This is a genomic window from Pseudomonas sp. LF-5 (assembly GCF_037626295.1).
Lineage (GTDB): Bacteria > Pseudomonadota > Gammaproteobacteria > Pseudomonadales > Pseudomonadaceae > Aquipseudomonas > Aquipseudomonas monsensis.
In genome coordinates, this window is record NZ_JARKMT010000001.1 from 60,305 (window position 1) to 171,119 (window position 110,815).

109 protein-coding genes and 3 pseudogenes (1 of these 112 only partly in view) are annotated in these 110,815 nt (G+C 60.8%); 47 read left to right on the top strand and 65 right to left on the bottom strand.

All coding sequences use genetic code 11. The annotated features are described in order from the left end of the window. Positions 1–670: 670 nt before the first annotated feature. Entirely contained in the window at positions 671–976 is a 306-nt protein-coding gene (locus PseuLF5_RS00340; protein WP_267804576.1) for an RcnB family protein, read from the top strand. A 9-nt stretch (positions 977–985) separates the two neighbouring features. Here the strand turns inward: PseuLF5_RS00340 and PseuLF5_RS00345 are convergent, their stop codons facing one another. Next, on the bottom strand, positions 986–2,065 hold the full coding sequence (locus tag PseuLF5_RS00345; RefSeq protein WP_123462590.1) for a sensor domain-containing diguanylate cyclase: 1,080 nt from the start codon (positions 2,063–2,065) through the stop codon (positions 986–988). Between the two features lie 162 nt (positions 2,066–2,227). Between PseuLF5_RS00345 and PseuLF5_RS00350 the strand changes: the two genes are divergently transcribed. From PseuLF5_RS00350 to dmeF, 3 genes are all read left to right on the top strand, one after another. Beyond that, on the top strand, positions 2,228–2,566 hold the full coding sequence (locus PseuLF5_RS00350; protein ID WP_123462592.1) for an FKBP-type peptidyl-prolyl cis-trans isomerase: 339 nt from the start codon (positions 2,228–2,230) through the stop codon (positions 2,564–2,566). 185 nt (positions 2,567–2,751) lie between these two features. Further along, positions 2,752–3,027 (top strand): metal/formaldehyde-sensitive transcriptional repressor, encoded by a 276-nt coding sequence (locus tag PseuLF5_RS00355; protein WP_123462594.1) that lies wholly within the window; start codon positions 2,752–2,754, stop codon positions 3,025–3,027. Between the two features lie 12 nt (positions 3,028–3,039). Beyond that, a complete protein-coding gene (dmeF, locus tag PseuLF5_RS00360; protein ID WP_340132639.1) occupies positions 3,040–3,969 on the top strand; it encodes a CDF family Co(II)/Ni(II) efflux transporter DmeF in 930 nt (309 codons plus the stop codon). Here the strand turns inward: dmeF and PseuLF5_RS00365 are convergent. Beyond that, positions 3,966–5,069, bottom strand: coding sequence for a cytochrome P450 (locus PseuLF5_RS00365; RefSeq protein WP_340132640.1), 1,104 nt, complete (start codon positions 5,067–5,069; stop codon positions 3,966–3,968). The genes dmeF and PseuLF5_RS00365 overlap by 4 nt on opposite strands. Positions 5,070–5,147: 78 nt before the next feature. Between PseuLF5_RS00365 and PseuLF5_RS00370 the strand changes: the two genes are divergently transcribed. From PseuLF5_RS00370 to PseuLF5_RS00380, 3 genes are all read left to right on the top strand, one after another. Further along, positions 5,148–5,903 (top strand): ArsR/SmtB family transcription factor, encoded by a 756-nt coding sequence (locus tag PseuLF5_RS00370; RefSeq protein ID WP_340132642.1) that lies wholly within the window; start codon positions 5,148–5,150, stop codon positions 5,901–5,903. An 88-nt stretch (positions 5,904–5,991) separates the two neighbouring features. Beyond that, positions 5,992–7,212: a putative DNA modification/repair radical SAM protein gene (locus PseuLF5_RS00375; protein WP_340132643.1), complete on the top strand. Its 1,221-nt coding sequence runs from the start codon at positions 5,992–5,994 to the stop codon at positions 7,210–7,212. Beyond that, the gene (locus tag PseuLF5_RS00380) at positions 7,209–8,030 is read left to right on the top strand and encodes a TIGR03915 family putative DNA repair protein (RefSeq protein WP_123462603.1); all 822 of its coding nucleotides are present in this window, start codon (positions 7,209–7,211) and stop codon (positions 8,028–8,030) included. The genes PseuLF5_RS00375 and PseuLF5_RS00380 overlap by 4 nt, the downstream gene beginning before the upstream one ends. Positions 8,031–8,104: 74 nt before the next feature. On the opposite strand, the gene PseuLF5_RS00385 is transcribed toward PseuLF5_RS00380, so the two are convergent. The 5 genes from PseuLF5_RS00385 to PseuLF5_RS00405 all read right to left on the bottom strand — a co-directional run bounded on the left by PseuLF5_RS00385 (position 8,105) and on the right by PseuLF5_RS00405 (position 14,314). Then, positions 8,105–9,124 (bottom strand): branched-chain amino acid aminotransferase, encoded by a 1,020-nt coding sequence (locus PseuLF5_RS00385; RefSeq protein WP_123450621.1) that lies wholly within the window; start codon positions 9,122–9,124, stop codon positions 8,105–8,107. Positions 9,125–9,366: 242 nt separating this feature from the next. Further along, positions 9,367–10,740 (bottom strand): dihydrolipoyl dehydrogenase, encoded by a 1,374-nt coding sequence (gene lpdA, locus PseuLF5_RS00390; protein ID WP_340132648.1) that lies wholly within the window; start codon positions 10,738–10,740, stop codon positions 9,367–9,369. Between the two features lie 3 nt (positions 10,741–10,743). Beyond that, on the bottom strand, positions 10,744–12,018 hold the full coding sequence (locus PseuLF5_RS00395; RefSeq protein ID WP_340132649.1) for a dihydrolipoamide acetyltransferase family protein: 1,275 nt from the start codon (positions 12,016–12,018) through the stop codon (positions 10,744–10,746). After that, positions 12,019–13,077 (bottom strand): alpha-ketoacid dehydrogenase subunit beta, encoded by a 1,059-nt coding sequence (locus PseuLF5_RS00400; protein WP_123462612.1) that lies wholly within the window; start codon positions 13,075–13,077, stop codon positions 12,019–12,021. Position 13,078: 1 nt separating this feature from the next. Beyond that, complete coding sequence (locus PseuLF5_RS00405; protein ID WP_003224001.1) at positions 13,079–14,314, bottom strand: 3-methyl-2-oxobutanoate dehydrogenase (2-methylpropanoyl-transferring) subunit alpha; 1,236 nt, start codon at positions 14,312–14,314, stop codon at positions 13,079–13,081. Between the two features lie 185 nt (positions 14,315–14,499). Here PseuLF5_RS00405 and bkdR point away from each other — a divergent pair, with 185 nt between their 5' ends. Continuing rightward, entirely contained in the window at positions 14,500–14,988 is a 489-nt protein-coding gene (bkdR, locus tag PseuLF5_RS00410) for a Bkd operon transcriptional regulator BkdR (RefSeq protein WP_007915088.1), read from the top strand. A gap of 3 nt (positions 14,989–14,991) precedes the next feature. On the opposite strand, the gene PseuLF5_RS00415 is transcribed toward bkdR, so the two are convergent. Further along, the gene (locus tag PseuLF5_RS00415; RefSeq protein WP_340132650.1) at positions 14,992–15,849 is read right to left on the bottom strand and encodes a tyrosinase family protein; all 858 of its coding nucleotides are present in this window, start codon (positions 15,847–15,849) and stop codon (positions 14,992–14,994) included. A gap of 125 nt (positions 15,850–15,974) precedes the next feature. Next, a complete protein-coding gene (locus PseuLF5_RS00420) occupies positions 15,975–16,838 on the bottom strand; it encodes an MBL fold metallo-hydrolase (RefSeq protein ID WP_222832607.1) in 864 nt (287 codons plus the stop codon). A gap of 91 nt (positions 16,839–16,929) precedes the next feature. On the opposite strand from PseuLF5_RS00420, the gene PseuLF5_RS00425 reads away from it, so the two are divergent. From PseuLF5_RS00425 to PseuLF5_RS00435, 3 genes are all read left to right on the top strand, one after another. After that, positions 16,930–17,271 carry an ArsR/SmtB family transcription factor gene (locus PseuLF5_RS00425; RefSeq protein ID WP_123462618.1) on the top strand — a complete coding sequence of 114 codons (342 nt, stop codon included), beginning with the start codon at positions 16,930–16,932 and terminating at the stop codon, positions 17,269–17,271. Positions 17,272–17,438: 167 nt separating this feature from the next. Next, positions 17,439–18,683, top strand: a complete 1,245-nt coding sequence (locus PseuLF5_RS00430) for an NAD(P)/FAD-dependent oxidoreductase (protein ID WP_340132653.1) — start codon at positions 17,439–17,441, stop codon at positions 18,681–18,683. 9 nt (positions 18,684–18,692) lie between these two features. Then, entirely contained in the window at positions 18,693–19,493 is an 801-nt protein-coding gene (locus tag PseuLF5_RS00435) for a sulfite exporter TauE/SafE family protein (protein WP_222832609.1), read from the top strand. A gap of 48 nt (positions 19,494–19,541) precedes the next feature. Here PseuLF5_RS00435 and PseuLF5_RS00440 read toward each other — a convergent pair whose 3' ends face one another. The 6 genes from PseuLF5_RS00440 to PseuLF5_RS00465 form a co-directional block, all read right to left on the bottom strand. Beyond that, positions 19,542–20,822: a TRAP transporter large permease gene (locus PseuLF5_RS00440; protein WP_123462624.1), complete on the bottom strand. Its 1,281-nt coding sequence runs from the start codon at positions 20,820–20,822 to the stop codon at positions 19,542–19,544. Next, positions 20,822–21,349: a TRAP transporter small permease gene (locus PseuLF5_RS00445; RefSeq protein ID WP_123462626.1), complete on the bottom strand. Its 528-nt coding sequence runs from the start codon at positions 21,347–21,349 to the stop codon at positions 20,822–20,824. Before PseuLF5_RS00445 ends, PseuLF5_RS00440 begins: the two co-directional genes overlap by 1 nt. Before the next feature lie 79 nt (positions 21,350–21,428). Then, the gene (locus PseuLF5_RS00450) at positions 21,429–22,400 is read right to left on the bottom strand and encodes a TRAP transporter substrate-binding protein (protein WP_123462628.1); all 972 of its coding nucleotides are present in this window, start codon (positions 22,398–22,400) and stop codon (positions 21,429–21,431) included. Between the two features lie 64 nt (positions 22,401–22,464). Then, positions 22,465–23,358 (bottom strand): SMP-30/gluconolactonase/LRE family protein, encoded by an 894-nt coding sequence (locus tag PseuLF5_RS00455; RefSeq protein WP_340132655.1) that lies wholly within the window; start codon positions 23,356–23,358, stop codon positions 22,465–22,467. A gap of 30 nt (positions 23,359–23,388) precedes the next feature. Further along, complete coding sequence (locus PseuLF5_RS00460) at positions 23,389–24,213, bottom strand: NAD-dependent epimerase/dehydratase family protein (RefSeq protein ID WP_267804534.1); 825 nt, start codon at positions 24,211–24,213, stop codon at positions 23,389–23,391. Positions 24,214–24,621: 408 nt separating this feature from the next. After that, a complete protein-coding gene (locus tag PseuLF5_RS00465) occupies positions 24,622–25,917 on the bottom strand; it encodes an OprD family porin (RefSeq protein WP_340132656.1) in 1,296 nt (431 codons plus the stop codon). A 324-nt stretch (positions 25,918–26,241) separates the two neighbouring features. Here PseuLF5_RS00465 and PseuLF5_RS00470 point away from each other — a divergent pair, with 324 nt between their 5' ends. Continuing rightward, complete coding sequence (locus PseuLF5_RS00470; protein ID WP_336346395.1) at positions 26,242–27,897, top strand: MFS transporter; 1,656 nt, start codon at positions 26,242–26,244, stop codon at positions 27,895–27,897. Further along, positions 27,894–29,036, top strand: a complete 1,143-nt coding sequence (locus tag PseuLF5_RS00475) for an HlyD family secretion protein (RefSeq protein WP_128615090.1) — start codon at positions 27,894–27,896, stop codon at positions 29,034–29,036. The genes PseuLF5_RS00470 and PseuLF5_RS00475 overlap by 4 nt, the downstream gene beginning before the upstream one ends. A gap of 55 nt (positions 29,037–29,091) precedes the next feature. On the opposite strand, the gene copD is transcribed toward PseuLF5_RS00475, so the two are convergent. Both copD and copC read right to left on the bottom strand, forming a co-directional pair. Further along, positions 29,092–29,946 (bottom strand): copper homeostasis membrane protein CopD, encoded by an 855-nt coding sequence (copD, locus tag PseuLF5_RS00480; protein ID WP_340132660.1) that lies wholly within the window; start codon positions 29,944–29,946, stop codon positions 29,092–29,094. A gap of 3 nt (positions 29,947–29,949) precedes the next feature. Next, a complete protein-coding gene (gene copC / locus PseuLF5_RS00485) occupies positions 29,950–30,312 on the bottom strand; it encodes a copper homeostasis periplasmic binding protein CopC (RefSeq protein WP_340132661.1) in 363 nt (120 codons plus the stop codon). A gap of 137 nt (positions 30,313–30,449) precedes the next feature. Between copC and PseuLF5_RS00490 the strand changes: the two genes are divergently transcribed. Beyond that, complete coding sequence (locus PseuLF5_RS00490; RefSeq protein ID WP_064587091.1) at positions 30,450–31,070, top strand: TetR/AcrR family transcriptional regulator; 621 nt, start codon at positions 30,450–30,452, stop codon at positions 31,068–31,070. 252 nt (positions 31,071–31,322) lie between these two features. On the opposite strand, the gene preA is transcribed toward PseuLF5_RS00490, so the two are convergent. The 3 genes from preA to hydA form a co-directional block, all read right to left on the bottom strand. Beyond that, a complete protein-coding gene (gene preA, locus PseuLF5_RS00495; protein WP_123462644.1) occupies positions 31,323–32,597 on the bottom strand; it encodes an NAD-dependent dihydropyrimidine dehydrogenase subunit PreA in 1,275 nt (424 codons plus the stop codon). Then, on the bottom strand, positions 32,598–33,965 hold the full coding sequence (locus tag PseuLF5_RS00500) for an NAD(P)-dependent oxidoreductase (protein WP_123462964.1): 1,368 nt from the start codon (positions 33,963–33,965) through the stop codon (positions 32,598–32,600). A 157-nt stretch (positions 33,966–34,122) separates the two neighbouring features. Beyond that, on the bottom strand, positions 34,123–35,562 hold the full coding sequence (gene hydA / locus PseuLF5_RS00505; RefSeq protein WP_340132662.1) for a dihydropyrimidinase: 1,440 nt from the start codon (positions 35,560–35,562) through the stop codon (positions 34,123–34,125). A 624-nt stretch (positions 35,563–36,186) separates the two neighbouring features. On the opposite strand from hydA, the gene PseuLF5_RS00510 reads away from it, so the two are divergent. The 3 genes from PseuLF5_RS00510 to PseuLF5_RS00520 all read left to right on the top strand — a co-directional run bounded on the left by PseuLF5_RS00510 (position 36,187) and on the right by PseuLF5_RS00520 (position 40,397). After that, positions 36,187–37,671: an NCS1 family nucleobase:cation symporter-1 gene (locus PseuLF5_RS00510; protein ID WP_340132663.1), complete on the top strand. Its 1,485-nt coding sequence runs from the start codon at positions 36,187–36,189 to the stop codon at positions 37,669–37,671. 155 nt (positions 37,672–37,826) lie between these two features. Beyond that, complete coding sequence (locus PseuLF5_RS00515) at positions 37,827–39,110, top strand: Zn-dependent hydrolase (RefSeq protein WP_340132664.1); 1,284 nt, start codon at positions 37,827–37,829, stop codon at positions 39,108–39,110. Positions 39,111–39,455: 345 nt separating this feature from the next. Then, a complete protein-coding gene (locus tag PseuLF5_RS00520; RefSeq protein WP_267804541.1) occupies positions 39,456–40,397 on the top strand; it encodes a DHH family phosphoesterase in 942 nt (313 codons plus the stop codon). Here the strand turns inward: PseuLF5_RS00520 and PseuLF5_RS00525 are convergent. Next, on the bottom strand, positions 40,367–41,233 hold the full coding sequence (locus PseuLF5_RS00525; RefSeq protein ID WP_186744241.1) for a CAP domain-containing protein: 867 nt from the start codon (positions 41,231–41,233) through the stop codon (positions 40,367–40,369). The two genes, PseuLF5_RS00520 and PseuLF5_RS00525, sit on opposite strands and share 31 nt — an antisense overlap. Positions 41,234–41,493: 260 nt before the next feature. Next, entirely contained in the window at positions 41,494–42,264 is a 771-nt protein-coding gene (locus tag PseuLF5_RS00530) for an alpha/beta hydrolase (protein WP_267804542.1), read from the bottom strand. 111 nt (positions 42,265–42,375) lie between these two features. Between PseuLF5_RS00530 and PseuLF5_RS00535 the strand changes: the two genes are divergently transcribed. Next, positions 42,376–43,320, top strand: coding sequence for an aldo/keto reductase (locus tag PseuLF5_RS00535; RefSeq protein WP_340132668.1), 945 nt, complete (start codon positions 42,376–42,378; stop codon positions 43,318–43,320). Between the two features lie 6 nt (positions 43,321–43,326). On the opposite strand, the gene PseuLF5_RS00540 is transcribed toward PseuLF5_RS00535, so the two are convergent. Continuing rightward, complete coding sequence (locus tag PseuLF5_RS00540; protein WP_123462655.1) at positions 43,327–44,220, bottom strand: LysR family transcriptional regulator; 894 nt, start codon at positions 44,218–44,220, stop codon at positions 43,327–43,329. A gap of 130 nt (positions 44,221–44,350) precedes the next feature. Between PseuLF5_RS00540 and PseuLF5_RS00545 the strand changes: the two genes are divergently transcribed. Beyond that, on the top strand, positions 44,351–44,827 hold the full coding sequence (locus PseuLF5_RS00545) for a (R)-mandelonitrile lyase (RefSeq protein ID WP_186744234.1): 477 nt from the start codon (positions 44,351–44,353) through the stop codon (positions 44,825–44,827). A gap of 82 nt (positions 44,828–44,909) precedes the next feature. On the opposite strand, the gene paoC is transcribed toward PseuLF5_RS00545, so the two are convergent. The 4 genes and pseudogenes from paoC to PseuLF5_RS00565 form a co-directional block, all read right to left on the bottom strand. Beyond that, positions 44,910–47,108: an aldehyde oxidoreductase molybdenum-binding subunit PaoC gene (gene paoC, locus PseuLF5_RS00550; protein WP_340132669.1), complete on the bottom strand. Its 2,199-nt coding sequence runs from the start codon at positions 47,106–47,108 to the stop codon at positions 44,910–44,912. Beyond that, positions 47,105–48,061, bottom strand: a complete 957-nt coding sequence (locus tag PseuLF5_RS00555; RefSeq protein WP_340132670.1) for an FAD binding domain-containing protein — start codon at positions 48,059–48,061, stop codon at positions 47,105–47,107. Before PseuLF5_RS00555 ends, paoC begins: the two co-directional genes overlap by 4 nt. After that, positions 48,058–48,834, bottom strand: coding sequence for an aldehyde dehydrogenase iron-sulfur subunit PaoA (gene paoA / locus PseuLF5_RS00560; protein WP_340132671.1), 777 nt, complete (start codon positions 48,832–48,834; stop codon positions 48,058–48,060). The genes PseuLF5_RS00555 and paoA overlap by 4 nt, the downstream gene beginning before the upstream one ends. Before the next feature lie 114 nt (positions 48,835–48,948). Next, a pseudogene (locus PseuLF5_RS00565) lies at positions 48,949–49,227 on the bottom strand (L-lactate permease); the annotation flags it as partial. Positions 49,228–49,252: 25 nt separating this feature from the next. Between PseuLF5_RS00565 and PseuLF5_RS00570 the strand changes: the two are divergent. Beyond that, positions 49,253–49,459, top strand: a complete 207-nt coding sequence (locus PseuLF5_RS00570) for a hypothetical protein (protein WP_340132672.1) — start codon at positions 49,253–49,255, stop codon at positions 49,457–49,459. Between the two features lie 112 nt (positions 49,460–49,571). Next, positions 49,572–50,630 (top strand): hypothetical protein, encoded by a 1,059-nt coding sequence (locus tag PseuLF5_RS00575; protein ID WP_340132673.1) that lies wholly within the window; start codon positions 49,572–49,574, stop codon positions 50,628–50,630. A 71-nt stretch (positions 50,631–50,701) separates the two neighbouring features. Here the strand turns inward: PseuLF5_RS00575 and PseuLF5_RS00580 are convergent, their stop codons facing one another. Beyond that, positions 50,702–50,977: a hypothetical protein gene (locus PseuLF5_RS00580; RefSeq protein ID WP_123462668.1), complete on the bottom strand. Its 276-nt coding sequence runs from the start codon at positions 50,975–50,977 to the stop codon at positions 50,702–50,704. Between the two features lie 220 nt (positions 50,978–51,197). On the opposite strand from PseuLF5_RS00580, the gene PseuLF5_RS00585 reads away from it, so the two are divergent. Together PseuLF5_RS00585 and PseuLF5_RS00590 are read left to right on the top strand one after the other, a co-directional pair. After that, complete coding sequence (locus PseuLF5_RS00585) at positions 51,198–52,280, top strand: hypothetical protein (RefSeq protein ID WP_267804547.1); 1,083 nt, start codon at positions 51,198–51,200, stop codon at positions 52,278–52,280. Positions 52,281–52,282: 2 nt separating this feature from the next. Beyond that, positions 52,283–52,636: a DUF1428 domain-containing protein gene (locus PseuLF5_RS00590; protein ID WP_123462673.1), complete on the top strand. Its 354-nt coding sequence runs from the start codon at positions 52,283–52,285 to the stop codon at positions 52,634–52,636. 156 nt (positions 52,637–52,792) lie between these two features. On the opposite strand, the gene PseuLF5_RS00595 is transcribed toward PseuLF5_RS00590, so the two are convergent. Further along, entirely contained in the window at positions 52,793–52,987 is a 195-nt protein-coding gene (locus PseuLF5_RS00595) for a hypothetical protein (protein ID WP_123462675.1), read from the bottom strand. A 108-nt stretch (positions 52,988–53,095) separates the two neighbouring features. Here PseuLF5_RS00595 and thpR point away from each other — a divergent pair, with 108 nt between their 5' ends. Then, positions 53,096–53,635, top strand: coding sequence for an RNA 2',3'-cyclic phosphodiesterase (gene thpR / locus PseuLF5_RS00600; RefSeq protein WP_336346405.1), 540 nt, complete (start codon positions 53,096–53,098; stop codon positions 53,633–53,635). A gap of 303 nt (positions 53,636–53,938) precedes the next feature. On the opposite strand, the gene PseuLF5_RS00605 is transcribed toward thpR, so the two are convergent. The 5 genes from PseuLF5_RS00605 to PseuLF5_RS00625 all read right to left on the bottom strand — a co-directional run bounded on the left by PseuLF5_RS00605 (position 53,939) and on the right by PseuLF5_RS00625 (position 59,300). Continuing rightward, a complete protein-coding gene (locus tag PseuLF5_RS00605) occupies positions 53,939–55,036 on the bottom strand; it encodes a polyamine ABC transporter substrate-binding protein (protein WP_123462679.1) in 1,098 nt (365 codons plus the stop codon). A 208-nt stretch (positions 55,037–55,244) separates the two neighbouring features. After that, entirely contained in the window at positions 55,245–56,120 is an 876-nt protein-coding gene (locus tag PseuLF5_RS00610) for an ABC transporter permease subunit (RefSeq protein WP_003226106.1), read from the bottom strand. Beyond that, a complete protein-coding gene (locus tag PseuLF5_RS00615; RefSeq protein ID WP_340133256.1) occupies positions 56,117–56,998 on the bottom strand; it encodes an ABC transporter permease subunit in 882 nt (293 codons plus the stop codon). The genes PseuLF5_RS00610 and PseuLF5_RS00615 overlap by 4 nt, the downstream gene beginning before the upstream one ends. A gap of 29 nt (positions 56,999–57,027) precedes the next feature. Next, entirely contained in the window at positions 57,028–58,170 is a 1,143-nt protein-coding gene (potA, locus tag PseuLF5_RS00620; RefSeq protein WP_095136575.1) for a polyamine ABC transporter ATP-binding protein, read from the bottom strand. A gap of 368 nt (positions 58,171–58,538) precedes the next feature. After that, entirely contained in the window at positions 58,539–59,300 is a 762-nt protein-coding gene (locus PseuLF5_RS00625) for a gamma-glutamyl-gamma-aminobutyrate hydrolase family protein (protein WP_128614798.1), read from the bottom strand. Between the two features lie 282 nt (positions 59,301–59,582). On the opposite strand from PseuLF5_RS00625, the gene PseuLF5_RS00630 reads away from it, so the two are divergent. From PseuLF5_RS00630 to PseuLF5_RS00655, 6 genes and pseudogenes are all read left to right on the top strand, one after another. Further along, positions 59,583–60,959, top strand: coding sequence for a glutamine synthetase family protein (locus tag PseuLF5_RS00630; protein ID WP_222832625.1), 1,377 nt, complete (start codon positions 59,583–59,585; stop codon positions 60,957–60,959). Positions 60,960–61,229: 270 nt separating this feature from the next. After that, positions 61,230–62,720 (top strand): aldehyde dehydrogenase, encoded by a 1,491-nt coding sequence (locus PseuLF5_RS00635; RefSeq protein ID WP_103370534.1) that lies wholly within the window; start codon positions 61,230–61,232, stop codon positions 62,718–62,720. Positions 62,721–62,771: 51 nt separating this feature from the next. Beyond that, entirely contained in the window at positions 62,772–64,055 is a 1,284-nt protein-coding gene (locus tag PseuLF5_RS00640) for an NAD(P)/FAD-dependent oxidoreductase (RefSeq protein ID WP_340132674.1), read from the top strand. Positions 64,056–64,433: 378 nt separating this feature from the next. Continuing rightward, positions 64,434–64,982, top strand: a complete 549-nt coding sequence (locus PseuLF5_RS00645; RefSeq protein WP_042558757.1) for a cupin domain-containing protein — start codon at positions 64,434–64,436, stop codon at positions 64,980–64,982. Between the two features lie 263 nt (positions 64,983–65,245). Further along, positions 65,246–65,677 (top strand): hypothetical protein, encoded by a 432-nt coding sequence (locus PseuLF5_RS00650; RefSeq protein ID WP_340132675.1) that lies wholly within the window; start codon positions 65,246–65,248, stop codon positions 65,675–65,677. Between the two features lie 3 nt (positions 65,678–65,680). Then, positions 65,681–65,761: pseudogene (locus PseuLF5_RS00655) on the top strand (XRE family transcriptional regulator); the annotation flags it as partial. A gap of 471 nt (positions 65,762–66,232) precedes the next feature. Here the strand turns inward: PseuLF5_RS00655 and PseuLF5_RS00660 are convergent. The 4 genes from PseuLF5_RS00660 to PseuLF5_RS00675 all read right to left on the bottom strand — a co-directional run bounded on the left by PseuLF5_RS00660 (position 66,233) and on the right by PseuLF5_RS00675 (position 69,019). Next, on the bottom strand, positions 66,233–66,976 hold the full coding sequence (locus PseuLF5_RS00660) for a DUF4225 domain-containing protein (RefSeq protein WP_340132676.1): 744 nt from the start codon (positions 66,974–66,976) through the stop codon (positions 66,233–66,235). Next, on the bottom strand, positions 66,969–67,469 hold the full coding sequence (locus tag PseuLF5_RS00665; RefSeq protein ID WP_340132677.1) for an Hcp family type VI secretion system effector: 501 nt from the start codon (positions 67,467–67,469) through the stop codon (positions 66,969–66,971). The genes PseuLF5_RS00660 and PseuLF5_RS00665 overlap by 8 nt, the downstream gene beginning before the upstream one ends. A gap of 217 nt (positions 67,470–67,686) precedes the next feature. Continuing rightward, entirely contained in the window at positions 67,687–67,974 is a 288-nt protein-coding gene (locus PseuLF5_RS00670) for a fructose-bisphosphate aldolase (protein WP_123450527.1), read from the bottom strand. Between the two features lie 613 nt (positions 67,975–68,587). Continuing rightward, on the bottom strand, positions 68,588–69,019 hold the full coding sequence (locus PseuLF5_RS00675) for a hypothetical protein (protein ID WP_128614147.1): 432 nt from the start codon (positions 69,017–69,019) through the stop codon (positions 68,588–68,590). A 164-nt stretch (positions 69,020–69,183) separates the two neighbouring features. On the opposite strand from PseuLF5_RS00675, the pseudogene PseuLF5_RS00680 reads away from it, so the two are divergent. The 3 genes and pseudogenes from PseuLF5_RS00680 (at position 69,184) to PseuLF5_RS00690 (ending at position 71,057) form a co-directional block, all read left to right on the top strand. Beyond that, positions 69,184–69,572, top strand: a pseudogene (locus PseuLF5_RS00680) (hypothetical protein). Positions 69,573–69,587: 15 nt separating this feature from the next. Continuing rightward, positions 69,588–70,010 carry an HD domain-containing protein gene (locus PseuLF5_RS00685; RefSeq protein ID WP_340132678.1) on the top strand — a complete coding sequence of 141 codons (423 nt, stop codon included), beginning with the start codon at positions 69,588–69,590 and terminating at the stop codon, positions 70,008–70,010. A 27-nt stretch (positions 70,011–70,037) separates the two neighbouring features. Then, complete coding sequence (locus tag PseuLF5_RS00690; protein WP_340132679.1) at positions 70,038–71,057, top strand: AbrB family transcriptional regulator; 1,020 nt, start codon at positions 70,038–70,040, stop codon at positions 71,055–71,057. A gap of 5 nt (positions 71,058–71,062) precedes the next feature. Here the strand turns inward: PseuLF5_RS00690 and PseuLF5_RS00695 are convergent, their stop codons facing one another. After that, on the bottom strand, positions 71,063–71,683 hold the full coding sequence (locus tag PseuLF5_RS00695) for a hypothetical protein (protein ID WP_340132680.1): 621 nt from the start codon (positions 71,681–71,683) through the stop codon (positions 71,063–71,065). Between the two features lie 176 nt (positions 71,684–71,859). On the opposite strand from PseuLF5_RS00695, the gene PseuLF5_RS00700 reads away from it, so the two are divergent. Further along, the gene (locus PseuLF5_RS00700; RefSeq protein ID WP_340132681.1) at positions 71,860–72,309 is read left to right on the top strand and encodes a hypothetical protein; all 450 of its coding nucleotides are present in this window, start codon (positions 71,860–71,862) and stop codon (positions 72,307–72,309) included. On the opposite strand, the gene PseuLF5_RS00705 is transcribed toward PseuLF5_RS00700, so the two are convergent. From PseuLF5_RS00705 to PseuLF5_RS00715, 3 genes are read right to left on the bottom strand one after another with little or no spacing between them, the layout of a single operon-like run. After that, entirely contained in the window at positions 72,294–73,319 is a 1,026-nt protein-coding gene (locus PseuLF5_RS00705) for a DUF2955 domain-containing protein (protein WP_123462707.1), read from the bottom strand. The two genes, PseuLF5_RS00700 and PseuLF5_RS00705, sit on opposite strands and share 16 nt — an antisense overlap. Continuing rightward, positions 73,309–74,406 carry an HlyD family secretion protein gene (locus PseuLF5_RS00710; RefSeq protein WP_340132682.1) on the bottom strand — a complete coding sequence of 366 codons (1,098 nt, stop codon included), beginning with the start codon at positions 74,404–74,406 and terminating at the stop codon, positions 73,309–73,311. The genes PseuLF5_RS00705 and PseuLF5_RS00710 overlap by 11 nt, the downstream gene beginning before the upstream one ends. Next, the gene (locus PseuLF5_RS00715; protein WP_340132683.1) at positions 74,399–75,952 is read right to left on the bottom strand and encodes a TolC family protein; all 1,554 of its coding nucleotides are present in this window, start codon (positions 75,950–75,952) and stop codon (positions 74,399–74,401) included. The genes PseuLF5_RS00710 and PseuLF5_RS00715 overlap by 8 nt, the downstream gene beginning before the upstream one ends. A 129-nt stretch (positions 75,953–76,081) precedes the next feature. Here PseuLF5_RS00715 and PseuLF5_RS00720 point away from each other — a divergent pair, with 129 nt between their 5' ends. After that, the gene (locus PseuLF5_RS00720) at positions 76,082–76,597 is read left to right on the top strand and encodes a transporter suffix domain-containing protein (RefSeq protein WP_123462712.1); all 516 of its coding nucleotides are present in this window, start codon (positions 76,082–76,084) and stop codon (positions 76,595–76,597) included. 87 nt (positions 76,598–76,684) lie between these two features. On the opposite strand, the gene PseuLF5_RS00725 is transcribed toward PseuLF5_RS00720, so the two are convergent. Next, entirely contained in the window at positions 76,685–77,230 is a 546-nt protein-coding gene (locus PseuLF5_RS00725) for a hypothetical protein (RefSeq protein ID WP_222832638.1), read from the bottom strand. Positions 77,231–77,586: 356 nt separating this feature from the next. Here PseuLF5_RS00725 and PseuLF5_RS00730 point away from each other — a divergent pair, with 356 nt between their 5' ends. Beyond that, positions 77,587–78,372, top strand: coding sequence for a DeoR/GlpR family DNA-binding transcription regulator (locus tag PseuLF5_RS00730; RefSeq protein WP_128613527.1), 786 nt, complete (start codon positions 77,587–77,589; stop codon positions 78,370–78,372). Between the two features lie 127 nt (positions 78,373–78,499). On the opposite strand, the gene PseuLF5_RS00735 is transcribed toward PseuLF5_RS00730, so the two are convergent. From PseuLF5_RS00735 to PseuLF5_RS00760, 6 genes are all read right to left on the bottom strand, one after another. Beyond that, positions 78,500–79,783, bottom strand: a complete 1,284-nt coding sequence (locus PseuLF5_RS00735) for an NAD(P)/FAD-dependent oxidoreductase (protein ID WP_123462716.1) — start codon at positions 79,781–79,783, stop codon at positions 78,500–78,502. Between the two features lie 88 nt (positions 79,784–79,871). After that, positions 79,872–81,236, bottom strand: coding sequence for a glutamine synthetase family protein (locus tag PseuLF5_RS00740; RefSeq protein ID WP_128614376.1), 1,365 nt, complete (start codon positions 81,234–81,236; stop codon positions 79,872–79,874). A 556-nt stretch (positions 81,237–81,792) separates the two neighbouring features. Beyond that, positions 81,793–82,692 carry a LysR family transcriptional regulator gene (locus PseuLF5_RS00745; protein WP_340132684.1) on the bottom strand — a complete coding sequence of 300 codons (900 nt, stop codon included), beginning with the start codon at positions 82,690–82,692 and terminating at the stop codon, positions 81,793–81,795. Between the two features lie 287 nt (positions 82,693–82,979). Then, positions 82,980–83,879 carry a bestrophin family protein gene (locus tag PseuLF5_RS00750; RefSeq protein ID WP_123462722.1) on the bottom strand — a complete coding sequence of 300 codons (900 nt, stop codon included), beginning with the start codon at positions 83,877–83,879 and terminating at the stop codon, positions 82,980–82,982. Positions 83,880–83,915: 36 nt separating this feature from the next. Beyond that, positions 83,916–84,914 carry a GTP 3',8-cyclase MoaA gene (moaA, locus tag PseuLF5_RS00755; RefSeq protein ID WP_340132685.1) on the bottom strand — a complete coding sequence of 333 codons (999 nt, stop codon included), beginning with the start codon at positions 84,912–84,914 and terminating at the stop codon, positions 83,916–83,918. A gap of 295 nt (positions 84,915–85,209) precedes the next feature. Next, a complete protein-coding gene (locus PseuLF5_RS00760) occupies positions 85,210–86,061 on the bottom strand; it encodes a CAP domain-containing protein (RefSeq protein ID WP_340132686.1) in 852 nt (283 codons plus the stop codon). 199 nt (positions 86,062–86,260) lie between these two features. Here PseuLF5_RS00760 and PseuLF5_RS00765 point away from each other — a divergent pair, with 199 nt between their 5' ends. Continuing rightward, positions 86,261–86,881 (top strand): cell wall hydrolase, encoded by a 621-nt coding sequence (locus tag PseuLF5_RS00765; protein ID WP_123462727.1) that lies wholly within the window; start codon positions 86,261–86,263, stop codon positions 86,879–86,881. On the opposite strand, the gene PseuLF5_RS00770 is transcribed toward PseuLF5_RS00765, so the two are convergent. Beyond that, positions 86,878–87,765 carry a LysR family transcriptional regulator gene (locus PseuLF5_RS00770; protein WP_340132687.1) on the bottom strand — a complete coding sequence of 296 codons (888 nt, stop codon included), beginning with the start codon at positions 87,763–87,765 and terminating at the stop codon, positions 86,878–86,880. The two genes, PseuLF5_RS00765 and PseuLF5_RS00770, sit on opposite strands and share 4 nt — an antisense overlap. A gap of 103 nt (positions 87,766–87,868) precedes the next feature. Between PseuLF5_RS00770 and PseuLF5_RS00775 the strand changes: the two genes are divergently transcribed. Beyond that, positions 87,869–89,281 (top strand): MFS transporter, encoded by a 1,413-nt coding sequence (locus tag PseuLF5_RS00775; RefSeq protein ID WP_340132688.1) that lies wholly within the window; start codon positions 87,869–87,871, stop codon positions 89,279–89,281. A 78-nt stretch (positions 89,282–89,359) separates the two neighbouring features. Here PseuLF5_RS00775 and PseuLF5_RS00780 read toward each other — a convergent pair whose 3' ends face one another. Then, complete coding sequence (locus PseuLF5_RS00780) at positions 89,360–90,073, bottom strand: murein L,D-transpeptidase catalytic domain family protein (RefSeq protein ID WP_123462733.1); 714 nt, start codon at positions 90,071–90,073, stop codon at positions 89,360–89,362. A gap of 150 nt (positions 90,074–90,223) precedes the next feature. Here PseuLF5_RS00780 and PseuLF5_RS00785 point away from each other — a divergent pair, with 150 nt between their 5' ends. Then, entirely contained in the window at positions 90,224–91,840 is a 1,617-nt protein-coding gene (locus tag PseuLF5_RS00785) for a L,D-transpeptidase family protein (protein ID WP_340132689.1), read from the top strand. A 3-nt stretch (positions 91,841–91,843) separates the two neighbouring features. Here PseuLF5_RS00785 and PseuLF5_RS00790 read toward each other — a convergent pair whose 3' ends face one another. Then, positions 91,844–92,359 carry an HvfX family Cu-binding RiPP maturation protein gene (locus PseuLF5_RS00790; RefSeq protein ID WP_222832645.1) on the bottom strand — a complete coding sequence of 172 codons (516 nt, stop codon included), beginning with the start codon at positions 92,357–92,359 and terminating at the stop codon, positions 91,844–91,846. A 508-nt stretch (positions 92,360–92,867) separates the two neighbouring features. On the opposite strand from PseuLF5_RS00790, the gene PseuLF5_RS00795 reads away from it, so the two are divergent. From PseuLF5_RS00795 to PseuLF5_RS00805, 3 genes are all read left to right on the top strand, one after another. Then, positions 92,868–93,752 carry a LysR substrate-binding domain-containing protein gene (locus tag PseuLF5_RS00795; RefSeq protein WP_123462739.1) on the top strand — a complete coding sequence of 295 codons (885 nt, stop codon included), beginning with the start codon at positions 92,868–92,870 and terminating at the stop codon, positions 93,750–93,752. Positions 93,753–93,851: 99 nt separating this feature from the next. Continuing rightward, the gene (aguA, locus tag PseuLF5_RS00800) at positions 93,852–94,961 is read left to right on the top strand and encodes an agmatine deiminase (RefSeq protein ID WP_267804568.1); all 1,110 of its coding nucleotides are present in this window, start codon (positions 93,852–93,854) and stop codon (positions 94,959–94,961) included. Positions 94,962–94,963: 2 nt separating this feature from the next. Next, positions 94,964–96,061 (top strand): extracellular solute-binding protein, encoded by a 1,098-nt coding sequence (locus PseuLF5_RS00805; protein WP_123462743.1) that lies wholly within the window; start codon positions 94,964–94,966, stop codon positions 96,059–96,061. A 173-nt stretch (positions 96,062–96,234) separates the two neighbouring features. Here the strand turns inward: PseuLF5_RS00805 and PseuLF5_RS00810 are convergent, their stop codons facing one another. Genes PseuLF5_RS00810 through PseuLF5_RS00820 form a run of 3 tightly spaced genes read right to left on the bottom strand, consistent with a single transcriptional unit; the run spans position 96,235 to position 98,805 of the window. After that, a complete protein-coding gene (locus PseuLF5_RS00810; RefSeq protein WP_340132690.1) occupies positions 96,235–96,891 on the bottom strand; it encodes a DNA-3-methyladenine glycosylase family protein in 657 nt (218 codons plus the stop codon). Position 96,892: 1 nt separating this feature from the next. Further along, a complete protein-coding gene (locus tag PseuLF5_RS00815) occupies positions 96,893–97,690 on the bottom strand; it encodes an isocitrate lyase/PEP mutase family protein (protein WP_340132691.1) in 798 nt (265 codons plus the stop codon). A gap of 32 nt (positions 97,691–97,722) precedes the next feature. Next, a complete protein-coding gene (locus tag PseuLF5_RS00820) occupies positions 97,723–98,805 on the bottom strand; it encodes a bifunctional transcriptional activator/DNA repair enzyme AdaA (protein ID WP_340132692.1) in 1,083 nt (360 codons plus the stop codon). A 109-nt stretch (positions 98,806–98,914) separates the two neighbouring features. Between PseuLF5_RS00820 and PseuLF5_RS00825 the strand changes: the two genes are divergently transcribed. Further along, complete coding sequence (locus PseuLF5_RS00825) at positions 98,915–99,328, top strand: VOC family protein (RefSeq protein ID WP_123462751.1); 414 nt, start codon at positions 98,915–98,917, stop codon at positions 99,326–99,328. Here PseuLF5_RS00825 and PseuLF5_RS00830 read toward each other — a convergent pair. Next, positions 99,325–99,945 (bottom strand): LysE family translocator, encoded by a 621-nt coding sequence (locus tag PseuLF5_RS00830; RefSeq protein ID WP_340132693.1) that lies wholly within the window; start codon positions 99,943–99,945, stop codon positions 99,325–99,327. The two genes, PseuLF5_RS00825 and PseuLF5_RS00830, sit on opposite strands and share 4 nt — an antisense overlap. Positions 99,946–100,219: 274 nt before the next feature. On the opposite strand from PseuLF5_RS00830, the gene PseuLF5_RS00835 reads away from it, so the two are divergent. From PseuLF5_RS00835 to PseuLF5_RS00845, 3 genes are all read left to right on the top strand, one after another. Beyond that, complete coding sequence (locus PseuLF5_RS00835; RefSeq protein ID WP_123462755.1) at positions 100,220–100,834, top strand: biliverdin-producing heme oxygenase; 615 nt, start codon at positions 100,220–100,222, stop codon at positions 100,832–100,834. Then, a complete protein-coding gene (locus PseuLF5_RS00840) occupies positions 100,831–103,068 on the top strand; it encodes an ATP-binding protein (protein ID WP_222832653.1) in 2,238 nt (745 codons plus the stop codon). The genes PseuLF5_RS00835 and PseuLF5_RS00840 overlap by 4 nt, the downstream gene beginning before the upstream one ends. A gap of 196 nt (positions 103,069–103,264) precedes the next feature. After that, a complete protein-coding gene (locus PseuLF5_RS00845) occupies positions 103,265–103,852 on the top strand; it encodes a LysE family translocator (RefSeq protein WP_340132694.1) in 588 nt (195 codons plus the stop codon). Positions 103,853–103,969: 117 nt separating this feature from the next. On the opposite strand, the gene PseuLF5_RS00850 is transcribed toward PseuLF5_RS00845, so the two are convergent. The 5 genes from PseuLF5_RS00850 to PseuLF5_RS00870 form a co-directional block, all read right to left on the bottom strand. Beyond that, positions 103,970–104,278 (bottom strand): antibiotic biosynthesis monooxygenase family protein, encoded by a 309-nt coding sequence (locus PseuLF5_RS00850; RefSeq protein ID WP_340132695.1) that lies wholly within the window; start codon positions 104,276–104,278, stop codon positions 103,970–103,972. Positions 104,279–104,299: 21 nt separating this feature from the next. After that, on the bottom strand, positions 104,300–105,283 hold the full coding sequence (locus PseuLF5_RS00855; protein WP_340132696.1) for a zinc-dependent alcohol dehydrogenase family protein: 984 nt from the start codon (positions 105,281–105,283) through the stop codon (positions 104,300–104,302). A gap of 61 nt (positions 105,284–105,344) precedes the next feature. Next, positions 105,345–105,647, bottom strand: a complete 303-nt coding sequence (locus tag PseuLF5_RS00860) for an ArsR/SmtB family transcription factor (protein ID WP_007910618.1) — start codon at positions 105,645–105,647, stop codon at positions 105,345–105,347. A gap of 105 nt (positions 105,648–105,752) precedes the next feature. Then, positions 105,753–106,586: an AraC family transcriptional regulator gene (locus PseuLF5_RS00865; RefSeq protein WP_340132697.1), complete on the bottom strand. Its 834-nt coding sequence runs from the start codon at positions 106,584–106,586 to the stop codon at positions 105,753–105,755. A gap of 34 nt (positions 106,587–106,620) precedes the next feature. After that, positions 106,621–107,124, bottom strand: a complete 504-nt coding sequence (locus tag PseuLF5_RS00870; RefSeq protein WP_340132698.1) for a VOC family protein — start codon at positions 107,122–107,124, stop codon at positions 106,621–106,623. 313 nt (positions 107,125–107,437) lie between these two features. Here PseuLF5_RS00870 and PseuLF5_RS00875 point away from each other — a divergent pair, with 313 nt between their 5' ends. After that, complete coding sequence (locus tag PseuLF5_RS00875; RefSeq protein WP_340132699.1) at positions 107,438–107,689, top strand: transmembrane sensor/regulator PpyR; 252 nt, start codon at positions 107,438–107,440, stop codon at positions 107,687–107,689. A 165-nt stretch (positions 107,690–107,854) separates the two neighbouring features. On the opposite strand, the gene PseuLF5_RS00880 is transcribed toward PseuLF5_RS00875, so the two are convergent. From PseuLF5_RS00880 to PseuLF5_RS00895, 4 genes are all read right to left on the bottom strand, one after another. Further along, positions 107,855–108,523 carry a class I SAM-dependent methyltransferase gene (locus tag PseuLF5_RS00880; RefSeq protein WP_340132700.1) on the bottom strand — a complete coding sequence of 223 codons (669 nt, stop codon included), beginning with the start codon at positions 108,521–108,523 and terminating at the stop codon, positions 107,855–107,857. 56 nt (positions 108,524–108,579) lie between these two features. Further along, entirely contained in the window at positions 108,580–109,473 is an 894-nt protein-coding gene (locus tag PseuLF5_RS00885) for a LysR family transcriptional regulator (protein WP_222832659.1), read from the bottom strand. Between the two features lie 81 nt (positions 109,474–109,554). Further along, on the bottom strand, positions 109,555–110,607 hold the full coding sequence (locus PseuLF5_RS00890; RefSeq protein WP_194933165.1) for an alpha/beta hydrolase: 1,053 nt from the start codon (positions 110,605–110,607) through the stop codon (positions 109,555–109,557). Positions 110,608–110,656: 49 nt separating this feature from the next. Continuing rightward, positions 110,657–110,815, bottom strand: partial view of an alpha/beta hydrolase gene (locus PseuLF5_RS00895; RefSeq protein ID WP_194933252.1) — the 3' end only. The gene runs 786 nt beyond the window's last position; the window shows 159 of its 945 coding nt (coding positions 787–945); the start codon falls outside the window, past its right edge; its stop codon occupies positions 110,657–110,659.

The following is a 110,815-nucleotide window of genomic DNA, read 5'->3' on the forward strand; positions in this document are numbered from 1 at the left end:
GGAGCTGGCTTGCCAGCGATGGCGGTGTGTCAGTCAATGAAAATGCTGAAAGGCCTGTCCCCATCGCTGGCAAGCCAGGCTCCCACAGGGTTTGGTGGTGTTCAAAAAAGTCGAGTACAGCCAGGACACCTGTGGGAGCTGGCTTGCCAGCGATGGCGGTGTGTCAGTCAATGAAAATGCGGAAAGGCCTGTCCCCATCGCTGGCACGCCAGGCTCCCACAGGGTTTGGTGGTGTTCAAAAAAGTCGAGTACAGCCAAGACACCTGTGGGAGCTGGCTTGCCAGCGATGGCGGTGTGTCAGTCAATGAAAATGCTTAAAGGCCTGTCCCCATCGCTGGCAAGCCAGGCTCCCACAGGGTTTGGTGGTGTTCAAAAAAGTCGAGTACAGCCAAGACACCTGTGGGAGCTGGCTTGCCAGCGATGGCGGTGTGTCAGTTAATGAAAATGCTGAAAGGCCTGTCCCCATCGCTGGCAAGCCAGGCTCCCACAGGGTTTGGTGGTGTTCAAAAAAGTCGAGTACAGCCAAGACACCTGTGGGAGCTGGCTCGCCAGCGATGGCGGTGTGTCTGCCAACTACAATGCCCCGGCCAGCCCAAGCAAAAAAACAAGGAATGATTCCAGTCCTCCGCAGTCGGAGTTCAGGTATCACACATCTGAAGGAGGTTCACCGATGAACAGCAAAACCCTAATCGCCAGCCTGGCCCTCGTCGCCGGCATTGCCGGCAGCCCACTTGTTCAAGCGGCGCAAACCTCAAGCGAACCTGCCGTCCAGTCCCCGACCAGCGACCGTGAATTGAAGGTCAACGACCGGGCCCCGGACGTTTATCAGCGCAGTGACAAAGCGCTGAAAAACTGGAAACAGAAAGGTTTGAAAGCACCGGTCGAACAGGCGCAGTGGGTGCAGATCAACGACAAGTACGTGATGGTCATGATCACCAATGGCACCATCGTCGAGATGCAACCTGTCGAGCGTTAAGCCCCGGATTCAAAAGCCCTGCGCATGCACCCGCGCAGGGCTCACGCCCCCCAACCGATACTGATTGTTCCCACTGCGCTTGGCTTCATACATCGCCAGATCGGCAATGTGCAGCAGCCGATCCATGGTCGGCGCATGATCCGGAAACACCGCCACCCCAAGGCTGGTGCCGACATGGCGCTGGTCGTTGCCGATGGTGATCGGCGGCGACAGTTCGATGAAGATCTTCTGACAGATGCGGCGGGCTTCGTCCTGCAGGTCGAGGTCCGGGGCGAGGCCTTGCAGGATCACCACGAACTCATCGCCGCCGATCCGGGCGACCGTGTCAGTGTTGCGCAGGATGCGTTTCAGGCGCGTGGCGGTGGTGATCAGCACCCGGTCGCCGGCGGCGTGCCCATAGTGGTCGTTGATGTTCTTGAAACCATTCAAGTCGACAAACACCAGTGCCACCCGCGTAGCGGTCTGACTCGCCTGATCCAGCGCTTCGGACAAACGTTCTTCCAGCACCAGACGGTTGGGCAGGCCGGTCAGCGGGTCGAAGTGGGCGAGGTGCTTGAGGTAACTCGCCGAGGCTTTTTCTTCGGTGATGTCGCGCACCACGCCCATCATCTTGATCACCGCGTCGTGATCGTTGCGCACCACGTTGCCGGTTTCGCGCAGCCAGCGAATGGTGCCGTCGGGCCAGACCACGCGGTATTCCTCGTCGTGGTTTTCGCCGGTTTCCAGGCAACGCAATTCACCGTCGCGCACCCTGATGCGATCGTCCGGGTGCACGCAAGAACAGAACAAGGCATAGGACGGGGTGATTTCGCCGATCTTGAACCCAAACATGCCGTAGATCGCGTCCGACCAGTACAGCCGATCGGTGTCGACCTCCCAGTCCCAGGTGCCGATACGCGCAAAATACTGGCTGCGCTTGAAGCGCTCGGCATCGCCGTCCTGATGGATATTGCGGCCCTCAGCCGCGCGTGTCAGCAGGTCTCGGTATTCAGCCAGGCGACGGCGTAACCCGCGCTCGCGCAGAACCAGTACGACAATCACGGCAAGCATGACGACGCCAATGGCCAGGCTGATCCAGAGGTCAATCATTCGGGAACTGCCAGCATGCGTAACAATCCGTGAAGTAATGGCGGATGGCTATATTAAGGGTTCCACCACCGATTGGGATACAGCGGCCATCTTCGTTGATGAGTTGCGAACGAGCGGCAATTCTGGGAAAACGGCGGCCAGTTGAATAACAGAGTGAATGTCATGAACGATGAATTGCAGGTAATCGATCTTCAGGTCGGCGAAGGCAAAGCCGCCGTCAAAGGCGCACTGATCACCACCCATTACACCGGCTGGCTGGAAGACGGCAGCGAGTTCGACTCTTCCCACAGCCGTGGCAAACCGTTTCAGTGCGTGATTGGAACAGGGCGGGTGATCAAGGGTTGGGATCAGGGACTGATGGGAATGCAAGTGGGCGGCAAGCGCAAACTGCTGGTGCCGGCGCACTTGGGTTACGGCGAGCGGTCGATGGGCAAGATTCCGCCGAATTCGAATCTGCTGTTCGAGATTGAGTTGCTGGAAGTTCTGACGCGGGACGATTGAGGCGGGTGTAATAACGACCTTGATTTTCCTTATCTGACATTCGGTATCCGTCATCGCCAGTGGGCTCTCACAGGGGGATTGAGCTCGCTCTCAGTATCCCGTTCATCCTTTGAGTGCTCATCCAGCTTGCGATTGCCGAAATCATCGACGATCATGCGCGGCATATAGGGGTAGGGGGTATAGGTATGTCGCACATTCACGAACACAAAGACGAATTGCTCAACCGCGTTCGACGTATCGCCGGGCAGGTGCAGGCGGTTGAAAAAGCGCTGGAGGGCGATGCTGATTGCGCCAAGACCTTGCACCTGGTGGCGGCGATTCGCGGCGCGGTCAACGGTTTGATGGAGCAGTTCATCGAGGCTCACACCCGAGAGCACGTGGCGCATCCCGACCTGACCGACGAAGAGCGTGCACAGGGCGCCGAAGACTTGCTGCAAGCCATCCGCCGTTATTCCAAATAGAGCGCGAGCCTCATGAGCCTGACTCCAAGCGCTGATCGTTTCAGCCACGATCACCAGTTCCTCGGCGCGTCCCACGACGAAAACGCCCGCCGCACCCTGTGGGTGGTGGCGCTGACGTTTGTGATGATGATCGGCGAGATCGCCGCCGGCTACATCACCGGCTCCATGGCCCTGCTGGCTGACGGTTTCCACATGGCGACCCATGTCGGCGCATTGGGCATCGCCGCGGCGGCCTACGGTTTCGCCCGGCGCAATGCCAACAACCGACGCTACAGTTTCGGCACCGGTAAAGTTGGCGATCTGGCCGGATTTGCTTCAGCCATGGTGCTGGGGCTGGTGTCGCTGGGCATTGCCGGCGAGTCGATTTTTCGTTTGTTCGAACCCACTACCGTAGCGTTTGGCGAAGCGACGGTGATTGCGATTGTTGGACTGGGCGTGAATATCCTCAGCGCTTTTCTACTGATGGGCCATCACGGTCACGATCACGGCCATCAGCATGATCACAGCCATGCTCATCATCACCATCACGACATCAACCTGCGCTCGGCCTACGTCCACGTGCTGGCCGATGCGCTGACCTCGGTGCTGGCGATCGCCGCGTTGCTGGCCGGGCGTTACCTCGGTTGGGTATGGCTGGACCCGGTGATGGGTATTGTCGGCTCCATTGTCATCGCGAAATGGGCCTACAACCTGATGCGTGACAGCGCGGCGGTGCTGCTCGACACCACCGACGAACCGGTGGCGGCGGAAATTCGCGAGCTGCTGGAAACCTCGGACGACGTGCGCATCAGTGACCTGCACGTCTGGCAGGTCGGCCCGCAAGCGCGGGCGGCGATTGTCAGTGTGGTGGCGGCCGCCGGCATCACTGCCGAGGCGATTCGCGAGCGGCTGGCGCCGGTGCATGAGCTGTCGCACCTGACGGTTGAGTTACGCAGCGCTTAACGCTGTGCCTGGCTGAATAACGGGACCCGCCCATTCAAGGAAGGGCGGTAGTGCCAGGCCAGTTGCTGCAGATTCACACCGTGATCAAGGATTTCTCCGACAGTCGCAGCGGCAATCGTCAGCGCCAGCCGTTGTCCCGGGCATTGATGCCGGCCGCTGCCGAAGCTGAAACTGCGCCGGTTCGGGCGATCCAGCAGAAACTCGTCGGGGCGTTCATTGAGGGCCGGATCGCGATTGGCCGAGGCCAGCAACAGCAGAATCACCTCGCCGGCCTCGACCCGCACTCCATCAATCTCACAAGCCTGCGCGACAAAGCGCCGAGTGTTCTGCACCGATGGATCGAAACGCTGAACCTCGGCCAGCAGCGCATCCATCGGTGCACTGCGTAGTGCAGGCTGACGCCGCACCGCGACCAAGGCATTACCGATCAGCCCGGCCGTCGCTTCGAACGTCTGTGAGCAAAGCCCGATCAGATTGGCGATCAGCGTTTCTTCGTCGCCCGCGAAGCGTTGCAGGATGGCCTTCAACCAGTCGCTGTTCGATTCGGCGAGTAGCTCGATGAAGTAACCGCGTAATTGTTCAGCCGCCGCGTGTGCCGCCATCAGTTGCAGATCATTGCTCAACGGCGACAGGCACGCGACAAAGTCAGCGGTCAGCTCACTGATCGCCCGGCCTTGCGCCGGGCTGAAGCCGAGCAGTGCTGCGACCACGCACACCGGGCCGCGAAACATGGCTTTGTATACGCCGTCGGCATCTGCGCTGATCAGGCGTGCAGCCACCAGCGCCCGCACCCGGGCTGCATCGAACACGTCAAGCGCCGGCTCGATCGCCGAACGTGGGCAGCGCTGGCGTTCGCCCTCATTCATTCGCATCAACCGGGCAAAGACCTTGCCGGCCATTCCCGAGGCAATCGCTTTCGGCACCGGCTCTTGCGTTGGACGCACCTGGCAATCGGCATGGGCCAATACCGCACAGACTGCGCGAGCGCTGCTGGCGACCCACAGTTTCTGCGGGTGATGAAAGGTCAGTCCGCCCCGCGCGCGCAGTTCGGCGTAGTAGGGGTAGGGATCGGCCTGCGTCGCAGCGATGATCGGGTCCATGGTGCATAGCCTTGTCGTCGGGAAAGTGATGCGAGTATCTTCAGTCCGCAGCGACGACGATTCGTCGGGGAGCGAAATATGCACGCAGAACATCAAGACATCGGCGTCTCGCAAGTGGCCGCCGCCATCGCCGAACCGGCGCGCACGAAAATCCTCTGCTCGCTGATGGATGGCCATGCGCGCACCAGTACGGAGCTGGCGGCCATCGCCGAAGTCAGCGCCTCGACCGCCAGCGCGCACCTGAGCAAACTCAAGGATCTGGCCCTGGTGCGCCTGCATGTGCAGGGTCGCCATCGCTATTACAGCCTCGCCGACCAACGTGTGGCCCAGGCGCTGGAGGCGTTGATGGTGATCGGTCAGAACGCCGCGCCAATGTTCAAACCGCATACGCCGGATCGCCTGCAATTCGCCCGCACCTGTTACGACCATATGGCCGGTACGCTGGCGGTGTTGCTGCACGACCGCATGCTGGAGGCGGGGTGGCTGGTGATGACCGATGAGCAGGTATATCGGTTGAGCGACAGTGGCGAGGCGCTGTTCGGCGGATTGGGCATTGAGGTGCAGGATCTGAGCACGTTGCGCCGCAAGTTCGCCTGCCCGTGCCTGGACTGGAGCATGCGCCGGCCGCATTTGGGTGGCTCACTGGGGGCGGCGTTGTTGCAAACGGCGTTGAAGCGCAAGTGGGTAACCCAGGATCTGGACAGTCGGGCGTTGGCGTTGACGGCGTTGGGGCGCAGGGAGATCGGGACGCGGTTCGGGGTTGAGGTGCCATTGCAAGCGCAGAGCAAAAGATCGCAACCAGCGGCAGCTCCTGCAGGGAGTGCGTACACCTGATCGGCCGAGATCTTTTGATCCTGCTTTGCACCTTGTGCCAATCCTATAGACTCGATACTGTACGCATAACCAGTACCGAGTCTTCGCCATGCAAATCATCGACAAGCTCAGCATCCTCGCCGACGCCGCCAAGTACGACGCCTCCTGCGCCAGCAGCGGCGCGCCCAAGCGCAGTTCCGAGGGCAACAGCGGGCTGGGTTCGACCGATGGCATGGGCATCTGTCACAGCTACACGCCGGACGGGCGCTGCGTCTCGCTGCTGAAAGTGCTGCTGACCAATTTCTGCCTCTATGACTGCCAATACTGTGTCAACCGCCGCTCCAGCGATGTGCCGCGCGCCCGTTTCACCCCCGAGGAAGTGGTTACGCTGACCCTGGATTTCTACCGGCGCAACTGCGTCAGCGGGTTGTTTCTCAGTTCCGGGATCATCCGCTCGGCGGACTACACCATGGAGCAACTGGTGCGCGTGGCGAAGCTGCTGCGTGAAGAACATGAGTTTCGCGGCTACATCCATCTAAAGACCATTCCCGAGGCCGACCCGGCGCTGATCGAGGAAGCCGGGCGCTATGCCGATCGGTTGAGCGTCAATATCGAGTTGCCCACCGATGCCAGTCTGCAAACCCTGGCTCCGGAGAAGCAGATCGGTTCGATCAAGCAGGCGATGAACACCATCTACACCGGCGTGCAAACGGTGCTCAATGAACCTCGTTCGGCGAAATTCGCCCCGGCCGGGCAGAGCACGCAAATGATCGTCGGCGCCGATGACACCGACGACAGCACGATCCTGCACAGCGCTCAGTCGTTGTATGGCAACTACCGTTTGCGGCGCGTTTACTACTCGGCGTTCAGCCCGATCCCCGACAGCCCGAAAAGTGTACCGCTGGCCGCGCCGCCGCTGATGCGCGAGCACCGTTTGTATCAGGCCGATTTCCTCTTGCGCAGCTATGGCTACAGCGCCAGTGAGTTACTCAAGGGACCGGGAAATCTGGCGTTGGACATTGATCCTAAACTGGCCTGGGCGCTGCAGAATCGCGAGGTGTTCCCGCTGGATCTCAACCGCGCCGAACCGGCCTTGATCGCGCGCATTCCGGGCATTGGTCTGCGTACCACCGAACGCCTGGTGCAATTGCGCCAGCAACGGCGCATCCGTTACGAAGACGTGGCGCGCATGCGCTGTGTGCTGGCCAAGGCCAAGCCGTTCATCATCACCAGCGACTATCACCCGCAACAGGCCGAAGTCACCAGTCACATGCTCTACCAGCAACTGCGCGACCGGCCGCAGCCGCAGCAGATGGGGTTGTGGGGATGATCAATCTCGATTGCGACGATCTGTTCGTTACCTGGCGGCAGCAGGCGCGCTGGTTGCTTAGCCATGAGATCGACCCGAGTCTCGTCAGTTGGGCGTCCGAAGGCGTGAATGACCTGTTTGCCAGTGATGTGCAGGTGCCCGAGGGGCATGGCCCGTTCCAGGCGCGCATCCCCCGTGCATTGCTCGACACGCTGGAGCAAGCGGCCCGCTACCGTGGCGACCAGCGCTGGAGTCTTTTGTACGAAGTGTTGTGGCGTGTCAGTCACGGCGACCGCACGGCGATGATGGCCGGCGACAAACTCGGCAGTGAGCTGCAGCGGCGGATCAAGCAGGTACAGCGCGAAGCCCACCATCTGCATGCCTTCGTGCGGTTCATCGAACGCCCGCAGGATCAGCCAGGCCCGCAATACGTGGCGTGGCACGAACCGGCCCACGACATCCTGCACAGTGCCAGCGAACACTTCGTCGGGCGCATGGGCCGATACCGCTGGTTGATCGCCACCCCGCGTGACGGTGTTTACTACGACGGCGAACAACTGATTCATCAGCGCCAGTGCCCGCTGGAATGGCAGCAACTGGCGCAGAACGTCGACGACCCCCACGGCGATCTGTGGCTGACCTATTACAGCCACATCTTCAACCCGGCGCGGTTGAACGAGAAGGTCATGCAGGGGCACTTGCCGGCGCGGTTCTGGAAGAACCTGCCGGAAGGGGAATTGATACCCGGATTGATCACCCAGGCGCGCATGGGTAAGCAACAGAATGGTCAGGCCAGCGGGATAGCCGGGCGGGCCGGCAAGCGGATTGCCTTGAAGTAGAAATCAAAAGATCAAAAGAAAAGCCCCCCATCGATCACTCGATGGGAGGCTTTTGTGCATCAGCAGCCGTCAGATCAAACCTTGACGATCCAGCCCGCTGGCGCTTCGATGTCGCCGGTCTGCACGCCAGTCAGCTCTTTGTAGAGCTTCTGGGTGACCGGGCCGACTTCGGTTTCGCTGTGGAACACGTGCAGGTGGTCGTTGTAGCTGATACCGCCGATCGGGGTGATCACGGCGGCTGTGCCGCAAGCGCCGGCTTCCTTGAAGTCCGACAGTTTGTCGATCAGCACATCACCTTCAACCACTTCCAGGCCCAGACGGGTCTTGGCCAGTTCGATCAGCGACAGGCGGGTGATGCCTGGCAGAACCGACGGCGAGTTCGGGGTGATGAACTTGTTGTCGTGGGTGATCCCGAAGAAGTTGGCCGAACCGACTTCCTCGATCTTCTTGTGGGTCAGCGGATCCAGGTAGATGGCGTCGGCGAAGTGCGCCTTCTTGGCCTGGGAACCTGGCATCAGGCTGGCGGCGTAGTTGCCACCGACCTTGGCCGCACCGGTGCCTTGCGGGGCGGCGCGGTCGAAGCTGGAGATCTGGAAGTTGTGCGGGGTCAGGCCGCCCTTGAAGTAGGCGCCAACCGGGATCGCGAACACCGAGAAGATGAACTCCGGGGCGGTACGCACGCCGATGTTGTCACCCACGCCGATCACGAACGGACGCAGGTACAGCGCGCCGCCGGTGCCGTAAGGCGGGATGAAGCGCTCGTTGGCACGAACCACTTGCTTGCACGCTTCGATGAACTGCTCGGTGGACACGTGCGGCATCAGCAGGCGGGCGCAGCTGCGTTGCATGCGCGCGGCGTTCTGATCCGGGCGGAACAGGTTGATCGAGCCGTCCTTGCAACGATAGGCCTTCAGGCCTTCGAAGCACTGCTGGCCATAGTGAAGGGCCGTCGAGCCTTCGCTGATGTGCAGCACGTTGTCTTCGGTCAGGGTGCCTTTGTCCCACTCGCCATCGCGAAAGTACGACAGATAGCGTTTGTCGGTCTTGATGTAGTCAAAACCCAGCTTGTCCCAATTGATGCTTTCGTTACCCATGACACCCTCTATCACTGAACAACCGCCGAAACGGTTCAAGGCTTCTGACGTTTTTTGGATGGGCACAACAATACTTCATTCTTGAGCGGTTTCGCAGCCCGGACTATCGGATGGCACACAGATAAATCGTGTTGCCCTCAGGAATTCGCGAGCAAGCTCGCTCCCACAGGGGAATGCATTCCAAATGTGGGAGCGAGCTTGCTCGCGAAGGGGCCATCACTGCCACCCTCCATTTGACGGATTTACAGGTGTAGCGCATGCCCCAAAGCACGCAACGCCGCTTCCTGCACCGCTTCACCCAAGGTCGGGTGCGCATGGATGGTGCCGCCAATGTCTTCCAGCCGCGCACCCATTTCCAGGCTTTGTGCAAACGCGGTCGACAACTCGGAAACCCCGACGCCCACTGCCTGCCAGCCGACAATCACATGATTGTCGCGACGGGCGACCACCCGCACGAAGCCGCTTTTCGATTCCAGGGTCATCGCCCGGCCATTGGCGGCGAACGGGAAGCTCGACACGATGCAGTCCAGTCCGGCGGCCTTGGCCTCGTCCGGGGTCTGGCCGACCACCACCAGTTCCGGGTCGGTGAAGCACACGGCGGCGATGGCGGTCGGGTTGAATTCGCGGTGTTTACCGTTGATCAGCTCGGCGACCATTTCACCTTGGGCCATGGCCCGGTGCGCGAGCATCGGCTCGCCGCTCAGGTCGCCGATGGCGTAGACGTTGCGCATGCTGGTCTGGCAACGGCTGTCGATCTTGATCGCCGAGCCATTCATGTCCAGGTTCAGCGCTTCGAGGTTCCAGCCCTGCGTATTCGGTTTGCGGCCGACGGCCACCAGCACCTGATCGGTTTGCAGATTCAGGGTGTCGCCGTTCGGGTCACGCACCTGCAAGGTCCCGTCGAACCCCAGCACGCTGTGCTGGAGATAGAGCTTCACGCCCAGTTGCTTCAGGGCTTCGTGTACCGGTTGCGTCAGCTCGGCATCGTAGGCTGGCAGGATGCGATCCTGCGCCTCGACCACACTGACCTCGGCACCGAGCTTGCGGTAGGCAATGCCCAGTTCCAGACCGATGTAACCGCCGCCAACCACCACCAGCCGCTTTGGCACAGACGTCGGTGCCAGCGCTTCGGTGGAGGAGATGATCGGCCCGCCAATCGGCAGGATCGGCAGGTTGACGCTGGTCGAACCGGTGGCGAGTACCAGGTGCTCGCACTGGATACGGGTGTCGCCGACTTCAACCGTTTTGCCGTCAATGACCTTGGCCCAGCCGTTGATGACCTGAACCTTGTGCTTTTTCAGCAGTGCGGCGACGCCGGTGGTGAGGCGATCGACGATACCGTCCTTCCACTCAACGCTTTTAGTGATATCGAGGGTCGGCGCCGACACGCTGATGCCCAGCGCCGAATGCTCGCTGTGATGCTGCGTCTGGTGAAACTGCTCGGCCACATGAATCAGCGCTTTTGACGGGATGCAGCCGATGTTCAGGCACGTGCCGCCCAGCGATTGGCCTTCGACCAGAATCGTCGCAATCCCCAGTTGCCCGGCACGAATCGCTGTGACGTAACCGCCAGGACCGCCGCCAATAATCAGCAGCGTGGTGTTCAGAGTTTGCATGCCTTACTCCACAAACAAAGTGGCGGGTTGTTCGAGCAAGCCACGGATGGCCTGGATGAAGAGTGCCGCGTCCATGCCGTCGACCACGCGGTGATCGAAGGAACTGGAGAGGTTCATCATCTTGCGGATCACCACCTGGCCTTTGACGACCATTGGCCGTTCGACAATTTTGTTCACGCCGACGATCGCCACTTCCGGCAGGTTCAGCACCGGGGTGCTGACGATGCCGCCCAGCGCACCGAGGCTGGTCAGGGTGATGGTCGAGCCGGACAGTTCGTCGCGGCTGGCCTTGCCATTGCGGGCAGCATTCGCCAGACGCGAGATTTCCGCAGCGCTGTCCCACAGGCTGCGGGCTTCGGCGTGACGCACCACCGGCACCATCAGGCCAACGTCACTTTGCGTGGCGACGCCGACGTGTACCGCGCCGAGGCGGGTGATGACCTGGGCTTCGTCATCGTACCGGGCGTTCATCTGCGGGAAGTCGCGCAAGGCAACGACCAGCGCACGCACGAGGAACGGCAGCAAGGTCAACTTGCCACGGCTGGCACCGTGTTTTTCATTCAGATGCGCGCGCAGCTCTTCAATCGCGGTGACGTCGATTTCCTCGACGTAGCTGAAGTGCGCGGCGCGCTGGGTGGCGTCCTGCATGCGTTGGGCGATCTTGCGACGCATGCCGATCACTGGAATCTGTTCTTCATCGTGACGCTGGGCGTAAGCGGCGGCTGCCGGCGCCGAAGCGTTCGACTGACCTTGCGCCAGATAGGCCTCGAGGTCCTCGTGCAGCACGCGACCGGCCGGGCCGGTGCCGCGTACCAGGCGCAATTGAATGCCCAGATCCAGCGCATGTTTGCGCACGGCCGGCGAGGCCAGCGGACGCTCATCGGCTTCACGGGCAACCATCGGGCCCTGGCAAACGGCAGCCGGACGCGGTGCAGCAGCGGCGACCGGTTTGCTTTCGACCGTCGCTTCAGCTTTCGGCGCAATCGGTGCCTCTTTGACAGGCGCGGGTGCGGCGGACTCCTTCAAGTTGCCGGCACCTTCCACCTCGATGCTGATCAGCACACTGCCGACCGCCATCACTTCACCCGGCTGACCGCCGAGAGCAATCACCTTGCCGTGCACTGGCGATGGAATATCGACCATGGCCTTGTCGGTCATCACGTCCGCCAGCACCTGGTCTTCAACCACCAGATCGCCAACCTTGACGTGCCACTGCGACAGTTCGACTTCTGCGATGCCTTCGCCGATGTCCGGCATCTTGATAACGTGCGTGCCCATTCAGACCTCCATGACCCGTTTCAGAGCTGCGCCCACACGGGACGGCCCAGGGAAATACGCCCACTCTTGCGCGTGCGGGTAGGGGGTGTCCCAACCGGTGACGCGTTCGATCGGCGCTTCCAGGTGATGGAAGCAATGCTCTTGCACCAGCGCGACCAGTTCGGCGCCGAACCCGCAAGTGCGGGTGGCTTCGTGCACCACCACGCAACGGCCGGTTTTCTTCACCGACTTGACGATGGTTTCCAGGTCCAGCGGCCACAGGCTGCGCAGGTCGATGACTTCGGCATCAACGCCGGATTCTTCGGCCGCGACTTGCGAGACGTAGACGGTGGTGCCGTAGGTCAACACGGTCACGTCCTTGCCCGGACGGGTGATCGCGGCGACGTCCAGCGGCACGGTGTAGTAACCGTCCGGCACCTGGGCTTGCGGGTGTTTCGACCATGGGGTTACCGGGCGGTCGTGGTGACCATCGAAGGGGCCGTTGTACAGGCGTTTTGGCTCAAGAAAGATCACCGGGTCATCGTTTTCGATGGAGGCGATCAGCAGACCCTTGGCGTCGTATGGGTTGGACGGCATCACGGTGCGCAGACCACAGACCTGAGTGAACATCGCCTCGATGCTCTGGCTGTGGGTCTGGCCGCCGTAGATACCGCCGCCGCATGGCATGCGCAGGGTCATTGGCGCGGTGAACTCACCGGCCGAGCGATAACGCAGGCGCGCCGCTTCGGAAATGATCTGGTCGGAGGCCGGGTAAACGTAGTCGGCGAACTGAATCTCGGCGACCGGACGCAGACCGTAAGCGCCCATGCCCACGGCAACACCGACGATGCCGCTCTCGGAGATCGGTGCGTCGAACACCCGCGAGGTGCCGTACTTGGTCTGCAGGCCTTCGGTGCAACGGAACACGCCGCCGAAATAGCCGACGTCCTGACCGAACACCACCACGTTGTCGTCACGCTCAAGCATCACATCCATGGCCGAGCGCAGGGCCTGGATCATGGTCATGGTGGTCGTGGTCATGGCGGTTTCCAGCTGAATATTGTTGTTGTGATCGTTCATGTCAGATCCCCAACTGCTGACGCTGGCGCTTCAAGTGCTCCGGCATCTCTTTGTAGACGTCTTCGAACATGGTCGCGGCGCTTGGAATCTGGCCGCCGGCGAGGGTGCCGTACTGCTCGGCCTGTTTCTGCGCGGCAATCACTTCGGCTTCGAGCTCGGCACTGACGGCGGCGTGTTCTTCTTCCGACCAGTGGCCGACCTTGATCAGGTGCTGCTTCAGGCGGGCAATCGGGTCGCCCAGCGGGAAGTGGCTCCAGTCGTCGGCAGGACGGTATTTGGAAGGATCATCGGAGGTCGAGTGCGGGCCGGCACGGTAGGTGACCCATTCGATCATGGTCGGCCCGAGGTTGCGCCGGGCGCGTTCAGCGGCCCAGGCAGATGCTGCATACACGGCGTAGAAGTCGTTGCCATCCACGCGCAGCGAAGCGATGCCGCAACCGACGCCGCGGCCGGCGAAGGTAGTGGCTTCACCACCGGCGATGGCCTGGAAGGTCGAGATCGCCCATTGATTGTTGACCACGTTGAGGATCACTGGCGCACGGTAAACGTGGGCGAAGGTGAGGGCGGTGTGGAAGTCCGATTCGGCGGTGGCGCCGTCACCGATCCACGCCGAGGCGATTTTCGTGTCGCCCTTGATCGCCGAGGCCATGCCCCAGCCAACGGCCTGAATGAACTGGGTGGCGAGGTTGCCGGAAATAGTGAAAAAACCGGCGTCCTTGACCGAGTACATGATCGGCAACTGGCGGCCCTTGAGCGGATCGCGCTCGTTGGACAGCAGTTGGCAGATCAGGTCGACCAACGGCACTTCGCGGGCCATCAGAATGCTTTGCTGGCGGTAGGTCGGGAAGCACATGTCGTCGATGTTCAAGGCCAGGGCCTGAGCGCTGCCAATGGCTTCTTCGCCAAGGCTCTGCATGTAGAACGACATTTTTTTCTGGCGCTGGGCGACCACCATGCGGTTGTCGTAGATCCGCGTCTTGAGCATGGCGCGCATGCCCTTGCGCAGGATCTCGACCGGCACGTTTTCAGCCCAGGGGCCGAGGGCGTTGCCCTGGTCGTCGAGCACGCGGATCAAACCACGCGCCAGGTCGGCGGTGTCGGCGGGTTCGACGTCGATGGATGGTTTGCGCACCGTACCGGCATCGGTCAGATGCAGGTAGGAAAAGTCGGTTTTGCAGCCTGGGCGGCCCGAAGGTTCAGGGACGTGCAGACGCAGCGGTTCATACGCTTGGGTCATGGCTTCTACGCTCGATCTTGTGAATTTCTTGTAGTGAGCTGGCAATCATTCTTGGGTGAAAGAAATCTTGTCCTACAACAATCATAGGCCCGGGCCAGAAGAATATTTCTCTCTGTTTCGTTGCGCTGGAGACGATTTGCAGATAGAAATTCTGCATAAACATAAAAAACAGGTGGTTTTGTCTCATGCGCAAACTGGACCGTACCGACATCGGCATTCTCAACAGCCTTCAAGAGAACGCGCGCATCACCAACGCCGACCTCGCACGCTCGGTGAATCTGTCGCCGACACCGTGCTTTAACCGGGTCAAGGCGATGGAAGAATTAGGGCTGATTCGCGAGCAGGTGACGCTGCTGGACGCCGACCTGCTGGGACTGCATGTCAACGTGTTCATCCACGTCAGCCTCGAGAAGCAGGTGGAGGAGGCGTTGCAGCATTTCGAAGAAGCGATTTCCGATCGCCCGGAGGTGATGGAGTGCTATTTGATGGCGGGTGACCCGGATTATCTGATCCGCGTGCTGGTGCCGACCATTCAGTCGCTGGAGCGTTTCATGATGGACTTTCTGACCAAGGTGCCGGGGGTGGCGAATATTCGCTCGAGTTTTGCGCTCAAGCAGGTGCGCTACAAGACGGCGTTGCCCTTGCCGGCAAACGGCCTGACGCTAGGTAACTGAAAGTCAGATGTAGTCATACCGGTAATCGAGTTCCGCGGTATAGAGGGTTTGTCGGACGGTAAAGGTTTGCGCCCAGGGCGCCCGTTCATTGGCAGGATGAAAGATCAGGACGGTTTCGTTCGTGTCTGCCGAGCCAGCTCCATTGGTAAAGCCTGGAGTTCCAGCATGCTGATGTTTCCAGCGTTCCCACAGCAAGTCGAGGTAGCAGTGGTGCAGGAAGAATATCGGATCGTTGGGTGAGGAGGCTTGTGCCATGCTGCCGCCAATCCAGGCATGTACCGGATTGTGCAAAAGGCTTTCCGAGACGTTTTCCCAGCCGTTTTCATCCATCCAGTAAGGCGTTCTGTTCAGGGTCGAAATAACATCCAGCGGGGTGGGCAGTGCGCCGCTTGCCCCCAGATTTCGACGAATGCCGGTGTTGCCAGTGCCCTCGTCCCAGACCCTGACATCGAATTGTGAGTGCTCCCTGGAAAACGGACCGCTGGTGACACGCTGATCTTGCAGGTTGTCACCGTTTGAGCCCATGAAATCCGACGTGAAGGGGTTGTCTGCTCCGGTCAGTTGCCAGTTCCAGTAGGGCAGGGTAATGGTCGGATCATTGGTGGCGGACTGCAGGGCCAGTTCGAACTGGCGAATCAGAATTCGATGCCACGGATAGAACAAAGGGCTGCGATGCGGATTGGGTATCAGCGGATTGGCGCCGCCCATCGAGTTTTTGTGGATCTGCACAAAGTCATCGTAGCGATTTTGCTGTCCGGGGCGCAGGACGCTGTCGACGTTGTTTTTCAGTACCAGGATCGCATCGACGAACGCAGCTTTCTGTTGCGGTGTCATGTCGCGGTGATTACGGCGAATATCCATATTGCGAAAACTCCATTGAATGTTTGCCCAATGGAGTCTGATCGCTGAGAGGATTTTCACCAGTTCATCACTATCGCCAGCGTTCGTAGGAAAAATAATCTGGTGATGGTTCGAGCGACTTTTTCCTATAGAGAGTTGAGCGGAATCTTCAGATACACCACGCCGTTTTCCTCTGCCGGTGGCAGATTCCCCGCCCGCACATTGACCTGAATCGCCGGCAGCAGCAGCGTCGGCATGCCCAGCCCGGCATCGCGTTTGGTGCGCATCTCGACGAACGCCGCCTCGTCGATCCCGTCATGCACATGAATATTGCTTTTTCGCTGCTCGCCGACAGTGGTCTGGCACTGCGCGGCGCGGCCTTCGGGTGGGTAGTCGTGGCAGACGTAGAGTTTGACGCTGGCGGGGAAGGCCAGCAGCTTGTGGATCGAGTTGTACAGTTGATGCGCGTTGCCGCCGGGGAAGTCGCAGCGGGCGGTGCCGACGTCGGGCATGAACAGCGTGTCGCCGACCAGAATCTGTTCGCCGTCGATCAGGTAAGCCATGTCCGCCGGGGTGTGGCCGGGGACGTGCAGGGCGGTGGCCTTGAGGTTGCCAATGCGGAATGACTCGTTCGGCGCAAACAGGTGATCGAACTGCGAGCCATCGACGCAGAACTCCGGCTCCAGGTTGAACAGCGCCTTGAACACGTTCTGCACTTTGCTGATTGACTCGCCAATGGCGATTTTTCCGCCCAGTTCCCGGCGCAGGTAAGGCGCTGCGGACAGATGATCGGCGTGGGCATGGGTTTCCAGCAGCCACTGCACCTGCAGGTTGTGCGCGTGAACGAAGGCGATGATTTTGTCGGCCTGGGCGGTGCAGGTACGGCCGGCGGCGCCGTCATAATCAAGCACCGGGTCGACGATTGCGCACTGTCCGCCATCGGCTTCGTAGACCACGTAGCTGTAGGTCGAAGAGGCGGGGTCGAGGAAAGCTTCAATCTGCGCGGGCATGGACACCAACCTGAACAAGGAAAATGGGTTGCAACACTTTATCTAAAAACATAATGTTCACAGCTTAAGTGACGTTGAAGGCATCGTGCAAATGCAATCCAGTCTGACCGAATGTGAAGTCGCCCAATTGCGCGCCTCGGCCTCCAAGGCCTGCGCGCTGCTCAAGGCCCTGGCCAATGAGGATCGCTTGTTGATCCTGTGCCAATTGACCCAGGGCGAACGCAATGTCGGCGAACTGGAAAAAATGACCGGCGTGCGTCAACCGACGCTGTCCCAGCAACTGGGCATCCTGCGCGATGAAGGGCTGGTGGCGACTCGCCGTGAAGGCAAATACATTTTTTATGGCCTGGCCAGCCCTGAAGTGATTCAGGTGATGAAGACCCTGTCCGGGTTGTATTGCGGGGCCGTGCTGAAAAGCCTCGGTCACCCATAAATGCTTGCCAGCACACTACCCCTGCAGGAGTGAGCCTGCTCGCGAAAGCGGTGGGGCAGCCAGCATCTTCTGTGACTGTCACGCCGTTATCGCGAGCAGGCTCACTCCTGCAATGGATTTGTGGGATGGCCGGAAAAAACCTTGCGTGCAGCAATAAGGAACAAGCAATGAACGATCAACACTGGGGCCCATCCATCAGTGCAGACATCGTGGTCATCGGCGGCGGTACGGCGGGCATCGGCTTCGTCGCCAGCCTGCTCAAGCGCGATCCACATTTGAACGTCACGGTGATCGAGCCGAGTGCCCAGCACTACTATCAACCGGCGTGGACGCTGGTTGGCGGTGGCGCCTACGACGCCAAAGACACCGCCAGGCCGATGAGCAAGGTGATGCCCCGTCATGCCACCTGGATTCAAGCAGCGGTGACCGCTGTCGATCCTGACAAGCGCCAGCTGACCCTCAACGATCAACGCACCGTTAGCTATCAGAACCTGATTGTCTGCCCCGGCCTGCGCCTGGCCTGGGACAAGATCGAAGGCTTGCAGGAAAGCCTCGGCCAGCACGGCGTGACGTCCAACTACAGCTATCAGCATGCGCAATACACCTGGGATCAGGTGCAGAAACTGCGCGACGGTAAAGCGCTGTTCACGCAACCGGCAATGCCGATCAAATGCGCCGGTGCACCGCAGAAAGCGCTATACCTGTCCTGTGATCACTGGCTCAAAAGCGGATTGCTGAACAACATCAAGGTCGAGTTCAACCTGGCTGGCGCCGCGCTGTTTGGCGTGGCGACATTCGTGCCGCCATTGATGAAATACATCGAAAAATACAACGCGCAACTGGCGTTCAATTCGAACCTGGTCAAGGTCGACGGCCCGGCGAAAACCGCGTGGTTCGAGATCAAGGACGCCGACGGTAACGTCACCCGTGAGGCGAAAACCTTCGACCTGCTGCACGTCGTTCCACCGCAGGTGTCGCCGGATTTCATCGCGCAAAGTCCATTGGCCGATGCCGCTGGCTGGTGCGAGGTCAATCCGCACAGCCTGCAACATCCGCGTTATCCGCACGTGTTCGCGCTGGGTGATATCTGCGGCACCAGCAATGCGAAAACCGCGGCGGCGGTGCGCAAGCAAATCGTGGTGGTGGCGCAAAACCTGCTGGCCTTGCGCAAGGGCCAACCGCTGCCGCTGAAATACGACGGCTACGGTTCCTGCCCGCTGACGGTGGAGAAGGGCAAGGTGATCCTCGCCGAGTTTGGCTACGGCGAAAAACTGCTGCCGACCTTTCCCCTCGATGCGACCGTACCGCGCCGTTCGGCCTGGTGGCTCAAGGCGACGCTGCTGCCGTGGTTCTACTGGAACGGCATGCTCAAGGGCCGTGAATGGCTGACCGCCGTGTCCAACGTCGACTGAGAGGCCTCTATGTTGCTGGCTAGTCTGTTTGGCGTGGTGATGGGGTTGGTGCTCGGGCTGACCGGCGCGGGCGGCGGGATTCTCGCGGTGCCGGCGCTAGTGCTCGGGCTCGGCTGGACGATGACTCAGGCTGCGCCTGTGGCCTTGTTCGCGGTGGGCAGTGCCGCAGCGGTCGGTGCCGTCGACGGTTTGCGCCATGGTCTGGTGCGTTATCGCGCGGCGTTGCTGATTGCGGCGCTGGGCGCGGTGTTTTCGCCGCTGGGCATCTACTTCGCGCATCAGTTGCCGGAGCAGATCCTGATGATGCTGTTCAGTCTGCTGATGGTCATGGTGGCCTGGCGTATGTTGCGCCGCGAGCGCGCGCAAGCAGGCCCAAGTGACCACGGTCACGCCAGTTGGGGCCAGAAGAACTGCATGCTCAACGAGCAGACCGGACGCTTCGACTGGACCGCCAAATGCACCGCGACCCTGGCGGTATTGGGCGCGATCACCGGTGTGGTTTCGGGGTTGCTCGGCGTTGGTGGCGGTTTCCTGATCGTGCCGGCGTTCAAGCAACTGACCGATGTGCAGATGCGCGGCATCGTCGCCACGTCGTTGATGGTGATCAGCCTGATCTCGGCGATTGGCGTGATCGGGGCGTTTCACGCCGGTGTGCGGATAGATGCTCAGGGTGCGGCGTTCATCGTCGCCAGCATCGTCGGCATGATCATCGGTCGCAAGCTCTGCGCACGGGTGCCGGCGCGAGCGTTGCAGGTGGGGTTTGCCAGTGTGTGTCTGGTGGTGGCGGCCTACATGGTATGGCGGGCCTGAAGCAACACCTGTGGCGAGGGAGCGGACTCCCTCGCCACAGCGTCGGGGTTACAACACCAGATGCGGTAACCACAGCGAAATCGCCGGAATGTAGGTGACCAGCATCAATACCAGAAACAGCACGGCGTAGAACGGCAGCAGCGCCTTCACGGTGCTTTCGATACTGACCTTGCCCACCGCCGAGCCGACAAACAGCACCGCGCCCACCGGTGGCGTGATCAGCCCGATCCCCAGGTTGACCAACATGATCATGCCGAACTGCACCGGATCGACACCGATGCCGAGAATCACCGGCATCAGAATCGGCGTGAGGATCAGGATCAGCGGCGCCATGTCCATCACCGTGCCGAGCAACAGCAGCATGACGTTGATGCACATCAGGATCACGTAGCGGTTGTCCGACAGGGTCAGGAACAGCGTGGTGATCTTCGCCGGGATCTGCATCAGGGTCATGATGTAGCCGAAGCTCGCCGCGAAGCCGATCAGGATCATCACGATCGAAATCGTGCGCACCGTGCGGTGCATCAGTTTCGGCAGTTCGCTCCATTTATAGTCGCGATAGATGAACATGGTCACGAAGAACGCCCAGAGCACGGCGATGGCCGCGGACTCTGTGGCGGTGAAGATCCCGGACAGAATGCCGCCCAGAATGATCACCATCGCCATCATGCCCCATAGCGCTTCGCCGCAGATCTTCAAGGCCTCGCGCAGCGGGATGACGTCGCCCTTCGGGTAGTCGCGTTTCTTCGCGAAGATCAGGCACAGCACCATCAGGCATGCGCTCATCAACAGGCCCGGAACCACGCCGGCCATGAACAGCGAGGCGATGGACACGGTGCCACCGGCCGCCAGCGAATAAAGCACCGAGTTATGGCTTGGTGGCGTCAACAGCGCCTGCACCGACCCGCTGACCGTCACCGCCGTGGAGAACTCGCGCGGATAACCCTTGCGCTCCATCTCTGGAATCAGCACCGAACCCACCGATGCCGTGTCGGCCACCGACGATCCCGAGATCGCACCGAAGAAGGTCGAGGCCATGATGTTGACCAGCGACAGACCGCCACGCACGAACCCCACCAACACCCCGGCAAACGCCACCAGCCGCCGCGACATGCCGCCCTCGGCCATGATCGCCCCGGCCAGCACGAAGAACGGAATCGCCAGCAAGGAAAATTTATTGACCCCGCCGGCCACCTGAATCATCAAGGCCTGGAACGGGATGTCGATCCACCACGCGCCGATCAGCGCCGACAACCCGAGGGCGTAGGCGACCGGCATGCCGATCAGGATCAACACGATAAAACTGCCTAACAGAATCAATGCGTCCATCAGGCAGCCCCTTCGTTTTCTTCAACCAGGTCGAACCGCACCACGCGGCGATTGCTTTGATCACCGAACAGCAGTTTTTCCACGACAAAGATCAGCGTCAGCGCGCCGCCGATCGGGATTGGCATGTAGGTGATGCCCACGCGCAAGGTTGGCAGGGCGCTCATGAACTGGTTCCAGGTCGAGGCGCACAGCTTGGCGCCCCAGATGGTCATGAACAGGCAGATGGTGCCCATCAATAACTGCGAGATGACGCTCATCGTTCTGCGCAGGTTGGGTGGTAAACGGTCGGTGACCATGGCGACGGCCATGTGCGCACCGGCGCGATAACTGGCAGCGGCGCCGATGAAGGTGAAAACCATCATCAGCAGGATCGCGGTGGGTTCCGGCCAGCTCGAACCGGTGCCGAGGGCATAACGGGCGAATACGCCCCAGGGAATGATCAGGGCGATGGCCAGGACCGACAGGCCCGCGACCCAGATGCAGGTCATGTACAGCTTATCGTTGAGGCGCAGCAGCGAATTCTTCATCGGGATCCACCGTAACCGGGCAGCCGCGAGCGTCAGTGGACGCCAGCGCTGCCGGGCCTTTCATTGAGGGCTGGGAGGGTTACTGCACCGCTTCGATACGCTTGATCAGGTCGGCGTAAGGCGCGCCGTATTTCTCGCGAACCGAGGCAGTGGCCTCGTAGAAGGGTTTCTTGTCGACGGTGATGAACTCGACGCCGGCGGCCTTGAGTTTTTCTTCGCTGCTGGCGGATTTCGCGTCCCACAGTGCGCGCTCTTCAAGCTGGGCCGCCTTGGCGGCTTTCTTCACCAGTGTTTGCTGTTCAGGGGTGAGTTTGTCCCAAGTGATTTTCGACATCACGATCGGCTCCGGCAGGATCAGGTGGCCGGTGAGGCTGTAGAACTTGGCGTTCTGGAAGTGATTGTGCTCGAGCAGGGTTGGCGGGTTGTTTTCCGCGCCGTCGATCACGCCGGTCTGCAGGGCGCTGAAGATTTCCCCGGTGTCCATCGCAATGCCGTTGCCGCCCATGGCATTGATGGTTTCGATGAACATCGGGTTGCCTTGCACGCGGATCTTCATACCCTTGAGGTCTTCGAGTTTGCGCACCGGTTTCTTGGTGTAGAGGTTGCGCGTGCCGCCGTCCATCCAGGCCAGCGCGACCAGACCGAATTCCGATTGGGTGATCTTGTCGAGGATCGCATCGCCGACGTCGCCGTCGATCACTGCACGCATGTGCGCCTGGTCGCGGAAGATGAACGGCATGTTGAACACGTTCACATCCGGCACCACCGGGCCGACGATGCCGAGGCTGACGCGGGTCATCTGGATTGCGCCGACCTGGGCCTGTTCGATGACTTCCTTCTCTGAACCGAGCACGCCGCCCGGGAAATACTTGAAGGTGAGGTCGCCGTTGGTTTCCCTGGTCAGGGTTTTACCCATGCTTTCTTCCGCGACCACGGTCGGGTAACCGGCGGGGTGAATGTCGGCGAATTTGATTTCCAGTGCCTGCGCGGCGCTGGCGAGAGTAAAGGCGAACGGTAAAGCGACGGCGAGCAAGGTGCGTTTGAAGTACATGGGGGTGAGTCTCCAGTCTTGTTATTGTTGTGTTCAAGGCGCAGCGGTGCAGCAGAGGCGGGTGTTACAGCACATCGTCGAATATCGGCTCCGGCAGGCCCTTGACGTTGGGGTTAAGGGCGAACACGCCGCCGGCCAGGGATTGCGGATCGTGGTCATCGCCGGGACGAATCGAGGTCACGAACAAGGTGTCCATAAGGCTGCCGCCGAAGGCGCACATGGTCGGTTTTTTCACCGGTACGGCCAGCGAGAAATCGAGTCGACCGTCCGGCGCGAAGCGGTGAATGAGGCCGGCGTCGTTGGCACAGATCCAGTAGAAACCCTCGGCATCCACAGCAGCCCCGTCGGGGCGTCCGGGGAAATGATTCATGTCGATGAATACACGGCGATTCGACGGCGTGCCGCTGTCGGTGTCGTAATCAAAGGCCCAGATCAATTGCACGGCGGGGTGCGAATCAGACACATACATCGTCTTGCCGTCGGGGCTGAAACCGAGGCCGTTGGGCACGATGAAACCGTCCAGCTGCGCTTCGATCACGCCCGACTGCCCGGTGCCGTAGCGGTACAACCGGCCTTCGGGCAAGTTCAGGCCCATGTCCAGCACCATACTGCCGGCCCAGAAGCGGCCCTGACGATCGCAGCGGCCGTCGTTGAGGCGCATGTCATTGCGGCTGTGTGCAACGCTGGCGAGCCGTTCGCTGTCGAGGCTGCCGTCGCTGTGCGGGTGCAGATGAAAGAAACCGCTCTCCATGCCAGCGACCCAGCCACCCCGGCGGTGACGAGCGATGCAGGCGAGCATTTCCGGAGTTTTCCACGCATGGACGTGGCCGGTGTCGGCGCTCCAGCGTTGCAGCCCGCCGTTGGGGATGTCCACCCAGTACAGGGCGTTGTCCTGCGGCACCCAGACCGGGCTTTCACCCACGGCATTGCGAGCATCGACGATCAATTCGGCTTGCATATTCATTCCCTTGTGTCGTGGTCAGCGTGATCAGTCACCGAACGGACCTGCCGCGACAAACGCGCCGCCCTGATAGATGCGTGCCGGGTCATCGGCCGCTGGCATCGGTTGTGCCTCGACCTGTTCGCGGAACACTTCAGAGGTGTCTTTCGGCGTGAACCCGAGGTGGCTGGCCAGGCGGTTGTCCCACCACAGGTCCTTGTTGTCGGACATGCCGTAAACCACGGTGTGGCCGACGTTCGCCGTGTACAACGAGTGTTCGAGCAGTTGCGTGAGGTCGTCGAAGCTCAACCAGGTGTGCATCATCCGGCGGTTTTGCGGCTCGGGAAACGAGGAGCCGATGCGGATGCTGACGGTCTCGATGCCGTAGCGATCGAAGTAGAAACTGGCCATGTCTTCGCCGTAGGACTTGGACAAACCGTAGTAACCATCGGGACGGCGCGCTGAGCTGGCGTCGAGTTTTTCGTCCTGCTTGTAGAAACCGATGACGTGATTGGAGCTGGCGAAGATCACGCGCTTCACGCCGTGCCGGCGCGCCGCTTCGTAGATATGGAAGACGCCGCAGATGTTGGCCCCGAGGATTTCTTCGAACGGCCGCTCCACCGAGACGCCGCCGAAGTGCAGGATCGCATCCACGCCTTCGACCAGTTGGTGCACGGCGTGTTTGTCGGCGAGATCGCAGAGCATGATTTCTTCGCGATCATCGGTGGCCGGGGCGAGGGCGGCGATGTCGGACAGGCGCAACACCTTGGCATAGGGGCGCAGGCGTTCACGCAGGACCTTGCCGAGGCCACCGGCAGCGCCGGTCAGCAGCAGGCGATTGAAAGGGGCGCGGGGTGCAGAAGTAGACGTCATGGCAATCCCTTACATGTTTTGTTTTTAAGTTTGTTGTAGGTTGTCGTATGACTGCGCTGAAGTATCGGTAGGGTTTCCGGAACTTGTCAACGCGACTTTTGGTGTAAATGACGGAAGGCCCAAAACACTTTTCGATCACCACAATGCCCACCTGGTAACGCAATCCCTTGCAGGAGCGAGCCTGCTCGCGAAAGCGGTGTGTCAATCAACATCAGCGGTGAATCTGCCGCCGCCATCGCTGGCAAGCCAGCGCCCACAGGATTTTGTGGTGAATGCGCTAATTCAAAACAACGCTGATACCTGCGGGAGCTGGCTTGCCAGCGATGAGGCCGGTCCAGGCACTCTTGCATCGACTGCCAAGGCGCCTTTGCGAGCAGGTTCGCTCCCACAGGGTAAAAAGAGATCTGCTTACAACAACGAAATCGGATAGCTGATAAAGACCCGGTTCTCGTCGAACTCGTTGGTGCTGAAGTCCCGGCGGATCGTCGCGTTGCGCCATTTCACGTTGAGGTTTTTCAACGGGCCGCTTTGCACCGTGTAGGCCAGCTCCGACTCGCGGCCCCATTCCTTGCCGTCGGTCACGGTGCCGGTGTGCACGTTGTCGCCGCTGATGTAGCGGTTCATCAGGGTCAGGCCTGGAATGCCGAGGGCGACGAAGTTGTAGTCGTGGCGCAGTTGCCAGGAGCGTTCCCTGGCGTTGTCATAACTGGCGTTGTAACTGTCGTTGGCCAGGGTGCCGCCGCTGGTGCCGTTGACGCGCATCCAGGCATCGTCACCGGAGAGTTTCTGCAGACCGACATAGAAGGTGTTGCCGCCGTATTTGGCCGAGAGCAGGGCGAAGGCGGTCTTGTTGTCGAGGTCACCGGCGCGGGCACTGCCGTCTTCCTTGCCGGTGAAAAAACCGAGGTTGGCACCCAGTGTCCAGTCGCCCAGCGGCTGGCTGTGGCTGACGTTGAAGTACTGCTGCTGGTAGATGTCGCTGAGTTCGGCGTACCACACGCCGACCAGGGTGCGTTTGTCGTTGAAGGTGTATTCGCCGCCGCCAAAGTTGAAGCGATCGGAAGTGAACGCGCCGCGGCCGTTCATTGACATGTCTTCCATGCTTGCGTCATTGCGTGGGCTGTTGCCGCGAAACTGACCGCCGTAGACGGACAGGCCGTTGATCTCGGTGGAGGTGATCTGGCCGCCGCGAAAGGTCTGCGGCAGTGAGCGTCCGTCGTCCGAACGCAGGATCGGCAACACCGGCATCCATTCGCCGACCTTCAGTTCGGTCTTCGACACCTTGGCTTTCAGCGCCACACCGAGCCGGCCGAAGTTGTCGGCCGGGCGCCCGTCATCGTGGATCGGCAGCAGTTGCGTGCCGCCGGTGCCTTTACCGCCGTCGAGCTTCTGTGAATACAGCCCCAGCACGTCGAGACCGAAACCGACAGTGCCTTGGGTGAAGCCGGATCTGGCGTCGAGGATGAAGTTCTGCGTCCACTCTTCAGCTTTGCCCTGCGGGTAGGCCGGGTTGACGAAGTTGCGATTGAAGTAGGCGTTGCGCAGGTTCAGCGTGGCCTTGCTGTCGTCGATAAAACCTTCGGCACCGGCGCTCATCGGCAGGGCGAGGGCGAGGCTGCTGCAGCCGATCAGGCTCAAGGTCGTGCGTGGGCGAGGGGCGGAAAAGCGCGAAGGGCGGACGGAATTGCAGACGAGTGTGCTCACTGTGACGCTCCCTGTTTCGGTTGTTGTTTTTATTATTTGTTATACGTCGTCGTACAACATGGTTGCGGATATTTCCTACGTTTTCGGGGAATGTCAACAGCAAGTTATACGATGACTTGCTGGCGTCTGAATGTTCAATTCGCCACCCGACCCTGTGGGAGCTGGCTGGCCAGCGATTGCGCAGTGTCATTCAACAAGGATGCTGGATATGCCGGCCTCATCGCTGGCAAGCCAGCTCCCACAGGGTTTGGTGGATGACAGGGATGAGTGTGTTGCCGGTCAATTTGCGGCAAACTTCACCCACGTTCCGCACAAGGCCTTTCCATGGATCAATACGCCCCGCGCAACTGGCAGCCCCACGAAAAGCCCAGCCTGCCCGGTTCCCCTTCGACGCCGTTGCACTCCAATCCCAAGCGCCTGGCGTATGCGCTGGTCGGTGTGCTGGTGGCGGTGACCGGTGGTTTGGGCAACTCGCTGGTGGTCGCCAACCTGCCTTACCTGCAAGGTGCGCTCGGGGCGACCACGGCGGAGATGGCCTGGTTGCCGGCGGCGTTCGTGATGACCAATGTGTCGATGAACCTGCTGCTGGTGAAGTTTCGCCAGCAGTTCGGTTTGCGCGCGTTCACCGAAGTGTTTCTGGTGCTGTATGCACTGGTGACCTTCGGCCATTTGTTCGTCAACGACCTGAACTCGGCGGTGGCGGTGCGGGCGGCCCACGGCATGGTCGGTGCGGCACTCAGTTCGCTGGGCCTGTATTACATGGTCCAGGCGTTTCCGGCGAAGTGGCGGATGAAGGCACTGGTGCTCGGCCTGGGCACGTCGCAACTGGCCTTGCCGCTGGCGCGGCTGTTTTCCGAGGACTTGTTGCAGATCGCCGAATGGCGTGGCCTGTACCTGTTCGAATTGGGCATGGCGCTGCTCTCGCTGGGCTGCGTATTGATGCTCAAGTTGCCGCCGGGCGATCGCTTCAAGACGTTCGAACCCCTCGACTTCCTCACCTTCGCCATTCTCGCCACCGGTGTAGCGCTGCTGTGCGCGGTGTTGTCGTTGGGGCGTATCGACTGGTGGCTGGAGGCCAACTGGATCGGCTATGCGCTGGCCGCCTCGATTGCCTTGATCCTCGCCGGTCTGGCCATCGAACATAATCGCAGCAACCCGCTGCTGATGACCCGCTGGCTCGGCAGCGGGACGATGATCCGCCTGGCGCTGGCGGTGACCCTGATTCGCATGGTCACCTCGGAGCAGTCCACCGGTGCGGTCGGTTTCATGCAGAACCTGAACATGGGCTATGAGCAGTTGCACAGCCTCTACGTGGTGATGCTGATCGGCAGTGTCGCGGGGCTGTTGACCAGTGCGCTGACCATTGACCCCAAACACCTGCTGATGCCGTTGATCATCTCGCTGGCGTTGATGGCCACCGGGTCGATGATGGACAGCTTTTCCAACAACCTGACCCGCCCGGAAAACCTCTACTTCAGTCAGTTCCTGCTGGCCTTCGGCAGCACGTTTTTCCTCGGCCCGACCATGGTCTTCGGTACTCGCAATGTGCTGACCAATCCACGCAACCTGGTGAGCTTTTCCGTGCTGTTCGGGATCTGCAACAACCTCGGCGGCCTGCTGGGCGCGGCACTTCTGGGCACCTTCCAGATCGCTCGGGAAAAATTTCATTCCAGTCACATTGTTGAGCACCTGACGTTGTCTGACCCGTTGGTGGCCGCGCGCGTGCAGAGCGGCGGTTCGGCGTACGGCTCGTTGCTGGCCGACCCGAGCCTGCGCAACCTGGCGGGTATTCGTAGTCTGTCGAATGCCGCGACTCGCGAGGCCAACGTGCTGGCCTACAACGATGTGTTCATGCTGATCGCCGTGATTGCGGTGCTGACCATGATCTGGCTGTCCATTCGTGCACTGTGGCTGATGAGCACCACCAAAGCCGTCGCCTCTGCGCCTTCCGTACCACCTAGCGGTGCTTCTACTTCATGACCGAACCGACCACCACAACCACCAATGCCATCGCTGCCACGCCTGAAGGTGCGGCGCCGCCGTCCTCGCCCAACACCGAACCGCGCTCGTTGCGGGTGCGGATCATCTCGTCGCTGGGCTTTGCCGCGATTGCCATCGTCGGCGTGTTGATCGTGTTGTATGCCTGGCAATTGCCGCCGTTCAGCAGCGCGGTGGAAACCACCGAAAACGCTCTGATACGCGGGCAGGTGACGATCATCGGGCCGCAGCTCAGCGGCTACGTGTTCGAGGTGCCGGTGCAGGATTTTCAGTACGTGAAGGCTGGTGATTTGCTCGTGCGTCTGGACGACCGGATTTATCAGCAACGCCTCGATCAGGCGCTGGCGCAACTGGCGGTGCAGAAAGCCGCGCTGGCTAACGTGGTGCAGCAGCGCAACAGTGCCGAAGCGACCATCAAGTTGCGTCAGGCGGTGCAGGCCGACAGTGAAGCGCAGTTGCGCAAAAGCGAGGCCGATCTGCGGCGCAACAAGGAGCTGGTGAGTGACGGCTCGGTGTCCAAGCGTGAAATGGACGTGGCGTTGGCGGCCAATGCGCAAAGTGTCGCGGCGGTGGCGCAAGCCAAGGCCAATCTGGAAATCGCCCGGCAGGACCTGCAAACGGTGATCGTCAATCGCGGTTCGCTGGAGGCGGCGGTGGCCAGCGCGGAAGCGGCGGTGCAACTGGCGCGGATTGACCTGTCGAACACCCGCATCGTCGCCCCGCGTGACGGCCAGCTCGGGCAGATTGGCGTGCGCCTCGGCGCCTACGTCAACTCCGGGGCGCAGTTGATGGCGCTGGTGCCGAACCAGAAATGGGTGATCGCCAACATGAAGGAAACCCAGATGGACAGCGTGCGCGTCGGGCAACCGGTGCGTTTCACCGTCGATGCGTTGAACCACCGCAGATTCACCGGTCACGTGCAGCATATTTCGCCGGGCACCGGTTCGGAATTCGCGCTGTTGCAAGCCGATAACGCCACCGGCAACTTCGTGAAAATCGCCCAGCGGGTGCCGGTGCGGATCACCATTGATGAGGGGCAGCAGGAAGAGGAGCGGTTGCGTCCGGGGATGTCGGTGGTGGTCAGTATTGATACCGCGGCGGGCGACACACAACCTCATTGACCCAATGCATAACCCTGTGGGAGCGAGCAAGCTCGCTCCCACAGTTGAACGGCGTTTATCCTGTGATCATCGGGGGCAGGGTGCCGAGTAGCGAAACCGCCGCCACCGCCCCCATCCCCAACAGCCATTCCAGCACCACACTGCGCTTGAGCGCGCCCATCCGTTGTTCGCAATCTTCAATCCGCAAGCGGTTGAACAGCGCCAGCGCCAGCATGCCCACCACCAGCGCCGCCTTGATCAGCAGAATCAGGGCAAAACCGCTGAACAACGGCGTTGGCCACCACTGGCCGGTCAGCACGCGCACGTTGATCAATCCGGTGATCAGCAGCCCTGCCACCAGCCAGTAACCGACACCGCTGAAGCGTCGCAACACCTCACGCGGCTGACTCGGCTGACGCAGAATCATCACCAGCAGCAACAGTCCGCCGAGCCACGCGGCGACGCAGGTGAGGTGGATGATCTGGTTGAGAATCAGCAACTGCCCGCTCAAGCCATCGAGCATCGCACCGTGACCGACCGGCGCCAGTGTTGCCAGCAGCGCGCCGCTCAAGCCCAGCCGTAACGCCAGGTTTGAACGCCACGGAGTGAACAGCAATGCCAGCAGCAGCGCATTGATCAGCAGGTGCCAGCGCCACACCTGGCCAAAAAACGTATTGCCCAGCACCAAGGCAACCGTGTCCACGTCAAACGCTGCCGCCGCCGAACCGGCCATGCTCGCCGTGATCAACAGCGCCCAGGCAATGCCGCTGGCCAGTGCAATGGCCGTCAGCCAACGCGTCAGGCGCGTCAACTGCCGATCCAGCGCCTGCGCTTCACCGTTGAGCAGCAACGGCCGGAACAGCCAGGTGCCGAACAGCATCAACACCACGGTGAAATGCAGGAAGCGGCACAGCACCAGCGCTTCATTCATCAATCACTGGCCAACCTTGAACTGATAGGCGCCTTCGCTTTTGTGCGTATCGACGGACACGGCGTGCCACTCGACTTTGTATTCACCCGCCGTCAGTGGTGCGGCGGGGGTGACGATCAGGGTTTTCTTGTCACCTTGGGTGGTCAGCAGCTTGAGCGCGATCGGTGCGCCATCCCTGGTCAAGGTGACTTTGGTGAAGCTGGCTTCGACGCCTTCGGAGAAGGTCAGGCGCAGGTCGGCCGGTGCAGTGACGGTGCTGTCGGCAGCCGGGGTCTGGCTTTTCAGGTGGGCGTGAGCCAACACGGAGGTGGCGGCGAACAGCGAAGCGAGCAGGGCAGTGGTGGTCAGGAGATTCTTGAACAGCATCGCGGATACCTCGTTGGCAGAATAAAAAGCGTCAGTTTAGCCACCCGCTGTCCTTCGTACGAAGTTTTGTTTGTCGCGGTCGCCCGCGCACCAGAGCGGATGCTAGTCTTGGGCAACGCTGTTGTCAGGGAGCCCACATGGGCAATCACAAGATCGAGATTCGTCGCAGTAACGTCGAGAAAATCCTGCTGGCGGCGGAAAAAGTCTTCGCCGAAAAAGGCTTCGGCGGCACCGCCATGGCCGACATCGCCGCCGAAGTGCAACTGCCGCGCTCCAACCTGCATTACTACTTTTCCACCAAGAGTGAGCTGTACAGCGCGGTGTTGTTCGACTTGCTGGAAGTGTGGAAGCAGGATGCGCTGTGTTTCGAAATGTTCGACGATCCACGGGTGGTGCTCAGCAGCTACATCCGCGCCAAGATGAACCATTCGCGCAGCCGGCCATACGGTTCGAAAGTCTGGGCTAACGAAATCATCCACGGCGCGCCGACGCTGGGCGAGGCGCTGGATGTGAGCCTGTACGACTGGGCGAAAATGAAAGAAGCGAAGATCCGCCAATGGGTGGAAGACCAGCGGATTCTGCCGGTGGAACCGTCGAGCCTGCTGTACATGATCTGGGCCTCGACCCAGCATTACGCCGACTTCGATCATCAAGTGAATATTCTCAACGAACACCAGCCGCTGTCGGACATGCAGTTCGAGCGGGCGGTGCAGACGGTGACCAGTGTGATCTTGCGTGGGATCGGGCTGGAGCCCTGAAAGTAAAAGCCGACCCTCACCCCAACCCTCTCCCGGAGGGAGAGGGAGCTGACCGAGGTGTGTTGAGAGGTACATCGACCTGTAAGACCGGGTCGATTATGGATTCAAAGCATCTCTCATCTATGAACCCCAGTCGATTTTGGATTCACAACAATACTTTCAGGTCGGCGGAGATTGGCAGCATCCCCCAATCGGTCCCCTCTCCCTTTGGGAGAGGGTTAGGGTGAGGGGGCTTTTGGATCAGCCGCCGGTCTAGACCGCAACGTGGTACGGATTCCTCGGATCATGGTTCCAGTCGAGAAACGGCTTGCCCGTCTCCATCGGCACCATTTCGATGCAGTCCTGCACCGGGCAGGTGATCTGGCACAGATTGCAGCCCACGCACTCGTCATCAATCACTTCATATTTATGCGTGCCGTCGGCCTGCTTCAGGCTGCTGATCGCCTGGTGTGAGGTGTCTTCGCAGGCAATGTGGCAACGCCCGCAACCGATGCACGCGTCCTGGTCGATCTTCGCAATCACCTGATAGTTGATGTCGAGGTACTTCCAGTCCGTGGTATTGCCCACCGCACGCCCGGAAAACTCGGCGATGTTGGCGTAGCCCTGACTGTCCATCCACCGCGACAAGCCGTCCTTCATCTCTTCGACAATGCGGAAGCCATGCAACATCGCCGCTGTGCACACCTGCACCGCGCCGCTGCCCAACGCCATGAATTCCGCCGCATCACGCCAACTGCCGATGCCGCCAATGCCACAAATCGGCAAGCCCTGGGTCTGCGGATCGCGGGCGATTTCGGCGACCATGTTCAGCGCAATCGGCTTGACCGCCGAGCCGCAGTAACCGCCATGGGTGCTTTTGCTGCCGACGGTGGGCAGGGCGACCATGTGTTCCAGATCGACACTGGTGATCGAGTTGATCGTATTGATCAGCGACACCGCATCGGCGCCACCGCGATGCGCGGCGCGGGCGGCGACGCGGATGTCGGTGATGTTCGGCGTCAGTTTGACGATCACCGGCAGCGAGCAATAAGTCTTGCACCAGCGGGTGACCTGCTCGACATACTCCGGCACCTGACCCACCGCCGCGCCCATGCCACGCTCGGGCATACCGTGCGGGCAACCGAAATTCAGCTCGATACCGTCAGCGCCGGTGGCTTCGACCAGCGGCAGGATGTGTTTCCACGATTCCTCCACGCACGGCACCATCAGCGAGACGATCAGCGCGCGGTCCGGCCAGTCTTTCTTGACCTGGGTGATCTCGCGCAGGTTGATCTCCAGCGAGCGGTCGGTGATCAGTTCGATGTTGTTGATGCCCAGCACTTCGCGGTTATTGCCGTAGTGTGCCGAGTAGCGCGACGAGACGTTAACCGCCGCCGGGTCCTCGCCGAGGGTTTTCCAGACCACGCCGCCCCAACCGGCCTCGAAGGCACGGACTACGTTGTAAGCCTTGTCGGTCGGCGGCGCGGAGGCCAGCCAGAACGGATTGGGGGCTTTGATACCGGCGAAGACAATCGAGAGATCGGCCATTTACGCAGCCTCCACGTTAAGCATCAGTTGAGCATTGATCGCCTCGGCGGCGCGTTTGCCGTGCTGCACGGCTTGCACGGTGAGGTCCTGATCGAGGCTGGTGCAGTCGCCGCCGGCATACACCCCGGGGATGCTGGTGCGCAGGTTGTCATCGACCTGGATTCGCTCGCCCTGACGCTTGAGTTCGCGGGCCAGCGGGTCGGCGAGGGCGCTGCTGTCGAAGGCCTGACCGATGGCTTTGAAGATCGCATCAGCCGCCAGTTCGAAGGTTTCGCCAGTGGTTTGCAGGCGTCCTTCGACCAGATGCGTGCGGGCGAAACGCATGCCGCGCACCTGGCCTTGCGCGTCGAGCAGCACTTCGTCCGGTTGCGCCCAGGTCAGCAGGCGTACCTGATTGGCTTTGGCGATGTCCTGTTCGTGGCCGGTGGCGCCCATGTCCGCCGCACCCCGGCGATACACCAGATTGACATCGCGGGCACCGAGGCGGGCCATTTGCACGGCCATGTCGATCGCGGTGTTGCCGGCGCCGAGGACGATGCAGCGCTCGGCCAGCGGCAGTTGCGAGAGGTCATCGGCCTGACGCAGTTCGCGGATGTAGTCGGTGGCGGCGAGCAGGCCGGGGGCGTCCTCGTGCTGCAGGCCGAGCTGTTTGCTGGCATTGAGGCCGAGGCCGAGGAACACCGCGTCGAATTGCTGATGCAATTCGCTGAGGGTCAGGTTGTCGCCGAGTTTCTGCCCGTGGCGAATCTCGATGCCGCCGATCTGCAGGAGGAAATCCAGTTCCTTTTGCGCGTAGTCGTCGACCAGTTTGTATTTGGCGATCCCGTATTCGTTGAGGCCGCCGGCTTTCTCCCGCGCTTCGAAAATCACCACGTCATGCCCGTGCATGGCGCTGCGATGAGCGCAGGACAATCCCGCGGGCCCGGCGCCGACCACGGCGATGCGTTTGCCGCTGCTGGCGGCGCGCTGGAACGGGTGCTCGGTGAAGTGCGCGTTGTCCACGGCGTAGCGTTGCAGCAGGCCGATCAGCACCGGCGCGCATTCCTGCGCGTTGTTGCGCACGCAGGCTTGCTGGCAGAGGATTTCGGTCGGACAAACCCGCGCACAACTGCCGCCGAGGATATTCGCCGAAAGGATTTTCTGCGCTGCACCGGGCACGTTGTCCTGGTGGATGTTGCGGATGAACGACGGAATGTCGATCTCGCTCGGGCACGCATTGACGCACGGCGCGTCGTAGCAATACAGGCAGCGCGAGGCTTCCAGATGCGCCTGCCGGGCGTTGAGCGGTGGCGCCAGATCGGTGAAATGGCCGGCGAGGGCGGCGGCGCTTTCGTGTGGGTGCGGGAGATGGTTCAGGGTCTCGATCACGGTTTTTTGCCTCACGGTTATTTGAGGTTTCTGCCTCTGTCGGGCAGTGGTTTTTGTGGCGTTCGGGATGGCCTCTTCGCGAGCAAGCTCGCTCCCACATTTGGAATGCATTCCCCTGTGGGAGCGAGCTTGCTCGCGAAGGCCGAAGGCCTGGATTTCAGCGTTTCACAGCAATCGGTTTATGCAACTCAGCCCGCTTGCTCAGCAAATCAAACACCGCCGGATACGCCGGCCGTTCGATGTAGCGCCCGGCCCCGCGCTCGGCGCGCAGGTCGCCGTCCGCCCAGACCACTTTGCCCTGGCTGACGGTATGGCTCGGCACGCCGCGCACGGTCTTGCCTTCGAAGATGTTGAAGTCCACCTGCTGATGGTGGGTCTTGGCGGAGATGGTGCGCGTACCTTGCGGGTCCCACAGCACCAGGTCGGCATCGGCGCCAACGCGAATCGCGCCTTTGCGCGGGTAGAGGTTGAAGATTTTCGCAGTGTTGGTGGAGGTGAGGGCGACGAAGTCCTGCATCGACAAACGCCCGCTGTTGACCCCTTCGTCCCACAACACTGCCATGCGGTCTTCGATGCCGGCGGTGCCGTTGGGGATCTTGCTGAAGTCGTCGCGCCCGGCGGCTTTTTGCTCGGCGCAGAAGCAGCAGTGGTCGGTGGCGGTGGTGTGCAGATTGCCGCTTTGCAGGCCATGCCACAGCGCTTGCTGATGCCCGCGCGGCCGGAACGGCGGGCTCATCACGTAACCGGCGGCGGTCTGCCAGTCCGGGTGCTGATAGACGCTGTCGTCGAGCAGCAGATGCCCGGCCAGCACTTCGCCGTACACCGGTTGGCCCTTGCTGCGGGCATAGGTGATTTCGTCGAGGGCTTCCTTGGTGGAAACGTGCACCAGGTACAACGGCGTACCGATGGTTTCGGCGATGCGAATCGCCCGGCTCGCCGCTTCGCCTTCCACCTGCGACGGCCGCGACAGCGGATGCGCTTCCGGCCCGGTGATGCCCTGGGCCATCAACTTGCGTTGCAGGTGATAGACCAGCTCGCCGTTTTCCGCATGCACGGTCGGCACCGCGCCGAGTTCCAGGCAGCGCTCGAAACTCGCCACCAGCGTGTCGTCGGCGGCCATGATCGCGTTCTTGTAGGCCATGAAATGCTTGAAGCTGTTGATCCCGTGATGGCTGACCAGCTCGGCCATCTCCTCACGCACCTGCTCGCTCCACCAGGTGATCGCGACGTGGAAGCCATAGTCGGACGCGGACTTCTCGGCCCAGCCGCGCCACTGATGAAAGGCTTCCATCAGTGACTGTTGCGGATTGGGAATCACGAAGTCGATGATCGAGGTGGTGCCACCGGCCAGACCGGCCGCCGTGCCACTGAAGAAGTCTTCACTGGCCACGGTGCCCATGAAGGGCAGTTGCATGTGGGTGTGTGGGTCGATGCCGCCGGGCATCAGGTATTGACCGCTGCCATCGAGCACTTCGGCGTCGGCGGGAATATCAAGGTGTTCACCAATGGCTTTGATCACGCCGTCGGCGCAATAGACGTCGGCGCGATAACTTTCATCATGGGTAACAACGGTGGCGCCACGGATCAACAGAGACATTCCGAGTTCCTCGCAGGCATGACCGACTGGTATCGGTTCTATATGTTTTATTGATGTACAGCGATGAACGGCGTATTCCTGTCATGGCTGTCAGGAATAGAAACTAGTCGCAGTTTTGAAATTGATCAAGATTATTTTTTATAAGCTTATGAATGTTTTAAGTGTTTGAAAAATAAAGATAAAAAACATAAATCACCAAAATGGTGAGGCTGTTCACCATTTTGACGCACTTGACAGGATGGAAATATGAGCAAGATTTCCTATGTGAAATCAGCCGCTTGAAGTTGAGCTGCGGTCGATCGCCCCGAATGAAAAAAATTGCAGTGCACCAGATTGAGTCCTGACAGTTCGAACAACTTGGCAAACGTTTAGCCTGAGCGTGCAGACAGGTTTTCACGGACTCTCTCGATAAATAATTAAAACCGAGCAATATCAGAAAGTTGCAATGTGTTTGAACCACGGCCCGATGCGTAAGCGGGGCACCCGGCACGTTTATTGATGCCGCCGCTGACACCATGGCCGGTACACGAAAGTTGTCAGTTCCTCCGGCCATCGTCCGGCTCGCACTCTGGTGTGCAGCCGCCTGATGAGCAAAAAAATAATCAGAAGAACAGTGGAGCGGCCATGCAACAGAACAGATCGCAAGTGACCGAGCGCGACGGCTTGTTCGAACTCGAAGCCGGCAGCGACGTCCTCGACAGTCCCCGTTACAACCACGACATGGCACCGACCAAGGTGCGCGAACGAACCTGGAACAAATGGCACATCACCGCGCTGTGGGTCGGCATGTCGGTGTGCGTGCCGACCTACACCCTCGGCGGCGTGCTCACCGCGTATTTCGGCCTGAGCGTGGGCGAAGCGCTGATGGCGATTCTGCTGGCCAACGTCATTGTGCTGATCCCGCTCACGCTCAACGCTTTCCCGGGCACCAAGTACGGGATTCCATTCCCGGTGCTGCTGCGTTCCTCGTTCGGCGTGCTCGGCTCCAACGTGCCGTGCCTGATTCGCGCGCTGGTGGCGTGTGGCTGGTTCGGCATTCAAACGATGTTTGGCGGCCTGGCGATTCACCTGTTTCTCGGTTCGGTGTTCGAGGGCTGGAAATCCCTGGGCGGCACCGGCGAGGTGATCGGCTTCATGATCTTCTGGTCGCTGAACCTGTGGGTGGTGATTCGTGGCGCCGAGTCGATCAAATGGCTGGAAACCCTGTCTGCGCCGTTGCTGGTGGCGGTCGGCATTGGCTTGCTGATGTGGGCGATGCCCAATGTGTCGATGACCGAGCTGCTGGCGATTCCACCGAAACGCCCGGAAGGCGCCAGTGTGGTCAGTTACTTCGCCGCCGGGCTGACCGCGATGGTGGGCTTCTGGGCCACGTTGTCGCTGAATATTCCTGACTTCAGCCGTTACGCCAAGAGCCAGAAGGATCAGATCCTCGGGCAGATTTTCGGCTTGCCACTGACCATGTTCCTGTTCGCCTCGCTGGGTGTGGTGATGACCGCCGCGTCGGTGAAACTGGTGGGTGTCACGGTGTCCGATCCGGTCAGTCTGATCGGCCACATTCAAAGCCCGGTGTGGGTCGCGGTGGCCATGGCGCTGATCATCATCGCCACGCTGTCGACCAACACCGCAGCGAACATTGTTTCGCCGACCAACGACTTCCAGAACATTGCGCCCAAGGTCATCAACCGCACCAAAGCAGTGTTGCTCACCGGGTTGGTCGGGCTGGCCTTGATGGCCCACGAACTGCTGAAAAAGCTGGGGCTGATCGTTTCCGACGTCAGCCTGGAGACCGTGTATTCCAACTGGCTGCTGGGCTATTCGAGCCTGCTCGGGCCGATCGCCGGGATCATGGTGGTGGATTATTTCCTGATCAAAAAACAGCAACTGGACCTGGCCGGGTTGTACCGCGACGACGTGTATCCGGCGTGGAACTGGGCCGGATTTACCGCGTTTGGCGTGCCGGTGGTGTTGACCCTGTTGTCGCTGGGCAGCGATGCGTTCAGTTGGTTCTACAGCTACGGCTGGTTCACCGGCTCGGCGCTGGGCGGGGTGATTTATTACGGGTTGTGCGTGATGCGGGCGCAGCCTTCGGTCATGAAAACAGCGGTGTAAGGGAAGGCCTCATCGCTGGCAAGCCAGCTCCCACAGGGATCGAGTCGTACACAAATTGTGGGCACACCCAAAAAACTGTGGGAGCTGGCTTGCCAGCGATGGCGGCCCAAAAAGCACCACAGAAATATCATAAGAAACTGCCTGAGGAGATCAACATGAACGCAGCCGTAGACGTTCTGCAATCCACCCATCAGCACATCAACCGCGACCGCCTCTGGGCCTCGCTCATGGAACTGGCCAAGCTCGGCGCCACGGTCAAGGGCGGGGTCTGTCGCCTGGCCCTGACCGACCTCGACCGCCAGGCCCGCGACCTCTTCGTGCAATGGTGCAAGGACGCCGGGTGCAGCGTCACGGTCGATCAGGTGGGCAACATCTTCGCCCGCCGTCCGGGGCGTAATCCCGATCTGCCGCCGGTGATGACCGGCAGCCACATCGACACTCAGCCCACCGGCGGCAAGTTCGACGGCTGCTTTGGCGTGCTCGCCGGCGTCGAAGTGTTGCGCACCCTCAATGACCTCGGCGTGGAAACCGAAGCGCCGCTGGAGGTGGTGGTCTGGACCAACGAAGAGGGCTCACGTTTCGCCCCATGCATGATGGGCTCCGGAGTGTTTGCCGAAAAATTCACCCTCGAAGAAACCCTGGCCAAGGTCGATGCCGAGGGCGTCACCGTCGGCGAAGCGCTCAACGCCATCGGCTATGCCGGGCCGCGCAAAGTCAGCGGGCACAAGGTCGGCGCGTATTTCGAGGCGCACATCGAGCAAGGCCCGATCCTTGAAGACCAACAGAAAACCATCGGCGTGGTGCTCGGCGCGCTCGGGCAGAAGTGGTTCGACCTCAAGCTGCGCGGCGTTGAAGCCCATGCCGGGCCGACGCCGATGCACCTGCGCAAGGACGCCCTGGTCGGTGCCTCGGTGATCGTCGGTGCGGTCAACCGCGCCGCCCTCGGCCATCAACCCCACGCCTGTGGCACCGTCGGTTGCCTGCAGGCCTATCCTGGCTCGCGCAACGTCATCCCCGGCGAAGTGCGCATGACCCTCGATTTTCGTCATCTGGAGCCGGCACGCCTGGATTCGATGATCGCCGAGTTGAAACACGTCATCGACGCCACCTGCGAAGAGCACGGGCTGACCTATGAACTGACCCCGACCGCCGATTTCCCGCCGCTGTACTTCGAGAAGGGCTGTGTGACGGCGGTGCGCGGCGCGGCGAAAGGGCTGGGTCTGTCGCACATGGACATCGTCAGTGGCGCCGGGCATGACGCGATTTTCCTCGCCGAACTCGGCCCGGCCGGAATGATTTTTGTGCCGTGCGAAGGCGGCATCAGCCACAACGAAATCGAAAACGCCGCGCCGGATGACCTGGCGGCGGGGTGTGCCGTGTTGTTGCGGGCGATGCTGGCGGCTTCGGCGATGGTGGCGAGCGGTCAACGCGCAGCGTGAGCGCGCATTAAAAACGGGATAACCACTCAACAGCGGCTATCCCGTTGTCATTGTTCAGACGTCGAAATCTCTTCGTCTTGTCATGTTTCCGTCATCAGAGTGTGCAATTTTGCCCCTGCCTGAAACATGGGGTAACGGGTTCGGAGTGGGGGGGTAACAGGAAAACCACCTGTCCAATACCGTTACGCAATTGGGCTACCCTGAGCTGATCGCCGAGAGCGCGGTGCGCATTTCCATCGCAGAACAACAGTGTCAGGTTGCCTATGAACGAATTCTCACCGGCATCGCTCAGGCCCTGAATTTACCGCTGAGCGCATCGGCAGCACGGCTTGAGGAGCATGTTTTGTGAGAGTGGTGACGTCCGGTTCGGCTTATCTGGACATTGATGCATACGCCTGCTGCATTGCGTATGCCGAACTGCTGAACTGCCAGGGCGTGGCGGCCCGGGCGGTCAGCGGTGCGCCGCTCAATGCCAGCATTCCCCAGCGCCTCAAGGTTAATGGCGACTCGCTCGACGATTACCTGCCGACAGCAATGGATGAGTTTGTTCTGGTGGATGTTTCGGACTATCACCATTTCGACCCGCTGGTGGTGCTCGACCGGGTGGTGGAAGTCATCGACCATCATCCCGGCTACGAGCAGTACTGGGCGCAGAGACTTGGCTCTGCCGCTGATATCCAGCCGATCGGTGCTGCGGCCACACAGGTCTTTCAGCGTTGGGACAAGGCTGACTTGTTGCCGAAAATCAGTCAGCAAAGCGCTGCGCTCCTGGCTACGGCTATACTCGACAACACCCTGAATTTCACCGGGCAAATGACTACGGCGCAGGATGTGCAGGCGTATGCGGTGCTCGCGCGGCTGGCGAGTTTGTCGGCGGACTGGCCAGAGCAATATTTCATCGAGTGCCAGGCTGCCGTTGGATCTGATATTGCCGCCGCTTTGGCCGCCGATCTGAAACAGATGAAGCCTGAATCCGGTCTGCCGCAGATATTCGCGCAAATGACAGTGTGGGATGCCGACATCTTGCTGCAAAGGCATCGCTCAACGATCAATCGCTGGATGGCGGAGCAGGGCGACGACTGGCTGTTGAACCTGATCAGCATCCGCGACCGCAAAAGCTGCTTTCTGGCGCCAGCCGAGGTTAGCCAGGCAAAGCTCGATCATTTATTGCCACTCGACTGGCAGGCCGGATTGGCTGTTCGCAAGCCTTCCATGCTACGCAAGGAATTACTGAAACTGGGACTGTGCGCTGGCCATCAAGGCGCGCCAAACACCATCGTCCAGTAAACCCCTTCATCGCTGCGCGCCTCACTGGCGAAGCCGGCGCCGACCTGGGTGAACATCGGGTTCATCAGGTTGGCGCAATGCCCGGGGCTGGCCAGCCATCCTGCCATCGCCTTGCCCGGTGAGCTCTGCCCGGCGGCAATATTTTCGCCGATTTGCCGGCCACGGTAGCCCGCTGCCCGGGCGCGGTCGGCGGGCAGGTCACCGTCCGGATCGCGGTGAGCGAAATAGTTGCCGTAGGCCATCGCTTTGCTGTGGCCCTGCGCGGCGGCGCCGAGCGCGGCATTCCAGCTTAAGGGGCGGGCGGCGGCGAACCGCTGACGGCCACACATTCTTGGGCGCGCCCGGGCGGCGTTGACCTCGGCGAGCAACGCCTTGCCGACGCTGCGGTTATCACCAACACGACTGTCGAGCACCGGCTGTGCCAGCACCACTTGCCATTCATTGCGCGAACGACTGACGCCGATGTCGGCGTAGCTCGCATCCAGCAACGCGGCGCAGTGGTCGTTCTGCAGCAGGTCGAAGGCTGCTTCGGCGTCCTCGGCACCGACCACGCGAATACTGCGCACCGCCACGGCGGAATACCCGGACGACTTCAACGCTTCACGCATGCCACCGGCGTAGCGATAACCGATCGGCAAGGCCAGGTTCGACTTCAATGCCAAGGGCGCCAGGCGTTGTGCGGGGCGGCGATCGCAGCGTTGCGGATGGGCACGGTAGTCATTGATGGCCGCCACCAGTTGCCGTTCCGCACCCGCATGGGCGGTTTCAGCGAACAGCGGCGAAAGGATCAGCAGGCACAGCGAAACGAAGCGAGACGAACGGACGGCGTGGCGCATGGGACAGACAGCTCTGAAAAAGGGGAACAGCGCTTGAGTGGGGTTCACCGCAGAACACGGCGCGCGTAGGACTGGGCTTTTCGGACTTGGTTCAAGGGGCGGCAAAGGCTTTTTTTTCGAGGCGACGAAGCGTGGGTCAAGCAGATATTCAAGTGGCCTTGGATGGCCCTGTCGCGAGCAGGCTCACTCCTGCAGTTGAAATGCATTCCTCTGTAGCAGTGAGCCTGCTCGCGATGGAGCCATTGAAAGCCACACGACCCTCAGCGATTCAACACATCCCCCATCCACTGCAGATATTCCCGCCGCTCGGAGATCGAGTTATGCCCCGAATCCGGCACCACCTTCAGCACCGCCACACCTTTGGGAAAGCTGTCCAGCAAGCGCTCGGTACTGGCCCGCGCAATCACCTCGTCATCACTTGCCGCGAGCAGCAACGTCGGCACACGGATATGCGCGGCGTACCTGCCCGACTCGAAGCGATCCCTGAGCAACCATTTCACCGGTAGCCACGGATAATGCTGTTCGGCGATTTCTTCGAGACTGTTATACGGCGTCACCAGAATCAGTTGCTGCACCGGGCGCTGACTGGCCAGGCGTACGGCAACGCCGGAACCGAGGCTGCGTCCGACCACGGCTATCTGTGGATGACTGGCGTACACCTGATCGAACAGTGCCAGGGCGTCCTTGGCAATCGCCTCCTCGGACGGCGAGCCGCCGCTGCCGCCGAAGCCCCGGTAGTGCAGGAAATACAGCGCGTCATCCGGAAAGGCTTCGGCGAACCCCGGTAGATTGCGCGACACGTCCTCGGCATTGCCGCCGAAATAGATCACTGCTCGCGGTCCGGCACGTGCGCGCGTGGTCACCCAAACGTCGGCATCCGGCATCGACAGTTTCAGGCGAGCGTCCGCTGCTTCGACCGCAGCGGGCCGCGGGAAGTAGATCAACGAGCGCTGAAACACGAACAGCGCGGCGCACAGCGCCAGGTACAGGGCAACGATCAAGGCGACGAGTGACATCAGGCGTCGGGACATTCGGCTACTTTTAACGGGTGTGAGGGTTCGCTGTCGCAGTGTAGTCCAGCATGGCGAGCGGACAGCCTGCGCACACAACGTGCAACAGATCCAGGCAACAGGGGAACCAGCATGAGCCACACTGAGGGTTACTCCCGTCGCCGTTTGCTCACACTGGCTGCCGGGGTTCCGGCGGTCTTCACCCTTGAGCGGGCGCTGGCCATTGCCACCACGCCCGCGATTTCCGGAGGCCAGACCATGCAGACCCGCGTCATCCCCTCAAGCTCCGAGTCGCTGCCCATGGTGGGCCTGGGCACTTATCGCGGTTTTGACGTTGCGCCGGGCGATCCGGTCTACCGGCAACTGCCGGCCGTGCTCGATGAGTTGTTCGGCAAGGGCGGCACTGTCATCGACAGCTCGCCGATGTATGGCCGTGCCGAACAGACCACCGGTGAACTGCTGTCGATCCACGAACCGCGCTCGCCAGCGTTTCTGGCCACCAAGGTGTGGACCCGCGGGCGCGCCGAGGGCATCGCGCAGATGGAGCAGTCGTTCAGCCTGTTGCGCACCGAACGCATCGACCTGATGCAGATCCACAACCTGCTCGACTGGCAAACCCACCTGCCGACCCTGCGGGAGTGGAAAGAGCAGGGGCGCATCCGCTACATCGGCATCACCCATTACACGCCTTCGGCTTATGACGAAGTCGAAGCGGTACTCAAGGCCGAGCCCGTCGACTTCCTGCAAATCAACTACGCCCTCGACGATCGTGGTGTGGAAAAGCGCCTCTTGCCGCTGTGCCGCGAGCGCGGTGTGGCCGTGATCTGCAACCGGCCGTTTGGCGGCGGTGGCGTGCTCGCCAGGCTCAAGGACAAGCCGCTGCCGGGCTGGGTCTCGGACGTGCAGGTCAACAGCTGGCCGCAACTGGCGCTGAAGTTTCTGCTGGCGCATCCAGCGGTGACCTGTGTGATTCCGGGCACCAGCAATCCGCGCTACATGGCCGATAACGCCCGGGCCGGGTTCGGGCCGATGTTGACGGATGCGCAGCGGCACCAGTTGATTGCGTTGCTTGGTTAGGGCCGCTCAACCGCGAAACCGCAACGCCTCCAGTAACAAGGCAAACGCCGGTGCCGCCTGGCGTCGGCTCGGGTAGTACAGGTGATAGCCGGCGAACGTCGGGCACCAGTCCTCCAGAACTTGCTGCAGACGGCCCTCGGCCAGATACGGCGCGACGATGTTCTGCGGGATGTAACTCAGGCCAAAGCCATCCAGCGCCGCATTGAGCAGCGGGTAGACGCCGTTCAGGGTGATCTGCCCCGAGACACGCACTTTCAGGCGTTCGCCATCCTTCTCGAACTCCCAGGTATAGAGCCCGCCGTTGGTCGGCAGGCGCAGGTTGTTGCAGGCATGCCCGGTCAGATCCCGTGGGGTGTGCGGTGCCGGATGACGGGCGAAGTACTCCGGCGCACCGACCACCGCCATGCGCATGTCCGGGCCGATGCGGGTGGCGATCATGCCTTGGGCGACGTCCTCGCCCAGGCGCACGCCCGCATCGAAGCCTTGTCCCGCGATATCGACGAAGCCGTAATCGCAGCAGACCTCGACGGCGATGTCCGGATACTTGGGCAGAAAGGTCTGCAGCACCGGGCGCAGCAGCCAGTCCAGCGAATGGTCGGTGGCACTGATGCGGATTCTGCCGGCCGGGGTTTCACGCAGGTGACTCAGGGCGGCGAGTTCGCGCTCGATCTCTTCGAAACGCGGGCCGATGCTTTGCAGCAGGTGTTCGCCGGCCTCGGTGGGCGAAACGCTGCGGGTGGTACGGGTCAGCAGGCGCAGGCCCAGACGGGTTTCGAGGGCGCGGATGGTGTGGCTGAGTGCCGATTGCGAAACGCCCAGTTTGGCGGCTGCCTTGGTGAAGCTGCGCGCGCGCGCGACGGCGAGGAAGGCGAGCAGGTCAGTGGCGTTTTCCCGAAGCATTGATGAGTGTCCTGCATAAGTTTTTTCGAATTCTAGTCGATTATCTGAAGAGTACGGCCCGCTAAAGTGACCTGCAGGCGCTGCCGAAGGCTGCACCTACCGATTTTTTTTGCATTCTGGAGGGCATGTCATGAACCCGATTACTGCTTCAGCGTTGACGTTGTCTCTGTTGGCTGCGGATGTGCAGGCCAATGAAAGTTCACGCGTGACGGTCACGCCCAATGGCTCACAACCTTCGGCCCGCGGCCCGGCGGATTGGTTCACCGGAATCGTGCGGGTCGATGCGCCGTTCAAGGGCTCGGATGCCGCGCGGGTCAGCGGCGCCACGGTGACGTTCGAGCCGGGAGCGCGAACGGCATGGCACACCCACCCGTTGGGGCAGACGTTGATCGTGACGGCCGGTGCCGGTTTCGTGCAGGAATGGGGCCAGCCAATACGCGAGATTCGCCCGGGTGACACGGTGTGGATTGCGCCAGATGTGAAGCATTGGCATGGCGCAGCACCGACGACGGCGATGACGCACATTGCGATTGCCGAGGTGCTGGACGGCGAGGTGGTGGAGTGGATGGAGCAAGTAGGGGAGGCGCAATATCCGCGGAGTGAGTGACGCGCCAGTTCCCCATGCCCGCGCGCTATAAGGCCCTCACCGCAATCCTCTCCCGGAGGGAGAGGGTCAGGGTGAGGGGCGTTCAAATCATCTCGGGCAAGGACGAGAGAATCTTGTCCAGGGTGATCGGATAATCGCGCACCCGTGCTCCGGTGGCGTTGTAGATCGCATTGGCTACCGCCGCGCTCACCCCGCAAATCCCCAGCTCGCCTACACCCTTGGCCTTCATTGGCGACGAAAGCGGATCGGTCTCGTCAAGGAAGATCACCTCCTGATGCGGAATGTCGGCGTGCACCGGCACTTCATATCCGGCCAGATCATGGTTGACGAAGAAACCGAGCTTCTTGTCCACCGCCAGCTCCTCCATCAACGCCGCACCGACGCCCATGGTCATCGCCCCGATCACCTGGCTGCGCGCTGCTTTCGGGTTGAGGATGCGCCCGGCGGCACACACCGCGAGCATGCGTCGCACACGCACTTCACCGGTGGCGGCATCCACCGCCACTTCGACGAAATGCGCACCGAAGGTCGACTGCTGATACTGCTTGTCCAGGTCGCCGAATTCGATACTGTCCTCAGCCACCACCACACCATCGCGCGCGGCATCGCGCAATGGCACGCGCTTGCTGCCGACGCTCACCTGGCCGTCGACGAACGCTGCCTGATCCGCTGCCATGCCCAACTTGCCAGCGACAGCTTCACGCAACTTCATGCACGCGGCATACACCCCGGCCGTCGAGCAGTTGCCGCCAAATTGTCCGCCGGAACCGGACGACACCGGAAAATCCGAATCGCCCAGACGCACCACGACATCCTCTAATGCCACCCCCATCATCTCGGCCGCCGTCTGCGCGATGATCGTATAGCTGCCGGTGCCGATGTCGGTCATGTCGGTTTCCACCGTGACCTTGCCATCACGTTCCAGCCGCACCCGTGCGCCGGACTTGAGCAGCAGGTTGTTGCGGAACGCTGCGGCGACGCCCATGCCGATCAGCCAACGGCCTTCGCGGCGGCTGCCAGGGGTGGCAGCGCGTTGATTCCAGCCGAATGTTTCGGCGCCGGTCTGCAGGCATTCGATCAGGCGTCGCTGGGAGAACGGACGCTCGGTTTTCACCGGATCGACCTGGGTGTCGTTGAGGATGCGGAACTGGACCGGATCGAGCTTGAGCTGCTCGGCCATCTCGTCCATGGCGATCTCCAGTGCCATCAGGCCTGGAGCTTCACCCGGCGCACGCATGGAATTGCCCTCGGGCAGGTCCAGCGGCGCCCGACGCATGGTCACCCGGCGGTTTTCGGCGGCATAGAGCAACTGACTCGGCTGCGCCGCGACTTCGACCTTGCCGTCCTTGAGGTTGCCCGACCAGCCTTCGTGGGCAATGGCGCTGAGCTTGCCGTCGGCCGTGGCACCCAGGCGAATGCGCTGGATGGTGGCCGGGCGGTGGGTGGTGTTGTTGGCCATTTGCGGGCGGGCGAGGGCGACTTTTACCGGTCTGCCGGCCATGCGCGCGCCGAGGGCGGCGAGGATCGCGTCGGCGCGGATGAATAATTTGCCGCCGAAGCCGCCGCCAATGTAGGGCGAAATCAGGCGGACTTTCTCCTTGGGCAAACCGAGGGTGGTGGCAACGTCGTCGACACTCCAGGCGATCATCTGGTTCGACGTCCACAGGGTCAGTTGATCGCCTTTCCACGCCGCGAGTGTGGCGTGCGGCTCCATCATCGCGTGGGATTGATCGGGGGTGGTGTAGGTCTGGTCGAACTGCACAGGGGCGGCGGCAAAGGCCGTGTCGAAGTCGCCATGGGTGACGTCGGGCAATTCGTCTTTGTCTTCGACACCCTGGTCGCGCACGTTGGCCAGATCGAACTGGCCTTTGTCCGCGACGTAATCGACCTTGACCCGTTGCGCGGCGGCGCGAGCCTGCTCGAAGGTTTCGGCGACCACCAGTGCCACAGCCTGGTGATAGTGCTGCACCTCGGGACCGGCGAGCAGCGGCGCCGCGTTGTATTTGCCTTTGCCGAGCTTGCCGGCGTTGGCGGCGGTGACAATGGCCAGCACGCCGGGCGCGGCTTTGGCGGCGTCCAGATCAATGTGGGTGATCCGACCCTTGGCAATGGCCGAACCGACCATGAAACCGTAAGCCTGATTGGCCACGGCCTCGTGTTGCTCGTAGGCATACGGCGCCTGGCCGCTGGTTTTCAGCGGGCCTTCGATGCGGTCGGTGGGTTTGCCGACGACCTTCAACTGGTCGATCGGGTTGGTGGTGGCGGGCGTGTCGAATTTCATGCGTCTTCCCTCGCTTGCGCCAACACCGAGCCGAGCGTGCGCTCGACCAGAGTCAGTTTGAATTGGTTGTCGTGGGTCGGCGTGGCGCCGTCGAGCAGGCGCTCACTGACCGCTTTTGCACCGTTGGGCAGCAGCGCTTCGGCCGCTTCGACCCGCCACGGTTTCGGCGCGACGCCGCCGACCGCCACACGACCGCTGCCATCCTTGTGCAGAATCAGCCCGACCGACACCAAGGCAAAGGCGTACGACGAGCGATCGCGCACCTTGTGATAAAGGTGCGTACCACCGACCGGGGCGGGCAGCGTCACCGAAGTGATGAACTCGCCGGGGCTGAGGCTGGTTTCGACGTTCGGTGTGTTACCCGGGAGCTGATGGAAATCGGCGATGGCGATGCTGCGGATGGTGCCGTCCGGCTTCACCGTTTCCACCTGCGCGTCGAGTGCGCGCATGGCAATCGCCATGTCGCTGGGGTGGGTGGCGATGCAGGCGTCGCTGACACCGATCAATCCCAGTTGCCGACTGACCCCGCCAATCGCCGCGCAACCGCTGCCGGGCTGACGCTTGTTGCAGGCCTGATTGACGTCATAGAAGTACGGGCAACGTGTGCGTTGCAGCAGGTTGCCGGCGGTGCTGGCCATGTTGCGCAATTGGCCGGAGGCACCGGCGAGCAAGGCGCGGGAGAGCAGGGCGTAGTCGTTGCGCACGCGGTGGTCGGCGGCCAGGTCGGTGTTGCGCACCAGGGCACCGATGCGCAGTCCGCCGTCGGGCGTGGCTTCGATTTGATCCAGGCCCAAGTGGTTGACGTCGATCAGATGCAACGGGGTTTCGATGTCGAGTTTCATCAGGTCGAGCAGGTTGGTGCCGCCGGCGATGAACTTCGCGCCTTCGACCTGTGCCGCCAGCGCTGCGGCTGCGGCAGGGGAATCGGCGCGGCTGTAATTGAACGGTCTCATGCGGGCACCTGCGCGACTTCAGTGATGGCTTCGATGATGTTGGAGTAGGCGCCGCAACGGCAGATATTGCCGCTCATGCGCTCCTGGAATTCACTGGCGATCAGTTGCGGCGCTTCGGTCAGGCTGGGGCTGACGTGGCTGGGAATGCCCTCGCGAATCTCCTTGAGCACCGCCACCGCCGAGCAGATCTGCCCTGGCGTGCAGTAACCGCACTGGTAGCCGTCGTGCTTGATGAACGCGGCTTGCATCGGGTGCAGGCTGTCGGGCATGCCAAGGCCTTCGATGGTGGTGATCTCGCTGTTTTCGTGCATCACTGCCAGGGTCAGGCAGGCATTGATGCGGCGGCCATCGGCGATAACGGTACAGGCGCCGCACTGGCCGTGGTCGCAGCCTTTTTTGCTGCCGGTCAGGTGCAGGTGTTCGCGCAGCGCATCGAGCAGCGTGGTGCGGTTGTCGACCTCAAGGGCTTGAGGTTTACCGTTGACGTTGAGGGTTATTTTGGCCATGGCCGGTTGCTCCAGACTGGCCGCGTAGGCCTTGAGGCTAATGAAAGGCGGCATTGCAAACGCGGTGGCGGTCACCGCGCCGAGGATCAGGAATCTTCGTCGGGAAATCGTCATGCTTCGATTCCTCTCTGGCTTAATCAGGACGGCAGGGATTGAAGGCCCAGTCGGGCGCGCCGGCATGCTTGCCGGTCTCGTTCTTGAAATGACCTGCACGGAGGGGAAAAGGTTTTTGCGGATTTTCGCTATAGAGTTATGCGCAGAGCTCATGAGTCTGCTGCGCGACTCAGCGCGCACTGGGGAGGGGGCTTGCTCCCGACAGCGTCGGATCAGTCAGCCTGTTGGCTGAATCACACAGCGCCTTCGCGAGCAGACCCTCACAAACGCCATCAACACCGGACTGATGCCGAGCTGTTCCGATGTGACCCGCTGCAGCCCGCCAAACAGCACGTTGGAGGCCGTGTCCGAACCGGTCAACGCCACCCCGAGCCAACCAAGCAAGGTGCCGGACATCGGATAGAAAAGCCCCGTCGCCGCGAATGCCAGGCCCATGGTCGCGTCCATCGCTGGCCAGTGAATCATCGGCGCTTTTCCCGGTCGTATCTGCGGCTGCGCGCACCGCGTCCTGAAGGCGAGGGCAGCGTTGGCCGATTCCGTCGTCAAGACCTTGGTTTTAGGGAAGTGTTGAATGAAGCGCGTGACAACGATGCTGCTGACTGTGACTGCCGCCGTTTTGCTTGGCGGATGTGTGGCGGATTTTGATGAGGGTCACCGCCATGGCCGGCACTACGAGCGCGATCATGAGCGTTATTACGATCATGACCGGCGCTGGGATGACCGGGATGACGACCGCCGTGATGGCCGTCGCTACTACCGCGATCGGGATGATGACTGACTGAGTCCCGCGCTCCGCAAGAGGCTGGAATCGTGCGAAGGGAGGGGCTGGACGCAATGATGGCAATTCAGTAGCATCGGCGGTTTTTTGCCCCTTCCCCTCAAGGATGATCATGTCTGTCGCTTGTTCGTTGCGTCGCTCACCCGTTGTTGTCGGTGCCATTCTGTCGGCGCTTTTGCTGTCAGGCTGCACGCAGATGGGCACCTATCAGGATGCTGCCGATCCCGATGCCGCCAAGCTGCGCTTTGTTGCCAATACCGATAACGCGACGGTGGACTATTACGATGCCGAGCATTGCGACGGGCAGACCACCGGCATCATCAACAATCTGTTCATCGCCGACAGCCAGCGTCGGGTCGGCATGTCGGTGGCCCCGCCGGAAAAGGCCAGAGGCTATCTGGAAATCAAACTGCCGCCGGAAAAGGACATGTACCTGAAGGTCAACACTCAGGTCGGGTATGCGGTGTGCGGGTCCGGTTTCACCTTCAAGCCGCAGCGTGGCACGGAGTACGAACTGACCCTCGACCTCAAGGGGCGTCACTGCTCGACGCTGATGCAGCGTGTGCAGCGTATCGACGGCAAGGATGTACGCACACCGGTTGCGATCAAACGCGAAGGACTGGCGGCCTGCGCCGGGCGCAATGCGATCTTCCCGAAGCCGCCGGCGTTGCTGCCGGACACCCCGGAACGCACGGCCATGATCGACCGCATCGTCAATGGAAGCCTCTTTGTGGTGATGAAGTCTGGCGCAACGAAGCCGACGACGTTTACCCCGGAAAAGCTCGATTCGCTGATCAGTGAGCGCAAGGCCAAAATGAACATTGCGCTGCCGGACGATTACTGGACGCTGTACCGCCAGAATCTGGTGCAGTTCGATACCGAGAACGCCAGTAATGCCGACGAGGCGATCAAGCGCGCCAGCGACGAGTATCGCCAGCGTTTGCGCAGTGTCGATGACAAGCGCCTGAAAGATTGGTCTAGGCTCAAAGGCTCGGACGGTAAACAAGTTAACGCCGCGCCGAACGAAATGGAGACCGACATGATCATGTACTACTTCCAGTCGTCAAAAGGCGTGGTGGTTGAAACCGTCGGACGCCATCTCGAGCGCATGGCCAAGATGGATGCCCAGTACGACGTCTGCTCACGTTACGCCGACTGCTGGAAGCGTTGATCTCCGTGAGGCCGATGTGAACAAGCCCACTGCGCCGAAACGGCCAGTGGGCTTTTTTGTGCGTGCTGCGATTAAAAGTGAGCGCTCGCCTGGACGCGGGATCGCGCAGGCAGCGAGGCCTCGAGATCCAGCAAATGGGTGGCGAGAATGTCGCTCAGAAAACGGAACTGATCGTTGAAACCGACCACTTCATTGCTGAAATGATTGCTGGCGGCAGGCATCAGCAGGTCTTCGAAATCTTCGTTGAACACCAGCGCCCGGGCTTTGTGCGACACCGCGTGCTGAGCGTAATAGTTGCTGCCGAACACCGGGAAACTCACGGAGAGTGTGACGATGGTGTGAATCATGATGTGAACTCCTCGTTGTGTCTCGGATGGGTGGATCGTGCCTTTGAAGGGCGGCGGGTGGAAGGCAATCGTCGCAATGGTGAGTATTGATGGCGTTGATGGTTCGGGTTTCGGGCGGGCGATGAGATCGGTGCATCCGGCATCCGGCATCCGGCATCAGGCTCGACTGACCCACCTATACTCAAATCTGCCTCCCACTCATCTCAAGGAAAACCCCACCGTGGACCTGCGCGCGCTGGTGGTTGCCGCACTGTTTCTGCTGGCTGGCTGTGCCACATCGGCGCGGGCCCCGGTGCCAGCGCCACAGGCCATCGTGGTGTCGCCGGCCACCTGGCAGCAGATCGACCGTGAAATCGTCAGCGCCTCGCAGCAGTCCACCGAGCAAGTCAAGGTTTTCGCCCGTGGTTCGATGGAACATTGGCGTACTCGCGTCTATCAGCAAACTGAAGAAAATTTCATCCCGTGGTTCAGCAGCTACTGGACCCAGGAATGGCTGTCGATGAAGGTCAGCTGGTACACCCTCAACGCCGGTGGCGAGCAGGACGCCTCGGCCAAGCGCCTGGCGGCGTATCTGCTTGAGCAATATCAGGAAAGAGTGCTGGCGCCGGTGGCGGTCGAGATTGATCCGGACGCGATCCTCGGCCAGGCCACGGCGTTCTATGCGCAACTGATGGCGCAGCAGATGCCGCTCATCGCCCGGCGTCATGGCGTGCCGGTTGCGCAGCTCAACGGGCGGTTGCAGAAGATCCCGGCGATTGCCCTCGGTCCGCCGCCGGCGCGGGATGCTTCGCTGTATCAGGTGGTCAGCACCGAACCGTTGAACACGCTACCGGCCTATGCGGCGCTGATCGACAAGATCCACACCGACGGTGGGGCCAAAGGGATTGCCTCGACCGACGCGGGCATGGCGCCCGTGGCCAAACGCGCCAGCCAGCGCATGGAAGCGGAAATGGCCCCGCGCGGCGCCGCGAGTGCGGTGGCGGCAGCGGCGGGGAAACTGGCGGGGGCCATGATCTCCGTCGGGGTGGCGGGCATTCGCGCCATCCTGCAGGCCAATGACCGTCCCGACAGCGAGGCGCTGATTCGCAGCAGTCTGGGCAATACCTTCGACAAGGCGTGGCTGAAACTGGTGCAGAACCCGACCACCGGCGTCATGGCCGGCACGCTGCACATGGCCGGGCAGGTCGAGCGCAATCTGGGCGGCACTGATGAGCCGTCGGTCGGGTTGGGGGGCAATCGTGTCGAATGGCAGCCGCCGCAATCGACCAATCAGCAGATCGAACCCAACGTGCAAGGAGAATGACCATGGCATACATCGACATCTTTGTGGCCCCCGTACCGACCGCCAATCGCGAGCAATACAAAAAACACTGCGTGATCGCCGCTAAATTGTTCAAGGAATACGGCGCCCTGAGTGTCGTCGAATGCTGGGGCGATGACGTGCCGGACGGCAAGGTCACGTCGTTCCCGATGGCGGTGAAACTCAAGGAGGATGAAACCGTGGTGTCCGGCTGGCTGATCTGGCCGGACAAAGCCACCCGCAACGCCGGCATGGCGAAAATGATGGAGGACCCACGCATGAAACCCGACGTGAACCCGATGCCGTTTGACGGGCAGCGCATGATCTATGGCGGCTTCATCGACCTCCTCGAATCCTGAGGCCTGCACCATTGCCACTGCGGCATGCGTTTCATCTCAAATACGCAATTGGACAGGGTAGGAGCGGGCTTGCTCGCGAAAGTGCTGCGTCAGACAACAACGAGGTCGACTGACACGACGCCTTCGTGAACAAGCCCACTGCCACTGGTGTGCTGTTCACTCCGTGGCGGGGGTGATGCGGCAGCTTTTACGCTGACGAATTTCTTCGTCGGTCGGACGTTCGCGGACAAACTCGAAACGCGGTTCACCCTCGCTGTAATGCACCAGCCAACCCCATTCCAGCTCGGTTTCATCCTGCCCGGGATTCGGTGGGCGGGCCCACCACGGCTCTTTGCTGAGGACCTCGCGCATGGCGGCCTCCGGTTGATGGCAATCCTTGAACTATAGCCCGGTGGCGCGAGTCGGCTGCTCAGGCCGTGTAGAATCCTGGCCGATGACCACGAGCGAAGGGGCAGGACGATGACCGATGACATGCGCAGGGATGAACCGTTCAAGCGGCTGTTTTTTGCCCTGGACTGCCCGCCGGCGCAGCGCAAGGCTATCGCTCAGTGGCGCAGCGAGCTGGGCCTGCGAGCCGGCAAACCGGTACCGGCAGATAACTTTCACTTGACCCTGCTGTTTCTCGGCGCGGTGCCCTTGGCGCAAATCAACGAAGTCTGCGAAGCCGCCGGCAAGGTCAACACGCCGAAGGAAACCTTGAAGATTTCCCTGGATCGTTTGCAGGTCTGGCATCGCGCCGGGGTGTTGTCACTGGCACCCGAACAGGCACCGCCGGCGTTGTTACGCTTGGTTTATGCGCTGGAACAGGCGATGTTGCCATTCGGTTTTGAAGAGACACCACGCGAATTTCGGCCGCATTTGACCCTGGCCCGAGACTACCGTGCACCAGAGCCGGAATCCGCCACGCCGCCGGGGTTCTTTCTGCGCGCCGAGCGCTTTGCCTTGTTCGAGTCGCACAAGGGCCGCTACCGGATCCTGCAGGACTGGCCGCTGATCTGAACCACAAAAAAAGGCGCCCGTGGGCGCCTGAAATTCACCTGAACCGAGGAAGCCAGGTGAGGCCGTTCATTGCAGGGTGCAGCGGTGGTAAGGCGCTGCGTGAACGGGAAATCATTGAATTACTTAAGCTAAGAAAATCCTGGGCCTGGCACTGTCCGGATGTGATCTCAAAACCCTGTGGGAGCTGGCTTGCCAGCGATGGGGCCAGCACATCCTGCATCACCTTTGCCTGACCCACCGTCATCGCTGGCAAGCCAGCTCCCACCTATTCATCAGTGTTGTTGGAATGCCGACTCCGCAGGCTTACTTGCCGAGTTTCACCCGGGTCCAGCCACGGGTCATGATCCGTTGCGTGGCAATCGGTTGATCCGGTACCGCATACAGCGTCGCCATCACCGCTTGCGACGGGTACGAACCCGGATCGTTGCGGATCGCTTCGTCTACCAGTGGCGTCGCCGCCGAGTTAGCGTTGCTGTAGCCATTGCTGTTGGTGATTTCGGCGATGATCTCCGGACGCATCAGGAAATCCATGAACAGGTAGGCGTTCTCGACGTTCGCCGCATCACGCGGAATGGCGACCATGTCGTAGAAGCTGCCGGCGCCTTCCTTGGGAATGCTGTAGTCGATCACCACGTTGTTGCCCGATTCCACCGCACGGGCCTTGGCCTGCAGCACGTCACCGGAGTAACCGACCGCTACGCAGATGTTGCCGTTGGCCAGGTCCGAGATGTACTTGGAGGAATGGAAGTACGCCACAGACGGGCGGATCTTCATGAACAGCGCTTCGGCTTCGAGGATGTGCGCCTTGTCCTTGTCGTTCACCGGATAGCCCAGGTAGTGCAGGGCAGCCGGGAGCATTTCGGTCGGCGAGTCGAGGAAACTGATGCCGCAGGCTTTGAGCTTTTCAGCGTTTTCCGGCTTGAACAGCAAGTCCCAGGAGTTGGTCGGGGCATTGGCACCGAGCACTTCCTTGACCTTGGCCGGGTTGAAGCCGATGCCGATCGAGCCCCACATGTACGGGAACGCGTGGGCGTTGTCCGGATCACTGGCGGCGGCGTTTTTCAGCAGCACCGGGTTGAGATTCTTCCAGTTCGGCAGCTTCGATTTGTCCAGGGTCTGATAGACGCCGGCCTTGATCTGCTTGGCCAGAAAACTGTTGGACGGCACGACGATGTCGTAACCGGATTTGCCCGCCAGCAAACGCGCCTCAAGGGTTTCGTTGCTGTCGAAGACGTCATAGGTCACGCGGATGCCGGTCTCGTCTTCGAACTTCTTGACGGTGTCCGGCGCAATGTAATCGGACCAGTTGTAAACACGCAGCACCTTGTCGTTGGCCTGGGCGCCCATGACCATTGCGCCCATTAAGGACAGTGTCAGCAGAGTCCTGCCAAACATTTTCATCGGTGAAACTCCATTCTTTTTATTCAAAAACTTTTAATCAAAAGCACAAACCCGCTGCACGCATCACCTTGTGACGAGGGGATTTATCCCCGTTGGGCTGCGAAGCGGCCCCAGCAGTGCTACCTGAAAACTGCGTATTCAGGTTTTACGACTGCTTCGCAGCCGAACGGGGATAAATCCCCTCGCCACAGTTGTTCATCCGTGTTGCTTAAGCAGTGGCGGCGCGTTGCGGCTGCTGCCACGACTCATTCGCCGTCTGATCCATCGCTTCCTGAATCGCTTTCTTGCGGTTGGCTTCTGCCTTGCGGCCGAAGTACCAGACGAGGAAGGTCACCAGCGACACCGCCAACAGAATCAGACTGGCCACGGCGTTGATCTCAGGCTTCACGCCCAGACGCACCGCCGAGAACACTTCCATCGGCAGCGTCGTCGAGCCCGGGCCGGAGACGAAGCTCGCCAGCACCAGGTCATCCAGCGACAGGGCAAACGACATCATGCCGCCCGCCGCCAGCGACGGCGCGATCATCGGAATGGTGATCAGGAAAAACACCTTGAACGGCTTGGCGCCGAGATCCATCGCGGCTTCTTCGATCGACAGATCCAGTTCCCGCAGGCGGGCGGAGACTACCACTGCCACATAGGCTGCACAAAACGTGGTGTGGGCGATCCAGATGGTGACAATGCCACGCTCCTGCGGCCAGCCGATCAACTGCGCCATCGCCACGAACAGCAGCAACAGCGACAGACCCGTGATCACCTCAGGCATCACCAGCGGCGCGGTGACCAGGCCACCGAACAGGGTGCGCCCCTTGAAGCGCGTCACACGAGTCAACACAAAAGCGGCGAGGGTGCCCAGTGCAACGGCGGCAATCGCGGTGTAGCAGGCGATTTCCAGCGAGCGCACCACCGAGCCCATCAGTTGCGTGTTGTCGAGCAAGCCGACGTACCACTTCACCGACCAGCCACCCCACACCGTCACCAGTTTCGAGGCGTTGAACGAGTAGATCACCAGGATCAGCATCGGCAGATAAATGAACATCAGGCCGAAGATCAACATGAACTTGGAAAAACCGAAGCGTTTCATCCCCGTGCCTCCATCTCTTTGGCCTGGCTGCGGTTGAACAGCAGAATCGGCACAATCAGGATCAACAGCATCACCACCGCCAGGGCAGACGCCACCGGCCAGTCGCGGTTATTGAAGAACTCTTGCCACAGCACACGACCGATCATCAGCGTCTCCGGACCACCCAAAAGTTCGGGAATCACGAACTCGCCAACCACCGGAATGAACACCAGCATGCAGCCGGCGATGATCCCGTTCTTGGCCAGCGGTACGGTGATTTTCCAGAAGTTGTTGAAGTTGCTCGAACCCAGGTCCGACGCGGCCTCCAGCAGGCTGCCGTCGTGCTTCACCAGGTTGGCGTACAGCGGCAACACCATGAACGGCAGGTAGGCGTAAACCACACCGATATACACCGCGGTGTTGGTGTTGAGGATCTCGATCGGGTGATCGGTCAGGCCAGTCCACATCAGGAAACTGTTGAGCAAACCGTTGTTGCTGAGAATGCCCATCCACGCGTAAACGCGGATCAGGATCGCGGTCCAGGTCGGCATCATGATCAACAGCAGCAGGACGTTTTGCGTTTCCTTGCCAGTCTTGGTGATGGCGTAGGCCATCGGGAAACCGATCACCAGGCACATCAATGTGCTCAGCGCTGCGACCTTCAGCGAACCGAGGTAGGCCGACAGGTACAGCTCGTCTTCGCCGAGCATGGTGTAGTTGCCGATGTTGAGCATCAGCTGGAATTTCTGTTCGGCGTAGGTGTAGATCTCCGAGTACGGCGGGATCGACAGCGCGGCCTCCGAGAAGCTGATCTTCATCACCAGGAAGAACGGCAGCATGAAGAACAGGAACAGCCAGATGAACGGGATGCCGATGACGAACTTGCGCCCGCTGGGCACCAGGCGCAGGCACTGCTGATTGAAGGTTCTCATGAGCGCAGTACCACGCCGCTGTCGTCTTCCCACCAGACGTAGACCTTGTCGTCCCAGGTCGGGCGCGCGCCACGGCGTTCGGCGTTGGCCATGAACGACTGGACGATTTTGCCGCCGGGCAATTCGACGTAGAACACCGAGTGACCGCCGAGGTAGGCGATGTCATGCACCTTGCCTTCGGACCAGTTGTAGCGGAACTCCGGTTGGGTGGTGCTGACGAGCATTTTTTCCGGGCGGATCGCGTAGGTGATCGACTTGTCCTGCACCGAGGTGCTGACCCCGTGACCGACGTAGATCTTCTGCTGCAAGTCCGGGCTGTGAATGATCGCGTGACCTTCAAGGTCTTCTACCACGGTGCCGTCGAAGGCGTTCACGTTGCCGATGAACTCGCAGACCATGCGGCTGACCGGGGCTTCATAGATGTCGACCGGGCTGCCGATCTGGGCGATCCAGCCCAGGTGCATGATCGCGATGCGCTCGGCCATGGTCATTGCTTCTTCCTGGTCGTGGGTCACCATCACGCAGGTCACGCCGACGCGCTCGATGATCTCGACCAGTTCAAGCTGCATTTGCGAACGCAGCTTTTTATCCAGCGCGCCCATCGGCTCGTCGAGCAGCAACAGCTTCGGACGCTTGGCCAGCGAGCGGGCGAGGGCGACGCGCTGACGCTGGCCGCCGGACAGCTGATGGGGTTTGCGTTTGGCGTATTGGGTCATGTGCACCAGGCGCAGCATCTCTTCGACGCGGGCGTCGATTTCGCTGGCGGGCAAACGGTCCTGCTTCAGGCCGAAGGCAATGTTCTGCGCCACGGTCATGTGCGGGAACAGCGCGTAGGACTGGAACATCATGTTAATCGGCCGCTCGTATGGCGGCATGTCGGTGATGTCCACACCGTCGAGCAGAATCCGCCCTTCAGTCGGGCGCTCGAAACCGGCGAGCATGCGCAGCAGGGTCGATTTGCCCGAACCGGAGCCGCCGAGCAGGGCAAAGATTTCGCCCTGATGGATCTCCAGGGACACATCGTCCACAGCGGTGGTTTCGTCGAACTTCTTGGTGACACGGTCGACTTTCACCAGAACCTTTTTCGGTTGCTGATGACCTTCAAGTGCCTTCCTGTAAGTGCTGGAGGCGTTTGCCATGTGAAACTCCCAACAGGTTTCGTTCGCTCGGCCAACGCGGCCGGGCTTAAGTGGATTGCAAGCCTGCAGGTGCATTCCCGGTCGGATCACATCCCCCTGTGGGAGCTGGCTTGCCAGCGATGGCGGTGGGTCAGTCACCATTAATGTTGAAGGTGACGGCCTCATCGCTGGCAAGCCAGCTCCCACAGGGTTTTGCATTGTTCTGACAGGTATTGCACTTACCGATCCGGCTTGTTCGGCGCCGCCGTCCTGGCTGCCTGGGTCGTGCTTGTTGTTATTACGGATGTTGTTGTTCACGAATGACGGATGTGCGCAGGCACACCCGACTTCCGAGGGGGCAGTAAATCGTTACGTATTCTTGGGTTGAGTCAGCGCTGGTTGCGTCGCGCCGCCCGTTGCCGGCAAGCCTCACCGAACGCCTGGAAAATCTTCAGGTACGGCGGGTTGTCCAGCACTTGCCATTCCGGATGCCATTGCACGCCGAGGGCGAAAGTCGGGCTGTGCTCGACCGAGATCGCCTCGATCAGGCCATCCGGCGCCACGGCTTCGGCACGCAGGCCGGGGGCGAGGCGGTCGATGCCCTGGCTGTGAATCGAGTTGACCTGGAACTCGCCCGGCAATCCCAGCGCTTCGAACACACCGCCGCCGAGTGCTGTCACGGCATGGGCCGGTGCGTATTGCACGGCGACATCCGGACTGTCGGCCTCGCGGTGATCGAGCATGCCCGGCAACTCATGCACTTTCTGGTGCAGGCTGCCGCCGAACGCCACGTTCATTTCCTGGAAGCCGCGGCAAATGCCGAGCACCGGAACGCCCGCCGCGATGGCTGCACGCAATAAAGGAAGGGTGGTGGCGTCCCGCGCCGGATCGTGATCCGTGCCGGGGGCACTGGCCGGGCCGTGATAGTGGAAGGGCTCCACGTTCGAGGGCGAGCCGGTCAGCAGCAGACCGTCGAGTTGACCGAGCAGGTCTTCGATTTCAGTCAGGTTGCCAAGGGAAGGAATGACCACTGGAAGCCCCTGAGCGCCAACGCTGACAGCACGTACGTACTTGTCGCCGCTGATGTGATAGGGGTGCAGGCCAATCTGTTTGACGCACGCAGTAACGCCGATCAATGGCTTGAATGCCATTTTTATTCACCTCGAAGTTTGACACTTGAACGAGCTTTTCCGGAGCTTAGCCTCGTTGATTTTAATTAACAACTGCCATGTAAAAAATTCTAAACGCCGCTCATCAAATCTTCATGAATTCCGGCCTTGTGGCGCCTGTGTTGGCACGGGAGTGTTAAAAAAAGCCCGAAAAATAAACGCTGAACGGCCAGGTGTTCGCTATTGACTTCACTTTGCCTTTCGGATTGACTGGCTCGGCGAAACAGCAGTGAACATAATAATTAACAGCTAAATAGGTGCATCATGTCGGTCCCTCTGCGTACCGTTCAACTCAACGAAGCAAACGCATTCCTTAAGAAATATCCTGAGGTTTTGTACGTCGACCTTCTGATTGCGGATATGAACGGTGTGGTGCGCGGCAAGCGCATCGAACGCACCAGTCTTCACAAGGTTTACGAGAAAGGCATCAACCTGCCGGCCTCGCTCTTCGCTCTCGACATTAATGGCTCCACGGTGGAAAGCACCGGTCTGGGCCTGGACATCGGCGACGCTGACCGCATCTGCTACCCGATCCCGGGCACCCTGAGCATCGAGCCGTGGCAGAAGCGCCCGACTGCACAACTGTTGATGACCATGCACGAACTGGAAGGCGAGCCGTTCTTCGCCGATCCGCGAGAAGTGCTGGCCAACGTCGTGCGCAAGTTCGATGAGATGGGCCTGACCATCTGCGCCGCGTTCGAACTGGAGTTTTACCTGATCGACCAGGACAACGTGAACGGCCGTCCGCAGTCGCCACGTTCGCCGGTGTCCGGCAAGCGTCCGGTGTCGACTCAGGTGTACCTGATCGACGACCTCGACGAATACGTCGACTGCCTGCAAGACATCCTTGAAGGCGCGAAAGAGCAGGGCATCCCGGCTGACGCCATCGTCAAGGAAAGCGCCCCGGCGCAATTCGAAGTCAACCTGCATCACGTCTCCGACCCGATCAAAGCGTGCGATTACGCGGTCCTGCTCAAGCGTCTGGTGAAGAACATCGCCTACGACCACGAAATGGACACCACCTTCATGGCCAAGCCGTATCCGGGCCAGGCGGGTAACGGTCTGCATGTGCACATTTCGATTCTGGACAAAGAAGGCAACAACATCTTTGCCAGCGAGGATCCCGAGCAGAACGCCGCGCTGCGACACGCGATCGGCGGTGTGCTGGAGACCCTGCCTGCGCAAATGGCTTTCCTCTGCCCGAACGTCAATTCGTACCGTCGTTTCGGCGCGCAGTTCTACGTACCGAACTCGCCGAGCTGGGGCATCGACAACCGCACCGTGGCCGTGCGCGTGCCAACCGGTTCGCCGGACGCCGTGCGTATCGAGCATCGGGTCGCCGGTGCCGACGCCAACCCGTACCTGCTGATGGCGTCAGTGCTGGCCGGGATTCACCACGGCCTGACCAATGAAATCGAGCCGGGCTCGCCGGTCGAAGGCAACAGCTACGAGCAGAACGAACAGAGCCTGCCGAACAACCTGCGCGATGCACTGCGCGAACTGGACGACAGCGAAGTCATGGCCCGCTATATCGACCCGACGTACATCGACGTGTTTGTCGCGTGCAAGGAAAGCGAGCTGGCCGAGTTCGAGAACTCGATCTCCGACCTTGAGTACAACTGGTATCTGCATACGGTGTGATGGGTTCGGGCCTTTAAAAGCCGAAGAGCCCCTCACCCTGACCCTCTCCCGGAGGGAGAGGGGACTGACCGGGTTGTATTGAGATAATCAGCGACCTGAACGATCGAGTCGATTATGGATTCGGCAGCGATCTTTCAGGTCGGCGAAGATCCCAAGCAACCCCCAATCGGTCCCCTCTACCTCCGGGAGAGGGCCAGGGTGAGGGCAGCCATCTCAAGCCAGACACAACACCCCCGACACCCCCAATCCCCCCCTTGTCGAGCCACAACAATGACCACAACCCGCAACGACTGGGAACAGCGCTTCCAGTCCCTGACCATCGAATCCCGCGCCTTCATCAACGGTGAATACCGCCCGGCAATCAGCGGCGCCACCTTCGAATGCCTGAGCCCCGTCGACGGCCGTTTCCTCGCCTCCGTGGCCAGCACCGACGAAGCCGATGCCAACCTCGCCGTCGAAGTCGCACGTCAATCGTTCAACTCCGGTGTGTGGGCCAACAAGGCCCCGGCCGAACGCAAACGTATCCTGATTCGCTTCGCCGATCTGATCCTGCAACACCAGGAAGAACTGGCGCTGCTGGAAACCCTCGACATGGGCAAACCGATCAGCGACTCGATGAGCATCGACATCCCGGCGACCGCCAACGCGATCCGCTGGAGCGCCGAGGCCATCGACAAGATCTACGACGAAGTCGCTGCCACGCCGCACGACCAGCTCGGTCTGGTGACCCGCGAGCCGTCCGGCGTAGTCGCCGCGATCGTGCCGTGGAACTTCCCGCTGATCATGGCCAGCTGGAAATTCGCCCCGGCCCTGGCCGCCGGTAACTCGTTCATCCTCAAGCCTTCGGAAAAATCGCCGCTGACGGCGATCCGCATCGCGCAACTCGCGCTGGATGCCGGCATTCCGAAAGGCGTGTTCAACGTCCTGCCGGGCTTCGGCCACACCGTCGGCAAGGCGCTGGCGCTGCACATGGACGTCGACGTGCTGGCCTTCACCGGCTCCACGGCGATTGCCAAGCAACTGATGATTTATGCCGGGCAAAGCAACATGAAACGCGTCTGGCTCGAAGCCGGTGGCAAGAGCCCGAACGTGGTGTTTGCCGACGCCCCGGACTTGCGCGCAGCAGCCCAGGCGGCGGCCGGCGCCATTGCGTTCAACCAGGGCGAAGTGTGCACCGCCGGTTCGCGCCTGCTGGTCGAGCGTTCGATTCGCGAGCAATTCATTCCGCTGCTGGTGGAAGCGCTGCAAGCGTGGAAACCCGGTCACGCCCTCGACCCGGCAACCACCGTCGGCGCCGTGGTCGATCAGCGTCAACTGGACAACGTGCTGCGCTACATCAGCATCGGTCGCGAGCAGGGCGCCGAGCTGATTGCCGGCGGCCAGCGCACCCTCGAAGAAACCGGCGGCCTCTATGTGCAACCGGCTATCTTCGACGGCGTGACCAACGCGATGACCATCGCCCGCGAAGAAATCTTCGGCCCGGTGCTGTCGCTGATCACCTTCGACACCGTTGAAGAAGCGCTGCAGATCGCCAACGACAGCATCTTCGGCCTCGCCGCCGGCGTCTGGACCAGCAACCTGAGCAAGGCGCACACCTTCGCCCGTGGCCTGCGGGCCGGCAGCGTGTGGGTCAACCAGTACGACGGCGGCGACATGACTGCGCCGTTCGGTGGTTTCAAACAGTCGGGCAACGGTCGCGACAAATCGCTGCACGCGTTCGACAAGTACACCGAGCTGAAAGCGACCTGGATCAAGCTCTGATTTTCTACAGCGGTGGTCGCCTTCAATGGGCGACCCTCGGAGAACAATAAAATGAAGCAACAACACGTCAACAGCTACTACGCCGCCACCCGCAACGAAGTCATCGACTTCCCGACCCTTGAAGAGTCGGTCGAGTGCGACGTCTGCATTATCGGCGCCGGCTACACCGGCCTGTCCTCGGCGCTGTTCCTGAGTGAAGCGGGCTATAAAGTGACCGTGCTCGAAGCGGCGAAAGTCGGCTATGGCGCCAGTGGCCGCAACGGCGGGCAACTGGTCAACTCCTACAGCCGCGACGTCGATGTGATCGAAGAGCGCTACGGCGAAAAGACCGCAGAAATTCTCGGCAGCATGATCTTCGAAGGCGCCGACATCATCCGTTCGCGGATCAAGGAATACGACATCAAATGCGACTACCGCCCGGGCGGCATTTTCGCAGCGATGAACAAGAAACAACTCAACGGTCTGGCCGAGCAGAAGCGCAATTGGGAACGCTACGGCAACCGCAATCTGAAGATGCTCGACGCCGCGGACATTCGTCGCGAAGTCGGCTCCGACGCCTACGTCGGTGGCCTGCTCGACATGCAGGGCGGTCACGTGCATCCGCTGAACCTGGCCCTCGGTGAAGCGGCAGCTATCGTGAGTCTGGGCGGCAAAATCTACGAGCAATCGGCTGCCGTCGAAATCAAATACGGCGAACCGAATGTCGTGCGTACCGCCAAAGGCCAGGTGCGCGCCAAGTACCTGCTGATCGCCGGCAACGCCTACCTGCCGCAAGGCCTCGACAACCGCGTGACCGCGAAAAGCATGCCGTGCGGCTCGCAGATCGTCGTCACCGAGCCGTTGACCGAGAAACAGGCGCGCAGCCTGATCACCAACAACTACTGTGTCGAAGACTGCAATTACCTGCTGGATTACTACCGCCTGACGGCCGACAACCGTCTGCTGTACGGCGGCGGTGTGGTTTACGGCGCGCGTGAACCGGACGACATCGAACAGCTGATCCGGCCGAAGATCCTCAAGACCTTCCCGCAGCTCAAGGACGTGAAAATCGACTACCGCTGGACCGGCAACTTCCTGCTGACCATGTCGCGCATGCCGCAATTCGGCCGCATCGAGAAAAATGCCTACTACATGCAGGGCTACAGCGGCCACGGCGTCACCTGCTCGCACCTGGCCGGCAAACTGATCTCGGAAATGATCCGCGGCGACGCCGAACGCTTCGACGCCTTCGCATCGCTGCCGCACATGCCCATGTTCGGCGGCCGCACTTTCTCGGCACCACTGACCGCCCTCGGCGCCGTCTACTACTCGCTGCGCGACCGTTTCGGCATCTAAGTTACCTCCCCGGCGGCGGCCCCCAAGGCCCCGCCGGTTTTTTACCTGCCAGTGCAGCCACCCTCACTCCCGCTGACACACCACAAAACCTGTGGGAGCTGGCTTGCCTGCGATAGCGGTCTTTCAGCAAAAGGGATGTTGAATGTGCCACCAATCGCTGGCGAGCCAGCTCCCACAGGTTTTGCATTTACTTCGCAATTAGCACCAGCAGGCTCTTTTACCGCACCGTCCATCGAACCTGCTGAGCAACACCGACAAACGTGATTTAATAGCCGCCTTTCACGGTTCCGGGACACGGGAGCAACGTGATCCGCGCCCTCGGCGCGTCACCCGCCACCCACCCCCATCGCCCTTAAGTCGTTCTCACATAAGGCAGTCATGGATACGGGTTCTCGACTCAAACTAGTACGCGAAAGCTACAAACTCTCCCAGCGCGAGCTGGCCCGGCGTAGCGGCGTGACCAATGCCACCATCTCCCTGATCGAACAGAATCGCGTCAGTCCCTCCGTCAGTTCACTGAAAAAACTGCTCGAGGGCATCCCGATGTCCCTGGCCGACTTCTTCACCTTCGACCAGCCACCGCGCGAACACCAATACGTGTTCCGTGCCAACGAACAGCCAGATCTCGGCCGCCATGGCCTGCGCCTGCTGCTGATCGGCGCCTCCGTGCCGAGCCGCCAGATGCGCTTGCTGCGCGAGCAATACGCACCGGGCGCGAGCTCCGGGGAAGAGCCGATTGTTCACTCGGAAGGTGAGGAGTGTGGGCTAGTGACGCGCGGGACGGTTGAGTTGACCGTGGATGGCTCGGTGAGTGTTTTGAATGCGGGGGATGGGTATTACTTTCCGACGACGCTGCCGCATAAGTTCCGCAATATCGGGGCAGATGAGGCTGAGATTATTAGTGCGAATACGCCGGCTAACTTCTAATCGCTGTTTAAATTAGGCGCACGTTGTGAATAAATCCGACACCTTTTACTGGGTTTCGGATTTTTTTTGCGTGGATGAAATGTTTGTAGGGTGCAGGGTTTTGATTTGTAGGAAGGTTCTGAATAGGTGCGTGATGAGGCGAGGTTAAGGATGTTATGGCTCTTCTGGAATGTTTACATTCCTGGTGGTTGATCGTAAGCCATTTTTTGATTGTCCGTAGAGCTTGATTTTTTGGGTGTTATAGCTATGTGAGGGAGCGGGATGTGCAATTAAAGGATCTTCGGTGTTTATCTCGTGTTTATTGTCTAATTCTTGCTTCTTCACTTTTCTGGAGTGTGATGGTCTTAAACTGTATTGGTCAGTTTATAAGGCTTGAGGGCGATCTGGTTTGGGTAGTGTTTTTTGTTGTTTTTGCTCTATTTGCTTTGCATGGTTTTATTTTTTCTGCTCTATCGCTTCGCAATATATTCGATGGAAAAGTGATTGAAGAAAAGCACTATAATTTACGATGGGTGTTAATCGAAATAGTCTTTTTATCTGGAATATTGGCAATTGCTTTTGTTCCTTTTATGATGGGATTTGATTTTTTTAATGGTGTTTCGTACTGGGTAGTGGCGTCTTTTTTGTTTGTTTCTTTTCTAGGATCGTTTTGCTATTTAAGCTTTTTTCAGCGTTCGTTTCGCTCTCACCGTTGACGGGAGTGCGGGCTTGTTACGCGGGGGACTGCTGAGTTGACCGTGGATGGGTCGGTGAGTGTTTTGAATGCCGGGGATGGGTATTAATTTCTTACGACGTTGCCGCATAAGTTTAGGAATGTTGGGGTAAATGAGGCTGACAATTGGTTTTTAATGGTTTAATACGGGTGGTGTCGTGAAGTTGAACATTCGATTTCTGTGTCAGGTTGTCCTTCTGTTCTTTTTAACTATCGCATTTAGTTTTATTTTTACGTTGGTTGTAATAAATTTTTTGAGTCAGATTTTACCGCTGGAAGGACTGGTCAGGAAATTTACTGAGGGCTTCATGCTTCTGGTTTATCTGTATGTAAATTTCTTCTACTGCTTTCCCGATCAGGTAGCTGAGTTGCGAGGTCGGTATGCAGGGTCTAGACGCTATCCTGCCTGGGTAAGGCATTTCATCGCTGGCAGTTGCGCACTTATATTTGAAGAGGTCGCTTATTACTTTATTAGCGATGCTTGGAGCTTGTCAGAAGTGCTGTATAGGTTGCTGAGTTTTTCGGTGTTCTTCGCTTTTTACGGATATTTTATGTCCGGGAAAGAATTTAAAGGTGGGCGGTGATTTTTGTTGTTGGTTTGTTGGGTGACTTCGTTGTCGATGTTTCTAATAGTGATGCCGTCAATCAAGGCCTCAAATGCGAGCGATATTTTTCCCATTCTCTTATAGGTTCGCTCATAATTCATAGGGTCGCGAATGAATAGCTCCACTGAGTCGGGTTTTCGAACTGGTTGAAGTATGCTGAATATAGAGAGCCCTATGTCAACACCAAAATAGGCAATATTTCCACGGGAAGAGTCACCCGCTAAGAATTGATAGAGTTTGCGGATTGGACCAACTACTGCTGGGTTTTCAGGGCCGTAGTAAATGTTTGCTAGTCCTTCATAGATATTGTTAACTCCATGTAATGAATAGGCGGTGCCGGCCACTGCGTTTTTTGGTGTTCTGGAAGCGAAATGTACTGAGGCGATTTGGATTTGCATCATCCCCGCGGCAACACCTACACCGTTTTGAGCATAGAACGATACTTTGTTCAATAAGTCAGAGTGTTCCTCCCTGAGCTCCTGCAGCCCTTGTTTGGCACTCATAAAACCTTCATCCACCGCCCGAATAACCTCATTCGCATAATCCGAAACGATCTCGCTAAATCGAAGTTGGCTGAAGCTGTCATACAACTGAGTCGCGCCGATCTGGCACCCGAATGCGACCAGATCGGAAGCAGCCCGGGTGACGTCGTTGATGTCACACGAATCCTCATTCATCGTTATTTCCCCAACTGCTGAAGCCGCTTGTGCCCGCCTGGATATGGGTCCAACTGATTTCGCGGTAAGTGAATGACACCAATTCCTGTGGCTGAGCGTCGTTCAAATGGATGGCGTGAGGAACCTGGAGGTTGATGTGGGCGATTTTTGCGCCGCTTATGTGGATTTTGAAGTATTTGTCTTGCGTGCCAGCGGGGGAGGTTCGGTAGAAAAAGATGGTGCAGTCCAGCACTTCGCGTTCGTGAAGTGCGGCGGAGAGGAGGGGTGAGGATTTGTCGATGTTCTTGGTGATCATGATTGGCAAGTGCTTGCCACGGTCGGCGCTGACGCCGCCGTTATTGCCGGTAGTCATGTTGTGGGAGTAGGCCAGAACCATGATTTCGTCGAGGTGACCTAACTGGCATTTGTTGCCGATTGAATCGATATCGGAGCAGCCGGCCGAGATAAGCCCTTGACGGTTTCCGGTAATGCTCAGGTAGCTGTGGTTGGCCATGGAAGCTCTGCTTTATTGACTGGAAAACTCTTGTTTGAAGAGTAACCGTCAACTAAAGCCAGACCGGTGGCGCGCCGGTTCGCTATTGGTGAAGTTCAGACGCGTCTTACAAGGGGCGCGGAAGTCAGGAGGTGATTATTCCCAAGTGCCAACTACGTTATCGCTGGTGGGATGACCGGGCGTTTATGAAGTTGGCACTTTGGCAATGTGTTGGTTATCAGGCTGGCGCGTCGAAACCTCGCTGTTCGATTACCCGAAACACATCACTCACATCCTGCACCATGATCCTGGCGATGTTGGTGACGGTGTTGATGTCATGTTCGGCGTAGTCGGGGAGGCTGGTGCAGGCGATGAGGTCGAGGTATTTGAGGACTGCGTTGAGGCGTTCGGCCAGGCAGGCGTGGAGGTCGCGTAGTGGGACGTCGGCGTTGATGAGGAGGACAGGGTTGTCGGTGGCTGGGTGGGACATGTGGGCGTAGTGGTGGAGCGGTTTTTTGATCGTCATTAGGAATGGTCTCTCAATAAAAAATGAGCCACCGTTCTGCTGCGAAACATAATGGGTGGCGGCTGTGAGCAGGTTCGCAGACCGAGGAGAAACCAGACTCGGCAGACTCGAAAGTCTCCCGCACACAGCCGCCATAAAACGTAATGCCGGCGAATTTTGCCAGAATTGTCGTTAGACGGTGTTATCCAATTTCTCCTTAGGGCTGCGAAACCCATCGCCAACTGCGGTCAGCGACAGCCCCACTCTAGGCAGCAATTCCCGCACCCACAACCGACCTGTAGGACGCAAACCCGGCCCTGTGGCGAGGGGATTTATCCCCGATCGGCGACGCAGTCGTCGTAATCCGGCGCCCACGTTGTGTCAGGAGAATTCAGCTCGCCGGTTTGGGGCTGCTTCGCAGCCCATCGGGGATGAATCCCCTCGCCACAAGGTGTGTTTTCCTACGAGTTTTTCAGACTTCAAATTCGGTCGAATCTCAAATCATGGCTTTGCATGTTGGTACAGGGGCTGCTTCGCAGCCCAGCGGGAGCAAGCTCCCTCGCCACAGTGAATGTGTTGATGCACGAAAAAGGGACACCCAGCGGTGTCCCTTTTTATGTGCCCTAAACAACCGTTACTTCGCCTTCCAATGCCCACCGCCACTTTCACAATCAATCTTCGCTTGCCCCAGATTCTCCGCGCCGTAGTAATACGTGGTCACCTGCGCGCCTTCGGGAATGTTCAACGCTTTGGCGTTTTTGTCCTTGCTGGTGGAGTGCGGGTTGGCCAGGGATTCCTGGGTGAGGGTGGCGATGCACGTGGCTTGATAGTGCTCATCGCACTGCTGGACCTTTTTCTTGACGGCGTTGACCATGTCCTTGCTTTCGTTGCTGCATGACCAGTCGATGGAATTGACCGGCATGCCCTCGTATTCGTAGCAGCTGTGGCCGGAAACGGTAGGCACGGAGGTGCTGGAGGAGCGGGTTTCGACGTCGCAGCCTTCGGCCATGACGCAGGTGGGGATGACGCAAAAGGTGGCGAGCAGAAGCAGGAATCGAATGTTCATCGGGCTTTCCTCTTCAATGGCGCCGGTTTTGATCAATGAATTGGCGCTTATGGTTTCGAGATAGCGCAGGGGAAGGAGGTTCCATCAGGTTTTTGATTTGCGCTGTTCGCATAGACTGCGAAACAATCGGACACATCTAGCGCCCAAGGATTGGAATATTGCCCATGATTGAAATCGGCAGCCGCAACAACGCCCCCACGTCGCAGCACCCAACCCACGACGTCTACATTTTCAACATCGACCTGTCCCGAGCGGCCACGCCTTTCTGTTTCGAACAATCGACGGCCGGGGGGCATGGTGGGCAGGGCGGTGCGCGCTGGTTGGCGCTGGATGAGCTGGAAGCCTGGCCCGGTGAGTGGCGTGAGCACTTGAAGAAGTCTGATTGTGCCTGGGTCGCTGAGTTGATTGACGCGCATCCTGGTGCGGATCAAGTGACATTGGTGTCGATGATTCTCAAGCGTCACGCCGAGTCAGCGAAGCCTGTCGGTCGCTGAAAGCCATTGGCGCCTGGCTCAAACGCAATATCCACGTTGGCGGCCGGTATGGCGTTTAACCCGAGGAAACCCCTATGACTCAAACACTCGAACGCGCCATTGCCATCGCTGCCACCGCACACGCGGGGCAGGTGGACAAGGGCGGGGCGCCGTACATTCTGCATCCGCTGAAGGTGATGCTGCGCATGACCTCGCTGGAGGAACGCATCGTCGCCGTACTGCACGATGTGGTCGAGGATTGCGGCATCAGCCTTGATGACTTGCGCAAGGAAGGCTTCAGCGAAGAGGTGCTGACGGCGATTGCATCGGTGACCAAAGTGCCAGGCGAGTCCTACGAGGATTTCGTCGAGCGCGCGGCGCAGAACCCGATCGGCCGGGTGGTGAAACTGGCGGACCTGGAAGAGAACAGCGACCTGTCACGGATCGCCTCGCCAAGCTGGGAGGATCTGGAGCGGATCGAAAAATACCGGCGGGCGATTGGACGGTTGCGCGCTTAAGCCATTTGAATAGCCAGGAAGGCGACCATGAAAACGATTCTGTGTCTGTTGATCGCCGCCGGTTTTGGCGCGGTGCTGCAATGCCTCGGTGTGCCGCATGGCTTGCTGTTGGGTTCGATCCTTGTCACGGCGCTGCTCGTGACAAAATCGGGTTTCGCACCCGCGACGCCTTATGGGCTGGGTTATATCCAGGTCACCCTGGGCATCGCCACCGGGCTGATGTTCGAGGCGTGGGACAGTGCGATGGCGTCGACCATGTTGCCGAGCCTTGGTGTGTTGCTGCTGTGCTTGACGGTGCAGATTGCGCTGGCCGGTTGGTGGCTGACGCGCGGCGCAGGGTGGAATCGCACGGATGCGCTGCTCGCAGTGTATCCGGGGGCACTGGCGGCGGTGTTCGATTTGCTGGAGTCGGAGAAGGCGTCGAGCAAAGTCATCATCGTGCACCTGATGCGGTTACTGCTGATCACGGTGCTGGTGAGTTTTTTGATTCCGGGGCCGGTGTCGATTGCTGCTGTTGAAAGCGCTCCGTTGACCACCGGCATGGCGTTGACGGTTGTCTCGGTCATCGGCTTGAGCGTCGTGCTCGGTCGCTTGCTGCTGGTGATCGGCGTGCCGGCGCCCTTCATGCTCACGGCGATCATCATCACCGCCGTCTTTGTAAAAGCAGGGTGGTTGCACGGTTTTCACATGCCCGACTGGAGCTTGAATCTGGCCGCGCTGATTCTCGGCGTGCGCATCGGCTCACGGTTTCAAGGCTTGGGCGTCAGGGAATTGGGGCTGCATGGTCGCACGGCGCTGGTCTCGGTCGGGCTGATGATCGTCGTCGCGGCGGCATTTGCTGAAGTGGCGGCGCGATGGTTGGGCAGCGATCCATTGTCGCTCTGGCTGGCGTACATGCCGGGGGCGATCGAGACGATTGCGATTGTCGCGTTTGCGGGTGGGTTGAATGTGGTGTTTATCCTCACTCACCACTTGGCGCGGATGGTGCTGCTGCATTTTGCGCCGGCGTTGTTGGTGCAGGTGCGGCGGGTGCGGGAGGGGGCTTGAGCGAATCAATCGTCGCCGTACATCAAGTCCAGTTGTTCTATCCACGCGGCGCTGGCATTGAATCTGGCGTAATACCGCTGTTTTTCAGCGTCACTCAAAGAAGTAAAAAACGGCAGGAAATAACGCTCGTTGTAGAAACCTTGGGCTCCTTGCATGTTGCCTCCCCACCATGAGGGGTTGTAACCCTCGAAGGCGACCCACGGTGGTGGGACAGTGAGTCTTTCGTGGTTCAGCAAGTCGAGGAACCTCGCGCTGTTAGTCACTAAATGAATCGTGACCGCGTTGAACGCTTGGTTGGCGGTGAAGAATATCAAGCGCTCTTTGCTCAAGGCGTCCTCATATTCAAAGGTGCGCAGGCCGTTGAACGTGCTTTCCCTGACCTTTTGGAAGGACGAGTCGACCCACTGCCGGAAACGGTTGACGTCGTTTTGCTCAGTCAGAAGTGAGAGGTAACAGGCCAAGACTCCGGATTGCTCAAGCGATGTCATCATCGGCAGGTTTGGCAGTCTGGCGACCGACAAAGGCATCACAAAGTACGACTGCAGGACTTTCAGGCTGTATCCGGCAAAAAGTGGCTTCGCCTCAGGCTTGATGAGCGCGGCGAGTCGGCTCAGTAAACGACGCATCGGAATCCGTGATCAGCGAAATTGAGGGTGTCGGGATGGTATCCATAACGACGAGTGCGAACCACTGATTCCATAACGTTGAGTGCCGTGTTCAAGAGTTCCTTGCCGAACACTTTGAACTAGACTCTCTGATTACCCCGCATCACAGCCAGCCCCAGGCCCCGCCGGAGGTAATCATGAATCGCCTGACGCCCATCCCGCTATTGATCGCTGTCGCCCTGTGCGCCACTCAAGCCAGCGCCGAATCCGTCGTCCCGCTCAAAGGCCAGACCTCGCAACAAACCCAGATCGACATCAACGACTGCCACTCCATCGCTTCAACCTCCACCACTTCCACACCGCAAGCCGGCGGCCGTCTCAAGGGCGCCGCTGTCGGTGCGGCGGCGGGCGCGGCAGGTGCGCAAGTGCGCGGCCGTCAACACGACGAGCTCTACGAACGCGTCGACGATGACCGCAAGCAGGATTACCGACAAAACCGCGCCAAAGAGACTGCAGCCGCCGGTGCGGTCATCGGAGGCTCGCGGCAGCGCCAGGAGCGACGGGCACAGGGCAAGACCGAGGCGGCGGCAAGTTCCAGCGCTTACACCGGATGCCTGCAAGGGCGCGGCTATCAGATCACACCTTGACGGCTCGGCTTGTGCGCTTCGAGCAGGTGCATCATCAACGCACTATAGAGCGTCACCAGAATGAACAGGCCCATGCGCACCGCAAACGCGGTGTACACGTCCTTGCCCGCCGCACTGTCCTGCACCGATTGCCCGAGCAGGATGATCATGGTGATGAATGTGTTGATCCAGAATCCGGGGCTGAATTGCGTCGGGCTCAGGCGATAGAGTTTGCGCGCCAGCCACAGGCCGAACAGCAGCGTCCACAGAAAGAACATCCACAGGTGCACAAACAGACTCAGGCCGCACCACAGCAGTACCGCCAGTACGCCGGCGAGTAGCGTCGAACCCAGCAGTTCGCGGCCGGCGTGGTGAGTCCGGGTGGTGGAGGTTTGCTGGCCGAGGCTGACAGCCTTGAGGATGATCGGCAGGTAGCTCGCCGGATCGCTCAGGGCCAACAGAAAGGTCGGCAGCACGATCAGTGTGGCGCGCAGGGCCACGCGGGGGACGTCATCGGCAGGCATGGCGGGTGGTTTCGGCGCCGTGGGGCTGTCGGGGCGTTCCGGGAATAGAGTGTGACTGAGGCCGACCACTGCAACCGCCAGCAACAGGCCTTTGACCAGCGCGCCAATCACCGCCATCGCCAGGTCGAACTCGGCGAAGCCGGCGGCGGAGATCATGGTCATGCCGATCACCAGAAACATCATGATCAATGGATTGCCACCACGCAGGCCGAAGCGGAACACCAGAAACAGACCGAGGCCGATCAGCAGCACACCGCTCACCGGGTAGTAACGCAGCAACGGTACCAGCAGCAAGCCGATGCTGGTGGTGAACGCCGCCACCAGCGCCAGTGCCAACGCACCTTTCAGTGGCAGCGGGCGGGGCAGACTGGCGAGCAGCAACACCGCCAGCACTGGCGAGATAAAGGGCAGCGGCAAGGCGAAAGCATAACTGGCGGCGGTGCACAGCGCCGTGCCGAACGCCAGGCGCAACGCCCGTTGCGCCGGCACGCTGCGTTCAATAGGCATACGACAGCCAGCTCATCAGGCCGACAAACAGCCGCCCCAGCGGATTGAGCAGATTGCCCTCGGTGGGGAAGGCCATGACCTCCGCCTGGCCGCCGGCGCGGATGGCACGGCTGTCGAACAGGCGCTTTTTCGCCTCGTCACTGAACTCGATGATCACCGGGAAACGTTGCGCCGGACGCAGCCAGTCGCGGCTGTTCTGGATGCTCGGCAAGGTGCCGGGCGCCGGCGTCTGGCCGACGCTGACGCCATAACCGACGCTACGCACGCGACCGTCGAGCACTTCGCCGGGCAGCGCGTCGAGGACGATCGCCACCGGCGTGCCGGGTTGCACGCGGCCGAGGTTGTTTTCGGTGAGGTCGGCGCTGATCCACACGTCGTGAATGGCGATCAGGGTCATCAGCGGGCTACCGACCGCAGTGAACTGGCCGACGTCGGTGCGCAGGTCGGTGATCAGTCCCGCCGAACGCGCGCCGATGCGGGTGTTGGCCAGATCCAGTTCCGCCTTGGCCAGTGTGGCGGCGGCGCTGAGCAGTTTGGCGTTGGTGTCGGTGTTGCCACCTTCCTGCTCCTGCGCACGCAGCACTTCGGCCCGGGCGGCGGCGACCTTGCTGACCGCCGCTTCGTGGTTGGCCCGGGAGACTTCCAGAAGCCTTACGGACACCGTGCCCGGATCTTCTTTGTACAAACCTTCAAGCCGTCGATTGTCCTGCCGCGCCTTGAGTTCATCGGCCTGGGCTGCACGCAGCGATGCCTGGGCCGAAGCGATACCGGCGGTGCTGGCGCCAACTGTGCGACGGGTGTTTTCCAGATCGGCACGGGCGCGGTCGACGGCAATTTGCAGCGGCTGCGGATCGAGTTCGAAGAGGATGTCGCCGGCCTGCACGTCCTGGTTGTTGCGCACGTTGACCTTGATCACCCGGCCCGCGACTTCCGCCGCCACCGGGATCACAAACGCGCCGACCCGCGCCTGCTGGGTATAGGGCGTGTAGCGGTCGGCCAACAAGTACCAGGCCAGGCTCAGCACAATCACCAGCAGCACCCAGCGGATGCCTTTTTTCGCCGGATCCGGCGGCGCTTCATCACTCATGGCGGTCTACCTGCGAGGGAATCGGATAGGTCGGTTGCGGCGGCGGGGCGGTCAGCAGATCGCCCCAATCGGTGCGTTGCTGCATCTGCTGCCGGGTCGCTGGATCGGTCTGCGGCCCGGCGCTTTGCCAGCCGCCGCCGACGGCGCGGTACAGGGCGATCAGGTTACTCACGGCGTTGCTGCGGCTGACCAGATAGTTGTCCTGTAACTCCAGCAACGCACGCTGGGCGTCGAGCACCCGCTGAAAGTCTGAATAGCCTTCTCGATATTGGGTGTTGGCCAGCACCAGAGAACGCCGCGCCGCGCCTTCGGCCTCGCCGAGAATGCGTTCACGTTCCAGCGCTTTGGTCAGGCCGCTGGCGGCGTCGTCGGCTTCGCGGGCGGCCTGGCGGACTTTGTCGCGATAGGCTTCGATCAGTTGCTGCAGGCGCGCGTCCTGCACGCGGATGTTGTTGCGGATCCGCCCGTAATCAAAGATGTTCCAGCGCAGGCTCGGGCCGCCGATCAGGTCGAGGCTGCGCGGGGTGGCGCCGAGGGTGTCGCTGGACCAGACGATGCTGCCGAGCAGGGTCAACGAGGGATAAAGGTCGGTTTCAGCCACGCCGACCAGCGCCGATTGCGCGGCAACGTTCAGCTCCGCTGCGCGCACATCGGGGCGGCGCAACAGCAGGTTGGCCGGGACATCTTGCAACACGGCGCGATCCACCAGCGGAATCAGCCCCGCTTGCTCCGCCAGGAACGCCGCGCCACCGGGCGGCTGGCCGACCAGCACCGCCAACGCATTGCGGGTGCGCAGCAACTGGTCTTCGAACGCCGGAATGCTGCTCAACGTGCCGAGGTATTGGGTTCTGGCCTGTTGCAAATCGAGTTCGGCGGTCTGGCCGCTCCGAAAGAGTTTTTCGGTGATCTCGAAATTGCGTTTTTGCTGGGCGGCGTTCTCCCGGGCGACTCGCAGCCGGGCTTCGGTAGTGCGCAGGGCAAAGTAGGTGTCGGCCACTTGCGCACGAAGCAGCACGAGGGCGTCTTCGTAATTGGCCTGGGCGGCGAAGTAGCTGGCGTCGGCGGATTCGATGGCGCGACTGAAACGCCCCCAGAAATCCAGTTCCCAGCCGACATCGAACGCGGCGCTGTGCTGCCAGAAATGCACGTCTTGCGGGTTGTTGCCGCCGGACTGGTGGCGGTCGATGTACAGGCTGTCGGCGCTGGCCTGTTGCAGTTGCGGGTAGCGACCGCTGTCGGCGATGCCCAGTTGCGCCCGGGCTTCGAGGACCCGCAGGCCGGCGATCTTCAGGCTGCTGTTGCGGGCTTCGGCGTCGCTGATCAATCGGTCGAGCACCGGATCGGCAAACACCTGCCACCACTGGCGCAGATCCGGCAGCGTGCCGCGTTCGCTGGCCCGCTCCAGTGCCGGACTTTGCCACTGCTTGCTCCAGGCCTCGGCTGGCGGCTGGAAATCCGGGCCCAGCCGCAGGCAGCCGCCAAGGCTCAGCACACCGAGCAGCAGCAGGTGGCCGGGATGGATCAGCAGGGCTGGCGTTGCAGGCATACCGGGAGGCCCCAGTGGGAAATGTCACTGGAGCATAGACCGCAGATTGCGGGTTGATCGAAGCAATCAGCTGCTACGCTTTTTCAGGCGAACTCCCCTGAACCGCCCCCGACGAAAAGGTAGGAAACCATGGACACTGCTCAAGATCCGCTTGCCCCCACCAGCGCCAACTGGCGTTTCAAGGTCGGCGTGGCAATCATCTGCCTGATGCTCGGTTCGTGGCTGATGGTGCCGATTGCCGCCGCCCTCGATGTGCCGGGCTCGAAAGTTGCGGCGTTGACCGGGGTGTTGTTCATCAGTAACAAGGTGCTGTTGCTGCTGGTGATCGCGGTGATGGGCAAGGCCGGGTTCGCCGAACTCAAGCGCACGATCGGCCACTATATTTCCGGCGTGATTCCGACCCCTGTGGCCGAAGTCAGCCCGATGCGCCACAAGATCGGCGTGGTGATGTTCTGCCTGCCGCTGCTGTCGTCCTTCCTGGAACCGTATTTCGACAACTTCTTCCCGGGCGTACGGCCCAACCTCTGGCAGATGCAGGCGCTGGGCGACTTGATGTTCGTCGGCAGCTTTTTCGTGCTGGGCGGCAATTTCTGGGACAAGGTCCATGCGCTGTTCGTGCGCAAGGCGCGGGTGGTGGCGGAATGAACGCAGGTAGAGGACTGATTTGAAGGGTGGTGAATGTCTGGATACGGCGCCGTATCCAGACATTCACCGGTTTAGCGCCGTTCGGGTTCAGGGCGTGATGTTGATTGATCCCGTGGTGACATCAACGGCGATCTGGTAGATGCCATCGGCCTCTGGTTTGACGCCGCTACGAGGTCCTTCAGCATTAAACATGATGACTCTGTAGCTTTGCTCTACAGCTTTGCTGCGCAGTTTTTTTAATGCCGCACGTTTCTTGGTGCCGAAGAATGAGGAAGCCGCATTAAATGCTTCACCCGCGAGGGTGCCGCTCGGCGATTCTGCGCGTATGTCAAAGCTGTTGCGGTTTTCGTTTCCAAACTCAACGGTGTATTCGTCGAAAGGGAAAAATTTCCCTTTAAGCAGCGCGCCGATGCCATGAAGAATGACCAGGTCAGACATGATTCGGTTGGCCGCCTCGAACAGTGACACGTCTGGGTAGGGCCCGTGGCCCAAGCGATCGCGCTTCAGCGCAAGCATCAAGGATATGCCGGTCTTCCCCGCAATCGATTCGCCGATAACGGCAAGGTCGTGATGAAACGCCTCGGTTATCGAGTCGATATTGTCTATCGTCAGCTTCCGAACGGGTTGGCGCATGTTGATCTCTGCAAAGCATCTGGAGCCGACAACGCTAGATTTTTGCTTTGCGGGTGTCTAGAGAAATCAACGCTGGCAAAAGTCTGAGCCCGGCGCAGGATTAGTCCTTGATCAGGCGTGCCCGAGCGCGATGGCAAACGACACGACGACCATGCAGGCAAAAGCGAAATTGAGGTTCATGGGGTGTTCATCCTGGTCCTTTTGAAAGTGGGGCCATTCTGCCGGGGTCGGGTCAAAAGAAAAAATTCGGCTTCGTGATTCCAATGATCGAAGCCATTGATACCGGCGTTGTGTTTGCAAGTTTGCTTGGCTAAGCTCGCACAAACCTGCAATGACAAGCACAAACAGGCAAAACCATGCACGATCATTCCGCTTCAGAGCTTCCCTCCCTGCGTCGGCAGAAAATACTTTTGATCCTCGAACGTGACGGCAAGGTCATGGCGTCCGAGTTGAGCCAGCACTTTGCAGTGTCCGAAGACACCATCCGCCGCGATCTCGCCGAACTCGACAGCGCCGGGCTGGTGCAGCGGGTGCATGGCGGGGCATTGCCGCGGCCGAAAGACACCGGCAAGGATTATTTCACCCGGCTGGAGGAATCCGATGAGGTCAAGGTGCGTCTGGCACAGTTGGCGGCGCAGAAGGTCGAGGACGGGCAGATTGTGCTGTTCGACTCCGGCTCCACCACGTTGCAGGTGGCGCGCTCGTTGCGTGCGGATATCCGCATCACGGCGGTGACGGCGGCGCCGATGACGGCGATTGCCTTGTCCGAATACAAGGACGTCAAAGTGATCCTTGCCGGTGGACAGTTGAACCCGCGCACGATGTCGGCCGGCGGCCATGAAGCGGTGCGGCTGCTGGCCGGGATCAAGGCGGATCTGGCCTTCACCGGGGTGTGTGCGATTCACCCGGAAGTGGGGATTACCTCGCTGCATTTCGATGAAGTGCCGGTGAAGCAGGCATTGCTGGACAGTGCGGCGCGGGTGATTGCGGTGACCACGGCGGATAAGCTCGGCGCGGTGGAACCGTTTGTGGTGGCGTCGTGTACGCGCCTGCATACGCTGATTACCGAGCGGCATGTGGCGTCGGGGAGTGTCGAGGATTATCGGCGGCTGGGGATTGCGGTGGAGCAGTTGCCGGACTGAGGTTTGTGCTGGAGCTGCTGGCCTCATCGCTGGCAAGCCAGCTCCCACGGGTTTTGCGGTGTACATGAAATTTGGGTACGCCACGGGCATTGTGGGAGCTGGCTTGCCAGCGATGGGGCCAGTCCCGTCAACGCAACTTTTCAAGCATCTGGTAGTACCACATCCCCGCCGCCAACAACGGATTGCCCAGCAAATCCCCCATGGGCACGCGAATGTGCTGGCACTGGGCAAAAGTGTCGAACTGCTCCAGCTGCCCGGTGATCGCCCGGCTCATGATTTCACCCATGATGTGGGTGGTGGCGATGCCGTGCCCCGAGTAGCCCTGGCAATACCAGACGTTGTCCGACAGCTTGCCCAGTTGCGGGATGCGGTTGATCACGATGCCCATCGCGCAGCTCCACTGGTAGTCGATCTTCACGCCTTTGAGCGCCGGGAAGGTTTGTTCGATGCACGGGCGCAACTCGGCGGCGATGTCTCGCGAGTCCTTGCCGCTGTAGTTGGCGCCGCCGCCGAACAGCAGGCGCCCGTCGGCGGTGAGGCGGTAGTAGTCGAGGACGAAACGGCAGTCGTACACCGCGAGGTCTTCGGGGTTGATCTGCCGCGCCAGATCGCCCAGCGGCGCGGTGGTGACGATGCCGCCCATGGCCGGGAAGATCTTGCCCTTGAGCTGACCTGGTTCGAGCTTGTGATAGACGTCACCGGCGAGCATCACTTGATTGGCGTCGATCTGGCCGTGAGCCGTCCTGACCCCAGGCGTCGCGCCATGGATGATTTCCAGCACTTCACTGTTCTCGAAGATCAGCGTACCGAGACTCTCCGCCGCCCGTGCTTCGCCGATGCACAGATTGAGCGGGTGCAGGTGCATGTTGCGAGTGTTCTTGATCGCGCCGTGGTAGAGGTCGCTTTGCAGCAGGTCACGCACTTGGCTTCGGTCGAGCAGACTGACTTCATCGCCCAGGCCGCGGCGCACGGCTTCCTCGTAATCGTTGCGCAAATCCGTCATGTGACTGGGCTTGTAGGCAGCGTGTAAATGACCGTGTTTGAGGTCGCACTGAATGCCATATTTCGCCACGCGCTGCTGGATGATTTGATGCCCGCGCCAGCGCAGGTGCCAAATGAAATCGTCAACCGCATCACCGAGTTTCGGGCGCATCTGTTTACGCATCGCGCCGTCGCCGGAGAGGCTGCCGGTGACCTGGCCGCCATTGCGCCCGGTGGCGCCCCAGCCGATCTTGTTGCTCTCGACGATGGCGACCTTCAAACCTTTTTCGGCGAGTTCGACGGCGGTGGCAACGCCGGTGAAACCGCCGCCGATGATCACCACGTCGACTCGGTGTCGGCCGCGCAGGGTCGGGTAGTCGGTGTCCTGATTGAGGGTGGCGGTGTAGTAGGAATTGCAGCGTTGGCTCATGTCAGTGTCCACACAAAATTCAAATCGGTACGCGATCCCCTGTAGGCGCGAGCAGGCTCACTCCTACAGGGGGATCAGTGGTGAGTCTTCAGGCTTCGGTCAAATACCAGCGCCAATCCTGTTCACCCACCTCGGCCATGAACTGTCGGTACTCGGCGCGTTTCACCGCCAGGTACACGCCGAGAAATTCCTGGCCCAGGGCATCCCGCGCCCACGCAGAATTTTCCAGCGCTTGCAGTGACGTCAGCCAATCGGTCGGCAGCAATTCCTTCGCCTGCGCATAGCCGTTGCCCTCGACCGGTGCGCCCGGATCGAGATTTTCACGAATGCCGCGATGGATGCCGGCCAGGATCGCCGCTGCGGCCAGGTACGGGTTGGCGTCGGCGCCGCAGATGCGGTGTTCGATGTGTCGGGTATTGGCCGGGCCACCGGGTACGCGCAGGCTGACGGTGCGGTTGTCGACGCCCCAGGTCGGCGCCAGTGGCGCGTAGCTGTTGGCCTGAAAGCGCCGGTAGGAGTTGGCGTTGGGGCAGAACAGCAGCAGCGAATCGAGCAGCGAGGCGAGCATGCCGCCAATCGCCGTGCGCAGCAGCGGGGTGCCGGCCGGGTCCTCGGAGGCGAACAGGTTGCGCCCCTCGCCATCGGCCAGGCTGACGTGCATGTGCATGCCGGTGCCGGCCAGATCATCGAACGGCTTGGCCATGAACGTCGCCTGCATGCCGTGCTTGTGCGCCACGGCTTTGACCAGGCGCTTGTAGCGCACTGCCTGATCCATCGCCTGCAGTGCATCGCCGTGTTCGAGGGTGATTTCCACCTGGCCCGGTGCGTATTCGGAGATCGCCGTGCGCGCCGGAATGCCGTGCAGTTTGCAGGCGCTGTAGAGGTCGGCGAGGAACGGTTCGATCTGCTCCAGTTCGCGCAAACCGTAGACCTGGGTGTGTCGCGGTCGGCCCCCGTCGGCATCCAGCGCCGGTTGCGGGCGACCGTTGTGATCGCGTTTGGCGTCGAGCAGATAGAACTCCAGTTCGCATGCCATCACCGGGTGATAACCCTCGGCCTTGAGACCGTCGATGATCCTGATCAGCAAATGGCGCGGGTCGGCGATGCTGGCGGGCATGCCCTCGGTCGGGTGCATGCTGACTTGCACCGCAGCGGTGGGAATCTGCCGCCACGGCAGGCGCACCAGACTGCCTTCGAGCGGGTAGGCGCGGCAGTCGATGTCGCCGACGTCCCAGACCAGACCGGAGTTTTCCACGTCCTCGCCCTGTACGGTCAGGCCGAGAATGGTGCTTGGCAGCGGGCGGCCGCTTTCATAGACGGCGAGCAATTCCTCGCGGTGCAACAGCTTGCCGCGCGGCACGCCGTTGGCGTCGAGGATAAACAGCTCGATCATGTCGATATCAGGGTTTTGGTCGAGAAACAGGCGTGCGTCTTCAATGGCTGCGAATTTCATGGTCAATCACTCACGAGGGCGCCGCACAGGCGCGCAGATTCGGGCCGGACGCAGGGAGGGCGTCCTGGCAGGGATTTCAAATGCAGATCAGTCAGAGGTGACACAGAACCTGTGGCGAGGGCGCTTGCTCGCGCTGAGGCGCGAAGCGGCTCTCGCTTTTCGATTCAAAGGCAGGGGACTGCTAAGCAGTCCAGCGGGAGCAGGCTCCCTCGCCACAATGCGGATCTTGACTGACTGGCGGAATCAGCAGGCGATATCCGGCGGGCGTGCGGAGTGACGCAGCTTGGAACGGCGCAGGGCCATGGGCAGATTGACGATGCGATTCATGCGCGGCCCCTGTGACAGGGGGCGCACACTGCGGAGACGTTCAACGATTTTAGTTGTTGTGGTGACGTACTCATAACGCGTGTTTCCGTTGGCGGAAAGCGTCGGTGGCGGGGCAATCCCGTCGACCGGTGTGCCCGGATAGTAAGGGGGAACCTCGGGAGCTGTAAACGATGAATGTGAAATATCTTGAACGCCCCGATCATCCGGCATCACCGTCTGGATCGGTCACTCAAACAACCGGCGCTTCAATCCTGAACATCTTGCGCGCCTCGGCAAAACACTTCTCGGCAATCGCCGAACGTGGTTCGGTCTTGCGCATCACCAGCCCCAGCGGGGCCAGCACACTGGCATCCGGCAGGTTCATGAATGACAGGTGTTCGATCGGTGCTTCCAGGCCACTGTCCAGCGGCATGATCGAGCAGCAGAAACCCTGGTGAATCGCCTGCAACAGCTGATACGTCGAATCGCTTTCCAGGATCGGCTGCGGATTGAGGCCACGGCTACGGAAGCTCAGGTCAATGGATTTGCGGTAATGCATGCCGGTGGTGATCATCCCCAGTGGCAGTTCCGCTGCATCCTCCCAGCTCATTTCATTGCCTTCGAACTGGAAGTGACGGTTGTCGTACAGCAGGCCGACGCGGGTTTCGCTGATCTCGAAGAACTCGAAATAGCTCGGGTTGACGTGGTCGAGATAACACACGCCGAGGTCGAGTTGATTGTTGCCAAGGCCGGCGATGATCTCGTCGGAACTCAGCGAGGACAGGCTGAATTTCAGTTCCGGATACGTACCGGACAACGCCTGAATGTAATTGACCGGATTGAAGTTGCTCAGTGGCACCAGGCCCAGGCGCAAGCTACCGACCAGTTGCCCGCGACACGCCGCCGCTTCGGCGAACAACCCATCATGTGCCGCCAGCAGCGTGCGCGCCCAGGCCAGCACACGTTCGCCGGCCTGAGTGAAACCTTCGAAGCGCTGGCCCCGATTGACCAACACCAGATCCAGCTCGTCTTCCAGGTTGCGCAGGCGCATCGACAGGGTCGGCTGGGTGATATGGCAGCGGGCGGCGGCCTGGCCGAAGTGACGGGTTTCGTCCAGTGCGATCAGGAACTTGAGTTGTTTGATGTCCACGATGGCACCTGCTCGACGGGAATTTGGATTGAGTATTGACGCAGAGGCGCAAGGCGCGTGAAACGCGCAGGGTGCGACGATCTCATCTGATGGCGCATTCGTCCAATCGCAAGCGTTCAAAGGGCGATGGATCGGCTCTGTCACTCACGGTTCAAGGGGCTCTCAGCGCGGTGAGGTTCCGCGAAAGAGCCGCTCGAAAGTGTGGTTGGCGAGAGTGAAGCGGCAGGTAACCTGTGGCAGCTGGCAAGCCAGTTCCCACTGGTTCTTGGGTGTCATGGGCGCGGGATTCAGCTCAGTACATAGTCCACTGGCAGCAGCATCGGCGGCAGGTCGGTCACGCCCAGTTCGCTGAGGATGTCGCGCTCGATGGTGCGTACCAGCGAGTCGGTCGCGAGGTCGTTTTCGTCGCGGCCGAACGGGTCTTCCAGTTCATCGGCAATCGCGTCGAGGCCAAAGAACGTGTAGCTGACAATCGCCGTGAACAATGGCGTCAGCCAGCCCAGCGGCTCGGCCATGGCGAACGGCAACAGGATGCAGAACAGGTAGATCGTACGGTGCAGCAGCAGGGTGTAGGGGAAGGGCAACGGGGTGTTCTTGATCCGTTCGCAGACCGCTTGCGCCTGGGTCAGGCTGGTCAGGTGGTTGGCCAGCAGCATGTAGCGCCACTCGCTCAGTTCGCCGTTCTGATGCAGGTCGGAGCATTGCTGGCCGACCTGCTGCAGAATCCGTCCGCTGTAATCCGGCACCTGCGCATCGTGTTTCGGTGTGATCCAGGCACTGCTGGCCGCTGCCTCGCTTTCCCGGCGCAACCGCGCATTCAGCGCGTGGGCAAACCCGCAGAGGTTGAGCAGTAACGGTTTGCGCTCGGCGGACTCGCGGATGACATGGGTTTCGCGAATCACCGAGCGAATGTGCACCAGCACATCGCCCCAGGCCTTGCGCGCCTCATACCAGCGGTCGTAGCAGGCGTTGTTGCGAAAACTCATGAAGATCGACAGTGACAGCCCGAGCAAGGTGAACGGCGTGGCGTTGACCTTGGTGAAGTTGCTTGGGTGGAGCATTTCAATCAGGACGATGGCCGACGCCAGCAGGGTGACCATCAGCGTGCGCAGGGCGATGCGTTTGGCAATCGATCCCTTGAGGGTGAAGAGAATGGCGAACTGGTTGACCTTGGGTCGGATGATCATGCTGGACGGTCCCGGTGACGCAGGGTGAGGGCGGCTTCAACCGCCGGTCATGTTCATGAAGCGCACGACCTGGACGTCGTCGTTCACTTCGAAGTTATGCCGGTATGGCTTGAGCTTCATCGCCTCGATAATGGCGTTCTCCAGCCGTTGCGGTTGCCCCAGATGGGCGCGCAGCACCGCTTTCAAGTCCACTGAGTGCTCGTTACCCAGACACAGTAGCAGGCGCCCCTCAACGGTCAGTCGCACGCGGTTGCAGGTGCCGCAGAAATTGTGGCTGTGTGGCGAGATAAACCCCAGGCGTATCTCTGGCGCCTCGGCCAGTCGCCAGTAGCGCGACGGGCCCTGGGTCGATTCGGCCGAGTCGATCAGGGTGTAGCGCTCGGCAATCTTCTGGCGTACCTGCGCACTGGAAAAAAACGACTCGGCGCGGCTGTGTTCGCTGATGATCCCCAGCGGCATTTCCTCGATGAAGGCGATGTCGAGCTGGTGGTCGATGGCGAAGCTCACCAGGTCGTTGACCTCTTGATCGTTGCGCCCCTGCATTACCACGACGTTGAGTTTAGTGCGGGTGAAACCGGCCTTGCGCGCGGCATTGATGCCATTGATCACCTGCGCCAGATCGCCGGTGCGGGTCATTTGTCTGAAGCGCTCGGGGTCGAGACTGTCGAGGCTGATATTCAAGCGCTTGACCCCGGCGTCGAACAGCGGCGCGGCGAGTTTGCCCAGTTGCGAGCCGTTGGTGGTCATGCACAGTTCGCGCAGGCCGGGCAGGGCGGCGATCTGCTCGCACAGGTTGACCACGCCCGGACGGATCAGCGGCTCGCCGCCAGTCAGGCGAATCTTGCGCGTGCCCAGCGCGACGAAGCTTTGCGCCAGTTGATAGATTTCCTCCAGGGTCAGCACTTGCTGACGTGGCAGAAACTGCATGTCCTCGGCCATGCAATACACGCAGCGGAAATCGCAGCGGTCGGTGACTGACATGCGCAGATAGTCGACGCGGCGGTTGTAACCATCGATCAAGACGCGTTCTGACATGACAGCCTCGCAAGAGTGAAAACCCCTGTCGAAGGGGATTGGCCCGCGCAGGTTAGGGGCTGCGTTGAGTAGCGTCCAATCACTGTTTCTGAACGGCTGATTGATCCCGTCGATGATGAAATGTTTCTCGCCGAATTGGCGTCGTCAGGTTTACAAGGATTGGTAATGAAGGGTTTTGGCGCTTGAGATACCGGGCTGCATCTTGAGGTGAAGCCCTCCGGTGCGAGCCTGCTCAGGTGCTGTGAAAACCCCCTGAGCAGACTCGCTCCTGCAGCAATGACGGTGCGCCAAAGAGTTACTGCGCGCCAAACATCGCGGTCCAGTAAATCCCCGCACTGCTCTTCGGATCGGTCGCATAGGCCGCGCCGAGTTCCTTGTATTGCGGGTTCATCAGGTTGGCGCAATGGCCAGGGCTGGCCAGCCAGCCCTCGACGACTTTGCTCACGGTGTCCTGGCCGGCGGCGATGTTTTCGCCGACCAGTTGGCCGCTGTACCCGGCGAGTTCCGCGCGATCGCCGGGCGTGCGGCCGTCGCGGTCCTTGTGGTCGAAGTAATTGTTGTTGGCCATGTCACGGCTGTGATCCTGGGCGATCGTGCCCAACGTCGCGTTCCACGCCAGCGGTGCGGCAGCGCTAAAGGCCTGACCGCCACACTGACGGGCCTTGCTGCGGGCGGCGTTGAGTTCGCTCAGCAACTTCTGCCCCTCACTCTGCGCATCCCCCAGCCTGGCCGACAGCAACGGCCGCGCCAGCACAATGCGCCAGTCGCGGTCGGCACGGCTGACGCCGACATCTACGAACTGCGGATCGAGCACCACCTGACAGAAACTCTCCTGAATCGCCTTCATCGCCGACGCCGCATCGCGCGGGCCGTTGAGCGTGATTGCCTGGACATTGACCATCGGATAACTGGCGCTGGCCATGGCCTGTTGCAGATCGACCATGCCGGTGGCCGGCAAACGCAGTCGCGGATCGGCCGACAGCGGCGGCAGTTCAGTGGACGCCTGGCTGCCGCAGCGCTGCGGTTGGCTGCGGTAGCTGTTGATCGACTCGATCAATTGCGACTCATCGGCGGCCATGGCCGGAATGGCCAGCACCAGGCCGACGGACAACGCGGCGAAACGCAAAACGGATGGCATGAAGCGCATGGAAATCTCCCTTGAGCTGAGTGCGCCCATGATGCGCGAAAGGCCCCCGGTGGACGCAATGTCTTTTTCTTCATTTGGCGCTTTTTTCTACGCAACTTTGTCGAAGTATTTGCCGTCTACACTCTCCGAAGACCCCGGAATCCGGGTGTCTCCCCGACGTAACACCTTGCCCGGACCGGGCGCTGCCGGAAGAACTGACATGGGATTGAAAGCGTTGGCTGGCTGTTTCGCGTTAATGCTGTTGACTGGCTTGGCGGGGGCCACCGATCAGGCCCCGATCAAGGCGAAGGCTGAAGAAAAAGCCCAGGTGCTCGAAGAGAAAGCCGCCGACCAGGTCAGTGCGGCCCCGGCACCCAGATCCGAGGCCATCACCCCGACCGAAGCCCAAGCGGTTGACCCGGCCGGCGCGGCGCCGCTGGACGATCCACTCACCTGCCTGGCGCGCAGTATCTATTGGGAAGCCAAGGGCAAGGACACCCCGGAAATGGAAGCGGTGGCGAGTGTGGTGATGAACCGCCTCGGCCACGAAGGGTTCCCTGACACGGTGTGTGCCGTGGTCAAACAAGGCTCGGAAACCAAGAGCTGCCAGTTTTCCTGGTGGTGCGATGGCAAGCCGGATCAAGTCAAGGAAGATAGCGAATACGCCTTGGCCAAGGAAATCGCCGGCAAGGCCCTGAATCGTCAGCTCAAGGATCGCACCCACGGCGCGTTGTATTTCCATGATCGCAACGTCCATCCGAGTTGGGCCAAGGAGTACCGCAAGACGGCCGAGACCGGCAAATTCCTGTTCTATAAACCCGCCGGCGGGGATGCGCGTTAGGCACAGAGTTCGCGCACGCAATGGCGCAGCCAGCGGTGCGCCGGGTCAGCGTCCATGCGCGGGTGCCAGAGCATGGACACGCTGATCGGCGGCATCTCGAAGGGCAGGGCGAAACTGTGCAGGCCGTTGCGCAGTTTGCTCGTGTGACGTTCCGGCACTGTGGCGATCAGGTCTGATTCACGCACCAGCGTCAGCGCTGCGGAGAATCCACCGAACGAGGTGACGATGTCCCGCGTCAGGCCAAAGGCGAGTAATGCTTCGTCCACCGGACCGCTGCTGCGCCCGCGTCGCGAGATCAGAATGTGTTCGCCACCGGCAAAGCGTTTGCTGCTGATCTTGCCCGCGCTCAACGGATGCCCCTCACGCACCACCCCGATCCAGTGATCCTGAAACAGGATGCGGCTGTGCAACGTCGGATCCGTGGTGTCGTCGACCACACCCGTCTCCAGGTCCACCCGGCCTTCGCGCAGCGGCGTGCTGTCCTTGTCGGCTTTTTGCACAAAGCGCAGGCGCACCCCGGGCGCCTCTTCGCCGATGCGGGCGAGCAGGGCAGCGGCAAAGGTTTCCACAAAACCGTCGGTGTTGCGCAAGGTGAACGTGCGTTGCAACCGGCCAGGGTCGAGTGTCTCGGCGGGGCGCAAAACCGCCTCGGCGGCCTGCACCAGATGACCGACCCGCTCGCGCAATTCGAGCGCCCGCGGCGTCGGCACCAGGCCACGACCGGCGCGCACCAGCAACGGGTCGCCGGTGGTTTCGCGCAGACGGGCGAGGGCGCGACTCATGGCTGACGGGCTCAACCGCAGGCATCTCGCGGCGCGGGCGACGCTGCCTTCGCGCAGCAAGACGTCGAGGGTGATCAACAGGTTCAGATCCGGAGCGGTCATGACATGGCGTTCCATGCAGGTATTGAGTGCAAATCATGCGTCTTGCGCCGTGTATTGTCGAGGCTCAGGCTACGGCGTATCACCCTTGCGCTGCGAGCACGCCATGCCCCGAGAACCCCTGAACCCCACAGCCCGCTGGGCGCTGACCAGCCTGGCACTGTCGATGTTGATGCCGTCACTGGACACCAGCATTGCCAACGCCGGATTGCCGACATTGGCGGCGGCGTTCGATGCGACGTTTCAACAGGTGCAATGGATCGTGCTGGCCTACCTGCTGGCGGTGACCACCTTGATTGTCAGCGTCGGGCGTCTGGGCGATGGCGTTGGGCGCCGGCGCTTGCTGTTGGTCGGGATCGGCCTGTTCACCGTCGCGTCGTTGGCCTGCGCACTCGCCCCTGGATGGATCTGGTTGATCGGCGCACGAGCAGTGCAAGGCGTCGGCGCGGCAATCATGTTCGCGTTGACGGTTGCACTGGTCGCCGATGCGGTGCCCAAGGCGCGGGCGGGCAGTGCAATGGGCTTGCTGGCGACGATGTCCGCCACCGGCACCAGCCTCGGGCCGTCACTGGGTGGGTTGTTGATGGAGCATGTCGGCTGGCCGTCGATCTTTCTGCTCAACGTGCCGTTGGGGTTGCTCAATGCGTGGCTGGTGTATCGCTATTTGCCGGCCGATCGCACCGTCCGCACGCCCGTGACGTTTGATTATGTCGGCTCGGGAGTACTGGTGTTGACGCTGGCGGCCTATGCGCTGGCGATGACGCTCGAAGGTTTCACCCTCGGATTGCTAGTGGTCAGCCTGTGCGGCGCGGGGTTGTTCATCGTGGTCGAGAAGCAAGCCAGGGCGCCGCTGATACGCCTGTCTCTGTTCGCTGACCCGCGACTGAGCAGCAGCCTGGCGCTGACCTTGCTGGTGACGACAGTAATGATGACCACACTGGTGGTCGGGCCGTTTTACCTGAGTCGCGGGTTGGGCCTGAGCAGTGCCATGGTCGGATTGGCGTTGTCGGTCGGGCCGTTGCTGGCGGCGTTTGGTGGCGTGGCGGCCGGGCGGCTGGTGGATCGCTTCGGCGCGCGGCGCATGGTGCCGGGCGCGTTGCTGGGGCTGGCCGGCGGTTGCGCACTGCTGGCGCTGTTGCCGACGCATCTGGGTCTGCCGGGGTATTTGCTGCCGATGACGCTGGTCGCCGGGAGCTATGCGCTGTTCCAGGCGGCCAACAATACCGGATTGATGGCGGGTGTCAGTCAGGATCAGCGCGGTGTGGTGTCGGCCCTGCTCGGGCTGGCGCGCAATCTTGGATTGATCACCGGGGCGGCGGTGATGGGGGCGGTGTTTGCCCTGGCCACGGGTGGCCCGACCCAGGCACCTGCCGAGGTCATCGGCCGCGGCTTGCACATCACTTTCGCCGTCGCTACAGCGCTGATGCTCATGGCCCTGATCCTCAGTCGCGCCAAGCTCAAATGTGGCAGCGGGCTTGCTCGCGAAGAGGCCGGTACAGCCGACATCTCCAGCGACTGAGCCACCGCTTTCGCGAGCAAACCCGTTCCCACAGAAGCACCGTGTGGCGGCAAAAACTGCAACCGCTGTGGTGCTTTGTCAGCTGGCGTGGGTACTGAGAATGCTCGCCACCTGTTGCGGCTGACAATTGAGGTACGGCGACGAGCGCAGCCAGCGCTGGTCGGGGTACCACGAGAACATGAACTGACCGTTCTTGAGTTTATCGATCACTTGTCGGGCGATCTGCGGCCGTACCGCCGGGCAGCCCTGGCTGCGGCCGATGCGCCCCTGGCGCTTGCTCCACAACGGATTCACGTAACTGGCGGCGTGGATCACGATGGCACGATCGCGGGCCAGGTCGTTGAAGCCCGGTTCGAGGCCGTCCATGCGCAGCGAGTAACCGTGGGTGCCTTCGTAGCTTTCCTGGGTGCGGAACAGGCCGAGGCTGGATTGATAACTGCCTTCACGGTTGGAAAACTGCGTGGCGAAGTTTTCCCCGGAATTGGAGCCGTGGGCGACCAGATCGCGCAGTACCAGTTTTTTCCGGTTCAGGTCGAAAATCCACAAGCGGCGCTCGGTGGACGGTTGCGAATAGTCGATGATGGCCAGATGGCGGGACGGTTTCGCACCGTTGTTGACCGCGCATTGCATGGCGTTCAAGGCACCTTTCAGCGCTTGGGGATTGAGTTCTGGCGCGGCGTGCGCGAGGCTGGTAAAGAGCACCGGCGATGGTTTGCCGGCGGCAAAAACTGGACTGGTCACGGCGACAAGGGTCGCGGTGGTCAACAGAAGTCGGCGCAAAAACGTCAACATTTATAAAGTGTCCTCACTGGCTACATATTTGGCACTTTGGCTCCTGACTCCCAGTCATACCCGACAGACCCCGGATTCGGGCCTGACTGTTCAGCGCACCTGATGTAAGGTTGACCGTCATTGAGACGGCCATGGATTGGAGTAAAGCAGTTGTTCAAAAAGTACGCATGCTACTTGAGCATTTGTTTGCTCGCAGCGCCGTTTGTCGCTTGTGCCGATGAGCCGTTGCCGCCGCTGGAGACATTGCCGACGCCGCCTGCTGAAAGGCCGGTCGAGCCGCAAAGTCCGCTGCAGGCGGTGCTGATCAGTTTGCCGCAGTCGTGCGCGGCGATTGCCGCGCAGCTCAATGGCCCGGCGCTCACGCAATTGCAGGCCTTCTACGAACAGCAGGACTGGATGCCGGTGTGGGCCAGTGACTCCGCACGATTGCCGGCCTTGCACGCGCAATTGCAACTGTTGGCCGACGATGGGCTGAATCCCAAGCGTTACCCGCTTCCGAGCGCAGCGCCGCAGGATGGCGAGTTGTGCGCCGACATCGACATCAGCCGCAACTACCTCCAGGCCCTGCAGGATTTGCATTACGGTCGCCTGCTGCAATCGCATTTCGAACCGCTGTGGCGTGCCGACGACACCCCGCGCGACCGTCAGGCGGAATTGCTGGCCATCGCCGTACCCGGCATGCACGATATCGCCGGCGCGTTCGATCTGGCCCGTCCGCGTCTGGCGCAATATCAAAGCCTGCGCCAGCTCTACGCCGTGCAACGGCTCAAAGCGTTGCCGCAATGGCAGTCCGTGGGCAACGGGCCGCTGCTGCGCCCGTCGATGGAAGATAAACGCGTGCCGGAACTGGCGCAGCGGCTGTTCAGCGAAGGCTATCTGACCCACGCCTTAGGCGCGCCGGGCAATGCCTATGACGGCGTGCTGGTCGATGCCGTGAAAAGTTTTCAGGCCAGCCATTCCTTGCAGGCCGACGGGGTGGTCGGGCCGGGGACGATCGCCGAGCTCAACATCAGTCCGCTGAACCGCCGTGAACAGTTGCGGGTCAACCTCGAACGCTTCCGCTGGCTGGCCCAGGACATGGAACCCAATGGCCTGCTGGTCAACGTTGCCGCCGCCGAACTGACTCTGTATCAGGGCGGTCAAGCCGTGTGGCAGACCCGCACTCAGGTTGGCCGCGCCGAGCGCCAGACACCGTTGTTGAAGTCTCGCGTCACGCGTCTGACCCTCAACCCGACCTGGACCGTGCCGCCGACTATCTGGAAAGAAGACAAGCTGCCGGAAATCCGCAAGGACCAGACCTTCCTCAGCCGGCAGAACCTGCAAGTGCTCGATGCCAATGGGCAACCGCTGGCAGCGGCGGACATCGACTGGGACAACCCCGGCAACATCCTCCTGCGTCAGGATGCCGGGCCGCGTAATCCGTTGGGGCAGATGGTCATCCGCTTCCCCAACCCGTTCTCCGTGTACCTGCACGACACGCCGAGCAAGGCGCTGTTCGAGAAAGGGCCGCGTGCCTTCAGCTCCGGCTGCGTGCGGGTCGAGCACCCGATGCAGCTGCGCGACCTGCTCCTGACCCCGGCGGAAAAGGCCCGCACCGACACCTTGCTCGCCACCGGCACCACTCACGAATTTCGCTTGTCGGCGCCGGTGCCGATCCTGATGACCTACTGGACCGCGCAGGTCGATAATGCCGGTCGGGTGCGCTACGCGCCGGACATCTACAGCCGTGACAGCGCGTTGCTGGCGGGGCTGGACCGGGCGCATTGAGCCTCAGCGGGTGTGGCGTTGCCAGAACACCCGTGCCAGCCACGCATCGACGCTCAGCTTGCCGGCACCGGCGAACAGCAGTGGCAGCAGTGCAGCCAGGTAAATCGCCGGCAGCTTGAAGTTGCCGAAGCCCTTGTTGGTGATCGCGTAACCCTGCGCCAGTTCGCTCAGCGTCGACCAGTCGGCGGGCCAGTGCACGGCGGCGGTGGCGACCACGGTCACCACGATCAACGCAAGGGCCGAAATCCGTGTGCCGAAACCGCACAGAATCGCCAGCGCGCCGATCAGCTCGGCCCACATCGACAGCTCCCAGTTCAGCGACGCCGGCAGGTGATCGAAGGGAAACGGGAAGCGCGCCTGGATGTCTTCGAACCAGTTCTGCCCGTTGAATTTCTCCAGCCCCGACTCGAAAAACTCCCAGGCGATAAACAGCCGCAGCGTCAGGGGGGCGAGCCAGGTGCCGGCGCGGTCGAGGTTCAGGTGCAGCCCTTTGATGGCGGTTGAAAGGGTTGTGGTCATGATGCATCTCCGGTGAGTCGGGCCAGTTGAATCAACCGGGGTATTTCAGCCTTGAGGTGTATCGGGGATGTGTCGGCGGGGCGGGGGATTGTGCGTTGGGTGTTTCTGCGGCTTCGGGGTATACAGTGCGATACAGTCAAAAGCCCCTCACCCCAGCCCTCTCCCGGAGGGAGAGGGAGCTGACCGGGTTGTCTTGCGTCCTCCATCGACCTGAAAAATCCCGTCGATGATGGATTCACCGAAACAGATTCAGGTCAGCGTACATCTTCAATAGCTCCCGTGTGTATGGCGGAGGGAGAGGGAGCTGATCGGGTTGTCTTGCGTCCTCCATCGACCTGAAAAAACCAGTCGATCATGGATTCACCCACGCACATTCAGGTCGGCGTACATCCTCAATATCTCGCGATCGGCTCCCTCTCCCTCTGGGAGAGGGCTGGGGTGAGGGAACGAGGGCTGGACGCGCACCTCCGGCCCCGTCAGCATGACCTACAAAAAACGGACCAGCCCCATGCGAAGACTTCCCTCACTGGCCGCCCTGCGCACTTTCGAATGCGCCGCCCGTCACGCGCATTTCGGCCGGGCGGCGGCGGAATTGTGTGTCACCGACAGCGCCGTCAGCCATCAAATCCGCCAGCTCGAAGAGCAACTCGGCGTCGCGCTGTTCATCCGCGAAGGCCGGCAGATTCGCCCGACCATCGCTGCCGGACGCCTGATGCAAAGCCTGCAGCAGGCCTTTGAACTGATCGGCGACGCTTGTGATGAATTGCGCGACCCATCCTCGCTCGCGGTGTTGCGTCTGGCTGTCACCGCGGAGCTCGCGCAGAAATGGTTGATGAGCCGTCTCACCGATTTCTATGCGCGTTACCCGCACATCACCTTGCACCTCTATGAACAACCGATCGACGCTGCGGCGCCCGGGGAAGACATTGATCTGGCGATCACCTACGGCACCGGTCCGGTGGACAGCAGTGCGTATTTCGTCCGGCCGCTGCCTGACCTGCAATTTTTCCCGGTGTGCAGCCCCGGACTGTTCAACCAGGGCAGCCTGAAAACGCCAAAGGATCTGGCCCGTCACTGCCTGCTGCACGATGATCAGGACGGCAAGACCTGGACCGCCTGGCTGACTAGCCACGCCGGCGATCAGCGGCCGCAACGCCAGTTGTATTTCGCCCATGCCGGGCTGGCCCTGGAAGCGGCGGCGCAAGGGCAGGGCGTGGCGATGGGCGACAACCTCACCGCCCAGGAGGATTTGCAGAGCGGGCGACTGGTGCGACCCTTCGCGTCGAGCATGACCGCCCTCGGTCAATACGCGCTGGTCTGCGAACGGGTGCGTCTGGAGCGTCCGGCGGTGGCGCAGATGCTCGAATGGTTCAACGATCAACTGGCCGATTGATGAGTTGAATTCAACTGTTCCGTAATAATCATCGTTGGCGAGCGCAGCGCCTGCGCCCTTAGCCTGTGGTCATTCCCAACCCGAAGACGAGGTTTGACCATGGCACGTTTGCTCGACTCCACCCCCAAACAGGACGGCTTCCGTCTGCCCGGCGAATTCGAAGCGAAGTCCGGCTGCTGGCTCGGCTGGCCGGAGCGCACCGACGTCTGGCGCAACGGCGCCAAGCCGGCGCAGAAAGTCTGGGTGCAGATCGTCAGCGCCATCTCGCAGAGTGAGCCGGTCACCGTGTGCGCCTCTGCCGCGCAATTCGCCACCGCCCGCCGGCAGTTGCCGCCGCAGGTACGCGTGGTCGAGATGACCTGCAATGACACCTGGTTCCGCGACAGTGGTCCATGCTTTGTCGTCAACGATCAGAGCGGCGAAGTGCGCGGCGTCGACTTCGAGTTCAACGCCTACGGCGGCCTCGACGGTGGCTTGTATTACCCCTGGGACAAGGACGACCAGATCGCCAGCAAGATCCTCGAAATCGAGCGATTCGACCGTTACCGCGCGCCGTTGATTGCCGAACTGGGCGGTATCCAGAGCGACGGCCAGGGCAGCATCCTCACCACCGAGCAATGCCTGCTCAACCGCAATCGCAACCAGCACCTGGGCAAGGACGAAGTTACCCGACGCCTCACCGATTACCTCGGTGCCGAACAAGTGATCTGGCTGCCACGGGGCTGCAAGTTCGACGAAACCGACGGCCATGTCGACGACCTCGCCTGCTTCGTGCGTCCCGGCGAAGTGGTGTTGCAATGGACCGACAACCGCGATGACCCGCAGTGGGAAATCTATCAGGAGGCCTACGACATCCTGCGCAGCACCCGTGACAGCCGGGGCCGCGAGTTGATTGTGCACAAACTGCCGCAACCGGACGTACTGGAGTGGACCGCTGAAGAAGCCGACGGCCTCGATCAGCAGGACAGTACCCACACTCGACAGGCCGGCACCCAAATTTGTGCGTCATACATCAACTACTACGCCGGCAACCGCTCGATCGTGGTGCCGCTGTTCGGTGACCGCAACGATCAGGTGGCACTGGCGACACTCGCCGAACTGTTCCCGCAGCACAAGATTGTCGGCATCGAAAATTCCCGGGAAATCCTGCTCGGTGGTGGCAACGTCGCCTGCATCACCATGCCGCAATACGCCGGCAAGGGGGTGTGATGATGGGCCTGCACAAACTGACTCAAGCGTTAATGCTGGTGCTTGCACCCCTGTGTGTGCAGGCCGCCGATTCCGCCAAACCGGTGGTTAACCTGTACATCTGGGGCGAGTACCTGGCACCGGACACACTGAAGAATTTTGAAGCGAAAACCGGCATTCATGTGGTCGCCGATCACTTTGATTCGCTGGAAACCGTCGAGACCAAACTGCTCACCGGGCGCAGTGGTTACGACCTGGTGCTGACTGCCGGCCAGCACTTGTCGCGGGCCATCGAGAGCGGCGCAATCCAGCCGTTGGACAAGGCGCGGGTGCCGCACTTTGCCGGGGTCGGTGATGAGTTTCGCCAGCACATGGCGGTGTTCGATCCGGGCAATCGCTATGCGGGGATCTACGCCTGGGGCACCACCGGCGTCGGTTACCAGGACGAGGCGATCAAGCAGCGCCTGCCGAATGCGCCGACCGACAGTTGGGCGATGCTGTTCGATCCGGCCGTGGTGGCAAAATTTGCCGATTGCGGAGTCAGTCTGCTCAATGATCCTAACGAAGTGTTCGCCGCCGTGATGAAGTACATGGGCCTGGACATCAACCGGCAGAACCTCGACGACTTGAAACTCGCCGAGCAGCAACTGGCGAAGATCCGTCCGTACATCCGCTACTTCGACAACGACCTGAACATCAGCGACCTGGCCAATGGCAACACCTGCGTGGCGATGTCGTGGAACGGCAACGTGGCGATTGCGGCAGGGCAGGCGGAGGCGGCGAACAAACCGTTCAAACTGAGTTACCACATCCCGAAAGAAGGCACGTTGATCTGGTTTGACGCGATGGTCATTCCCAAGGACGCGCCGCATCCCCAGGCCGGGTTGGCGTTGATGGATTACCTGATGACGCCGGAGGTGATCGCGCCGATCACCGACACCATTCACTACGCCAATGCGATCACGGCGGCGGACGGCCTGGTCAATGCGTCGATTCGCAATGATCCGGGGACGTATCCCCCGGCCGACGTCAGGGCCACGCTGTACAGCAAAAACGACAACGGCAAAGCCTTCAATCGGGCGTTGATCCGGGCTTTCAGTCGGTTGAAGTCCGGGCTGTGAACAGTTGACCCTCACCCAGCCTTCTCCCGGGAGGAGAGGGGGCCGACCGAGATGGCTTGCGTTATCCATCGACCTGAAAAACCGGGTCGATTATGGATTGCCCCATCAAGTCCTGGCGATCATGTATTCAGAGGCGCTATTTCAGGTCGGCGTAAATCTCCAATATCCCCCAATCAGTTCCCTCTCCCTCCGGGAGAGGGCCAGGGTGAGGGCAGCAGTTTCGGCACCCGCCACAAATACCAAGCCGCCACCGTCCGATAGGGGCTCCATGCCAGGCCGGTCTCGATCATCTGCCTGCGCGTCGGCTGCACTTCCAGTCCCTTCAGTCGCCGATAACCCTCGCGCACACCAAAGTCATCTGCCGGCAGCACGTCCATGCGCCCCAGGCCGTAGATCAACAACATCTCCACGGTCCAGCGGCCGACTCCGCGCAAACTGACCAAGCGCTCGATCAGCGCTTCGTCCTCCATCACCAGCGCCGTGCTGTAATCCGGTACCACGCCGTCCAGTGTTGCCTGGGCGATCCCTTGAATCGTCGCGATCTTGCCGGCGGAAAACCCGCAACTGCGCAGGCGTTCGAAATCGGTCGCCAGGATCTGCTCAGGTCGCGCAAACGTCTGCCCGGGAAACAACCCCACCAGCCGCCCGACAATCGCGTCCCCGGCCCTGGCATGCAGTTGCTGATAGGCAATCGCCCGCACCAGCGATTCATAGGGATCGCGTGTCGGGTGCGGTTGGTGCAGGCACGGGCCGATGGCCGCGATATGTCGGTGCCAGTCCGGGTCGAGCGCGGCCAGCAACGCGCTGGCCGCCTGGTAGGTGTCGGGCATGCTATTTCAGCAGGCCGTTGACTTCGCCATAGCTCAACGCCTTGAGACCGTGGGTGTCGAGCTGGCCTGTGGCGAGGAAGCTTTTCACCAGCCCGCCCATTGCGCCGTAGAGGAACTCGGCGATGCCGGAACCGGCGCTCAAGCGGCGCACGCCGAGTGCCTGCAACTCCGAGGGCGACGGCAGGCCAGCGAAGCCGAGCACGTTGACCGGCAATGGCGTGCCCTTGCAGATCGCCTCGATTTCATAAGCTGCCGTCACCCCCGCGGCAAACAAGCCATCGGCGCCTGCCGCTTGATACATTGCGGCGCGCCGCAGGGTTTCGGCAACGCGGTCTTCGGCCGGTACAAGGCCTTTCAGATAAACATCGGTGCGGGCATTGATGAACAGCTGCACATTGCGTTTGTCGGCAACCTGGCGCGCCCGTTCGATCTTGCGTGCCAGCAGCTCGGGCGCTGCCGAACCGTCTTCGATATTGATACCCACGGCACCCGCCGCGATCACCGCATCGAGCACTTCGGCGACACGGCCGAGGTCATCGGAATAACCGGCTTCGACATCGACGGTCAACGGCACGCTGATCACTCGGACGATGGATTCCACGGTCGACACCAGGCGGTCGAGGGGCAAGGTGTTGCCGTCCGGGTAACCGTGGGCCCAGGCCACCGCCGCACTGCTGGTGGCAATGGCTTTGCCGCCGAGGTGTTCGACCAGTCGTGCGCCGGTGGCGTCAGCGACGTTGGTCAATATCAGCAGCCCTTGCTGGTGCAACTGGTGAAACGGCGTCGCGAGCGCGTTCATCAAAAATCCTTCTTGTCAGTTGATTCGGTTCGTCACAGTGCCAGTTGTTGCGTGAGCTGTACGGCAGCGTTTTCCAGCCTGAGCAGGAACGCCTTGCGCGGCTGCCCTCCACCATAGCCGGTCAGCGAGCCGTCCGCGCCGATCACCCGATGACACGGCACGACAATCGACAGCCGATTGTGCCCGTTGGCCAGACCGACTGCCCGGCTGGCACCGGGTTTGCCCAAACCTGCGGCGATGGCGCCGTAAGTGCTGGTCTGGCCGTAAGGGATTTGTTGCAGTGCCGCCCACACTTGCCGGGCAAAGTCGCTGCCGGGCGCGTGCAGTGGCACGCTGAAGACGCTCAGCTTGCCGGCGAAATATGCCGCCAGTTGCTCTTCGATCTGCTGCAAATGCGCATTGTGCCCCGGTGCAACCGCGTAGCCATAACGGTTCTGCAGGTCTTCCACTTCGCGGGTCAGCGCCGGGCGGTCGAGAAACTCCAGCAACACCAGCCCACGGCGCTCGGCCATGGCGATCATTGGCCCCAGCGGCGTGGTCAACCGGGTGAACAGCAGCGGTTCACTCTGGGCGGCGCGGCCGGGGGTGATGTGGAATGACTTCTGGAAGGCATCGCGAAAACCACTGAGTGATTCATAACCGGAATCGAACGCCGCGTGATCAATCGACGTGCCCTGGCGGATTCCGCCCAGTGCCACGCCCAACCGGCGTGTGCGCAACCAGGCGTGAAAGGTCATGCCGAAATGCTGTTTGAACCAACGTCGCAGTTTCAGCGGCTCGATGCTGTGCGCGAGCAGTTGCGCATCGCTCCAGCGCCGCTCCGGATCGGCGTCCACAGCCTTGAGCAAGCGCTGCACCCAGTCCGGCGCGATGGCTGCCGCGTCCAGCGGTTTGCAGCGCAGGCAGGCGCGGTAGCCGGCCGACAGGCACTCATCGGCATGGGCGAAGAATTCGACATTCTCCGGTTTCGGCTTGCGCGCGGTGCAACTGGGGCGGCAGAAGATCCCGGTGGTTTTCACGGCCGTGAAGAATACGCCTTCGTAGGCGGTATCGCGTTCGAGCATGGCGCGAACCATCTCGGCGTGGGGGGGCAGGACAACGGTCGGTATGTTCATGGCTCGAGAGTAAAACCAGTTTGTCGATGGCTCCACCGAAAAATCGACAGTGAATTTTTTCGATTCTGCACCACAATGACCGGGTCGCTGAATGTGAGGAGCCCAACCCATGCAGCCGTTTTCGATTCAACATATTGATCACATCGTCCTGCGCGTTGCGGATCTGCCGCGCAGCATCGCGTTTTATGGCCAGGTCTTTGGCGCCGACGTGGTCAAGCGCAACGAGCCGCTGGGCCTGGTGCACCTGCGCGCCGGCACCTCGATGATCGACCTCGTCGACCTGGCCGGCGAGATTGGCCGCAAGGGCGGCGGGGCGGCCGGTGCCGAGCGGCGCAACGTTGATCATTTCTGCCTGCGCATCGAGCCGTTCGATGAAGCGGTGCTGATCGCGCACTTGCAATCCTTTGGCCTGACCGTGGCGAAAGCCGAATCACGCTTTGGTGCTGAAGGCAAAGGCCTGTCGCTGTACTGCTTCGACCCGGATGGCAATCAGGTCGAACTCAAAGGCCCGTCCGTGGCTTAAGCCCGTTTCGCCATCAACAGCGCCGAGGCCGCGGCCGACAACAACCCCGCGCAGCAACGATTGAAGATACGTTTGCCGCGCGGCTCGGCGAACCAGCGGCGCATGTGCAGGCCCATGTACGCGTAGGCGCTGATGGCAATCCATTCCAGTAACAGAAACAGCACGCCGAGCAGCGCAAATTGCGTCGGCACCGGGCGGGCCGGGTCGACGAACTGCGGCAGAAAGGCCGTGAACAGCAGAATGGCCTTGGGATTGCCCGCTGCCACCAGAAACTCCTGCCGCGCCAACGCGAAGAAGCCCGCTGCTGCACCGGTCACCTGTTGCCCGGCGTCGGGGTTGGCCCGCCACAATTGCCAGGCCAGGTACAGCAGATACGCCGCGCCAGTGATCTTGATCGCCTGGAACAGCCATTGCGACGTCTGCAACACCACCGACAACCCGGCGCCGGCCAGCGCAATCATGCCGGCGAACGCCAGAATCCGCCCGATCCCGGCCGTGCAGGCACGGCGAAAGCCGTAATGGGTGGCATTGCTGACCGACAGCAGATTGTTCGGGCCGGGTGCCATGTTCAGGGCGAAACAGGCGGGCAGAAACAGTGACAGCGTGGCGAGGTCCATGGGCGCGGGCTCCAGAAGCGATTGCGGTTTTTTATCACAGGCTGCAAGCGCGCTACCCCATACAGTCAGGCGCGAGAGTCACGGTACAGCGCCCGACGCTCAGTGAATCTTGTCGAACTTTTGTGAATCGTCTGAACTCTGAAAGGTCGGAGCGTGATGGTTTTCGCAGAAAAAACTGCCTGTCCGGTCAGAAAGGGCGATTGCCGTGTAAGCTTTCGCCCCCAGCAGCACACACCCCGCACGGCCCCAGGTGGCCCCACCAAGAGCGATTTACATGCAAGCAAAGGCCCGTGAAGTTTATGTGCCACCGGTGCTGCAAGATCTGCGGGCCGGCACTGCCGAGCTGCACATCGCACTGGAAAAGCGTCTGCCGTTTTTTTCCGATAGCCTCGATATACCTGCGTTCAAGCGCCTGATGGCGGCGTATTACGGCTTTTATGAGCCACTGGAAAGCCTGTTGCAGATCAACGGTTGCGTCCCCGCCGATTTCGATCTCGGCCCACGACGCAAAACCCCGACGCTGCGCGCCGATCTGCAAGCGCTGGGGTGCACTGCCGAAGCGCTCGAACAACTGCCGATGTGCGCTCAATTGCCGGTGATCGACTCCAGCGCCGCCGGCCTCGGCGTGCTCTATGTGCTCGAAGGTGCGACGCTCGGCGGGCAGATCCTGCGCCGGGAAATCGCTACGCGACTTGGCCTGGATGCCTCCAACGGTGCGGCCTTTCTCGATATCTACGGCGCCGCCACCGGTCGCCGCTGGCGGGATTTCATCGAATACCTGGGCAATCGCCCGATGTGCGCCGAGGAGCGCGCAGCTGTCGTCACGGCGGCACAAACCACATTCAGCTGTTTCGAGCGCTGGCTCGAGCGCCGGGAGGTACTGGCATGACCCCGCAAGACAAAGAAACGTTTGAAGAATTGCTGGCCAACTGCGCCGACGAGCCGATTCGATTCCCCGGCGCGATCCAGCCCCACGGCGTGCTGCTGACCCTCAGCGAGCCGGCGCTGGAGATCATTCAGGCCAGCGCCAACGTTGAATCCATGCTGGCCCGTGCGCCGCAGAGCCTGATCGGCCAGCCACTCGAAAGCCTGATCGGCGGCGCCGAAGCGACGCAAGTGCGCGAGGCCCTGCTGCACCCGGCACTGTCCGACGGACCGCCGCTGCGCTTCAGCGTCAATGGCACCGCGTTCGAAGGTTTGCTGCACCGTCACCAAGGGGTGCTGATTCTGGAACTGGAAATCCACGTCGAAAACTTCCAGCCCCGTAACGTCGCCGGCAAACAGACCCATCTGGGGCGCATGCTTCAGCGCCTGCAAGCGGCCACCACGTTGCAGGCGCTGTATGAAATCAGCGTCACGGAAATCCAGGCGATGACCGGTTACGACCGGGTGCTGATCTACCGTTTCGAAGAGGAAGGGCACGGCCAGGTCATCGCCGAAGCCTCCGATCCGTCGATGGAGGTGTTCAACGGCCTGTTCTTCCCGGCTTCGGACATTCCCGAGCAGGCGCGTGAGTTGTACCGCACCAACTGGCTGCGGATCATCCCCAACGCCGATTACCAACCGGTGCCGCTGGTGCCGAAGCTGCGCCCGGACACCGGTACGCCGCTGGACCTGAGTTTCGCCACCCTGCGCAGCGTGTCGCCGATTCACTGCCAGTACATGAAGAACATGGGCGTGCTGTCCTCGATGAGCATTTCCCTGCTCAAGGGCGACCGGCTCTGGGGCCTGATCAGTTGCGGCAATCGCGAGCCGCTGCACGTGCCTCACGAATTGCGTGCGGCGTGCCAGACCATTGGCCAGGTGCTGTCGCTGCAGATCAGCGCCATGGAAGCGCTGGAGATCAGCCGCCAGCGTGACGAAAAACTCGAGGCGTTGGCGCTGCTCAATCAGGCGATGATCGATTCGCCGCAGAACGTCTTCGACGGTCTGGCCAATCAGCCGCAGGCATTGATGGCGCTGACCAACGCCGGCGGTATTGCGATCATCGAAGACAAACAGTTGCACCGCTATGGCAACTGCCCGGAACCGGACGACATCCGCGCCTTGCACAAATGGTTGCAGGCGTCCGGTGAGCCAGTGTTTGCCAGTCATCACCTGGCCAGTGTTTATCCGCCGGCGGCGCAGTATCAGCAGGTGGCCAGTGGCGTGCTCGCCATGAGCCTGCCGAAACCGGTGGACAACGGCGTGCTGTGGTTCCGCCCCGAGGTCAAGGAAAACATCAACTGGAGCGGAGACCCGCGCAAGCCGCTGGATCTGGAAAACTCCGACGCCGGGTTGCGTCTGCGCCCGCGCACTTCGTTCGAGATCTGGAAAGTCGAGATGGCCGGGATCTCCACCAAGTGGAGCCACGGTGATGTGTTCGCCGCGAACGATCTGCGCCGCTCGGCGCTGGAGAACGATCTGGCCCGGCAAGTGCGCCGAGAGCAAGAAGCGGTGCGCGCTCGCGACGACCTGGTTGCGGTGGTGTCCCACGACCTGCGCAATCCGATGACGGTGATCTCGATGCTCTGCGGCATGATGCAGAAGGCGTTCAGCTCCGACGGTCCGCACACTTCACGGCGGATCTCCACGGCCATCGACACCATGCAGCAGGCTGCTGGACGCATGAACACGTTGCTGGAAGACTTGCTCGATACCTCAAAAATCGACGCCGGGCGCTACTCCATCACCCCGCAGAAACTCGACGTCGGGCAGATGTTCGAGGAAGCGCAGGCGTTGCTTGCGCCGTTGGCGCTGGACAAGGACATCAGCATTTCCTTTGCGGCGGACCCGGACCTGCGCATCCACGCCGACCCGGAGCGCCTGTTTCAGGTGCTGTCCAATCTGGTCGGCAACGCGATCAAGTTCACCCCGCGCCTGGGCACGGTGGGCGTACACGCCACCTCCGTTGGCAATCAGATCGTCTTTACCGTGCGAGACAGCGGCGAGGGCATTCCCAAGGAACATCTGCCGCACGTGTTCGATCGCTACTGGACGATGAAGGAAGGCAACCCGACCGGTACCGGCTTGGGCTTGTACATCACCCAGGGCATCGTCGAAGCCCACGGCGGACAAATCGTCGCCGAAAGCGAACCGGGGCAGGGCAGCGAGTTCCGCTTTACCGTGCCGCGCCTGGACTGAACACAGCTTTTATGTGGGAGCGAGCTTGCTCGCGAATGGGGTCGTCCTGGCAATGCAGTGTTGAATGACCCTCCGCTTTCGCGAGCAAGCTCGCTCCCACAAGGGATATGTGTGGCCAGGGGCATTTTCTTCAATACCGGGGAACGGGCGCTGGCTAGGGTGTGCACCTTGTTCCTCGATTTGAAGCAGGTGTGCGATGAGTCTGATTGTTTCGATGGCGGCGTTTGCCTTGGCGGCGTCCATCACGCCGGGGCCGGTGAATATTGTGGCGTTGAGTTCCGGGGCGCAGTTCGGTTTTCGTGCCAGTCAGCGGCATGTTGCCGGAGCGACGCTGGGGTTTGTGCTGTTGCTGGTATTGATGGGCCTGGGTTTGCACGAGGTGCTGAAACTCTGGCCATTCCTGACCCGCGTGGTGCAACTGGCCGGCGTGGCGTTTCTGCTGTTCATGGCGTGGAAACTGGCCGTGGATGATGGACAGTTGAACGCCAAGGATTCCGGGCGAGCGCCATCGCTGCTCTATGGCGCGGTGATGCAATGGCTCAACCCGAAAGCCTGGCTGGCGTGTGTCGCGGGCATGGGCGCGTTTGTTGCCGATGGCGAGGCACGGCTGGTGTGGCAGTTTGCGGCGGTGTATTTGGTGATCTGTTATCTATCGGTGGGCTGCTGGGCGTATGCCGGGACGTTTTTGCGTGGGTATCTGAGCAACGCGGCGGGGATGCGCGGGTTCAATCGGGTAATGGCGGGGCTGTTGGCAATGAGTGCAATCTGCTTGTTGTTCACTTGACCCTGTGGGAGCGAGCTTGCTCGCGAAAGCGGTGTTTCAGTCAATGGATGTGCTGACTGTTCCACCGCATTCGCGAGCAAGCTCGCTCCCACATTGATCGGGCGTCGCTGCCTGAGGTTAGTTGAACGGTTGCTGAAAGGCGCCTCCTTCCATGTGCCAGACCTTCGGCTCGTCCGAAAGATATTCCTCCAGACCCAGCATGAATAACCGATGGTCCTCACTCGCTTCAAACCCGGGCGAGTGGTCCTCGAGGGATTGCCAGTGCACGATCAGGTTGAAGACTTCGGGCGTTTCAATGCCTGGTGCGAGCAGATGTCCGCTGTAACCCTTTGCCCGTTTGAGCAACGGCTCGACCTCGGTAAACGCACGCCGAAACGCTTCAGTTTGTTGTTTGTGAACGGGTAGCAGAGCGATCTCATAAATCATGGTGTTCTCCTTGCACTGGGTTCAGCGATTGGCGAGTTCGGATGATGGCGCGACAGCAATCGCGATCTTCCCTTGGACGCCGTTGTTGGGCGTTTCCAGCAAGGTATGGGCGAGCCCGATGTCGGCCAGCGAATACACCGCGCCAACGTGTGGTCGCAACTGACCGTTGGCGATCAAGGCACTCAACTCATCAAGCTTGCCGCGGTTCTGTCGGGTGAACACGAAGTGATAACTGGCGTTCTTGCCCCAGGCCTGAATCAGGTTTTGTGGCCGGGCAAGGTCAACGATCGACACCACGCGGCCAAGCTGTGCGAGCGCCTCAGGACTACGCGACAGGGTGTCGCCGCCGATAGTGTCGAACACCACATCGACGCCGCGCCCCTCGGTTTCGCGCAGGATCGCGGCGACGTAATCTTCCTTTTCGTAATCGATCAGCACATCGGCGCCCATCTGCCTGGCGAACTCGAAATTGCCTTCACGCACAGTGGTGAAGACCTTCGCGCCGATGGCTTTGGCCAGCTGAATCGCGACATGACCAACGCCGCCCGCGCCGCCGTGGACCAGAATGCTCTCGCCGACTCTGAGCGCCGCCCGCACGACCAGCGCTTCCCACGCCGTGCCGCCAACCAGACTCAGGCTCGCCGCTTCAAGGTGGCTGAGCGTGGCCGGCTTCTTGCCGACAATATTTGCCGCCGCCACGTGGTACTCGGCATAACTGCCCGGGCCATCGAAGATTTGCGGGGTGTACCAGACTTCGTCACCCGGCACGAACGCCGTCACCCCAGGGCCGACGGCTTCGACAACGCCGGAGACGTCGTGACCGGTGATGGCTGGCAGGGGCACCAGATCGGCATAGTCGCCACGGCGCACCTGATAATCCAGCGGATTGATGGAGGTGGCGTGCACCCGCACCAGGACTTCGCCCGCTTGTGGCACTGGCTTGGGCACGTCGCGAAGTTCGAACGATTGCGCGCCGCCAAATGAAGTAAGGATCATCGCTTTCATTGCATTTCCTCGTTTCGGTAAAAAGGGATATCGGGAATTCTCGATATCATGGGGCAAAAAATTACAGCTCGCTGCCGATGATCTCGGCCAGCGCACTGATCGCTGCTTCGTTACGTTTGTAATAGGTCCACTGCCCGATGCGCCTGACTTCGACCAGGCCGGCGCGTTGCAGCGTCGCCAGATAATCGGACACCGTCGACTGCGACAGCCCGACGCCTTCCTGAATACTGCTGACGCAAACGCCCACCGTGTGCACGTCACCCTCATCCTGGGGAGGAAAGTGTTTCTCGGGATCCTTCAAGCCTTTGAGGATTTCCAGGCGTGTGCGGTTCGAGAGGGCTTTGAAGATTTCGAGTAGGTCCATGCCGCGAAGATATCGGAATTTACCGATATGTCAATATCTGAATATGTTGGCCAGCGGTTGATCGTTCCCACGCAGAGCGTGGGAACGATCAATCGGGGCAAACCATCAGCCGCGATATTGGCCGGGCGTTGCCGCCAAATGTTGCTTGAAGGCTCGCTGAAAATGCGCCTGATCGGCAAACCCGGCTTCCAGCGCGACATCCGCGATCAACTGGCCGCTGCGCAGGCGCTCGCGGGCAAACTGGATGCGCTGGTTGACCAGAAACGCGTGGGGCGTCATGCCGTAATGCTGTTTGAAAGCGCGGATCAGGTAAGACGGTGACAGCTGTGCTGCGGCGCAGATGTCGTCGAGGTTGAGCATTTCGGTGCAGTGCTCGCGGATGAAATCGGCAGCGCGTTCCAGTTTGAAATTGGGTTCGCGCAGAGAGGGCCCGGCGGGATTCAAACGCAGTTGCAGGTCGCTGAAAAACTCCACCGCCGCGCTTTGCTTGCGCAAGACATCCTGTTGCTCGTCGACTAGTACATCGTAAAGCGCGATCAGGTCGCTAAACAATTCTGCGTCCTGCAGATGCGTGTCGGAAAACCGCCGAAACTCGAGTTCGGCACTGAACCCCAACTGATGCTGCAGATCCGTCAGCCATGGGGTCTCGACATACAGCATCACATACGACCAAGGCTGATCATCAATCGGATTGCACGCATGCACATCGCCGGGATTCATCAGCACCACGGTGCCCGCCGCGACTTCGAACTGTGCCTGTTCATGCACATAGGTGCTGCGCCCGGCGGTGATTGCACCGATGGAAAAATGTGCATGGGAATGCCGCGCATAACAGACCTCGCGGCCATCGGCGATGGCCCGCGCTTCAATGAAGGGCAGGGCCGCGTCGCGCCAGAAACGCGGGGCTTTTTCAGGGTGTTTGGCGGCAGTGTGTTTCATCGTGGTGTTCCCGGCAGGCCAGCCCCCGAGTGTATTAGCTCTGGCCGGCAAAGGCCCGTTCCAGTTCGGCAATGTCGAGTTTTTTCATCGTGAACATGGCCTGCATCGCCCGTTGCGACTTGGCGGTGTCCGGGTCCAGCATCATGTGCATAAAGGCCACCGGCACGATCTGCCACGACACGCCGAACTTGTCCTTGAGCCAGCCGCATTGCTGGGCTTCGACGGGGCCGCCCTCGGATAGGTTGCCCCAGAAATGGTCGACTTCTTCCTGATTCTGGCAATTGACCTGAAACGAGATCGCCTCGGTGAACTTGAACATCGGCCCACCGTTGAGTCCGGTGAAGGTCTGGCCATCGAGTTCGAAACTGACGGTCATCACCGCACCTTCCGGCTTGCCGTGAAATTCCTGGCCGACCTTGCTGTAGTGGGTCAGGCCGGTGATTTTCGAGTGATCGAAGATCGAGCAGTAAAACTTCGCGGCGGCTTCGGCCTGATCGTCGAACCACAGGCAGGGCGTGAGTTTTTGAAAGCGTTGCATGGCAGTCATCCTCGGCAGGTTAGACACGCAGGATTAACAGCGTAGTCAGTCCTTGGTCGATTGGCGGTGCCGTAGATCGACAATTGCCGAGCATTGGAAATGCCGACGACGGAGACATCGAGCTGCAGACCGGACTTTCTTATCGTGTCTTTCTGTAGTCGTAATGACAAAGTTTCGGGTCGAATTGACTATGTCAGGCTTGTGTCAAATTGACTCGTTATCGTGCAACTAACTGATTCTATTGGGTTAAAAATCTGGCACGAGACTTGATGTACTCAACTTACCTAAACGAACCGCTCAGGAGTACGCCACCATGCTCACGTTCTTCGAAAGCCCGCTGAACGTTCTGCACCTGTCGAGCAAAATCCTCGTCGCTGGTCTGCTCATGCTGCTGGCCGGCATCTACGGCGCGTATCTCTACAAAGGCCACATGCCGATTGCACTGATGGTGGCGATGCACGCTCTGACCATCCTCGGCCCGACCCTGATCAAGATCGGCTACGTCATGCGCCTGCTGGCGCAGTACCGCGTCCGTGGTCCGCAGATGATCCGGCAAACTGCATAGATCCCACAGGTTTCTGTGGTGCCCACAAATTCCGGGAACAACTGAAATCACTGTGGGAGCTGGCTTGCCAGCGATGGCGGTGTGTCTGGCAGCATTGATGTTGAAAGTTACGGCCTCATCGCTGGCAAGCCAGCTCCCACAATGATGGGTGGTGTTTCTGAAATTTCAGCGGCGCTCGGCAACCATCAGCAACGACTGCGGCAGCTGACTTTGCGGGTGTTGTGGCTCTTGCAGGCTGACGAGTTGGAACCCGGCCATATCAAGTGCATTCAACCAGCTCGACAACGTGCGGAAATACCACGGCATCGGCTGCCACTGGCCCTTGAACCCGGCGAAGGATTCTTCGCGCCAGCCATCCTGATAATCCCCAGCCGCCACAGCCCACGGATGCAGTGTCTGAATGACCAAAACCCCGCCGGGAACAAGCAGCGTATTCATCGCCGCAAGCAGCGGAATAATGTCCTGATGCAGCAAAGAGAAATTCGCGCAGATCAGATCATAGTCACGGCCCACGTCGACCTTCGCCTCGACCAACGCGTCATAACTGGCGACATGCACCTGCGCCGCCCCCGCCAAACGCGCCGCTTCAATAAGCCGCGCATCGCCATCCACACCCACCGCATCAATCCCGCGATCCGCCAGCGCCCGCAACAGCCAGCCTTCACCACAGCCGAGGTCGAGCACACGCCGCGGCTGACGGCCCATGATCGCCAGCAGAATCGCTTGATCGGTAACCTGCTGGCGGCTTTCGATGGCGCCGCTGCGGATCACTTCGATCCAGGCCGCAGCGTTGTCGTGCCAGCTCTGCAAAAGGCTGGATTCGGGGGAGGGCATGGCGGTGTCCCAATTATTGAAAACCCACAGTATGGACGCTGATCGCAGGTGCGCCGCTAGGGCTTGTAGATCAGCGCATCCACCACAACCCCGAACGCCGACGAATGCTCGCGGCGATTCGGGTAATAAAGATGATAGCCGGCAAAGGGCTGGCACCAGTCCTCCAGCACCCGCACCAGACTGCCGTCGGCCAAACTCCCGGCGACCATGTCTTCGGGCAGAAACCCCAAACCGCATCCCGCCACGGCCGCGCGCAGAATCGGCACACTGCTGTTGAACGTCCATTGCCCTTCAACGCGCGCCTTGAGTTCGTGACCGTCCTTCTCGAAATCCCATTGCATCAGGCTGCCATGCGTCGGCAGGCGCAGATTGATGCAGTTGTGCGCGGCCAGATTGCCAGGCTCCACGGGCATTGACCGGCCTTTGAAATACTCGGGCGAACCCACGACAGCGATGCGCAGCGACGGGCCTATGGGCACGGCGATCATGTCCTTGGCCACCTGATCGCCCAGCCGCACACCAGCGTCATAGCGCTGCGCGACGATGTCGGAGAGGGCGTAATCGACGGTGATTTCGACTTTGATGTCCGGGTAGTCCGGCAGCACCTTCAGCAGCTTTGGCCAGAGAATGTTGTTCGCCGCATGCTCTGAGGCCTGGATGCGCACATTGCCGGCCGGGGTGTCGCGAAACTCGCTGACCGCCGCCAGTTCCAGTTCGATCTCGTCAAAGCGCGGCGCCATCGATTGATACAGGCGTTGACCGGCCTCGGTCGGGGAAACACTGCGCGTAGTCCGCGTCAGCAAGCGCACGCCCAGTCGGGTTTCCAGTGCACGCAGGGTGTGGCTCAGCGCCGACTGCGAGACGCCCAACTGTGCGGCAGCGCGGGTAAAACTGCCTTCGCGAGTGATGACCACGAAGGCTTGCAGGTCATTGAGATTGGGGCGGGACATTGATGAGAGCCTCTCATGAGGAGCGCGTGATTATTCCATGAAAGCAGGTCGCGCACGGATGCGCGACCCTTGGCGCGCTGATCACAAGGTGCGTGCGTAAAAATCCGTCAGTTTGCCGATCGCTGCATCGACATAACGCGGCACCCAGTAGGTTTCAATGTGGGTGGCGCCATCGAGTATGAACACTTCCTTGTCGGTGGTGCCGGTGGCTTTGGGGAACGCATCCTGAGTCATGTACAGGCTGTCGGCCTTGCTGCCGGCGATCATCAGCAACGGTTGGTTGATCAACTCGATATGGTCGGTGGCGTCGAAACGCATCAGGTCAATAAGGCTGCTGGTGGTGTATTTGAAGGTCGAGTTCGGGTGCGCGTGAGTCTTCCAGTAGTACTCGTAGCCTTGGCGATACAGCTCGAAGGGCAGTTTGGCGATCTGTTCATCGGTGAGGTTGGCATCACCCGAGTACAACACCGCTCCGCCGGCCGCTTCTTGCGCGCGGGCTGCTGATGCTTGTTGCAGGCGTTGCTGAATGCTGTCCATTTGCGAGTCGTTGTAGCCATTGCGACGTACCCGGCCTGAATTGAACATGCTCACCGTCGCCAGGGATTTGAAGCGTTTGTCGGTTTGCGCCGCCGCTAATGAATAACCACCGCCGCCACAAATGCCGAGCAGGCCCAGACGCTTGTCATCCACGCCGGCAAACTGGCTGATGAAATCGGCCATGCCGTGGATGTCTTCGATGCGATACGCCGGTTTATCGATGCTGCGCGGCTGACCACCACTGGCGCCCTGATAGGCCGCATCGGCGGTAATGGTGATGTAACCCTGTTCGGCCAGGCGCTGTGCATACAGACCGGCGACTTGTTCTTTTACGCCGCCATTGGGGTGCGCGACGACCACGGTCGGGTAGGTCTTTTTCGCGTCGTAATTGGCCGGGGTGTAAACGTTGGCGGCGATGTCCAGACCGTTGAGCTTGTAGCTGACCGGGTGGATGTTGACCTTGCCCGCTTCGTTCTTGCTGATCGCGCCGTCGTAGGCGAGGGTAAACGGGTTCTTTTTGTAATCGGCGGCCAAGGCTTCGCCGCCCGAGAGGCCGACCAGTGCCGACATGAGCGTGGCTTTGAGGGTGTTTTTCACGTGAAGCTCCTGAGCAATAAAAAGGGCGGCAGTTCAAACGAAGGGCGGGTCAGTCCAGCTGTTTTTCTTTGAGGAATTGCGCCACCAGGTCAGCGATCTGCACATTGTTAAGATCCGACATGGGGAAGTGAGTGTTGCCGTGGATGCCAATCTCCGGCAGATGGATCAGGCGCACATCGCCGCCGTGGCGATTGACCGCGTCACGCCA

What these genes read in the sequence shown, in the direction of transcription:
- PseuLF5_RS00340 (WP_267804576.1), top strand. Translation starts at nt 671, where the DNA reads ATGAACAGCAAAACCCTAATCGCCAGCCTGGCCCTCGTCGCCGGCATT.
- PseuLF5_RS00345 (WP_123462590.1), bottom strand. Translation starts at nt 2,065, where the DNA reads ATGATTGACCTCTGGATCAGCCTGGCCATTGGCGTCGTCATGCTTGCC.
- PseuLF5_RS00350 (WP_123462592.1), top strand. Translation starts at nt 2,228, where the DNA reads ATGAACGATGAATTGCAGGTAATCGATCTTCAGGTCGGCGAAGGCAAA.
- PseuLF5_RS00355 (WP_123462594.1), top strand. Translation starts at nt 2,752, where the DNA reads ATGTCGCACATTCACGAACACAAAGACGAATTGCTCAACCGCGTTCGA.
- dmeF (WP_340132639.1), top strand. Translation starts at nt 3,040, where the DNA reads ATGAGCCTGACTCCAAGCGCTGATCGTTTCAGCCACGATCACCAGTTC.
- PseuLF5_RS00365 (WP_340132640.1), bottom strand. Translation starts at nt 5,069, where the DNA reads ATGGACCCGATCATCGCTGCGACGCAGGCCGATCCCTACCCCTACTAC.
- PseuLF5_RS00370 (WP_340132642.1), top strand. Translation starts at nt 5,148, where the DNA reads ATGCACGCAGAACATCAAGACATCGGCGTCTCGCAAGTGGCCGCCGCC.
- PseuLF5_RS00375 (WP_340132643.1), top strand. Translation starts at nt 5,992, where the DNA reads ATGCAAATCATCGACAAGCTCAGCATCCTCGCCGACGCCGCCAAGTAC.
- PseuLF5_RS00380 (WP_123462603.1), top strand. Translation starts at nt 7,209, where the DNA reads ATGATCAATCTCGATTGCGACGATCTGTTCGTTACCTGGCGGCAGCAG.
- PseuLF5_RS00385 (WP_123450621.1), bottom strand. Translation starts at nt 9,124, where the DNA reads ATGGGTAACGAAAGCATCAATTGGGACAAGCTGGGTTTTGACTACATC.
- lpdA (WP_340132648.1), bottom strand. Translation starts at nt 10,740, where the DNA reads ATGCAAACTCTGAACACCACGCTGCTGATTATTGGCGGCGGTCCTGGC.
- PseuLF5_RS00395 (WP_340132649.1), bottom strand. Translation starts at nt 12,018, where the DNA reads ATGGGCACGCACGTTATCAAGATGCCGGACATCGGCGAAGGCATCGCA.
- PseuLF5_RS00400 (WP_123462612.1), bottom strand. Translation starts at nt 13,077, where the DNA reads ATGAACGATCACAACAACAATATTCAGCTGGAAACCGCCATGACCACG.
- PseuLF5_RS00405 (WP_003224001.1), bottom strand. Translation starts at nt 14,314, where the DNA reads ATGACCCAAGCGTATGAACCGCTGCGTCTGCACGTCCCTGAACCTTCG.
- bkdR (WP_007915088.1), top strand. Translation starts at nt 14,500, where the DNA reads ATGCGCAAACTGGACCGTACCGACATCGGCATTCTCAACAGCCTTCAA.
- PseuLF5_RS00415 (WP_340132650.1), bottom strand. Translation starts at nt 15,849, where the DNA reads ATGGATATTCGCCGTAATCACCGCGACATGACACCGCAACAGAAAGCT.
- PseuLF5_RS00420 (WP_222832607.1), bottom strand. Translation starts at nt 16,838, where the DNA reads ATGCCCGCGCAGATTGAAGCTTTCCTCGACCCCGCCTCTTCGACCTAC.
- PseuLF5_RS00425 (WP_123462618.1), top strand. Translation starts at nt 16,930, where the DNA reads ATGCAATCCAGTCTGACCGAATGTGAAGTCGCCCAATTGCGCGCCTCG.
- PseuLF5_RS00430 (WP_340132653.1), top strand. Translation starts at nt 17,439, where the DNA reads ATGAACGATCAACACTGGGGCCCATCCATCAGTGCAGACATCGTGGTC.
- PseuLF5_RS00435 (WP_222832609.1), top strand. Translation starts at nt 18,693, where the DNA reads ATGTTGCTGGCTAGTCTGTTTGGCGTGGTGATGGGGTTGGTGCTCGGG.
- PseuLF5_RS00440 (WP_123462624.1), bottom strand. Translation starts at nt 20,822, where the DNA reads ATGGACGCATTGATTCTGTTAGGCAGTTTTATCGTGTTGATCCTGATC.
- PseuLF5_RS00445 (WP_123462626.1), bottom strand. Translation starts at nt 21,349, where the DNA reads ATGAAGAATTCGCTGCTGCGCCTCAACGATAAGCTGTACATGACCTGC.
- PseuLF5_RS00450 (WP_123462628.1), bottom strand. Translation starts at nt 22,400, where the DNA reads ATGTACTTCAAACGCACCTTGCTCGCCGTCGCTTTACCGTTCGCCTTT.
- PseuLF5_RS00455 (WP_340132655.1), bottom strand. Translation starts at nt 23,358, where the DNA reads ATGCAAGCCGAATTGATCGTCGATGCTCGCAATGCCGTGGGTGAAAGC.
- PseuLF5_RS00460 (WP_267804534.1), bottom strand. Translation starts at nt 24,213, where the DNA reads ATGACGTCTACTTCTGCACCCCGCGCCCCTTTCAATCGCCTGCTGCTG.
- PseuLF5_RS00470 (WP_336346395.1), top strand. Translation starts at nt 26,242, where the DNA reads ATGGATCAATACGCCCCGCGCAACTGGCAGCCCCACGAAAAGCCCAGC.
- PseuLF5_RS00475 (WP_128615090.1), top strand. Translation starts at nt 27,894, where the DNA reads ATGACCGAACCGACCACCACAACCACCAATGCCATCGCTGCCACGCCT.
- copD (WP_340132660.1), bottom strand. Translation starts at nt 29,946, where the DNA reads ATGAATGAAGCGCTGGTGCTGTGCCGCTTCCTGCATTTCACCGTGGTG.
- copC (WP_340132661.1), bottom strand. Translation starts at nt 30,312, where the DNA reads ATGCTGTTCAAGAATCTCCTGACCACCACTGCCCTGCTCGCTTCGCTG.
- PseuLF5_RS00490 (WP_064587091.1), top strand. Translation starts at nt 30,450, where the DNA reads ATGGGCAATCACAAGATCGAGATTCGTCGCAGTAACGTCGAGAAAATC.
- preA (WP_123462644.1), bottom strand. Translation starts at nt 32,597, where the DNA reads ATGGCCGATCTCTCGATTGTCTTCGCCGGTATCAAAGCCCCCAATCCG.
- hydA (WP_340132662.1), bottom strand. Translation starts at nt 35,562, where the DNA reads ATGTCTCTGTTGATCCGTGGCGCCACCGTTGTTACCCATGATGAAAGT.
- PseuLF5_RS00510 (WP_340132663.1), top strand. Translation starts at nt 36,187, where the DNA reads ATGCAACAGAACAGATCGCAAGTGACCGAGCGCGACGGCTTGTTCGAA.
- PseuLF5_RS00515 (WP_340132664.1), top strand. Translation starts at nt 37,827, where the DNA reads ATGAACGCAGCCGTAGACGTTCTGCAATCCACCCATCAGCACATCAAC.
- PseuLF5_RS00525 (WP_186744241.1), bottom strand. Translation starts at nt 41,233, where the DNA reads ATGCGCCACGCCGTCCGTTCGTCTCGCTTCGTTTCGCTGTGCCTGCTG.
- PseuLF5_RS00530 (WP_267804542.1), bottom strand. Translation starts at nt 42,264, where the DNA reads ATGTCCCGACGCCTGATGTCACTCGTCGCCTTGATCGTTGCCCTGTAC.
- PseuLF5_RS00535 (WP_340132668.1), top strand. Translation starts at nt 42,376, where the DNA reads ATGAGCCACACTGAGGGTTACTCCCGTCGCCGTTTGCTCACACTGGCT.
- PseuLF5_RS00540 (WP_123462655.1), bottom strand. Translation starts at nt 44,220, where the DNA reads ATGCTTCGGGAAAACGCCACTGACCTGCTCGCCTTCCTCGCCGTCGCG.
- PseuLF5_RS00545 (WP_186744234.1), top strand. Translation starts at nt 44,351, where the DNA reads ATGAACCCGATTACTGCTTCAGCGTTGACGTTGTCTCTGTTGGCTGCG.
- paoC (WP_340132669.1), bottom strand. Translation starts at nt 47,108, where the DNA reads ATGAAATTCGACACGCCCGCCACCACCAACCCGATCGACCAGTTGAAG.
- PseuLF5_RS00555 (WP_340132670.1), bottom strand. Translation starts at nt 48,061, where the DNA reads ATGAGACCGTTCAATTACAGCCGCGCCGATTCCCCTGCCGCAGCCGCA.
- paoA (WP_340132671.1), bottom strand. Translation starts at nt 48,834, where the DNA reads ATGAGCTCTGCGCATAACTCTATAGCGAAAATCCGCAAAAACCTTTTC.
- PseuLF5_RS00570 (WP_340132672.1), top strand. Translation starts at nt 49,253, where the DNA reads ATGAAGCGCGTGACAACGATGCTGCTGACTGTGACTGCCGCCGTTTTG.
- PseuLF5_RS00575 (WP_340132673.1), top strand. Translation starts at nt 49,572, where the DNA reads ATGTCTGTCGCTTGTTCGTTGCGTCGCTCACCCGTTGTTGTCGGTGCC.
- PseuLF5_RS00580 (WP_123462668.1), bottom strand. Translation starts at nt 50,977, where the DNA reads ATGATTCACACCATCGTCACACTCTCCGTGAGTTTCCCGGTGTTCGGC.
- PseuLF5_RS00590 (WP_123462673.1), top strand. Translation starts at nt 52,283, where the DNA reads ATGGCATACATCGACATCTTTGTGGCCCCCGTACCGACCGCCAATCGC.
- PseuLF5_RS00595 (WP_123462675.1), bottom strand. Translation starts at nt 52,987, where the DNA reads ATGCGCGAGGTCCTCAGCAAAGAGCCGTGGTGGGCCCGCCCACCGAAT.
- thpR (WP_336346405.1), top strand. Translation starts at nt 53,096, where the DNA reads ATGACCGATGACATGCGCAGGGATGAACCGTTCAAGCGGCTGTTTTTT.
- PseuLF5_RS00605 (WP_123462679.1), bottom strand. Translation starts at nt 55,036, where the DNA reads ATGAAAATGTTTGGCAGGACTCTGCTGACACTGTCCTTAATGGGCGCA.
- PseuLF5_RS00610 (WP_003226106.1), bottom strand. Translation starts at nt 56,120, where the DNA reads ATGAAACGCTTCGGTTTTTCCAAGTTCATGTTGATCTTCGGCCTGATG.
- potA (WP_095136575.1), bottom strand. Translation starts at nt 58,170, where the DNA reads ATGGCAAACGCCTCCAGCACTTACAGGAAGGCACTTGAAGGTCATCAG.
- PseuLF5_RS00625 (WP_128614798.1), bottom strand. Translation starts at nt 59,300, where the DNA reads ATGGCATTCAAGCCATTGATCGGCGTTACTGCGTGCGTCAAACAGATT.
- PseuLF5_RS00630 (WP_222832625.1), top strand. Translation starts at nt 59,583, where the DNA reads ATGTCGGTCCCTCTGCGTACCGTTCAACTCAACGAAGCAAACGCATTC.
- PseuLF5_RS00635 (WP_103370534.1), top strand. Translation starts at nt 61,230, where the DNA reads ATGACCACAACCCGCAACGACTGGGAACAGCGCTTCCAGTCCCTGACC.
- PseuLF5_RS00640 (WP_340132674.1), top strand. Translation starts at nt 62,772, where the DNA reads ATGAAGCAACAACACGTCAACAGCTACTACGCCGCCACCCGCAACGAA.
- PseuLF5_RS00645 (WP_042558757.1), top strand. Translation starts at nt 64,434, where the DNA reads ATGGATACGGGTTCTCGACTCAAACTAGTACGCGAAAGCTACAAACTC.
- PseuLF5_RS00660 (WP_340132676.1), bottom strand. Translation starts at nt 66,976, where the DNA reads ATGAATGAGGATTCGTGTGACATCAACGACGTCACCCGGGCTGCTTCC.
- PseuLF5_RS00665 (WP_340132677.1), bottom strand. Translation starts at nt 67,469, where the DNA reads ATGGCCAACCACAGCTACCTGAGCATTACCGGAAACCGTCAAGGGCTT.
- PseuLF5_RS00670 (WP_123450527.1), bottom strand. Translation starts at nt 67,974, where the DNA reads ATGACGATCAAAAAACCGCTCCACCACTACGCCCACATGTCCCACCCA.
- PseuLF5_RS00675 (WP_128614147.1), bottom strand. Translation starts at nt 69,019, where the DNA reads ATGAACATTCGATTCCTGCTTCTGCTCGCCACCTTTTGCGTCATCCCC.
- PseuLF5_RS00685 (WP_340132678.1), top strand. Translation starts at nt 69,588, where the DNA reads ATGACTCAAACACTCGAACGCGCCATTGCCATCGCTGCCACCGCACAC.
- PseuLF5_RS00690 (WP_340132679.1), top strand. Translation starts at nt 70,038, where the DNA reads ATGAAAACGATTCTGTGTCTGTTGATCGCCGCCGGTTTTGGCGCGGTG.
- PseuLF5_RS00695 (WP_340132680.1), bottom strand. Translation starts at nt 71,683, where the DNA reads ATGCGTCGTTTACTGAGCCGACTCGCCGCGCTCATCAAGCCTGAGGCG.
- PseuLF5_RS00700 (WP_340132681.1), top strand. Translation starts at nt 71,860, where the DNA reads ATGAATCGCCTGACGCCCATCCCGCTATTGATCGCTGTCGCCCTGTGC.
- PseuLF5_RS00705 (WP_123462707.1), bottom strand. Translation starts at nt 73,319, where the DNA reads ATGCCTATTGAACGCAGCGTGCCGGCGCAACGGGCGTTGCGCCTGGCG.
- PseuLF5_RS00710 (WP_340132682.1), bottom strand. Translation starts at nt 74,406, where the DNA reads ATGAGTGATGAAGCGCCGCCGGATCCGGCGAAAAAAGGCATCCGCTGG.
- PseuLF5_RS00715 (WP_340132683.1), bottom strand. Translation starts at nt 75,952, where the DNA reads ATGCCTGCAACGCCAGCCCTGCTGATCCATCCCGGCCACCTGCTGCTG.
- PseuLF5_RS00720 (WP_123462712.1), top strand. Translation starts at nt 76,082, where the DNA reads ATGGACACTGCTCAAGATCCGCTTGCCCCCACCAGCGCCAACTGGCGT.
- PseuLF5_RS00725 (WP_222832638.1), bottom strand. Translation starts at nt 77,230, where the DNA reads ATGCGCCAACCCGTTCGGAAGCTGACGATAGACAATATCGACTCGATA.
- PseuLF5_RS00730 (WP_128613527.1), top strand. Translation starts at nt 77,587, where the DNA reads ATGCACGATCATTCCGCTTCAGAGCTTCCCTCCCTGCGTCGGCAGAAA.
- PseuLF5_RS00735 (WP_123462716.1), bottom strand. Translation starts at nt 79,783, where the DNA reads ATGAGCCAACGCTGCAATTCCTACTACACCGCCACCCTCAATCAGGAC.
- PseuLF5_RS00740 (WP_128614376.1), bottom strand. Translation starts at nt 81,236, where the DNA reads ATGAAATTCGCAGCCATTGAAGACGCACGCCTGTTTCTCGACCAAAAC.
- PseuLF5_RS00750 (WP_123462722.1), bottom strand. Translation starts at nt 83,879, where the DNA reads ATGATCATCCGACCCAAGGTCAACCAGTTCGCCATTCTCTTCACCCTC.
- moaA (WP_340132685.1), bottom strand. Translation starts at nt 84,914, where the DNA reads ATGTCAGAACGCGTCTTGATCGATGGTTACAACCGCCGCGTCGACTAT.
- PseuLF5_RS00760 (WP_340132686.1), bottom strand. Translation starts at nt 86,061, where the DNA reads ATGCGCTTCATGCCATCCGTTTTGCGTTTCGCCGCGTTGTCCGTCGGC.
- PseuLF5_RS00765 (WP_123462727.1), top strand. Translation starts at nt 86,261, where the DNA reads ATGGGATTGAAAGCGTTGGCTGGCTGTTTCGCGTTAATGCTGTTGACT.
- PseuLF5_RS00770 (WP_340132687.1), bottom strand. Translation starts at nt 87,765, where the DNA reads ATGACCGCTCCGGATCTGAACCTGTTGATCACCCTCGACGTCTTGCTG.
- PseuLF5_RS00775 (WP_340132688.1), top strand. Translation starts at nt 87,869, where the DNA reads ATGCCCCGAGAACCCCTGAACCCCACAGCCCGCTGGGCGCTGACCAGC.
- PseuLF5_RS00780 (WP_123462733.1), bottom strand. Translation starts at nt 90,073, where the DNA reads ATGTTGACGTTTTTGCGCCGACTTCTGTTGACCACCGCGACCCTTGTC.
- PseuLF5_RS00790 (WP_222832645.1), bottom strand. Translation starts at nt 92,359, where the DNA reads ATGACCACAACCCTTTCAACCGCCATCAAAGGGCTGCACCTGAACCTC.
- PseuLF5_RS00795 (WP_123462739.1), top strand. Translation starts at nt 92,868, where the DNA reads ATGCGAAGACTTCCCTCACTGGCCGCCCTGCGCACTTTCGAATGCGCC.
- aguA (WP_267804568.1), top strand. Translation starts at nt 93,852, where the DNA reads ATGGCACGTTTGCTCGACTCCACCCCCAAACAGGACGGCTTCCGTCTG.
- PseuLF5_RS00805 (WP_123462743.1), top strand. Translation starts at nt 94,964, where the DNA reads ATGGGCCTGCACAAACTGACTCAAGCGTTAATGCTGGTGCTTGCACCC.
- PseuLF5_RS00810 (WP_340132690.1), bottom strand. Translation starts at nt 96,891, where the DNA reads ATGCCCGACACCTACCAGGCGGCCAGCGCGTTGCTGGCCGCGCTCGAC.
- PseuLF5_RS00815 (WP_340132691.1), bottom strand. Translation starts at nt 97,690, where the DNA reads ATGAACGCGCTCGCGACGCCGTTTCACCAGTTGCACCAGCAAGGGCTG.
- PseuLF5_RS00820 (WP_340132692.1), bottom strand. Translation starts at nt 98,805, where the DNA reads ATGAACATACCGACCGTTGTCCTGCCCCCCCACGCCGAGATGGTTCGC.
- PseuLF5_RS00825 (WP_123462751.1), top strand. Translation starts at nt 98,915, where the DNA reads ATGCAGCCGTTTTCGATTCAACATATTGATCACATCGTCCTGCGCGTT.
- PseuLF5_RS00830 (WP_340132693.1), bottom strand. Translation starts at nt 99,945, where the DNA reads ATGGACCTCGCCACGCTGTCACTGTTTCTGCCCGCCTGTTTCGCCCTG.
- PseuLF5_RS00835 (WP_123462755.1), top strand. Translation starts at nt 100,220, where the DNA reads ATGCAAGCAAAGGCCCGTGAAGTTTATGTGCCACCGGTGCTGCAAGAT.
- PseuLF5_RS00840 (WP_222832653.1), top strand. Translation starts at nt 100,831, where the DNA reads ATGACCCCGCAAGACAAAGAAACGTTTGAAGAATTGCTGGCCAACTGC.
- PseuLF5_RS00845 (WP_340132694.1), top strand. Translation starts at nt 103,265, where the DNA reads ATGAGTCTGATTGTTTCGATGGCGGCGTTTGCCTTGGCGGCGTCCATC.
- PseuLF5_RS00850 (WP_340132695.1), bottom strand. Translation starts at nt 104,278, where the DNA reads ATGATTTATGAGATCGCTCTGCTACCCGTTCACAAACAACAAACTGAA.
- PseuLF5_RS00855 (WP_340132696.1), bottom strand. Translation starts at nt 105,283, where the DNA reads ATGAAAGCGATGATCCTTACTTCATTTGGCGGCGCGCAATCGTTCGAA.
- PseuLF5_RS00860 (WP_007910618.1), bottom strand. Translation starts at nt 105,647, where the DNA reads ATGGACCTACTCGAAATCTTCAAAGCCCTCTCGAACCGCACACGCCTG.
- PseuLF5_RS00865 (WP_340132697.1), bottom strand. Translation starts at nt 106,586, where the DNA reads ATGAAACACACTGCCGCCAAACACCCTGAAAAAGCCCCGCGTTTCTGG.
- PseuLF5_RS00870 (WP_340132698.1), bottom strand. Translation starts at nt 107,124, where the DNA reads ATGCAACGCTTTCAAAAACTCACGCCCTGCCTGTGGTTCGACGATCAG.
- PseuLF5_RS00875 (WP_340132699.1), top strand. Translation starts at nt 107,438, where the DNA reads ATGCTCACGTTCTTCGAAAGCCCGCTGAACGTTCTGCACCTGTCGAGC.
- PseuLF5_RS00880 (WP_340132700.1), bottom strand. Translation starts at nt 108,523, where the DNA reads ATGCCCTCCCCCGAATCCAGCCTTTTGCAGAGCTGGCACGACAACGCT.
- PseuLF5_RS00885 (WP_222832659.1), bottom strand. Translation starts at nt 109,473, where the DNA reads ATGTCCCGCCCCAATCTCAATGACCTGCAAGCCTTCGTGGTCATCACT.